This is a genomic window from Halarchaeum grantii (genome assembly GCF_014647455.2).
Classification (GTDB): Archaea; Halobacteriota; Halobacteria; order Halobacteriales; family Halobacteriaceae; genus Halarchaeum; species Halarchaeum grantii.
Genome location: NZ_BMPF01000004.1, coordinates 1 through 111,909, shown reverse-complemented (window position 1 = coordinate 111,909; position 111,909 = coordinate 1). Strand labels below are relative to the sequence as shown.

116 protein-coding genes and 8 pseudogenes are annotated in these 111,909 nt (G+C 58.9%); 49 read left to right on the top strand and 75 right to left on the bottom strand.

The features are described from left to right. Positions 1-461 precede the first annotated feature (461 nt). The 15 genes from IEY12_RS12920 to trxA all read right to left on the bottom strand — a co-directional run bounded on the left by IEY12_RS12920 (position 462) and on the right by trxA (position 19,670). Positions 462-671: a hypothetical protein gene (locus IEY12_RS12920; protein WP_229871313.1), complete on the bottom strand. Its 210-nt coding sequence runs from the start codon at positions 669-671 to the stop codon at positions 462-464. Between the two features lie 189 nt (positions 672-860). Continuing rightward, positions 861-1,193 (bottom strand): DUF8030 family protein, encoded by a 333-nt coding sequence (locus tag IEY12_RS12915; protein ID WP_229871309.1) that lies wholly within the window; start codon positions 1,191-1,193, stop codon positions 861-863. 473 nt (positions 1,194-1,666) lie between these two features. After that, positions 1,667-2,167, bottom strand: a complete 501-nt coding sequence (locus IEY12_RS12910; RefSeq protein WP_188884089.1) for a hypothetical protein — start codon at positions 2,165-2,167, stop codon at positions 1,667-1,669. An 808-nt stretch (positions 2,168-2,975) separates the two neighbouring features. Continuing rightward, positions 2,976-4,493 carry a primase-associated protein gene (locus IEY12_RS12905; RefSeq protein ID WP_188884088.1) on the bottom strand — a complete coding sequence of 506 codons (1,518 nt, stop codon included), beginning with the start codon at positions 4,491-4,493 and terminating at the stop codon, positions 2,976-2,978. Next, complete coding sequence (locus tag IEY12_RS12900) at positions 4,493-5,374, bottom strand: bifunctional DNA primase/polymerase (RefSeq protein ID WP_188884087.1); 882 nt, start codon at positions 5,372-5,374, stop codon at positions 4,493-4,495. The genes IEY12_RS12905 and IEY12_RS12900 overlap by 1 nt, the downstream gene beginning before the upstream one ends. Further along, a complete protein-coding gene (locus IEY12_RS12895) occupies positions 5,371-9,084 on the bottom strand; it encodes an ATP-binding protein (RefSeq protein ID WP_188884086.1) in 3,714 nt (1,237 codons plus the stop codon). Before IEY12_RS12895 ends, IEY12_RS12900 begins: the two co-directional genes overlap by 4 nt. Then, positions 9,077-11,266, bottom strand: a complete 2,190-nt coding sequence (locus IEY12_RS12890) for a VirB4 family type IV secretion system protein (RefSeq protein ID WP_188884085.1) — start codon at positions 11,264-11,266, stop codon at positions 9,077-9,079. The genes IEY12_RS12895 and IEY12_RS12890 overlap by 8 nt, the downstream gene beginning before the upstream one ends. Further along, on the bottom strand, positions 11,259-12,377 hold the full coding sequence (locus IEY12_RS12885; RefSeq protein ID WP_188884084.1) for a TraC-like domain-containing protein: 1,119 nt from the start codon (positions 12,375-12,377) through the stop codon (positions 11,259-11,261). The genes IEY12_RS12890 and IEY12_RS12885 overlap by 8 nt, the downstream gene beginning before the upstream one ends. Further along, positions 12,374-13,441: a TrbL/VirB6 family protein gene (locus IEY12_RS12880; RefSeq protein WP_188884083.1), complete on the bottom strand. Its 1,068-nt coding sequence runs from the start codon at positions 13,439-13,441 to the stop codon at positions 12,374-12,376. The genes IEY12_RS12885 and IEY12_RS12880 overlap by 4 nt, the downstream gene beginning before the upstream one ends. Next, positions 13,434-14,291: a hypothetical protein gene (locus IEY12_RS12875; protein ID WP_188884082.1), complete on the bottom strand. Its 858-nt coding sequence runs from the start codon at positions 14,289-14,291 to the stop codon at positions 13,434-13,436. The genes IEY12_RS12880 and IEY12_RS12875 overlap by 8 nt, the downstream gene beginning before the upstream one ends. Continuing rightward, positions 14,288-16,006 carry a DUF8186 domain-containing protein gene (locus IEY12_RS12870; protein ID WP_188884152.1) on the bottom strand — a complete coding sequence of 573 codons (1,719 nt, stop codon included), beginning with the start codon at positions 16,004-16,006 and terminating at the stop codon, positions 14,288-14,290. The genes IEY12_RS12875 and IEY12_RS12870 overlap by 4 nt, the downstream gene beginning before the upstream one ends. A 25-nt stretch (positions 16,007-16,031) precedes the next feature. After that, positions 16,032-16,448, bottom strand: a complete 417-nt coding sequence (locus IEY12_RS12865) for a DUF7985 family protein (RefSeq protein WP_188884081.1) — start codon at positions 16,446-16,448, stop codon at positions 16,032-16,034. Positions 16,449-16,784: 336 nt separating this feature from the next. Beyond that, complete coding sequence (locus IEY12_RS12860; RefSeq protein ID WP_123078786.1) at positions 16,785-18,236, bottom strand: multicopper oxidase family protein; 1,452 nt, start codon at positions 18,234-18,236, stop codon at positions 16,785-16,787. A 21-nt stretch (positions 18,237-18,257) separates the two neighbouring features. Next, positions 18,258-19,262, bottom strand: a complete 1,005-nt coding sequence (locus IEY12_RS12855) for an NAD(P)/FAD-dependent oxidoreductase (RefSeq protein WP_188884080.1) — start codon at positions 19,260-19,262, stop codon at positions 18,258-18,260. Further along, entirely contained in the window at positions 19,263-19,670 is a 408-nt protein-coding gene (gene trxA, locus IEY12_RS12850; RefSeq protein WP_123078788.1) for a thioredoxin, read from the bottom strand. Between the two features lie 464 nt (positions 19,671-20,134). Here trxA and IEY12_RS12845 point away from each other — a divergent pair, with 464 nt between their 5' ends. Further along, positions 20,135-20,698 (top strand): class I SAM-dependent methyltransferase, encoded by a 564-nt coding sequence (locus tag IEY12_RS12845; RefSeq protein ID WP_188884079.1) that lies wholly within the window; start codon positions 20,135-20,137, stop codon positions 20,696-20,698. Then, positions 20,691-21,059: a rhodanese-like domain-containing protein gene (locus IEY12_RS12840; RefSeq protein WP_123078792.1), complete on the top strand. Its 369-nt coding sequence runs from the start codon at positions 20,691-20,693 to the stop codon at positions 21,057-21,059. The genes IEY12_RS12845 and IEY12_RS12840 overlap by 8 nt, the downstream gene beginning before the upstream one ends. A 6-nt stretch (positions 21,060-21,065) precedes the next feature. On the opposite strand, the gene IEY12_RS12835 is transcribed toward IEY12_RS12840, so the two are convergent. Beyond that, the gene (locus IEY12_RS12835; RefSeq protein WP_123078794.1) at positions 21,066-21,452 is read right to left on the bottom strand and encodes a DUF7968 family protein; all 387 of its coding nucleotides are present in this window, start codon (positions 21,450-21,452) and stop codon (positions 21,066-21,068) included. A 78-nt stretch (positions 21,453-21,530) separates the two neighbouring features. Continuing rightward, positions 21,531-22,652, bottom strand: coding sequence for an MBL fold metallo-hydrolase (locus IEY12_RS12830; RefSeq protein WP_188884078.1), 1,122 nt, complete (start codon positions 22,650-22,652; stop codon positions 21,531-21,533). Between the two features lie 258 nt (positions 22,653-22,910). Here IEY12_RS12830 and IEY12_RS12825 point away from each other — a divergent pair, with 258 nt between their 5' ends. Then, a complete protein-coding gene (locus IEY12_RS12825) occupies positions 22,911-23,354 on the top strand; it encodes a pyridoxamine 5'-phosphate oxidase family protein (RefSeq protein WP_123078798.1) in 444 nt (147 codons plus the stop codon). Between the two features lie 58 nt (positions 23,355-23,412). On the opposite strand, the gene IEY12_RS12820 is transcribed toward IEY12_RS12825, so the two are convergent. Further along, positions 23,413-23,814 (bottom strand): helix-turn-helix domain-containing protein, encoded by a 402-nt coding sequence (locus IEY12_RS12820; RefSeq protein ID WP_188884077.1) that lies wholly within the window; start codon positions 23,812-23,814, stop codon positions 23,413-23,415. Positions 23,815-24,101: 287 nt separating this feature from the next. Here IEY12_RS12820 and IEY12_RS12815 point away from each other — a divergent pair, with 287 nt between their 5' ends. Next, positions 24,102-24,788, top strand: coding sequence for a DUF2270 domain-containing protein (locus IEY12_RS12815; RefSeq protein ID WP_188884076.1), 687 nt, complete (start codon positions 24,102-24,104; stop codon positions 24,786-24,788). A gap of 183 nt (positions 24,789-24,971) precedes the next feature. Here the strand turns inward: IEY12_RS12815 and IEY12_RS12810 are convergent, their stop codons facing one another. Further along, positions 24,972-26,186 (bottom strand): RNA-guided endonuclease InsQ/TnpB family protein, encoded by a 1,215-nt coding sequence (locus IEY12_RS12810; RefSeq protein ID WP_188884075.1) that lies wholly within the window; start codon positions 26,184-26,186, stop codon positions 24,972-24,974. Between the two features lie 131 nt (positions 26,187-26,317). Here IEY12_RS12810 and IEY12_RS12805 point away from each other — a divergent pair, with 131 nt between their 5' ends. Beyond that, positions 26,318-26,590, top strand: a complete 273-nt coding sequence (locus tag IEY12_RS12805) for a DsrE family protein (protein WP_229871301.1) — start codon at positions 26,318-26,320, stop codon at positions 26,588-26,590. Position 26,591: 1 nt separating this feature from the next. Here the strand turns inward: IEY12_RS12805 and IEY12_RS12800 are convergent, their stop codons facing one another. The 7 genes from IEY12_RS12800 to IEY12_RS12770 all read right to left on the bottom strand — a co-directional run bounded on the left by IEY12_RS12800 (position 26,592) and on the right by IEY12_RS12770 (position 32,058). Continuing rightward, positions 26,592-27,512, bottom strand: a complete 921-nt coding sequence (locus IEY12_RS12800) for a sulfite exporter TauE/SafE family protein (RefSeq protein WP_188884074.1) — start codon at positions 27,510-27,512, stop codon at positions 26,592-26,594. A 259-nt stretch (positions 27,513-27,771) separates the two neighbouring features. Then, positions 27,772-28,533, bottom strand: coding sequence for an SDR family NAD(P)-dependent oxidoreductase (locus IEY12_RS12795; protein WP_188884073.1), 762 nt, complete (start codon positions 28,531-28,533; stop codon positions 27,772-27,774). Positions 28,534-28,676: 143 nt separating this feature from the next. Then, a complete protein-coding gene (locus IEY12_RS12790; protein ID WP_188884072.1) occupies positions 28,677-29,681 on the bottom strand; it encodes a sulfite exporter TauE/SafE family protein in 1,005 nt (334 codons plus the stop codon). 2 nt (positions 29,682-29,683) lie between these two features. Continuing rightward, positions 29,684-29,833 (bottom strand): DUF7512 family protein, encoded by a 150-nt coding sequence (locus tag IEY12_RS12785; RefSeq protein ID WP_176969909.1) that lies wholly within the window; start codon positions 29,831-29,833, stop codon positions 29,684-29,686. A gap of 91 nt (positions 29,834-29,924) precedes the next feature. Next, positions 29,925-30,368, bottom strand: coding sequence for a DUF6691 family protein (locus IEY12_RS12780; RefSeq protein ID WP_176969910.1), 444 nt, complete (start codon positions 30,366-30,368; stop codon positions 29,925-29,927). Beyond that, positions 30,368-30,874, bottom strand: a complete 507-nt coding sequence (locus tag IEY12_RS12775) for a YeeE/YedE family protein (RefSeq protein WP_176969911.1) — start codon at positions 30,872-30,874, stop codon at positions 30,368-30,370. The genes IEY12_RS12780 and IEY12_RS12775 overlap by 1 nt, the downstream gene beginning before the upstream one ends. A gap of 2 nt (positions 30,875-30,876) precedes the next feature. Continuing rightward, positions 30,877-32,058 (bottom strand): MBL fold metallo-hydrolase, encoded by a 1,182-nt coding sequence (locus IEY12_RS12770; RefSeq protein ID WP_188884071.1) that lies wholly within the window; start codon positions 32,056-32,058, stop codon positions 30,877-30,879. Between the two features lie 203 nt (positions 32,059-32,261). On the opposite strand from IEY12_RS12770, the gene IEY12_RS12765 reads away from it, so the two are divergent. From IEY12_RS12765 to IEY12_RS12740, 6 genes and pseudogenes are all read left to right on the top strand, one after another. Then, positions 32,262-32,504 (top strand): sulfurtransferase TusA family protein, encoded by a 243-nt coding sequence (locus IEY12_RS12765; RefSeq protein WP_020220637.1) that lies wholly within the window; start codon positions 32,262-32,264, stop codon positions 32,502-32,504. 7 nt (positions 32,505-32,511) lie between these two features. Beyond that, on the top strand, positions 32,512-33,090 hold the full coding sequence (locus IEY12_RS12760) for a DsrE/DsrF/DrsH-like family protein (RefSeq protein WP_188884070.1): 579 nt from the start codon (positions 32,512-32,514) through the stop codon (positions 33,088-33,090). A gap of 69 nt (positions 33,091-33,159) precedes the next feature. Further along, positions 33,160-33,516, top strand: a complete 357-nt coding sequence (locus tag IEY12_RS12755; protein ID WP_188884069.1) for a rhodanese-like domain-containing protein — start codon at positions 33,160-33,162, stop codon at positions 33,514-33,516. 64 nt (positions 33,517-33,580) lie between these two features. Further along, positions 33,581-34,213 (top strand): annotated as a pseudogene (locus tag IEY12_RS12750) (MFS transporter); the annotation flags it as partial. Positions 34,214-34,406: 193 nt separating this feature from the next. After that, positions 34,407-34,799 carry a SpoIIAA family protein gene (locus IEY12_RS12745; RefSeq protein ID WP_123078651.1) on the top strand — a complete coding sequence of 131 codons (393 nt, stop codon included), beginning with the start codon at positions 34,407-34,409 and terminating at the stop codon, positions 34,797-34,799. A 161-nt stretch (positions 34,800-34,960) separates the two neighbouring features. Then, positions 34,961-35,569, top strand: a complete 609-nt coding sequence (locus tag IEY12_RS12740) for a GNAT family N-acetyltransferase (RefSeq protein WP_123078653.1) — start codon at positions 34,961-34,963, stop codon at positions 35,567-35,569. A gap of 43 nt (positions 35,570-35,612) precedes the next feature. On the opposite strand, the gene IEY12_RS12735 is transcribed toward IEY12_RS12740, so the two are convergent. The 4 genes from IEY12_RS12735 to IEY12_RS12720 all read right to left on the bottom strand — a co-directional run bounded on the left by IEY12_RS12735 (position 35,613) and on the right by IEY12_RS12720 (position 42,494). Next, positions 35,613-36,434, bottom strand: a complete 822-nt coding sequence (locus tag IEY12_RS12735) for an IS5 family transposase (protein ID WP_123078655.1) — start codon at positions 36,432-36,434, stop codon at positions 35,613-35,615. Positions 36,435-36,492: 58 nt separating this feature from the next. Further along, complete coding sequence (locus IEY12_RS12730; RefSeq protein WP_123078657.1) at positions 36,493-38,829, bottom strand: heavy metal translocating P-type ATPase; 2,337 nt, start codon at positions 38,827-38,829, stop codon at positions 36,493-36,495. A gap of 79 nt (positions 38,830-38,908) precedes the next feature. After that, positions 38,909-39,841 carry a cation diffusion facilitator family transporter gene (locus IEY12_RS12725; protein ID WP_123078659.1) on the bottom strand — a complete coding sequence of 311 codons (933 nt, stop codon included), beginning with the start codon at positions 39,839-39,841 and terminating at the stop codon, positions 38,909-38,911. Positions 39,842-39,899: 58 nt separating this feature from the next. Then, positions 39,900-42,494: a heavy metal translocating P-type ATPase gene (locus tag IEY12_RS12720; protein WP_123078661.1), complete on the bottom strand. Its 2,595-nt coding sequence runs from the start codon at positions 42,492-42,494 to the stop codon at positions 39,900-39,902. A gap of 208 nt (positions 42,495-42,702) precedes the next feature. On the opposite strand from IEY12_RS12720, the gene IEY12_RS12715 reads away from it, so the two are divergent. Next, positions 42,703-43,413: a CPBP family intramembrane glutamic endopeptidase gene (locus IEY12_RS12715; protein ID WP_188884068.1), complete on the top strand. Its 711-nt coding sequence runs from the start codon at positions 42,703-42,705 to the stop codon at positions 43,411-43,413. On the opposite strand, the gene IEY12_RS12710 is transcribed toward IEY12_RS12715, so the two are convergent. Together IEY12_RS12710 and IEY12_RS12705 are read right to left on the bottom strand one after the other, a co-directional pair. After that, a complete protein-coding gene (locus IEY12_RS12710; RefSeq protein WP_148040712.1) occupies positions 43,410-43,691 on the bottom strand; it encodes a hypothetical protein in 282 nt (93 codons plus the stop codon). The two genes, IEY12_RS12715 and IEY12_RS12710, sit on opposite strands and share 4 nt — an antisense overlap. Continuing rightward, positions 43,688-44,044, bottom strand: coding sequence for a DUF7541 family protein (locus IEY12_RS12705; protein WP_123078667.1), 357 nt, complete (start codon positions 44,042-44,044; stop codon positions 43,688-43,690). The genes IEY12_RS12710 and IEY12_RS12705 overlap by 4 nt, the downstream gene beginning before the upstream one ends. Positions 44,045-44,140: 96 nt before the next feature. On the opposite strand from IEY12_RS12705, the gene IEY12_RS12700 reads away from it, so the two are divergent. The 5 genes and pseudogenes from IEY12_RS12700 to IEY12_RS12680 all read left to right on the top strand — a co-directional run. After that, a complete protein-coding gene (locus tag IEY12_RS12700) occupies positions 44,141-44,344 on the top strand; it encodes a hypothetical protein (RefSeq protein ID WP_148040713.1) in 204 nt (67 codons plus the stop codon). A gap of 209 nt (positions 44,345-44,553) precedes the next feature. Further along, positions 44,554-46,230 (top strand): transposase, encoded by a 1,677-nt coding sequence (locus tag IEY12_RS12695; RefSeq protein ID WP_123078669.1) that lies wholly within the window; start codon positions 44,554-44,556, stop codon positions 46,228-46,230. 192 nt (positions 46,231-46,422) lie between these two features. Then, positions 46,423-47,088: pseudogene (locus IEY12_RS12690) on the top strand (MFS transporter); the annotation flags it as partial. Positions 47,089-47,315: 227 nt separating this feature from the next. Continuing rightward, complete coding sequence (locus IEY12_RS12685; RefSeq protein WP_188884067.1) at positions 47,316-48,992, top strand: transposase; 1,677 nt, start codon at positions 47,316-47,318, stop codon at positions 48,990-48,992. Between the two features lie 189 nt (positions 48,993-49,181). After that, positions 49,182-50,105 (top strand): annotated as a pseudogene (locus IEY12_RS12680) (site-specific integrase); the annotation flags it as partial. Between the two features lie 33 nt (positions 50,106-50,138). Here IEY12_RS12680 and IEY12_RS12675 read toward each other — a convergent pair. From IEY12_RS12675 to IEY12_RS12665, 3 genes are read right to left on the bottom strand one after another with little or no spacing between them, the layout of a single operon-like run. Continuing rightward, positions 50,139-50,792, bottom strand: a complete 654-nt coding sequence (locus tag IEY12_RS12675) for a hypothetical protein (RefSeq protein WP_188884066.1) — start codon at positions 50,790-50,792, stop codon at positions 50,139-50,141. A 28-nt stretch (positions 50,793-50,820) separates the two neighbouring features. Next, entirely contained in the window at positions 50,821-52,740 is a 1,920-nt protein-coding gene (locus IEY12_RS12670; protein ID WP_004594624.1) for a heavy metal translocating P-type ATPase, read from the bottom strand. Between the two features lie 4 nt (positions 52,741-52,744). Beyond that, positions 52,745-52,960 (bottom strand): heavy-metal-associated domain-containing protein, encoded by a 216-nt coding sequence (locus IEY12_RS12665; RefSeq protein ID WP_004594622.1) that lies wholly within the window; start codon positions 52,958-52,960, stop codon positions 52,745-52,747. 201 nt (positions 52,961-53,161) lie between these two features. Here IEY12_RS12665 and IEY12_RS12660 point away from each other — a divergent pair, with 201 nt between their 5' ends. Then, on the top strand, positions 53,162-53,686 hold the full coding sequence (locus IEY12_RS12660) for an ArsR/SmtB family transcription factor (protein WP_004048660.1): 525 nt from the start codon (positions 53,162-53,164) through the stop codon (positions 53,684-53,686). A gap of 29 nt (positions 53,687-53,715) precedes the next feature. Here IEY12_RS12660 and IEY12_RS12655 read toward each other — a convergent pair whose 3' ends face one another. Beyond that, on the bottom strand, positions 53,716-55,182 hold the full coding sequence (locus tag IEY12_RS12655; RefSeq protein ID WP_011222406.1) for an amidohydrolase family protein: 1,467 nt from the start codon (positions 55,180-55,182) through the stop codon (positions 53,716-53,718). A gap of 328 nt (positions 55,183-55,510) precedes the next feature. On the opposite strand from IEY12_RS12655, the gene IEY12_RS12650 reads away from it, so the two are divergent. The 8 genes from IEY12_RS12650 to IEY12_RS12615 all read left to right on the top strand — a co-directional run bounded on the left by IEY12_RS12650 (position 55,511) and on the right by IEY12_RS12615 (position 60,597). After that, a complete protein-coding gene (locus tag IEY12_RS12650; protein ID WP_004594620.1) occupies positions 55,511-56,905 on the top strand; it encodes a permease in 1,395 nt (464 codons plus the stop codon). 125 nt (positions 56,906-57,030) lie between these two features. Continuing rightward, positions 57,031-57,630, top strand: coding sequence for a helix-turn-helix transcriptional regulator (locus IEY12_RS12645; protein ID WP_011222408.1), 600 nt, complete (start codon positions 57,031-57,033; stop codon positions 57,628-57,630). Between the two features lie 168 nt (positions 57,631-57,798). Further along, on the top strand, positions 57,799-58,119 hold the full coding sequence (locus IEY12_RS12640) for a hypothetical protein (RefSeq protein ID WP_004594618.1): 321 nt from the start codon (positions 57,799-57,801) through the stop codon (positions 58,117-58,119). Positions 58,120-58,176: 57 nt separating this feature from the next. Then, on the top strand, positions 58,177-58,530 hold the full coding sequence (locus tag IEY12_RS12635; protein WP_004594617.1) for an SHOCT domain-containing protein: 354 nt from the start codon (positions 58,177-58,179) through the stop codon (positions 58,528-58,530). 95 nt (positions 58,531-58,625) lie between these two features. Next, positions 58,626-59,042: a DUF302 domain-containing protein gene (locus IEY12_RS12630; RefSeq protein WP_004594616.1), complete on the top strand. Its 417-nt coding sequence runs from the start codon at positions 58,626-58,628 to the stop codon at positions 59,040-59,042. Between the two features lie 3 nt (positions 59,043-59,045). Further along, complete coding sequence (locus IEY12_RS12625; protein WP_004594615.1) at positions 59,046-59,399, top strand: SHOCT domain-containing protein; 354 nt, start codon at positions 59,046-59,048, stop codon at positions 59,397-59,399. A gap of 123 nt (positions 59,400-59,522) precedes the next feature. Continuing rightward, on the top strand, positions 59,523-59,831 hold the full coding sequence (locus tag IEY12_RS12620; RefSeq protein ID WP_004594614.1) for a thioredoxin family protein: 309 nt from the start codon (positions 59,523-59,525) through the stop codon (positions 59,829-59,831). A 19-nt stretch (positions 59,832-59,850) separates the two neighbouring features. Next, entirely contained in the window at positions 59,851-60,597 is a 747-nt protein-coding gene (locus tag IEY12_RS12615; protein ID WP_004594613.1) for a plastocyanin/azurin family copper-binding protein, read from the top strand. Positions 60,598-60,881: 284 nt separating this feature from the next. Here the strand turns inward: IEY12_RS12615 and IEY12_RS12610 are convergent, their stop codons facing one another. The 8 genes from IEY12_RS12610 to IEY12_RS12575 all read right to left on the bottom strand — a co-directional run bounded on the left by IEY12_RS12610 (position 60,882) and on the right by IEY12_RS12575 (position 66,037). Beyond that, entirely contained in the window at positions 60,882-61,634 is a 753-nt protein-coding gene (locus IEY12_RS12610) for an ABC transporter permease (protein WP_004594612.1), read from the bottom strand. After that, on the bottom strand, positions 61,631-62,233 hold the full coding sequence (locus tag IEY12_RS12605) for an ABC transporter permease (protein ID WP_004594611.1): 603 nt from the start codon (positions 62,231-62,233) through the stop codon (positions 61,631-61,633). The genes IEY12_RS12610 and IEY12_RS12605 overlap by 4 nt, the downstream gene beginning before the upstream one ends. A gap of 127 nt (positions 62,234-62,360) precedes the next feature. After that, the gene (locus IEY12_RS12600; RefSeq protein WP_004594610.1) at positions 62,361-62,984 is read right to left on the bottom strand and encodes an ABC transporter ATP-binding protein; all 624 of its coding nucleotides are present in this window, start codon (positions 62,982-62,984) and stop codon (positions 62,361-62,363) included. Between the two features lie 216 nt (positions 62,985-63,200). Then, positions 63,201-63,803 (bottom strand): AsnC family transcriptional regulator, encoded by a 603-nt coding sequence (locus IEY12_RS12595; protein WP_004594609.1) that lies wholly within the window; start codon positions 63,801-63,803, stop codon positions 63,201-63,203. Positions 63,804-63,862: 59 nt separating this feature from the next. Then, on the bottom strand, positions 63,863-64,003 hold the full coding sequence (locus IEY12_RS12590) for a YHS domain-containing protein (RefSeq protein WP_011222411.1): 141 nt from the start codon (positions 64,001-64,003) through the stop codon (positions 63,863-63,865). A gap of 349 nt (positions 64,004-64,352) precedes the next feature. Continuing rightward, positions 64,353-65,234 (bottom strand): class I SAM-dependent methyltransferase, encoded by an 882-nt coding sequence (locus IEY12_RS12585; protein ID WP_004594607.1) that lies wholly within the window; start codon positions 65,232-65,234, stop codon positions 64,353-64,355. A 7-nt stretch (positions 65,235-65,241) separates the two neighbouring features. Beyond that, entirely contained in the window at positions 65,242-65,613 is a 372-nt protein-coding gene (locus IEY12_RS12580) for a hypothetical protein (RefSeq protein WP_004594606.1), read from the bottom strand. 52 nt (positions 65,614-65,665) lie between these two features. Beyond that, the gene (locus tag IEY12_RS12575) at positions 65,666-66,037 is read right to left on the bottom strand and encodes a DUF411 domain-containing protein (RefSeq protein WP_229772983.1); all 372 of its coding nucleotides are present in this window, start codon (positions 66,035-66,037) and stop codon (positions 65,666-65,668) included. 579 nt (positions 66,038-66,616) lie between these two features. Between IEY12_RS12575 and IEY12_RS12570 the strand changes: the two genes are divergently transcribed. After that, positions 66,617-67,615, top strand: a complete 999-nt coding sequence (locus tag IEY12_RS12570) for a universal stress protein (protein ID WP_004594604.1) — start codon at positions 66,617-66,619, stop codon at positions 67,613-67,615. A 264-nt stretch (positions 67,616-67,879) separates the two neighbouring features. Here the strand turns inward: IEY12_RS12570 and IEY12_RS12565 are convergent, their stop codons facing one another. The 7 genes from IEY12_RS12565 to IEY12_RS12540 all read right to left on the bottom strand — a co-directional run bounded on the left by IEY12_RS12565 (position 67,880) and on the right by IEY12_RS12540 (position 74,762). Further along, positions 67,880-68,167, bottom strand: a complete 288-nt coding sequence (locus IEY12_RS12565) for a hypothetical protein (RefSeq protein ID WP_004594603.1) — start codon at positions 68,165-68,167, stop codon at positions 67,880-67,882. A gap of 6 nt (positions 68,168-68,173) precedes the next feature. Further along, on the bottom strand, positions 68,174-68,719 hold the full coding sequence (locus IEY12_RS12560; RefSeq protein ID WP_229772977.1) for a DoxX family protein: 546 nt from the start codon (positions 68,717-68,719) through the stop codon (positions 68,174-68,176). A gap of 307 nt (positions 68,720-69,026) precedes the next feature. Then, complete coding sequence (locus IEY12_RS12555; protein ID WP_011222414.1) at positions 69,027-70,202, bottom strand: NAD(P)/FAD-dependent oxidoreductase; 1,176 nt, start codon at positions 70,200-70,202, stop codon at positions 69,027-69,029. A 28-nt stretch (positions 70,203-70,230) separates the two neighbouring features. After that, the gene (locus IEY12_RS12550; protein WP_004594600.1) at positions 70,231-71,232 is read right to left on the bottom strand and encodes a DUF63 family protein; all 1,002 of its coding nucleotides are present in this window, start codon (positions 71,230-71,232) and stop codon (positions 70,231-70,233) included. Beyond that, on the bottom strand, positions 71,229-71,453 hold the full coding sequence (locus IEY12_RS16000) for a DUF7123 family protein (protein WP_004594599.1): 225 nt from the start codon (positions 71,451-71,453) through the stop codon (positions 71,229-71,231). The genes IEY12_RS12550 and IEY12_RS16000 overlap by 4 nt, the downstream gene beginning before the upstream one ends. Positions 71,454-71,470: 17 nt before the next feature. Continuing rightward, complete coding sequence (locus IEY12_RS12545; protein WP_004594598.1) at positions 71,471-74,077, bottom strand: heavy metal translocating P-type ATPase; 2,607 nt, start codon at positions 74,075-74,077, stop codon at positions 71,471-71,473. Positions 74,078-74,171: 94 nt separating this feature from the next. Beyond that, entirely contained in the window at positions 74,172-74,762 is a 591-nt protein-coding gene (locus IEY12_RS12540; RefSeq protein ID WP_049986206.1) for an AsnC family transcriptional regulator, read from the bottom strand. A gap of 134 nt (positions 74,763-74,896) precedes the next feature. On the opposite strand from IEY12_RS12540, the gene IEY12_RS12535 reads away from it, so the two are divergent. Together IEY12_RS12535 and acnA are read left to right on the top strand one after the other, a co-directional pair. Next, complete coding sequence (locus tag IEY12_RS12535) at positions 74,897-75,094, top strand: heavy-metal-associated domain-containing protein (protein ID WP_049938510.1); 198 nt, start codon at positions 74,897-74,899, stop codon at positions 75,092-75,094. Positions 75,095-75,165: 71 nt separating this feature from the next. Then, on the top strand, positions 75,166-77,949 hold the full coding sequence (acnA, locus tag IEY12_RS12530) for an aconitate hydratase AcnA (RefSeq protein ID WP_011222418.1): 2,784 nt from the start codon (positions 75,166-75,168) through the stop codon (positions 77,947-77,949). Between the two features lie 11 nt (positions 77,950-77,960). Here acnA and IEY12_RS12525 read toward each other — a convergent pair whose 3' ends face one another. Both IEY12_RS12525 and IEY12_RS12520 read right to left on the bottom strand, forming a co-directional pair. After that, positions 77,961-78,359: an SHOCT domain-containing protein gene (locus IEY12_RS12525; RefSeq protein ID WP_089649904.1), complete on the bottom strand. Its 399-nt coding sequence runs from the start codon at positions 78,357-78,359 to the stop codon at positions 77,961-77,963. A gap of 28 nt (positions 78,360-78,387) precedes the next feature. Continuing rightward, positions 78,388-78,948: a DoxX family protein gene (locus tag IEY12_RS12520; RefSeq protein ID WP_011222420.1), complete on the bottom strand. Its 561-nt coding sequence runs from the start codon at positions 78,946-78,948 to the stop codon at positions 78,388-78,390. A 114-nt stretch (positions 78,949-79,062) separates the two neighbouring features. Here IEY12_RS12520 and IEY12_RS15995 point away from each other — a divergent pair, with 114 nt between their 5' ends. From IEY12_RS15995 to IEY12_RS12490, 6 genes are all read left to right on the top strand, one after another. Beyond that, positions 79,063-79,413: an ArsR/SmtB family transcription factor gene (locus tag IEY12_RS15995; protein ID WP_049938495.1), complete on the top strand. Its 351-nt coding sequence runs from the start codon at positions 79,063-79,065 to the stop codon at positions 79,411-79,413. A gap of 3 nt (positions 79,414-79,416) precedes the next feature. Continuing rightward, a complete protein-coding gene (locus IEY12_RS12510) occupies positions 79,417-79,692 on the top strand; it encodes a DUF7521 family protein (protein ID WP_004515576.1) in 276 nt (91 codons plus the stop codon). A gap of 137 nt (positions 79,693-79,829) precedes the next feature. Next, positions 79,830-80,225, top strand: a complete 396-nt coding sequence (locus IEY12_RS12505; protein WP_059059115.1) for a hypothetical protein — start codon at positions 79,830-79,832, stop codon at positions 80,223-80,225. Positions 80,226-80,370: 145 nt separating this feature from the next. Beyond that, on the top strand, positions 80,371-80,568 hold the full coding sequence (locus tag IEY12_RS12500; protein ID WP_006183483.1) for a heavy-metal-associated domain-containing protein: 198 nt from the start codon (positions 80,371-80,373) through the stop codon (positions 80,566-80,568). Between the two features lie 146 nt (positions 80,569-80,714). Further along, a complete protein-coding gene (locus tag IEY12_RS12495; RefSeq protein WP_188884065.1) occupies positions 80,715-82,997 on the top strand; it encodes a copper-translocating P-type ATPase in 2,283 nt (760 codons plus the stop codon). Positions 82,998-83,235: 238 nt separating this feature from the next. Continuing rightward, on the top strand, positions 83,236-83,601 hold the full coding sequence (locus tag IEY12_RS12490) for a nucleotidyltransferase domain-containing protein (protein ID WP_229871294.1): 366 nt from the start codon (positions 83,236-83,238) through the stop codon (positions 83,599-83,601). Between the two features lie 359 nt (positions 83,602-83,960). Here the strand turns inward: IEY12_RS12490 and IEY12_RS12485 are convergent, their stop codons facing one another. Next, the gene (locus IEY12_RS12485; RefSeq protein WP_188884063.1) at positions 83,961-85,214 is read right to left on the bottom strand and encodes a hypothetical protein; all 1,254 of its coding nucleotides are present in this window, start codon (positions 85,212-85,214) and stop codon (positions 83,961-83,963) included. A gap of 412 nt (positions 85,215-85,626) precedes the next feature. Here IEY12_RS12485 and IEY12_RS12480 point away from each other — a divergent pair, with 412 nt between their 5' ends. Continuing rightward, positions 85,627-86,193, top strand: a complete 567-nt coding sequence (locus tag IEY12_RS12480) for a hypothetical protein (protein ID WP_188884062.1) — start codon at positions 85,627-85,629, stop codon at positions 86,191-86,193. 263 nt (positions 86,194-86,456) lie between these two features. Here IEY12_RS12480 and IEY12_RS12475 read toward each other — a convergent pair. Continuing rightward, positions 86,457-87,343 (bottom strand): annotated as a pseudogene (locus IEY12_RS12475) (IS1595 family transposase). A 65-nt stretch (positions 87,344-87,408) separates the two neighbouring features. Then, positions 87,409-88,383: a deoxyhypusine synthase gene (locus tag IEY12_RS12470; RefSeq protein WP_188884061.1), complete on the bottom strand. Its 975-nt coding sequence runs from the start codon at positions 88,381-88,383 to the stop codon at positions 87,409-87,411. A gap of 93 nt (positions 88,384-88,476) precedes the next feature. On the opposite strand from IEY12_RS12470, the gene IEY12_RS12465 reads away from it, so the two are divergent. Next, a complete protein-coding gene (locus IEY12_RS12465) occupies positions 88,477-89,214 on the top strand; it encodes a uroporphyrinogen-III synthase (protein ID WP_188884060.1) in 738 nt (245 codons plus the stop codon). A gap of 188 nt (positions 89,215-89,402) precedes the next feature. Next, positions 89,403-90,593: an ISH3 family transposase gene (locus IEY12_RS12460; RefSeq protein WP_188884059.1), complete on the top strand. Its 1,191-nt coding sequence runs from the start codon at positions 89,403-89,405 to the stop codon at positions 90,591-90,593. 314 nt (positions 90,594-90,907) lie between these two features. On the opposite strand, the gene IEY12_RS12455 is transcribed toward IEY12_RS12460, so the two are convergent. The 4 genes and pseudogenes from IEY12_RS12455 to IEY12_RS15760 form a co-directional block, all read right to left on the bottom strand. Further along, complete coding sequence (locus IEY12_RS12455) at positions 90,908-92,020, bottom strand: hypothetical protein (protein WP_188884058.1); 1,113 nt, start codon at positions 92,018-92,020, stop codon at positions 90,908-90,910. A 209-nt stretch (positions 92,021-92,229) separates the two neighbouring features. Beyond that, positions 92,230-92,580: pseudogene (locus tag IEY12_RS12450) on the bottom strand (type II toxin-antitoxin system PemK/MazF family toxin). Continuing rightward, positions 92,577-92,948 carry a MarR family transcriptional regulator gene (locus IEY12_RS12445; RefSeq protein WP_188884057.1) on the bottom strand — a complete coding sequence of 124 codons (372 nt, stop codon included), beginning with the start codon at positions 92,946-92,948 and terminating at the stop codon, positions 92,577-92,579. The pseudogene IEY12_RS12450 and the gene IEY12_RS12445 overlap by 4 nt, the downstream one beginning before the upstream one ends. Before the next feature lie 451 nt (positions 92,949-93,399). Then, positions 93,400-93,714 (bottom strand): annotated as a pseudogene (locus IEY12_RS15760) (transposase); the annotation flags it as partial. Between the two features lie 496 nt (positions 93,715-94,210). Here IEY12_RS15760 and IEY12_RS12435 point away from each other — a divergent pair. Next, the gene (locus IEY12_RS12435) at positions 94,211-95,566 is read left to right on the top strand and encodes an AAA family ATPase (protein ID WP_188884055.1); all 1,356 of its coding nucleotides are present in this window, start codon (positions 94,211-94,213) and stop codon (positions 95,564-95,566) included. Between the two features lie 390 nt (positions 95,567-95,956). Here IEY12_RS12435 and IEY12_RS12430 read toward each other — a convergent pair whose 3' ends face one another. After that, on the bottom strand, positions 95,957-96,124 hold the full coding sequence (locus IEY12_RS12430; protein WP_188884054.1) for a DUF1931 family protein: 168 nt from the start codon (positions 96,122-96,124) through the stop codon (positions 95,957-95,959). A 156-nt stretch (positions 96,125-96,280) separates the two neighbouring features. Here IEY12_RS12430 and IEY12_RS12425 point away from each other — a divergent pair, with 156 nt between their 5' ends. From IEY12_RS12425 to lrp, 5 genes are all read left to right on the top strand, one after another. Beyond that, on the top strand, positions 96,281-96,601 hold the full coding sequence (locus tag IEY12_RS12425; protein ID WP_188884053.1) for a DUF6788 family protein: 321 nt from the start codon (positions 96,281-96,283) through the stop codon (positions 96,599-96,601). Between the two features lie 125 nt (positions 96,602-96,726). Then, complete coding sequence (locus IEY12_RS12420) at positions 96,727-97,167, top strand: Cdc6/Cdc18 family protein (RefSeq protein WP_425433170.1); 441 nt, start codon at positions 96,727-96,729, stop codon at positions 97,165-97,167. Positions 97,168-97,580: 413 nt separating this feature from the next. Then, complete coding sequence (locus tag IEY12_RS12415) at positions 97,581-98,414, top strand: ParA family protein (protein WP_188884051.1); 834 nt, start codon at positions 97,581-97,583, stop codon at positions 98,412-98,414. Then, entirely contained in the window at positions 98,407-98,841 is a 435-nt protein-coding gene (locus IEY12_RS12410; RefSeq protein WP_188884050.1) for a DUF7970 domain-containing protein, read from the top strand. Before IEY12_RS12415 ends, IEY12_RS12410 begins: the two co-directional genes overlap by 8 nt. A gap of 73 nt (positions 98,842-98,914) precedes the next feature. Continuing rightward, positions 98,915-99,370, top strand: a complete 456-nt coding sequence (gene lrp, locus IEY12_RS12405; RefSeq protein ID WP_188884049.1) for an HTH-type transcriptional regulator Lrp — start codon at positions 98,915-98,917, stop codon at positions 99,368-99,370. 645 nt (positions 99,371-100,015) lie between these two features. Here the strand turns inward: lrp and IEY12_RS12400 are convergent. From IEY12_RS12400 to IEY12_RS12385, 4 genes and pseudogenes are all read right to left on the bottom strand, one after another. Then, positions 100,016-101,380: pseudogene (locus IEY12_RS12400) on the bottom strand (MFS transporter). A 16-nt stretch (positions 101,381-101,396) separates the two neighbouring features. After that, positions 101,397-101,594, bottom strand: a complete 198-nt coding sequence (locus tag IEY12_RS12395; RefSeq protein WP_188884048.1) for a hypothetical protein — start codon at positions 101,592-101,594, stop codon at positions 101,397-101,399. A gap of 420 nt (positions 101,595-102,014) precedes the next feature. Next, a pseudogene (locus IEY12_RS12390) lies at positions 102,015-102,332 on the bottom strand (SDR family NAD(P)-dependent oxidoreductase); the annotation flags it as partial. A 55-nt stretch (positions 102,333-102,387) separates the two neighbouring features. Continuing rightward, positions 102,388-103,323 carry an ArdC-like ssDNA-binding domain-containing protein gene (locus IEY12_RS12385; RefSeq protein ID WP_188884047.1) on the bottom strand — a complete coding sequence of 312 codons (936 nt, stop codon included), beginning with the start codon at positions 103,321-103,323 and terminating at the stop codon, positions 102,388-102,390. Positions 103,324-103,437: 114 nt separating this feature from the next. Between IEY12_RS12385 and IEY12_RS12380 the strand changes: the two genes are divergently transcribed. Both IEY12_RS12380 and IEY12_RS12375 read left to right on the top strand, forming a co-directional pair. Beyond that, positions 103,438-104,058 (top strand): DUF7437 domain-containing protein, encoded by a 621-nt coding sequence (locus IEY12_RS12380; protein WP_229871278.1) that lies wholly within the window; start codon positions 103,438-103,440, stop codon positions 104,056-104,058. Further along, on the top strand, positions 104,055-104,606 hold the full coding sequence (locus tag IEY12_RS12375; protein ID WP_188884046.1) for a PIN domain-containing protein: 552 nt from the start codon (positions 104,055-104,057) through the stop codon (positions 104,604-104,606). The genes IEY12_RS12380 and IEY12_RS12375 overlap by 4 nt, the downstream gene beginning before the upstream one ends. 71 nt (positions 104,607-104,677) lie before the next feature. Here IEY12_RS12375 and IEY12_RS12370 read toward each other — a convergent pair whose 3' ends face one another. After that, a complete protein-coding gene (locus IEY12_RS12370) occupies positions 104,678-104,980 on the bottom strand; it encodes a hypothetical protein (protein ID WP_188884045.1) in 303 nt (100 codons plus the stop codon). Between the two features lie 104 nt (positions 104,981-105,084). Between IEY12_RS12370 and IEY12_RS12365 the strand changes: the two genes are divergently transcribed. Together IEY12_RS12365 and IEY12_RS12360 are read left to right on the top strand one after the other, a co-directional pair. Then, positions 105,085-105,507 (top strand): helix-turn-helix domain-containing protein, encoded by a 423-nt coding sequence (locus tag IEY12_RS12365; RefSeq protein ID WP_123078741.1) that lies wholly within the window; start codon positions 105,085-105,087, stop codon positions 105,505-105,507. Beyond that, a complete protein-coding gene (locus IEY12_RS12360) occupies positions 105,507-105,887 on the top strand; it encodes a hypothetical protein (RefSeq protein ID WP_188884044.1) in 381 nt (126 codons plus the stop codon). Before IEY12_RS12365 ends, IEY12_RS12360 begins: the two co-directional genes overlap by 1 nt. An 18-nt stretch (positions 105,888-105,905) precedes the next feature. Here IEY12_RS12360 and IEY12_RS12355 read toward each other — a convergent pair whose 3' ends face one another. The 5 genes from IEY12_RS12355 to IEY12_RS12335 form a co-directional block, all read right to left on the bottom strand. Further along, complete coding sequence (locus IEY12_RS12355) at positions 105,906-106,118, bottom strand: DUF8129 domain-containing protein (RefSeq protein WP_188884043.1); 213 nt, start codon at positions 106,116-106,118, stop codon at positions 105,906-105,908. 62 nt (positions 106,119-106,180) lie between these two features. Next, the gene (locus IEY12_RS12350; RefSeq protein WP_188884042.1) at positions 106,181-106,444 is read right to left on the bottom strand and encodes a DUF7389 domain-containing protein; all 264 of its coding nucleotides are present in this window, start codon (positions 106,442-106,444) and stop codon (positions 106,181-106,183) included. A 15-nt stretch (positions 106,445-106,459) separates the two neighbouring features. Then, positions 106,460-106,843 carry a DUF6166 domain-containing protein gene (locus IEY12_RS12345; protein WP_188884041.1) on the bottom strand — a complete coding sequence of 128 codons (384 nt, stop codon included), beginning with the start codon at positions 106,841-106,843 and terminating at the stop codon, positions 106,460-106,462. A gap of 210 nt (positions 106,844-107,053) precedes the next feature. Beyond that, positions 107,054-107,233, bottom strand: coding sequence for a hypothetical protein (locus IEY12_RS12340; protein WP_188884040.1), 180 nt, complete (start codon positions 107,231-107,233; stop codon positions 107,054-107,056). A gap of 2 nt (positions 107,234-107,235) precedes the next feature. Further along, the gene (locus IEY12_RS12335; RefSeq protein ID WP_188884039.1) at positions 107,236-107,727 is read right to left on the bottom strand and encodes a DUF7995 family protein; all 492 of its coding nucleotides are present in this window, start codon (positions 107,725-107,727) and stop codon (positions 107,236-107,238) included. 246 nt (positions 107,728-107,973) lie between these two features. Between IEY12_RS12335 and IEY12_RS12330 the strand changes: the two genes are divergently transcribed. Next, entirely contained in the window at positions 107,974-108,375 is a 402-nt protein-coding gene (locus IEY12_RS12330; protein WP_188884038.1) for a hypothetical protein, read from the top strand. 177 nt (positions 108,376-108,552) lie between these two features. On the opposite strand, the gene IEY12_RS12325 is transcribed toward IEY12_RS12330, so the two are convergent. The 4 genes from IEY12_RS12325 to IEY12_RS12310 form a co-directional block, all read right to left on the bottom strand. Next, the gene (locus tag IEY12_RS12325) at positions 108,553-110,367 is read right to left on the bottom strand and encodes a PAS domain-containing protein (RefSeq protein ID WP_188884037.1); all 1,815 of its coding nucleotides are present in this window, start codon (positions 110,365-110,367) and stop codon (positions 108,553-108,555) included. A gap of 91 nt (positions 110,368-110,458) precedes the next feature. Continuing rightward, entirely contained in the window at positions 110,459-111,319 is an 861-nt protein-coding gene (locus IEY12_RS16085; RefSeq protein ID WP_483867014.1) for a biosurfactant protein 1, read from the bottom strand. Positions 111,320-111,422: 103 nt separating this feature from the next. Further along, a complete protein-coding gene (locus tag IEY12_RS12315) occupies positions 111,423-111,704 on the bottom strand; it encodes a DUF3006 domain-containing protein (protein WP_188884035.1) in 282 nt (93 codons plus the stop codon). Further along, complete coding sequence (locus tag IEY12_RS12310) at positions 111,701-111,844, bottom strand: lamin tail domain-containing protein (protein ID WP_229871275.1); 144 nt, start codon at positions 111,842-111,844, stop codon at positions 111,701-111,703. The genes IEY12_RS12315 and IEY12_RS12310 overlap by 4 nt, the downstream gene beginning before the upstream one ends. Between the last annotated feature and the right edge of the window lie 65 nt (positions 111,845-111,909).

Sequence of the window (111,909 nt, the reverse complement as noted above, 5' to 3'; positions counted from 1 at the left end):
TCTCGGAGCTATGCTTCTCAGACTCACGACAAGTGTATATACTCAAACCTCTTTAGAATAGTTGTAGCCCCCTGACAACGGGACGGCTTCCTGAAAGCACGTCTACCGGAGCAAGTTCATTTCCACCTTTGGAGGGTGTTAACTGCTTCAGACGCATTTTGGAGGGTGCATTGGACGACTCGTACTTTTGGAGGGTACGAGGGTGCTTTCAGTTTCTTACACTTTCAAAACACCACCCGTATAGGCATTACTCTCCCACAGGATTTTCAGCCTGTAATCAACTCTCGATCGGCTGCCGTGTCACCCGCTAGGAGGATTGACGTGCCGAGTCAAGGTCGTCCCCCACTCGACCACCCACGCGAGTCGTGGAGTCTGGGATACCAATAGCGCTGGAAGTCTTCTTGCCACTCGTCGTCAGAGTCAAGTCGATTCTCTGAACGGAACGGCCGACTGATAGTCCTTCACTTAAATACGGATTCGGTGACACGGAGCGTGCCATTGGCTTCGTAGAGATAGCCACGGTTGAGGAGGCGCTTGACGGCGTACTCGCTATCACTATGGTCCGCAGAGAATGTATCTGCCTCATCGAGGAGTGCATACGCCTCCTCATACGTGAGGGCGCTCTGCGGGCCATCTGCTGCATCCGCGAGCAGCTGGTAGGCTTCTTGCACCCAGTCTGGGAGTGGGGGTCGTGGGTCGGATGGATCTGAGAAGCGCGTCATTGGGACTTGATGGCCGTGGCTGAGTGTACGACCGATGCGCTTGTGAACCTTCCCACCAACTCCCGAATCCTGCGTGCGCAGTCTCAGGCTTAACCAACGGATGATCGATGAACCGGAGAGCGTTGGTTAAGAATTCGTCTAGCGACGCCGAAGAACGCCGACGGGACGAATCCGACAGCAGTCGCGGCGTCGCGCCCACTGGCCGTCCTCGACCGGCCGATCGAGCGTGAGTCGGGCGACGAGTTCATCCTGCACGGTGAGCTGGCGGACGGACTCCTCGCGCCACCCCAGCCGTGGGTTATACAGTCGCTTCTGGAACATCGTCCCCGAGTCCTGCGCGATGTACTGCGTGCGTGTCACGCCGAGGAGTGTCGTCGACGTGTACTCCACCCCGACGGGAGACTGCTTCAGCGTCGAGGTGATCCCTTCGACGAACCGCCGGATCGCGAACTCGCCGACGTCGTTGGGCACGTGGAGTTGAAGTGGTGTTCGTGGGCGCTGTTCCGTTTCGAGTTCTGCATCGCGACGCCGCGTTCCGTGTCGCTGGTCGTGCTCGGACATAATTGCTTGAGGAGGCGCTCAATGGCCCCTCTACCCCTACTAGGGGCGACAAACACGACCGGCGGAGACACACGACTGAGGAAGGCGCATAACCGAGTACCACGACCCTTGAAGCGTCTCGTCGTTGACTCCCTGATGAGTAGTCGTGCATCTGAGGCGCCGTCGCGACAGTCCGCCGCTCCGAAGTGGACTGCCCCATCAATGAGTGTGCGGGCGTCGATCCCCGAAAGACTAAATCCACGAGCGCCGTAGACAGGGATACGATGCATGAAGACGCCCAACGCCGCATGAATCGGGATGTGGCGGAGAACGAAGACTTGTACGAGGCGTTCGCGGCGACACCCGAGGACGACGAGGAGTAACTCGGCCTGTCCGACACGACATCACCGAGCGGCATTTTGCAGCACGATTTTGAAGTAGAGGAGCCAGACGAGGAAGAGTCGATCGTGCCGATAGAGCGTATCTAGTCGGACTGGGGGGAGCTGTCGACGGACTTGATGAGAGTGTAGGACGGTTTCTCGCGAGATGGACGCCGGCCACTGTCCTGGAGTAAGGTTGTTCTGGCGAAGGAGTTCGCGGAGCAGAACGAGTGCAGTCCGATGGTTCGCGTCTGGAAAGAAGTGCTTCCCGGCGATTGCATGTATCCAGCCAGCACACTGCTCGTACAATGGTGCATCTCGCGGGAACTCATCAAGCACACGCTGAATATCGCCATTGCGCGTCACCCAGATTCGATGACGGAGTACATCGAACTGTTCTGCGCCGGTCTGCTCGTACTCCGCATCGCTCTTCAGGAACTGTGTATTTTGAATCTTGAAGTCGATCGGATCAATTCCCGACAGATCGGTGATTCGTGGTTGCGATGCCGGATCGGCAAACCCCATTACGCCGCATCACTCCCGCCACGCCCTTGAGCACCCACGGTTTCCACCGGGAGTTCATCCAACCCTCCAGTATTGCATGCGGACGCCGCTCCTTCTGGAAGTTCTTAGTAGCCGATTGAGTGAGCTGCTGAACACGCTCATCGCACCATCAATACTGTAGCGAGCATGCACTCTATTTCGTCGAAGGCAAATACCACAGACCGCCGGCAGCTTCGAAACTGAGACTGAATACACTATCCGAACCTCCCCTCACTGTTAACCAACGTCCGGACGGGGCTCCCCAATTTGTTGGTTAAACACGGCGCATCGCTATGCCGCTTCTCCTCAGTACACCCCTCACAGAAACATCCTAATATACAGATGTGAATATCGGCTGAACAGAACTAAATCCCATCCTCCAGCCAGTCATAGCCCGTGGCATCTGCACCCTGTACCTCTACCTTCCTTTGGACGATCTCGAAGGTACAGAGAGCAAAATAACGGGCTTAAAATCTGGTAGAGGTTCGTCGCGCAGATTTAAGCTGATAGAAATCCGCGCGACGACAACGGGGTTTCAAGTAGAAATAGAAATTCTGCGCGACGGCGGGTTTAGATCCTCGAAATCGCGGGTAAAGCCAAAATACCGACCCTGTTACACGGATCACGGACTAGCATTCAACCCCTGGCTTTGAGCGGGCCCTCAGATCTGAATTAGAGAATTAGGGTCTAGAGAGCGTGAAACCCGAAGAAAACTGCACGACGAGAATTGGAACCTTCCATAACACCTATTACTACTTACCTATCTAGATGTGTAGATATTCGGCTGGTGCTAGAATTCGCTGGCGGAATCTAGCCCGTCGAGTTGGTCGTACATTTCGTCCGGGAAGGGGACACTACCCCAGATCGAGTAGTCGCACTGATCCTGGCCGATACAGTAGCGTTGGAGGTCATCGTTATCGCAGTTCATCGGAAGCGGGGTGTCGCCGTTGATGGTGTTGGAGAACTCGTAGCGGATCTGGTACTCAGTTTCCTGCTCGTCGTACCACGGCCACCGAGAGAAGACGTCCTTGAGATCGGCGACAATTTCGTCCAGACTACTCTCCTGGTACTGGGGGAGCCACATCACCATCCGCACGAAGTTGTAGAGATCTTTCCGGACGGGCTTTTTCTCCTGGAGGCGTTCGGCCATGTTGGCCATGCAGGGCAGCTCGAAGAGATCCTCAATCGACTCGACGGTGATCGGGTGAGCGCCACGTGACGACGCATCGATCCGATACTGGTTCGTTTCCCGGTCGTGCTTGACGGTGAGCCTGCGGTGGTCTTGCTGCGAGACGAGGAGATTGCCGAGACTGCGCGGACTCGACACCCGATTCTGGATGCTCTGTTTCCACGCTGCTTCCGGGTCGTAGGCAGCCAGCGCGTCATAGAGCGCTTGCGCGGAGTGGAACGCCCCAACCGTCGCCGTGTCATCCGCAGCGTGGGTGACTGCCTCTCGAAGGACGCGAACGAGACGTTCACCTCGGTCCCAGTCTCGCCAAATTCGGTCGTGATTGCCACCCTCTAGGAACCGGTCGATCCGCTCGGTGATTGCCGACTCGTTCGCCACCAACCACGTCTGCTGGTCCTCAGAGAGTCCACCCTCCTGCTCGCGGAGCAGTGTCTTGAACGCGTCTCGTGCGTACTCGCTGTATTTCTCGTCGAAATCACCAGCCGGCACGTACAGGTTGTTGTCCTTCACACGCGTCCGAATCTCCGCCGTCTCACCCTCATCACTGGGCCGTTGGTCGTCGCGGACGAGACATTTCCGGGAGGCGGCGGCCATCGGGATTTCGAGGTAGAGGCCGCCGTCGAACTCGGGCATCTCCTTGATTCCGGTGCAGACACGTCCCGGGTGCGGGCCATCCTCTCCCGGATCTTTCGCGTAGAGGACCTCCGCGATGTCCTGCTGGAGCGCACCGTCACTGTAGTCGCGCATGAGTGAGCCGAGATTGTTCACGTAGAGTTCGCGGACGTCGTAGAGTGGCTGGACCTTCCGCGGGGGGACGTCCTCGAACTTCGGGTGGGCTTTGATGCAGATCGCACTCAGCGTCGCGAGGACTGCAAGTGTGCCCGGCTCGTCAACGAACGGCTCCCGAGCCGCCGTATCCCGGACGTCGTCTTTGAACGCGGCGGTCCCGAAGCGTTCGAGGTCGTCGAGGAGGTCTTGGGGCTGGTCCTCGCCGTCGACGATATAGCGGTTGAACCCGCGCGTGAACAGCTGGTTAATCCGAATCTCGCCGTATTCGGTGGGGAGCGCGGCGACTTGGTAGGCGGTGCGTTCGTCGTCCGTGGGGGTTGTGGTAGCCATCAGTCGAGGAAGGCTGGCGTGGCAGTCCGTGGGTCGAACTGCGGAGACTCGATCGGCTGGACGATACGGGAAACATCAGCGTGGAGCGAGTAGGGGAGGCGGGCGACGCGACGCCGATCAGCAGTGACGACTGGATCGATCGGGATGTCGTATGACTCGAGGAGGAGGTCGTTGAGGACCTCACGACTCTGTGCGTCGTAGCGATGGGCGAGATCGGTATCGAGGAGGTAGACGTGGACGCCTTGGCCGCTGTAGACGACCATCGTCTTCTCGGCGTCGAAGTCGTCCGCGAAGATATCTCGCACCTCGAACCCGTACTCGATTGCTTGGTCGATATCCTCGAAGGCGTACGGATAGCCGGCTGGCTCCGCACCCAGGATGCCGGTCGCTTCGAGGAGCGCCTCGTCGTCACGGTCGCTCGTGTCCTGTGGGAGTGCGTCTGCGGCGCGTTCGCGAGCGATTGTCTTCGCGTCGATGTCGACGAGTAGCACCCAGGGGCGCTCCCAGTTATCGAGGGCGTAGTAGACTGCATCCGGACGCGGGTCCGGCTGGTCAAGCAGGCCGGGGTCGGCGAGTGCGAATTCGCTTCCGCCGAGCGGGTCGTTCCGTGCGGGATGCTGGATGAAGTCAAGGACGTCGTCGAATCCATCGAACTCCGCCTGCTGGCGCTCACCGGCGGCATCGGTCTGCCACGTATCCCGTCGAACGAAGTCCTTGTCCGGCACCTCGTCTTTTCGGACGGGATGAGGGTGGTCGAACGCGAGTGCGTACTGTTTGGGCCCGGTCGCCGTGATGAACGACGGCAGGTCGTCGACGTAGTCGGGGAATTCGTCGGTATAGTACGTGTCCAGGTCGTCGCGAGTCGCGGCGCGCCACGTCATTCGTTATAGGTCTCGTCGAGATGGTTGAAGCTCTGAACGGTGGTTAGCCCGGCGGCATCCAGTTTACTCACCGCATCGCGAATACCTGCAAACGAGCGAGTGGCGCGTCCACTCACGTTGTCTGCGAGTCGATCCGCGTCGGCGAGCGTGTCGATGGTTTCGACGGCGAACGAGCGTCTGTTGAACGCCCAGACGACGTCCGCGTCGACGACACTCATTTTGTCGTAGTCCCCGATTGGCGCGTCGTTGTTGTGACTCGCCATCTCTACTTCACCGACCCAGACGAGCGTTCCATCGTCGTCGAAGCCGGCGACGTCGAAGATTGTCTCCGGGTCGTGTTCGTAGTAGGTTTCGACACGCGTGACGGACTCGTGGTCTTGGAGCCAGCGACGCAGGAGTTCGACACCGACCTTGTGGGGTGTTCGTTCACCGATATCGCCTTGGCCGGGACCGACTGTGAGTCGCTCGCCGAGAAGTTCACGGCCCGCTGGGAGAACGGTGTAGTAGGTCCGTCCACAAGCAGACGCCTTCGTGAGCAAGTCTTGATCGAGGAGTCGCTGAACGTCGAGATCGGCGTACTCGTCGCGGAGTTCACTCATCGGCTCGAGGAGGGATTGGGCGGCGTCGGCGCCGTTCATCACGTCGAGGACGTCCTGCAGGAAGCGCGCGTCGTCGCGGCTGAGTCCGCGCCGCTCCAACTCTGCATCAGGGACGGACACTCCACCAGCGTCAACTGGCGATGTATCGGCTTCTGACTCCGAAGAGGCCGACTCGGAGGCATTGGTCCCCGAGTTGTCTGGGGAGTCTCCACCGCCGAGAAGTGGACTGCTCTCGGTGGCGGTGGAGTCACTACTGGTTTCGCCGGGTGAGCCACCGAGCATCGTCGACTCCGAATGAGTGGTCTCCACCTCCGGTGATGTGGAGTTGTTAGAGCCACTTCCCCAGCCGTTGTCCGCGGCCGTATCGGATTCTGCGCTGAGGCCGTACTGGCGTTGCGTCCGCTCGACGATACGCGGGAGTGTTACCGACTCGAACTGGGACGCTTCCATCTCGGTGAGCGGAGTGTCGCTCTCCGGGTGGCCCTCAGCGATGGGGAGTGGCTTCATCGAGAACGGCGACGGGCCGGTTTCGCCGAACGCCGGGCTCGGAAGCTGGGCGATCCACTCGCCACTCGGCAGTGTGTTCACGCGATTCCGGAGGTCGGTCGGACTCAATCCCTCGTGTGCGAGCGACTCAGCGAGGTCTCGCTCCATCGAGATGTTCCCGATGAGCTTCGTCTTGATGTTGTTCAAGACCTCGTCATAGGCGCGTTCACTGCGATTGCGGACTTGGCCGGGGAACTGCATCACGAGTCCCATGCTCAGGCCGAACGACCGGCCCTGGGGGAGGAGCTGCTCGGAAACGAGTCGCGTCGATGCGACCGGCGCGGCCTCCTCGATGATGAGGTTGGTCAGGTTCTCGTAGTCGGTCTGGCCGTCGCGCCGCCGCACCTGCACGGCATCCCAGAGGTTGCTCAACAGGAGGAGCGTGACTGCCTGCTGTGCTTCGGGGCGGAGGTCGCCCAAGTCGAGGAGGATGGTGACGTCCTCGTCGAGGAAGTTCCGGAAGTCGAAGTGGTTCTCGACGTATTCGCCGGCGTCGTTCTGCGCGGGCGTATGGTTGAAGACACGTCGGAGGTGGGGGCTTTCGCGGAGTTGTTCGAGGCGGTTCCCGGCGGCGTCCATCGACGCTTGGAACTGTGATTCCTCCTTCGAGAGGTGGCGGGTCAAGGATTCCTCGACTGGTTGGTTCGCCATCGAGATCGGGGGAATCGTCTGTTCGTCCTGCATCCGGCGGACTGCAGTGAAGAGGTCGTTGAGTCCGAAGACGTCGCTGCCGTACTCGGCGTCGAAGAGCGCCTTGATGAGCTGGCTGAGAATCTCGTTGGCGACGAACGCCCGCTCGTGTTTCTCCCGGCCGAGAATCATCCGCAGGATATCGTGGAAGTGATCGACCTTATCCTGGACGGCGTCCTCACGACTCCGACCGGCCGCAAGTGCGGGCCGGATGTCGAAGAAGGAGAACGCGGGAATGGTCTCGGGGACGCGGAAGTGGTAGACGTCCTCTATATCGTCGAACTGTGCGTGGTGGCTGCGGAGATAGTTCTGACACATGCCGTCGCCCTTTCGGTCGACGATGACGACGGGGCCACTGGTCGTCTCACGGAGGGAGAGCGCGTCGTTGATGATTGCTTTCGACTTGCCGGCACCAGTCGACGCGAAGCGCCCGTAGTGGGTCGTGAGCAAGTCGGGCGGAATGCGGACTGGCTCGTCCTCTGTCTCTCCCGTTTCGTCGAGCGCGTAGCCGATGGCCATCCCGTCGCGGAACTGCTCGCGGAGATCCGGATTCGGGCGTGGGAGCGGATTCCGACTCTGCTGTTCCGCCCGTGTCCCACGAGAGCCTTCAATCGTGAGTTGTTCGGAGGAGGGGACGAGGAGGAAGTTCGCGAGCTCGCGCCCACTCAGCACGAAGTCGGGTCGTGTCTTCCCACGGCCAGTTACGATGTCGCGGTCAAGGAGACGCTGTAGGGCTTTGCGTGCGTTCTTCTCCTTCTTTGCGGCGCGAAAGCCACTCTCACGGATTCGCTTGGGTTCGACGTCGTAGAAGGGACCATCAAGCGGGTCGAACACCGGGGCGAGCGACGACAGCCGTGTGTCGAGCGACTCTGTCCCAGTGTCGCTGGTCGGCACGCCGACTGCCCGGACGTTCACCGTGAACGAGCGCTGGGGATTCATCGCCTCGATTGCGTTGAGCCGCCGTTCGACCAGGTCGCTCAGCTCACGGTCGCCGTGGTCGTCAAGTTCCGCGAACTCGAGTAGGTCGCCGACGATTCGCTGCGCCCGCGTATCTCGGCTATCGATGATGTCCTCCTTCCGGAGTGCGGCATCCGACTGCCAGCTCTCACGCCGCTCAAAGACGACTTGGAACGCGAGTGGCTCTGTGGCGTCGTTCACGTGGTCAATCAGCGAGGCAAGCGCGGCGCCCGGCTGGTTGACTGCCGAGAGTGATTCCTCGTCCTCGCCGTCCGTGAATGGGGTGAGCGACGTCATCCAGTCTTTCTTGCGCGTCGCCGCACCCTGCCAGCGCACGCCATAGGGCGACACCGTCTCGGTCGCCGGACGGGCGAGAATCGACCCACGCTCAGTCACCGTCGGCTTCTCGACCGGTGCGTTATCCGCGACATCGAGTTCGAGTGCGGTCTCGCCGACGGACACCACGCTGTCCGCAGTCACATCGACGTCCGCGGCCTCAGCCTCCCCCTCATCGGTGAGTTCGTACTGCTCGTCCTCGTCGAACTCGTACTGGAGGTCGCCCTGCTGGTAGGCGTCGACGAACTCCTCGCGTGAGTACTCGGCCGGCTGAACAAGACGAGACTCGACATCGAGGTCGACGCGTTCGATGTCGAAGGTTGTCGGATAGATCGACTGCAGGCGCTCTTCAACAGTCTCAAGGCCATCGTCGGCGCCGTAGTAGAACTCGACGGGCGCGTCGTCGCCGTCGCTGAGCGCGAGGAACTCGAAGCGCGGCGGCGTCGAGGACGATAACGGATTCAGCGTCGACCCTAAGCCAGACTCCTCGCGAGTGAGTTTGTGGAGGCTCTCGAGGAGTCGCGGAATCCCCGACGGGTCCAGTTCTTCGGAGGTCGGCGTGACGCGGAGGTACTCACTCATCCCGACCACCGTCCGTCTCGGCGATCTGCTCCGATTCCTCGCTCGATTCGGCAGCCTGCTCGGCGAGTTGCTGCTGGAACGAATGCATCGCTGACTCGGTGTCGCCGCTGGTTGCACCGGGCAGTTCGTCGCGAGTCTGTGTGGTGGGGTCGAAGTCGATGACCTGTTTCTCCTTGGGCATCGCCTCGACCTGGATGCCCCGCCACTCGCCGTCGACACCGACCAATGCTTCGGAGAAGCCGGCGTCCTCGTTGCCGGGGACGGCGTCTTGGACGTAGCGCATCTGGGCGTGATTCAGGCCGAACTCGTCGGCCCACTCTTCGTCCATCCCATCCAGCCGATGGAATTGCTTGACGGCGCACTGGTCGAGGATGGCCTCGGCTTCGGTGTGTTCGAAGAACTCGTCGACGGTCTGCGTGACGAGACGAATCGAGAGGTCGTGGTGGCGGTGATGGCGGAAGACTGTCTCGAGGAAGGCGAGGCTCGCGGCGTCCTGCATGATGTAGCGGGCCTCGTCGATGACGAAGACGACCTCCTTCTCGGTCTCCTTCGCGCGCTCGTAGACGAGGGAGATGAGGAGCTGCATCGTGAGTGCTGTACTCGAATCGACGCTGCCCTCCTGTTGGGCGAGGTCGAGATAGATCGTCTTCTCGTCCCGAATGTCGAATGCGGAGGCCTTCCCGAGATTCGCGTGCCGCCCCTCTTCCTCGAAGGGCCGGAGTTGGTCGAGAAGCCACGTCGCGTCCGCCTGAATCTTCTCCGCCTCCGACTCCGAGCGGACGACGAACTCCTCGGGGTCCTCAACCATCTCCTCGAAGACGTCGAGCATATCCCGAATCGTCGGACTCGGGTTGTCGTGGGTGGCGATGTCGTCGGTGATCCCCTGCTGGGCGTACGCCGAGCGCAAGCCGAGTTCGAGCGTCGTCCGCTTGTCGCCGAGCGAGATGCCGCGGAGGGCGAAGAAGTTAGTGAGGAAGCTCATCGCGTCATCAAGCTTCTCGTTGAACGGACTGGCGTCCTCGCCCATCGCGCGCTGGGCGTGCTCGGGCGTCTGCCGAATCTCCAAGGGATTCAGGCCGAGTGTCCCACCGACGGTAATCCGCTGGGCGTCGAGGGCCTCAGAGACGCCGGCCCAGTTGTTCAAGGGTTCGAGGACGATGCCGATGCGGTCGCTATCCTGCTCGATCGACCGGATAAAGTTCTGCTTCGAGCCAAACGACTTCCCAGAACCCGTGTCCCCGACAGTGAACATGGCGTAGCCGTTGTCGCGCTCGAAGGGGTCGATGACGACGGGGCTCTGGTTGTCCTTGTGGATGCCGAACTCGACGCCACCCTCCTCGAGAATCGTCGCGTTATGCGGTGACGCGAGCAGCGCGCCAACAGCGCCGCCGAGGGCGATGGATTCACGGCCGAACTCGTTGTCGCCGATGGGCGCAGCAGATTGGAGGGCGACGTCCTGCCGGCAGATGGCGGTCTTTGGCGTGAGGTTTGCGGGGTCGTCACGGAGTGTACTCTTCACGGTGCGGACGGCGTCCTGCAGGTCGTCTTTGTCGTCGGCGCGCACCGTGATGAAGACGCCGTGGTCGAAGACGGTCGCACCGCTCTCGACGGCCTTGTAGGTGGCTGCGGCTTCGTTCGCGCGCTCTTGGAGGTAGGAACTCCGAACGCTCTGTTCGAGGTCCGCATCGACTTGCAGGTCGTCGGCAATCTCCTCAAGCTCGGTGCGAGCTCGCTCCTGATTCTTCGGGGTGACGTGGGCGGTGACGTCGAACTCGACGTCGGTCAACTCGAAGAGCTCGCTGAGGTAGCCGTCGCTCGGATAGTCGGGGTACTCGGCGATGTAGAGCGTCGACGTCCACTGTTCGCCAACACGGGCGGCACGCGTCTCCCACTCGATGGCTGCCGGGGCGATTGCCGTCTTATGTGACTCGGAAATTTCGTCGAGGAGGCGACCCTCCGCGTGGCCGTCTTCGAGCGTTTCCTCGTCGAGGACGTCGGCGAACTCGACGGTGGGCTCATCGTCGCGGGCCCGATAGCGCGTCCACGTGACGACGGCGGTCGCGGTGATGGTCACGGCGGCGAGGAGGTAGAGGAGGACTCCGCCGGGCGTGGTGGGGTTGAGCGCCCACTGTGTGAGTTGGTCGCTGAACCCGGTCGCAGCGGGGAGGAGGGCGTTATGCATCGGTGTCCTCGCGTGTCTGGTGATTCATGGTGGGTTGCTGGCGGATGAGCGAGTCGGGATTGTCGTAGTCGTGGTCGTGGCCGTTCCAGAAGTCCATCGCGAGCGTGAACAGTTCGACCGTGGTGAGACGGCGTGCCGACCAGCCACTCGCCTGCTGGACGAACTCGCTTCGGACGGCGGCGACGCGGTCGTCCAAGGTGTCGAACATCCGCGCGCGCCGCTCAGCCGCTTGGAGGTTCTCCCGGCGGGTGACGAACGGGTTGAAGAGGAAGCCGATGACGGGGAGCTCGGTCAGTTTCTCGGCGGGAGTGGATTCGTCGCGATAGCGGTCGTAGACCTCCATCGGGGAGACCTCGACGCCGATGTAGTAGTGGAGCTGTTGGATGCCGCGCTCGCGCATCTCACGCGGACGCGTTTCGAGATATTCTTCGAGGAGTTCGCGGAAGACGGGATTCTCCTGAACGTCCTCGTCGTCGAGGCGGTCCTGGATGTTCTCGACGACTTGCTCGACGGGGAACTCGCGAGTGGTGGCGTGGAGTTTGAGCTTCGAGTCGAGTTCCTTGTTCGCGAACTCCGCGCCCGCCTCCTGTAACTGGGCCCAGTCCTCGGCCATCGCGAAGTCCATGTTGTCGGGGTCGACTTCGACGAACGCCTCCATCGTGCCGTCCGAGCGCTGGATGGCGCCGGCGCCGGGCCACGCACGTTCGATATTGGTGAGGTCTTGGGTGCGTTCGTCCGGCTGGAACGGCGTATAGTTCGCCAGCCCGCCCTCGTTCCGAAGAGCCTCGTTCGTCCCAGAGTCTGGTTCGTCGGGTGCGCTGAAGGTGACACGGGGGCGTTTGAGGTATTGGTAGACGTCGGTGGCCCACGTCCAGGCGGTGAGGTGGCTCGGGGCGACGTAGATGATGGCGACGCCGAGGCCGAATCCACCAGCGACGAACGGGAGCGCGAGCGAGTCGATGCCGGTCATCGCGGCGAGGAAAAGCCCGATGATGGGGAAGGCGATGAGAACGCCGACGTCTCCCTCCTCGATGTTGAGGTAGGGGATGCGGCTCTCCTCGCCGAACTGATGCATGATGCGTCGTGCGGCGGCGTCTGGGTCTGTTGTCATAGATAGTAGTTACTGGGGTTGTTCTCGGTGCGGCGATACGACGGCGGAGACTGCTCGTCCTCTTCTGCATCGTCACCGCGGTCGGCGTGTTCGGCGATCGCTTGGCCGGCGGCGGCTTTCGGCCCCCAGCGGGCGGCGGTCGTCGCGACGCTCGCGCTACCGACGTAGGCGCCGGCAGCAACCCCGCCGACGAGCGCGGCGCCACGACCCGCAGTGCTAAGCGCTTTCGCGGTGAGCGGCGTCGCGTACTGGAACGTCTTCCACGTCACCACCAGGGCGACGAGCGGCAGGGAAACCGCGACGAGATACTTCAAGAACGGACTGCCCGGCGAGAGCGCGTGCTGCGAGTAGAGCAAGTCGTAGCCTTTGAACACGACTGCAGCGGGGAGTGGAAGGATTGCGAGCGGGACGAAGCGTTTGCTGAACCCCATCGCGACGTCCGAGAGTACGGGAACGTTCCCGTAGGCGAGCGCGAACGCAATCGGCATCCCGTAGATGTAGACGTAGAGGAGGACTTCTCGGATGTAGTAGAGTGCTTCCAACGCCCACATCGAGAGCCCACCGAGGAGCGCGAACACGAGTGAGAGACCAGCATTCTGGAGAGAGAACCCGATGAGATTGAGCATTGCCTGACCGAGTGACTGGAGACTCGGGAGAAGTGCAATCGTGAATCCATTCACTAGGTAGAGGGTGAGAACGCTGATCCAGTACCACGTGATGATTAAGAAGGCGCCGACCCACGCGGTCTTGCGTGTCCGTCGAGACTCATACGCACTGCCGATATTGAAAATCCGAATGAGATGTCTGCCCTGTACGCAAATCACGAGGAGGAGGAGCGAGACGACCATGATCTCGCCGCCGATTAGAGCGTGGTGGATGGACTCCCAGGGAGCGTTCGTAGGTTGGCCGAATACAAACGGGCCACCCGTCTGTGGGGTCGGTGTTCCAAACATGTGAACTGAGAGCTGCTGATAGCCGCTCGTGAGGCCTTGCATAAACAGGCTGATGAACCAGTTGACGGCGTCCTTGAATCCCTGCAGGACGACATCGATAAGATCAACCATCGGTCGCCTCGCTAATGCTGATTGAACAGTTGTCGACCTGCTCTGACGCCGAATATGTGACGTCGTACGTAGTTGAGAGGGAGTCGCCGAGACTCGTCTTGAGAACGAGTTTGAACGACCCAGTCTGTCTGTGATCCATACAGGTGATGGCGCCACCGGGTGCGAACCCGAACGGCGAGGTTGCGCTATAGACCGTCCGTCGTTCTCCAGGGGGAATCACGACAGTCTGGGTTGTCGAATCCGTCTCCGGGTCGTAGATGCCACTCACGTCGCTGTTGTTCACGTAGTTCGTCCCGTTCTCCGTAGACGGGAGCGGAACATCACCGATGAAGAGCAGCTTCGTGACTGCACCCGGCCCACTCCCACGATTCTCAACGACCACATACGCCTCGTCTGCAATCTCCCGCTCAGTCCCATTCCACATCTTTTCGGGCTGGTTCCGACCGATTCCCATGTCGAGAATCTGGAGGTCAGGACGGAGCACCCGCGTCGTCGTGCCGACGGTCTGATCGCCGGTGACAGCGACGAGTGTGTACTCGCCGGGAGTGTAGGTGGTGCCGACGTCGAAGGAGACGCGGCTTGCGCCCTCTGCGACGTCGCGTGTACCGAACAGCGATCCGTTCGGCTTCACGAGATTCACGTGGTCGACCTCCGCGTCACTCTCGAGTTCGGCGACGAGCGTCGTCCCCTGGACGCCGAGACTCGCGAACGGTCCAGCAGTACTAGTCGTCGAGGTACTCAAGGTTCCCGAATTTCCGTTGCCGGTGCAGCCGGCGAGGGCGGCGAGGGTGAGACTGCCGAGTGCTTGGAGGGCGCTGCGACGGTCGATGGATGGTGAGTTGTCGGTCATGGGTTCTGGAAGCGGTTGAGGCCGAATATGCGGAGGAGGCGCTGGCCGGCGTAGAACATCACCACGAACGGGACGAGCTGCCAGCCGACCTCGAAGGCAAGCTGGAACCAGCCCCGGATGGTGCCGAGTGGGTGCCAGCGGACGCTCGCCTGATCGCGGACGTAGGCGGGATTGGCGCCGAGCCACGATGCAGGATGGTACTGTGCGGTGTAGACGCCAGGCTGGTCGAGCGTGACGACAGCGACCCCCGACGTGTTCGTCTCGACGTGCCGGCCGCCGATCGAAATATAGCCATCCGGCGAACTGGCGAGTGGCCGGCCCCGTTGGTTCTCGGAGAGGTCGATCGGGGCGCCCGTCCGGTTGTCGCGAAGCTCGAGGCGGACTGTGGCTGCCGAGGTGTTCTGTGAGAGCACGCGTGCGGTGAGGTTGCTCTCGCGGAGGTGGCGTGTCGACCCGGCTTGTGGCTGGATAATCGTCGCGTTCACGCCACGGACGATACCGCCGACACGGAGCGCGTGCCGATCGACGTCAGCGGCGCGGACGGCGACGCCATACGTCGTCGTGTAGGTGCCGTTGACGACGTCGATATGGACGTTCTCGGCGAGCGTTGAGGCGGGCGACGACCGGTTGATTCCCCACGTCTCGACGATTTCTGGGCCGGTTCGGACGGGGTCGGCGACTGGCCCGATTCGTGACGGATACGCATGTACGGAGACTGGGATTGCGTCCGAGTCGGTGCGTGTCTCGCCGTCGCGCGTACTCGTGATGAGCGTGTCCCAGCCGGTGTGACGGGCGGTGTAGAACCGCCAGACGCCACGCGCACTCGCGTTTCCGTCTTGGGTGAGCGTATACCCCTGCCAGGGACGCGACTGGAAGATCGCGACGCCCGCGTCCCCGTTCGGATACTGCGCGTAGTAGGGGTACGCCCAGAGGTCGTAGACCGACGCCGAGAGTGAGTCCGAGACGGTGATAGTCTCCACGCGCGTCGTCGAGCCCACAGCCTGCTGTGTACCGTTCGGCTGGACCGTTTTCTGTACGGAGACCTCGATTGTCGCTGTGAGCGTGAGCTCCGTCCGGCGTGCCGTCTCAAGCTGATAGTCGAGAACTGGTGTCTGTGTGTTTGCGGTGCGTGCAATCGTCTCGCCGTCCTGCTGAAGGGTGATGCTCGAAATCTGGTGGTCGGTGAGCGTCCAGTTGGCACTCGTGTTTCCGGTGGTGTTCGGGTGGCGGACGCGATAGTCGATGAAACCACGGAGCGTTCCGTCCGGTGCGAGATACGTCGTGGTTTCGTCGGAACTCCGGTGTGCGCGCGTCGAGGGCTGCGCCGCGAAAATCGTCGCATGAGCATCCGCGATGAACACTCCGTCCTCGACGTCGGCGTTCGCCGGGCGAATCGACGTTTGTGGGTCGCTCGTCGGGAGGTCGCGAAAGTCGTGTCGCGTCCACGTCGACGCAGTCGCGGGTGGCCGCGTGAACGTGATGTCCGTGCCGTCCGCGAGCTGTTGGAGGGCGGTGCGCTGGGTGCCGTAGCGTTGCTGGTAGGCCGATTCGCTCGTGTAGGCGTCGCTATCCCGTGACCAGAGTGTCGCGGACTGGTTCGGCGAGAGCCCGTTGTCTTCTGACCCTGGACGGGGATGGCTGGCGGTTGCGAGCCCGATGACCGTCGCGGACACGAGGAGTGTGACTGCGAGGGCGGGGAGGACACGGCGCGTCAGGCGGGACACGGTGGACGGCTCGTGGTTACCAGGGGACGAGGTTCACGCACTGGGCGAGCGGGAGGCCCATCATCGAGCCCGCGACCGTGTAGAGCGGGCCGAGGACGACCAGGACGGTGGCGGATTTGAGCGCCGAGCGTTTGTGGCGCTTCAGGCCCTTCTTCTGGTCGGGGCTCAGCGTGAACATATCGATGAGGGAGTTCGCCTGCCAGACGACGGCGAGCCCGACGATGCCCAGCGCCGTCGTGAGCTGGAAGAACCCCTCAATCATGCTCGGGAGCTTGTCCGCGTTGCAGACCGCCGACTGTTGGGCCGCAGCTGGCTCGACGGCGAGGAGGCTGAACAGAATCAGCCCGGTGATGAGACGGTGGGGAAGTTGCTTTGTGAGCGCTGTGTGGTTCGTGGTGGAGCGTTCGTCAGCGGGGGAATCTGAGTGTGTCACGAATAGGTGAGGCGGACGGCTGGTGTTGCTGGACCACTCGCGGTTGTCGAAAGGGGTGTGGGCTGCTCTGGGGAGCAGCCACGCTATCGGTCGTCTGGGTGACGGCGATAAACCGCGATACACCGGTCCGTTCTCGATGCATCCGCGCCGGCATAACCAAAGCGAAAGTAAAAGTCTTCTGCTACTTCTCTAGCGAATAAATAAACAAATAGAGCATTACCGGTCGAGACCTATTGCTGTCGGGTCGGCACTAGTTAGTTAGATCGAGGTACTCGATTATTTATCGCTCAATGTGGCTAGTCTGTGTTAGAATCGAGAGGGCTGAAATAGCAATTTCTAAACATATCTGATAACACGAGCCATGCCAGATTCGAGGTGATAGAGGTTATGGCAGTGGAAGAGCCAGTTTCCAGGATTATCGGCGCGGAAGTCGAGGGAGACTTGCCCCATATGACCAGGGACACGAATGGTGTCCATGAGAGCGTCCCCGACGCGGAAGAAGTGTCCGTGAAGATGCATCGGGTGCGTCACCGGGCTGTGGTTCCTCAGCCTGAACCGAACGTGCTCACCCTCGCGTATATCGAGTGGCTCGGCGTTGGGGTATGCCTGTCCGTCGATGAGCCACGTGTAGGACCTGCCAGCGCGTGAGAGCGTGAGGTCGTACACTCGGTCTGGCGAACCCGATACGGAGATCTTATCTCTGGCGTGCAGATCATGATATTGGAGACGCCGTCCACCCCAGTCGGGTGCTTGCGGAGTACCGTCGTGTCCACCGTATCGGACATCGAGGCGTGCTGGTGATTCATCTCCCTTGACGGCTGCTGCGCGGAGTTGCCATGCGCCAGGGTTCGTCAGCTCGACGACGGCGTCGTAGCGTTCGCCTGGTCCGAAGACGAACTCGTCGACAGGCACGGGATCGACAGGGCGACCATCGACGTGTGAAACGGTCATTTGATGGCCGGCGAGTCGTGTCCGGAATTCCGTTGCACTTGCGGCGTTCACGAAGCGGAAGCGAATCCGCTCCCCCTCTGCAACATCAAGCGTCCGTGGGTTCGATGGAAGCCGGCCGTCCGCCAGCAGTCCCGTATATGGTGGACGGACATCGCTGCCCATCATTCCTCCCATACCACCCATCCCGTCTCGCCCATCATCTGAGAGGGGCTCGGGTGGCTGGTTGAGATAGTCGTCGAAGATGACGGTGAACTCGCGATCGTAGTCAATGTGGGGGTCGTCTTCCTCAATGATGAGTGGACCGAGGAGTCCCCGGTCGAGCTGCAGGCCGACGTGACTGTGGTAGAAGTACGTTCCTGGTGGTTCAGCACGGAATGTGTAGGTGAACGATGAACCTCGAGTAACGGGGTCCTGTGTGACGTATGGGACGCCGTCCATCGCGTTCTGCAGCGGGATTCCATGCCAGTGTGTCGTCGTCACCGCTGGCAGGTCGTTCTGGAGTGCCACCTCAACGATGTCGCCTTCGCTGACACGGAGCTCGGGCCCGACATACTGGCCATCGTAGACCCATGATTGACTCGTCGCGTTCGGACCGAGAGTAATCGTCGCGGCTGTCGCTCGGAGGGTTCGCTTAACGTCCGGGTCTGGGAGTGGCGTCGGCTCAGGTGGTGTGTACGTTGGTGGATTGAACGTCTCGTCGCTGTCTTGGTCGCCTTCGCCGATTGGTGGACTCGGCCCACGACCACCTCTAGAGAACGGTGTGGCGCAGCCAGCGAACGCTGAGAGTCCCGTCCCGGTGAAGGCAGCGAGGAAGCGACGACGAGTAAAATCGGTCATATCGGGAGATTGGGGTGGAGGCTACTTTGCTGTGGCGCGGGTGTCAGTGGTGGTTTCCTGCTTGTTGAGCCACGTTTCGGCGTCGAGCGCAGCCATACTCCCCAGTCCCGCAGCGGTGATGGCTTGTTGATAGTCGTGATCCATGACGTCGCCGGCGGCGAATACGCCCTCGACGGCTGTCGCAGTCGTCAGTCCGTCAAGCGTGTCGACGTAGCCGTTCTCGTCGAGCGGGACGGCTGCCGACTCAAGGAAGGCAGTATTGGGGGTATGGCCGACAGCATAGAAGACGCCCTGTACGTCGAGAGCCTGCTGCTCAACGTCGTCTCCGGCGTCGAGTTTCTCCCGTGGGTAGCCCTCTGGATGTGTGACGAGCGTTACACCGGTGATTCCGTCGTCATGGCTCCCCTGGAGTTTGAGGAGTTCGGTATTCCAGAGGATTTCGACGTCATCATTTTCGAACGCACGCTGACGCATGATTTCGGAGGCGCTGAGTTCGTCGCGACGATGGGCGATGTAGACGGTGTCCGCGAACTTCGTGAGGAATGTAGCTTCCTCCATTGCGGAGTCGCCACCGCCGACGACGAGGACGTCGTGGCCCCGGTGGAAGGCACCGTCGCAGGTTGCACACGTTGAGAGGCCGTATCCCATCAGGTCGTCCTCGTTCTCGGCGCCGATCCAGCGGGCGCTCGCCCCCGTCGCCACGATCAACGCACGGGTTCGAATTGTTTCCCCAGACGCGAGATGGAGTGTGAACGGACGGCCGTCGAGATCGGCGCCAATAACGCGGCCGTTCCGATACTCCGCACCGAACTGTTCAGCTTGTGCACGACCACGCTGGGCGAGGTCCGCTCCGCCGATACCGCCGGGAAACCCGAGGTAGTTTTCGACGTCGGTCGTGAGAGTGAGCTGTCCGCCGGGATCAGGACCCGCGATGACGATCGGGTTTAGGTCAGCGCGAGCGGTGTAGATTGCGGCCGAGTGACCGGCCATCCCCGACCCGACGATTGTGACATTATGCACCTGCATTTAGCGTCCGGCCTCCGAAACAAGATTTGCGTAGTAGTCCTCGTCGCGGACGCCGACGACGCGTTCGACCGGCTCTCCATTCGCGAACACGACGACGTTCGGTATGCCCTGTACGCCGTACTGGGTCGCGAGCGGCTGGTTCTGTTCGATGTCGACCTTCACGACAGCCGCGTCTGTCTTCGTCGCGAGACTCTCGAGGACCGGCTCAAGCATTCGACATGGACCACACCAGTCTGCGTAGAAGTCCACAAGAACGACGTCGTATTCCCCGACCGCCTCCTCAAGCTCTGATTGACTATTCACGTATACCGGATCGTCCGGTGTCGACGGAGCCTCAGCAGTCTCTATCAGATCTTCGCGCCGTTTCGCTCGTAGCGATTCGATTTCGTCTGGCTCTCGTTCTGCCATCGTGCCCCAGAATACGGGCGGGAGGTACTTTATTGTTTTGTGTGTCTTGTACAACTCAGACAATACTATGTCTGCGGATGACTAATTCGATTCAACGACCAACACAAGAAACATCGTATACAGAGAATGAATGGCAATATTCCGGAGTATTCGATGTGGTACATATCACAGCGACCCGATCTAGTACTGTACTATATCAACTATACTCTGGGCGTGCTAGTCGTAGGGCTGTCCGGCGATCTCGTCGTAGAGACGGCGCTCATACTCGCCGAGGATGGGGCGAGTGCGTCGCGAGACAGTTCGACGACGGGGAGCACTCCACGAGTTAACGGCAGTATTTCTGATCTGGTACTTATCCCCGAAGAACTATTCGACCACAGGTATCGCTAAGCCCGCCTAAGGAGAATTGCCCATCAGTCTAGGTGACCAATGAATACATCGGAGTACACCCATAACTATACAGTATGGATCAGACCACCTTCGACACGGAGAACGCCTCGAAGCTTGAGGATGCAGCCCAACGATACCGCTATCTCTCTCGTGAAGAGTTACTCTGGGCGCTCAGTCCTGACGGAGACGAGACTGTCGCTGACCTCGGAAGCGGGACCGGGTTCTATACTGACGATGTCGCACCTTACGTCGGCTACGTCTACGGGATTGACGTGCAGGCTGAGATGCACGACCACTATCATGAGAAGGGCCTCCCCGCGAACGTGGAGTTAGTCGAAGCTGACGTCGCGGATCTACCACTCGCGGACGACGAACTCGACGGTGCTCTCTCAACGATGACGTATCACGAGTTCGCGAGTGACGACGCGCTTGCAGAACTCGTCCGCGTACTCGAACCCGGTGGTCGTCTCGTTATCGTCGACTGGGCAGCTACTGGCGATGGCGAAGCGGGCCCACCACTCAAGACGCGTTTTGATGTCGACGGCGTCGTGACGACTCTCCGCGACGCTGGCTTCCGAATCGAATTCCGTGCGGCCCGACGTGAGACATTTTTGGTCGTGGGGGACCTCGATGCGTAGCGTCTCCCCGTCACAACTTGATACGGTACGCTCCGAGGATGACGTGTTCGTCCTTGACGTTCGTCCGGAGTCGGACTATCAGCGGGGCCACATCGATGGGAGCTATAATGCGCCAGTCTATCACGAGCTCCGCAGTGGAGAGACTGACGCACTTAACGCATACCTTGATGATATCCCGACGGAGGCAGAGGTCGTCACCGTCTGCAAAGCCGGCGTCGTCGCGAAGACAGCGACACAGACGCTGGACGCTCGCGGCTACGATGTCGCGACCCTCACTGGTGGCTACATGGGATGGCGACAATACGAGAAAAATACTCTCGTGTACCGAATCGCTTCTGTCCTCAGCCGGCTGCGTCCCTGACCGTTATTAGCATTCGGTGTCCGAGTCCTCGGACCCAGGTGTATCCTCGAGAACTGCCTTTCGGGAGACGATTTCGATAGTCGTCTGGTCGCCGATTGCAGGGTTTCCGTCGATTGTCTCGACACGGAGGATAACGTCTTGGGGGCTTGCACAGCCACAATTGACGAACTCCTCCCACTCGTCGTCTACTGATACAGGCCCAGCATGTGCCCAGTGCAGATAGCGGAGATAGGAGGACGTGGTCAGCCCGTCGTGGAGCCAGTCACTGTCCGCGATCCACCAGTCATCGGTATCCGGATCAGCGTCTGGTGAGCGGAAGGAGACGACGACACGATCTGCCTGATTCTCGACGGTCGTCGGGTCAATACGGTCGGTACTATGCTCGGTGCTCATGCAGGTCTAACTACGCTCCGACGCAATAAATAGTTGTGCTCAATATAGGCAATACTGTGGGGTGGTATTCAACTACGTTCAGTTCGCGGCGCAGTTGTTCGGGCCGAGTTCGAGGGCTTCGGCGTCACCACCCGGCTGTTCCTTCCCCCAGTTGATCTGCTTGATCTCGTTGTAGTTCGCGGGCTCCTCCGAGAGACTCTCAACGATCGTTTCGACGAATTCCTCCTCATCGTCGTCGGCGACGAAACTCAGGAGTTCATTCGTCGTCTCAGCTCGAAGCTCGCCGAGTTCAGTGGCGATCGGACGGACGGACTCGTCGCTGAAGTGTCCCGGAAGGACGACAGTCGTCTCGTCGAGGTTGGTGAGTCGATCGAGACTGTCGAAGAGTTCGCTCGCAGCAGTACGGATGGCGGCCTCTGAGGAATCCTCGAGGTCGGGACGGCCGACGCTCCGGAGGAAGAGCGTATCTCCCGAGAGAAGTGCATCACTGAAGGCGAAGGAGACACTCCCGGGCGTATGTCCGGGGGTGTGGTAAACATCGAGTTCGCGCTCGCCGACGGCGATAGCGTCCCCGTGCTCAAGTTCGGTCACTTCGCCGAGATCGCCCGCGTCCTCACCGTGGAGGTAGTAGGGGACGTCGAGTTCACCGGCGAGGCGGCGCGCCCCCGAAATGTGGTCGGCATGTGCGTGCGTATCTGCGACACCGACGACTTCTAAGCCGTGTGCGTCCGCGACGTCGAGATACTGACCGATATACTGTGAGGGGTCAACGACGACTGCCTCACCATCGTTGTGGACAATGTACGAGACACATCCGGTGCCAGGACGGACAAGCTGAATGACGTCGTCGGCGGCACCGTCATACTCGCGGTGCACGCGCCCCCATCCGTTCATTCCGTCATCGACTGACTTCGCGTCGAAGCCCTCCTCCCGAAGGAACTCAGCAGCGCGCGCGGACGTGACGCCGCCGACACAGACGACGGCAATCTCCTGACTCTTGGGAAGATCATCGAGGTGGTCCGCGAGCGTTGAGAAGTCGTGATCTAATAGTTCGTCGTAGATCGGGAGGTTCGTGCTCGTCGGGATGCGCCACTCCTCGTAGGCGTCTTCGTTCCGGACGTCAAGAACGAAGAGATCCTCCGTATCATCTTCCTCAACGCGTCGGGCGACCTCTGACGGGGCAACAGTAGTATTGCTCATTCTATCCATCACTACACAATACAGAGGGATAAATATACTGCCCAACGTGATGGCTTCCGGAATTAGCACCAGTCGAAAAGGCCGTTAGTGGAAGTCTAGACAGACACAGTCCTGTAGCGCGGAGAAATAGAGATATCCGGAACTGTTGATGTCCTCGATGGCTCATAGAGCCTAACTGGGGCTATAAATCCAGATGAGGGACTATTTGATGAATCGATGGCCAAAACACGCTCTGTGATATAGCGAGTACGTAACCGTATGACTACTGAGCTATCGAAGAGAGAGTGTGATACAGTACTCTCTGAGTCGGGCGTGGGCGTCTTAGCGCTCACTGACGGTACAGAAGCGTATTCGATTCCCGAATCATTCGGCTACGACGGTGAGATACTGTACTTCCAGTTCGTCTACAAACAAGATAGTAAGAAGATCGCCTTTCTCGAAACGACGGATACCGCGACGTTGACGGTCTACGACGAACAGCCAGCACAAAGCGTCATCGTGCAGGGCCCGATCGAACCTGTCCCCGAAGCGGACGAAACCAAGGCCGCCACAGCAATCGCAGAAAACGCTTCCATTCCAACTCTGAACGTCTACCCCGAAACGACACCTGACGAGGTCAGAATGGACTACTATCGCTTACCGCCAACCGCAATTACCGGCCGACAGTTCAACGCATTCACCTCCACATCTGACGACCAATAAGTAGACCTACCGAACAGCTGTTTCAGCGGAAAGTGATTGAGATATTGACTCGATCCGATCAGCTCTCTGCGGGCGCGTGCTGGCGCTGCTCGCTGTACTTCTCGTCGAACTCGTCGATGAGCTGGCCCATTTTCGCGTACCAGTCGTTGAGGGTGCGCTGCATATCTTGGGCGATCTCCTCGCCATCACGCGGTTTGTAGACGTGGTAGTAGCCGCCCTGCTCGTAGTTCACCTGCTCTTTCTGAATGAATCCCGCCTGCAGAAGGCGCTGAACCGAACGATATGCGGTCGAGCGCTCCCGGTCAACTCGCTCGGCGATCTCGTCAACAGTCAGCGGCTCCGCACTGTCGCAGAGCACCTGGAATATCTCTTTGTCGAGCGCCTTCAGGTCATGAAAACACTCCAGCAGCCCCTCACACTCCATATCCTGCCGGAGCATCTCACTCATTGAATCAGCCATTGGTTACTCACATTACGACCTACACACGCAAAAGTGTTTGCGTATATAGTACAATACTGGGTTAAAGACCCGGCTCAAATACATACACAATACATCTAAGAACGGAAGATAGCCGAGAGTCGTGACGATAGTCCTACCGTATCACACGTCTCGCCCTAACTGGGCACAACCGGTAAACCGTATGCCCGGCAATGTCCAATAGCTACTATACTAGAGAATGATGACGCAACACTCCTCCCATCGATGACCGCATCACAAGCCCACAACCGACTCGAAATGGGACGACAATGACCGAGGACACGAAAGATGAGACGGATCGCGACGTCGGGAAGGGGCTCCTCGACGAGGAGATGGGGCCGAGCGGCGCGATGGCGCACCTCTACCGGGGCGAAATCCACCGGATGAAGTACTGGCGCGAACGCCTCGACAAGACCACCAACTGGGCAGTTATTGTTATGGCTGCCATCCTCACGTGGGCGTTCTCCAGCCCCGACAACCCCCACTACATACTCCTCATCGGCATTGCGATGCTGGGCGTCTTCCTCACAATTGAGGCGCGGCGCTACCGCGGCTATGATATCTGGCGCTCGCGCGTCCGCACCCTCCAGGAGAACGTCTGGGCGGTCGGCCTCGATCCCTCACGCGACGTCGCGGACCCGGAGTGGCGCGAGCGACTCGGCGACGACTACCGCGAGCCCGCCGTCAAGATCACCGCCGAGGAAGCTATCGCACACCGCCTGCGGCGCATCTACCTCCCGCTATTCGCAATCCTCCTCGTCGCGTGGCTCGTCCGTATCACCGCCTTCTCCCCCGAGTCGTGGCTCCAGACCGCAGCCATCGGAATGATCCCCGGGCCCGTCATCGTCACCCTCGTCGCGGCGTTCTTCCTCGGCGCGCTCATTGTCGCGTGTCGCCCCCGGACGTGGCATACGCGCGGCGAGCTCCTCGAAGAGCGCCTCCGAAAGGACGAGTAAGCGATCTCGATCCTTCGACGGCACTTAAATCCCAGTCCTTATCGCGAACTCGGGCGAAACACGACTGTATGCGGGCTGTCTTCCACCACTCGAACGACGATGCCGAACTGCATGCTCGTGTCGTCAACAACGTCGTAAATCGCCTCGGGGTCAAGCCCTGAGGCTTTCGCGTGGACTCCCGTTCTATGCCTCAATAGAGGCAGGGGGGACGTACTCCCCGCTCACGTTCAGCGTCCCGCGATTCAAGCGCACATCTACGGGTGCGCCTCCATCGCCTGCGTTTTGCCTGCGACGGAGATACTGCAAACCGATGTTCTTGGAAGCGTTGTAGTCGGCGTGGTTCTCGTACCCACACTGTTGACACTCAAACACCTCTTGGTGGCGATTATCGTCGTGGGTAAACCCACACGTCGAACACCGCTTCGATGTGTTGCGCGGGTCAACCTGTACGGCTTCGACACCGTGTTCTTTGGCTTTGTATTCGACGTACTCGTAGAGACGTCGGAATGCCCAGACGTGTTGCCACGTTGCTTCGGGAATGTTCTCCCGAATGTGGGTCAAGTCCTCGAACACGATCTGCGAACAGTCGTTCTCGACGGCCTCCTCGATGAGCTCGTTCGCCACCGTATGCAAGTGGATCTCGAAGCGTCCGTACTCTTTCTGCCCGACTGACTCGATGTTTTCGTGGGCGTGACGAGACCCACACTGCTGGAGCGAGCCACGACGCTTCTCGTACTCTCGTCGCCAGTGGTTGAACTCGTCTGCCGACCAGAATCGCCCGGTCGAAGCGACGGCGAGGTTGTTCACGCCCAAATCCACACCAAGGACTGTTCTGTGCTTGGATTCAGATTCAGACTCGTCGGCTGCTTCGACTTTCCGCATTGAGGCGTGGAGATACCAGTCACCGTCTCGATATTGTAAGTGCGCCATCCGAAACTCGAAGTCCTCGTCGGAAACGTATTTGGTCGGCGGTGTCTCCGAGTCGTCGGGGAGAATGTAGTCGCACTCGATGCGCCCATCCACGGTCGAAAGGGAAACGTAGTCGCGGTGGAACGTCGCACTCCGCTTGTCGTAGACCGCGCTATCGGCAGAAAAGTACGGTTGTGACGTGTTCTCACCACGTTCGAGACGTGAGACTCCGCTTTTGACGGCTTCGACCGCCCTACGAATCCCTTTCTGGACAAGATTCGCGGTCAGGTCGGTTTCGTCGCGGAGTCGGTCGTAGAGGGCGCGTTCGGCTTTGGCTTTCGAGGTGACGTGGGAGCCATCGTCGCCGTGCCAGCACCATTCGCTCGCGGTGTTGGCGCAGTGTTTGAACTGCTCGACAGTCTCCCGAAGGGAGGCGTCAGCTCCTTCGGAAGTGTCGAGTTTGATGACGGCGGTACGACGGTACTCCACTCTGTTTCACATATACTGGCGGTGTTCCTTATACGGTGGGGAGTCGGCCCGCCATCGTAGCGTGATTTGTCTCATCTGGAGTCGGCTTCCTCCCCGACCTCAAGGGTCGGGGCATCCGCCTCCTACTGCCTGTGAATCTCCTCGAGGACGAAACGATTGACCTTGACGACGTCGCGCTCGTCACGAACAGTGGCGGCCTCCAGCTCGTCACGACCGACTCCCCGGAGCGAGTACGAGTCGAACGCCTCCTCAAGCGCGACGTCACAATCAAGCAATGTCAGAATACCATCGAGGGAACGGACGTCACGACGGCCGACCTTATCGACGGCGTTGAGCTCGTTCCGTCTGGTGTCGGGGAGCTCACACGCCTCCAAAGTGATGGGTACGCCTACCTCACACCGTAGCTCAGAGTAGCGCGGGGATGGTGTTACGGAAGATGTTGAGCGAGATGATGAAGAGGAGCGTGATGACGAACCAGTTGAACCGCCGCTGGTCAATCTCGAGGCGCCGCAGATAGGTGCCGAGGAGGAGGCCGACGATCGTGACGACGGCAATTGTCGAACCCAGCCAGATCCGATACGTCGTCAGGAGGTCGGTGAACAGCGCCATCTGAACGAGACGCACCGTGAATATGATGCCGAGGACCATCGAGAGTCCGCCGATGTAGCGTTCGGTGTCGCGCTCGAACGTGTGGAAGTACGCCGGGAGGAGCGGGCCGAGGTTCGACGCCGCGAGCAAGAAGCCTTCGAGGAAGCCAGCGGTGCTGAGCGCGATCGGGTGGTGTGCTTCCTCAATGGTGACGAAGTTCTGGACGACCTGGAAGACGACGTAGGCTAGGATTATGAGGCCGATGAGGAACGGCACGATCGGCCCGGTGTTGTACTGTGCGAGGAAGTAGACACCGACGACCGAGCCGATGATCGCCAAGGCGACCAGAATCCACTCCTCACGGATGAAGGACACGCCAGTCTTCGTCTCGCCGACTTGGAACATATTGATCATCCACGGTGGAATCGCAAGCACCACGACGGCGAGCGTCGGGTCAATGACCGAGGCGAAGATTGGCGTTGTGATTAGTGCGTAGCCGAAGCCAAGCATACCTTTGATTGCACCGGCGACGACGGCGACGACGACGAAGAGAGCGAGTAGTTCGGTCGTCACAGTCGACTGCACACCCTTCGTGACGTTCCCCCAGCCCGGGAAGAGCAGAATCGAACCGGCGAGGACAGCAAGTGTCGCGAGGGACATCATCACCTCCCGATAGTGGAAGGCACGGAGGTTCGTCAGGAACTGCTGCGGGTCAATAGTTGGTTCGCGTGTACTCATATGAATCAGAGCGATGGACTCGGATATCACGAGATAGTGGCTGTACGCCTAACCATCTCGGTGAATCAGCAATTCGGGCAGTAATGCACGACGTGACGCCGGCGCTGATCGGTCTTGTCCGTGCTCAGTGAGGCCAAAACCCTGATTTCGCTGCTCCTATGTGTGTCATAGATACCTGCGAATATCGCACTTTAACGAGCGGCGAAGCGGTGCAACACCAGCGTGATGCCGACGATTCGACCGGTCAGGGACAAGGTGTCTATTGTGCGAGGTAGCCACCATCGACGCCGAGGGCCTCGCCAGTAACGAAGGAGGCGTTTTCATCACAGAGCCAGAGGACAGCACTCGCAACCTCCTCAGGTGTGCCGAGACGGTTCATCGCGTGCTTGCTCGCGATTTGTTCGCGGAGCTCGGAGCCCTCTTCCATACCGCCCTCGCGGAGGAGTGGCGTATCGATGAAGCCGGGACAGACGGCGTTCACGCGGACACCCGTCTCGCCATTCTCGAGGGCAGCAGTCTTTGTCAGTCCGAGGACACCATGTTTCGCGGCGACGTACCCGGAAGAGGTTGCGAAGCCAACCTTGCCGAGAATCGAGGAATTGTTGACAACGACGCCACCGGAGTCCTGCTGCTTCATCTGCGTAATCTCCGCCTGCATACACTTGAAAACGCCGACGAGATTTACGTCGATGACGCCCTCCCAGCTCTCGGCGTCGTACTCGTCGACCGGCGCACTGTCACCGCCGATACCGGCATTGTTGAACGCGTAGTCGAGGGAGCCATACTCCTCAACGGCGGATTCAACCATCGCTTCCGTCTCCGCAGCATCGGTGACGTCTGTCTCCACGAACAGTGCATCACCACCGTCGGCTTCGATGTCAGCGACGGTTTCCTCACCGCCTTCGACGTCAACGTCTGCGACGACGACGCGTGCTCCTTCCGCAGCGAATTCGAGGGCTGTCTCTCGACCGATCCCGGATCCGCCACCCGTTACGAGCGCCACAGAGTTGTCAGCGACCATACTACAGACTCTGTCGTGTGACATGAAAAATATCGGGGGTGGTTCTCATCCTCCGCAATCGAAGGTCGACTGACGACGCGAAGCCAAGCTACTACTGCTACACTCCGAGTGCTACATGGGGCTAAGAGTGCAGCGCAGGAGGGTCAGGATGTGGTGAGGCGGCACCACGTGCCGGACGAGTCATTTCGGAGGCGACAAACGGCAGCGAGAACGACGGCACCGCTGACGAGAAGTGCAGCCCCGAAGATGAGCACCGTGCTCACGGTGTTGAGCGCTGCGATGCCGTAGACGGTTCCGAGTTTGTTCGTCGCGACGGCGAGGCTGCCGGCGAGCAGCATTGCGGCGAAGTAGCCCTTGATTTCGTCCTCGTCGACGAGGTTCGTCGCGCCGGCACCGATGCGGGCGCCGAATGCGCTTCCGACGAGTAAGAACGCGACGACGGGTAAGGCGACCGCACCGGACTGCGCGTAAGTGAACGCGCCGAAGGCGCCGGAAATCGTGATTTGGAGGATGTCCGTCCCCACGGCGATGGCGGCCGGGATGCCGAGCCCGTACATCATGGCGGGCATCAGGAGGAACCCACCGCCGACACCGAGGAAGCCCGAGAGGACGCCGATGACGAGACCAATCGCGGCGACAATCACGCCGGAGACGCGGACGTCTCCACGGAAGGTGACCATCGGCGGAATTTCGATTTCTTGGACGCGCTCGGCAAGGTCAAGGCTGGCCCCGCTCTCGTCATCGGTCTCGTTCGTCCAGGCGTCGCGGAGAGTGAACAAGCCGACGAGTGCGAGCAGGCCGACGTACGAGACGTTGATAACGAGGTCGGCCATGCCGGTTGCCTCGAGGAAGAACACGACGCTCTTCCCGAGTTCGATGCCGGCAGTCATCGCGGCGGTCATGATGGCCGCGAGCTTGTAGTCGACTTGGCCGTGGTCGCGATGGCGGAGCGCGCCGATGACGCTCGTCCCGAAGACGAACGCAAGCCCACTGCCGACGGCAACTGTCGAGGGGTAGCCGAGCACGAGTAGCGCGGGTGTCACGAGGAACGATCCACCCATCCCGAAGAACCCGAAGAGGGTTCCGATCAGCAGGCCGAATCCGACGAACACGCCGACCATCAGGAGACTCAGCCCTAGGATTTCCATCGTCACTCACCCCTCACGGTGGCGAGGATGGTTGACTGGGCGAGGTGGCTCAACGCGCCGTAGCTGACGTAGAGGGCGAGCGCTTCGGCGAGCACGATGCCAACTGTCGCCACCGCCTGTAGGGGGCCGCTGAGGGTTTCGAGACCGAGCATCTCAAGTCACCATAGCTTGTTCTTGTAGTTCCAATACTGCACAATTCTGCTGGCGTGGGGATGCGATGTGGATGTGCTGAAACATGGATGATTAGTTGGCGGTATTCGCGAGGCGACTGCGGACGTAGCCCTGCGCGTACGCGCCGAGGAACATGCCCGCGATCGCCCAGAGGATCGGGAGGTTGCCGATGCCGACGCTCGCGTAGGCAGCGCCCGGACAGATGCCGGAAAGTCCCCAGCCGACGCCGAAAATTACGCCGCCGACGACGACGTTCCGGTCGAACTCCTTAACGCGCCGCGCGTACGCGGTCCCCGTCAGGGGCGCGCGATCAAGGACGGTCGTCGCGACGAAGAACGCGAGTCCCGTCACGACGGCAGCACCCCCCATCACGAAGAGGAGGCCGAAGTCGTCGAATTGGAGGAAATCCAAGACGACTTCAGGGCGAGCCATCCCGCTGATGGCGAGCCCGAGCCCGAAGACGAGGCCACCGACGAAGATGGCGGGCATGAACCACGGGCTCTGCTGGTCGCTCATCAGGGGCTCACCCCGAGTGCGGCGACGAGCTGTGCAGTCCCGATCGCGAACGCCATGAACGTCGCGACGTTCACGAGCGACGTCTCGGAGAGCGAGCCCACACCACAGACGCCGTGCCCGCTCGTACAACCCTTCCCGAGGCGCGTCCCGATACCGACGAGGACGCCGCCGCCGAGGAGGCGCCACCACTGGACGTCTGTGGTCCACGCACTAGGGTCGGGCGCGAGGACGAATCCCCAGAGGGCAGCGCCGGCAATGATGCCGAGTGTGAAGACGACGCGCCAATCGCGCGATTGGACGTACTTGTAGCGGTTGAAGCGTTCGACGCCGGAGACGTAGGAGAGCGTCGACTCGAGGAACGTGCTCGCACCCGCGATGATGCCTGTCGAGAGATAGATGATGGTGGCGCCGAGGCCGACCAGCACTCCGCCCACGAGATAGGGGAGGATTCCTCTCGGGAAGAGCCCCTCGAGCCCGGACGCGAGGAGTGGAGTAAACGCATCCATGATTAGTTCGTCATGGCGTCTTCACTCGCTGCGCAGTTGTTCGGGCCGAGCTCCAACTCGAATGCCGTCTCGTCGTCGGGCGCCTGCTGGCCGAGGTTCGTTGCGATAATCTCCGTGTGATTTGCGGGTCGCGGTGGCATGTCGGCGACGATGTAGTCGACGAACGCCTCTTCGTCCATGGTGAGCGCGTCCATCGTGTCGACGAGCGCGCCGAGGTCGGCCGTGTAGGTGCCGTCGCCGTTCGGTGTCGCGGCGTCCGAGTAGTGGGCGGGTGCGATGACCGCGTCGTCGTCGAAGCGCTCGATGAGGGCCTGCAGACTCTCGTAGAGAGTTCGTGCGGCGTCCCTCGCGGCCTCGGGGTCTTCGAGGTCGGGACGCGCGACGCTCTCCGTGAAGAGGCCGTCACCGGTGAAGAGGACGTTCCCGACGCGGTAGGTCGTCATCCCCGTCGTATGCCCAGGCGTGTGGATCGCCTTGACGTCGACATCGCCGACGTGGAGGGTTTCGCCGTCCGCGATTGTCTCGTAGTCACGGTCGTAGTCGACGCCACGAGCATCGGCCGTTTCAGGAAGAACGGCCGTCGCGTCGACCTCCTCGGCGAGGTCTCGGATGCCGGAGATGTGGTCGGCGTGGACGTGCGTGTCGACAGCGTAGGTGAGGTCGGCGCCGAGCGCGCGGGCGTCCTGCACGTACTCCTCAGTGAACGCCCGCAGCGGGTCGATAACTGCGGCTTCACCGTCGGACGCGACGAGGTATGCGAGACAGCCCGAGGACGGCCGCCGGTACTGCGCGATGGTCGCATCACCGTCGGTGTCGAGTTCGGCGTACTCGTAAATGCGCGCCCATCCCTTCATGCCGCGTTCGAGGTGATCGACGTTGTACCCGTTGTCTTCGAGCGTTTCGGCGATCATCTCGCTGGAACCGCCCTTCGCGCAGAGCACCGTGATCCGCCGATCGTCGGGGAGTCGCTCGTGGAGTTCTTCGGGAATACCGTCGAGCAATTCGAAGTAGGGGTAGTTGACGCTCTCGACGCTCGCGCCGTCGATACGCCATTCCTCGTAGTCGCCCTCCGAGCGGACGTCGAGGAGGAAGACATCCTCGCCGGCGTCGATGCGGTCCTTCAGTCGCTCCGGCGTGACTTCCTCAACTGCGGCGTCGGTCGTCGCGGATGCGTTATCGCTCATCTCACTCCACTGTATCGGCCGGCCGCAAATAAGACTTTGCATAGTAGTACAACTACTGCACAATACTCCATCTGCTATAATCGCTATATAGGTGCGCACGAGACAATAATAGAATATCCTCAAATACGAGAGTGTGTAATAGCTGAACTACTACCGGTATGTTTTTCAGCATAGACCCAATATTGGGTGGTGAGGCCAATATCATGGTAGACTACGAAGTCACCGAGACGCTCGACGTGAAGGGACAGAACTGCCCGATGCCCGTCGTCAAGACGAAGCAAGCGACCGACAATCTCGACGAGGGCGACATCCTCGAAGTGCTCGCCACCGACCCCGGAAGCATGAGTGACCTCGGCGGCTGGGCCGAGACGACTGACGGCGTCGAACTTCTCGACCAGACGGACGGCGAGGACGTCTACACGCACTACGTGCGGAAGACGGAGTGATCTAACAATGAGTACTGGCACACCATCTCCCGGCGACGAGACTAGCCCCAGTCGCGCAGAGTTGGAAGCGCGAGTCGAAGAGTTGGAGGAGACAATTGCAGACCTCGAGGCTGAGGGAGGCGACGGGCAGCCGAAGATGTCCATCATCGCCACCAAAGGGACGCTCGACATGGCCTACCCACCGCTCATCCTTGCCTCGACTGCGGCGGCGTTCGGCTATGAAGTCACCGTCTTCCACACCTTCTGGGGACTCGATATCCTCCACGAGGAGCGTTCGAAGAGTCTCAAGCTCAGTTCGGTCGGCAACCCGAACATGCCCGTTCCGAACGCCGTCGCCGCGCTTCCCGGCATGGATCGAATGACGACGAAGATGATGGAAAAGCGCATCGCGGACAACGACACCGCGACCATCAAGGAGCTTATTGACACCTCGCTCGACATGGGCGTCGAATTCCAAGCGTGTCAGATGACCATCGACCTCATGGACTACGACGAGGACGACTTCTACGATGGCGTCACGACTGGTGTTGGCGCCGCCACAGCCATTCAAGACATGGCTGACGCCGACATCCAACTTCTCGTCTGAGCGCCGTTCGTCTCGTACCTGTTTTCCAGCGAAGCGCTTATCACTTCGAGCGAATTAGTATTGTGTATATTGAGCAATACAATAACTTCCTCAGAAGTGTGGGAGCAAGCCAGCGAAACGTTCGTCCTCGACGTTCGGCCAAGCTACAGCTACCATGAGACGCACATCCCAGGTAGCCACAACCTCCCGATCTATGACCAGCTCAGCGGCGAGAACTTCATCGGTCTCGACGCCTCACTCACGGAACTTCCTGAAGACCGCGAAATCGCGGTTGTCTGCTTCAGTGGATCAAAGGCCGCGCTCGCCGCGAGTCGTCTTCGAGAGCATGGATACGACGCGAAGCGGATGGTCGGTGGAATGAACGGCTGGTCCTACATGACGACCAGCACCACCAGTCCTTCCGAGCCCAGCGCCAGTAACCCATGATTCTACGCGATACTCTTTCAAACCAGACACAAATACCTGTGGCGGACAGTCCGGTCAATAATTCATGAATGCGGGCTTTGCACACAAACAAGGCATCCGCGAACACCTCGGGCAGTTCTCACTGCATGTCCTGCTCGTATTCGCCACCGGGTTGACCATCGGGTCTGAGCGGGCGGTTGTCCCGGTTCTGGGACGTGACATACTTGGCGTCGAGTCACTCCTCGTCATCGGATCGTTCGTCGTCTCGTTTGGCTTCGTCAAGGGACTCCTGAACCTCTATGCCGGCAAATGGGGCGGTGAGTACGGCCGCAAGCCCGTGCTCGTCCTCGGCTGGGCGACCGCACTCCCGCTGCCCATCATCCTCATTTACGCCCCGAGCTGGGCGTGGATTACTGTCGGGAACATCTTACTAGGGATCAACCAGGCGTTGACTTGGAGTATGGCAATTAACGCCAAAATCGACATCGCAGGCCCCGACCAGCGCGGTCTCGCGGTCGGTATCGACGAAGCGTTCGGCTACACCGGCGTCGCCGTCGGCGCCTGGATTACGGGCGTCATCGCCGCCCAGACGAGCCTTCGGCCGGAGCCGTTCTACTTCCTCGCCATCGTCGTCGTGCTGGCGTTCCTCGTCTCTATCTTCCTGATCAAGGAGACGGTCCACCTTGCGGAGTTAGAGGTCGAGGACGACGATCACTACGCAGTAGTTGAGACTGGCTGTCTCAATGCACACGGTGCCGATCGGCTCTGCCGCTATCCGATTTATCGGCTCTGTTGAAGTCCTATCGATTCCACACCTTTCCTGCTGAAACAGCTGTTGGGTGGGACTGCGAACTGATCCGTCGAGCGACCACCGGAACTTTGATACATTTATTCGATTTCGTTCACTAAGGATGTTTGAGATACTGGACGCGACAGAGGACGATCTCATTGCGGTACGTGTCGGGAATGGTACTGCTGACGGCTACGAGGAGTTCTACTCGCTGCTCATTGAACGAACGAAGCAACATGGGTCAATCCGAGTGTATGAGGAAGTTCCCGACTGGACAGCAACGACGTATCTCACCCATCTGCACGGGATTCTTCCAGACCTTCGATACGGACCCGAGTTCGACATTCGTTCCTATGCGTGCGTCGGAGACTCGTTCTGGGCAAAATTACTCTTTCACCAGTGGCGAGCCATACGGCCAGTCTGGCCAGTTGCTCCCGACCAGATGCGATACTTCCAACTAGACAACCGCGACAGCGCCTTGCAATGGATTCGTAACGGTTCAGCCCGTCCGTAGCACTACGACTACTTTCTTCGCTGTACTTATTGAAGGTATTCATCAGACCGAGACAGTTTTCATGACCAAATTCAGGGGAGAACAGATACTCCGTAAGTGGGTGAACATATTGTCAGTGGGATGACAAATCGATTTTGACTGCTCCTCGAATCGTAGTGATAATGCCAGTGTTTCCAGTGGAGATGGAGAGTGAACGGCTACGCTACGAGCGGCTCCATCAGGATGAGTTTGACCCATACGAACTCTATACTCACGTCCAAGAAGGAGCGCCCGGAATTGACGAAATAACCGAGTACGTCACGTGGAACTCATACTCTCACCCCAAAGCGGCGTTCGAATGGGTCGAGCAGTGTGGGACGGAGTTCGAGAACGGAGAGAACGCTACCTACGTGATTCGACCGAAAGACGGCGAACACGCTAACGAATTCGCCGGTCTCGCTGGAATACATCCAGATTGGGACCGTCAACTGGCGACACTGGGGACGTGGCTCCGAAAGCCCTTCTGGAGACGAGGGTACTCTGGAGAACGAGCTGCTCGTTTTCTCAAACTCGCGTTCGACCGACTCGACCTCCAAATTGTGACGGTTACACACGACCCTGAAAACACGAACTCCCGGCAAGCCATTGAGAAATATGTTGAGCGATTCGGTGGTCATAAAGAGGGTCAAATCCGTAATGAACTCGTTATCGACGGAGAGCCACGCGACTCCGTCCGATACAGTATTGCTCGTCAGGAGTGGGAACAGAACTGCCGCGGAGAACAGGAGTGAACCGTTGAGCAAGAGCATTAGGTGGATTCCCTCTATTGAACGTTCAAAGTGCCTTGTCGATGTTGTGAGTGAGACAGCAGACAACGAGTTCACGGAACTGCTTCCACCAGTGCCGTGAGCGGACGAATGCGCCATATTTTCGTTTGAGGCGAGAGTTTACCGTCTCGTTTTGACTGCGCTGACCGTAGAGATCGGCATCCAACCGAGCATTCCACGCTTTGTGAAGAGACGAGAACTCGCGGTGCTTGATGAGCGGACGAACACCAGTTTCACGGGCTAATGCGCGAATCTTCTGATCATCGTATCCCTTGTCGCCGAGGAGAACTGCTACTTCCCCGGTATTCCGCTTGATGAGCGACGGCGCGATCTTCGAGTCGTGTTTTCGTGTTGTTGTTACGTGTACGTCGAGGACAGCATTTGCTCTCGTGTCCACGAGAAGCGTGACTTTCAACTGCTGAATCGTCAACTTCGTTCGCTTCGTATAGTGCTTCGAGGCGTGACTACGGTCAAAGCCAGAGGCATCGATACCGACGACACCGTTGGTCGGGAGGAGGGTAACCGAGAGGTTGAGCAGCACACGCCAAACCGCCATATCGAGCCAGTTAAACGCCTTACACAACGTCGAAGGAGACGGGAGTTCCTCAAGACCAAGGGCGCTCCGAATGCGAGGCATCTCGATAAGTTCGTCAAGGAGCGTCCGGTACGTCGTATTCTTCCGCACCTTGAGACGGAGCAAGACGATGTGCTTGTGGAGTGTGTACCGTCGTTTCGAGAACTTTGACGAGTAGCGGGCAACAGCTCGCCGAGCCAAGTGATATGCCTGCTCAACGAACCGAAGCAACTGCGACTTTGGGAGGGCCTGCATCCGGTCAGACTACCGGGCGAACCTGTAACCCTCCGAGGATTTCAACAGAGCCGATTTATCACAAGTTGCTGGTGAGGGGGCGGTAGCTGTTTGCGAGCACGAGTATGGTTCCGGTCGCCATTAGCGTCGTCGCGACGAGCGGTGTGACGAACCCAACGGCAGCGAGCGGGACACCGATAGCAGGCACTGTGAGCGCGAGTCCGAGATTTTCGAGAAGGCGACGCCGTGTCCCACGCGCGATTCCGAAGAGATCGCGGAACGGCGTCAGATCGTCGGCCGTTACGAGAGCGTCCGCGACAGTCACGGTGAAGTCACTTCCGGAGACCATCGCCACACCGAGATCAGCAGCGGCAAGCGCTGGTGCGTCGTTCGTCCCGTCCCCCACCATCGCGACGACACCCTCATCGCGGAGGCGACGGACGAGCTCTTCTTTCGCTTCCGGTGGGACGTCCGCGTAGACCTTGGAGACGTCCGGGTGTGCCTCGAACTGCCGTGCAACGCGTGAATCATCGCCCGTGATGACCACGATCTGTCGGTCATCGGCCGCGAGCTCCGCGACAGTTTCCGTCCACTTCTCGCGGGGCTGATCTTCGAGTGTGATCACGCCTGTTGCGGTCCCCTCCCAGCCGACGACCGTTGGGAGCTCGCCACGGTCACGGACACGGTCGATTGTGTCACGGATGGCTTCGGGAATGCTCCAGTTGAGGTCGTCGAAGAGTGCGGGGTTTCCGACGGCCGTCCGCGACGCGTCCACGTCGGCCACGACACCGTAGCGGTACCGTTCGAACGACGTAACCGCTTGTGAGCGGTCCGGTGCACGGTCGCGGATTGCGGCGGCAATCGGGTGGCTCGAACGTGACTCGACGGCCGCTGCCCGCCGAAGAACCGCCTTACTATCGCACTCCTCAACTGCGTGGACGGCGGCGACACGCATTTCGCCGGTGGTGAGTGTTCCGGTCTTGTCGAACGCGATGACGTCTGCGTCGGTCACCCGTTCAAGGATCGTCTGATCAAAAACCGGGACGTCTCGCTCGGCAGCCGTTGAGAGCCCACGACCGACGGCGAGTGGTGTGACGAGGCTGAGGGAGACGGGGCAGGCGATAATCAGCACGGTGAGTGCCGTCCGAAGTGCGGGTTCGGCTGGCGCGCCAGCAACCGTCCACGCACCGAGTGTGACGAGTGCGAAGACACAGACAACCGGGATGTAGATTGCTGTCACACGGTTCGTGAGCCGCTCGGCCGGGGACTGTTCGGTCTGGAGATCCCAGACGAGGTCGCGGAGTCGGTCGAGTGTGCTCGTCGCCCCCTCGTCGACCGTGATTTCGAATGAGCCGTCGGCGGCAATGGAGCCACCGATGACCGTGTCGCCGACGACTTTACGCTGGGGTCGTGCCTCGCCAGTGATGAGCGCCTCGTTAACCGTTCCGCGGCCATCGACGATCGTGCCGTCAAGTGGGATTCGTTCGCCCGGCCGGACGAGAAGCCGATCCCCAGTCGTGCAGTCCTCGGGTGGGACGATCGTCGTTGTCCCGTCCTCAAGGAGGCGGCGTGCAGCGGTCTCTGTCTCGTCGACGAACTCGGTGAGGTCTTCGACCGCCTGGCGTTTATATCGGGCACGGGCGTGATTCCCGATTGTCGTGAGAACGATGACCGCCGTCGCGATATCGAAGAAGAGGTAGAGACGGTCGAGATAGAGCAGTGAGACCATGGAGTACGCGTAGGCGCTCACCGCAGTGATGGAGATGAGGACGTCGACAGTAAGCTGGCGTTCGTGGAGACTGATGTAGGCCGACCGGAGGATGGGGAATCCGACGCCGAAGATAGTGATCGTGGTGAACATCGCGACAGGCCCGTAGAGACCAGTAACGATTGCGTGATTATCGAGTGAGGAGGTCGGAAGGAGTCCGAGATAGACGGGGTAGAAGAAGGCAGCATAGATGATGTAGATGGGTGCGACGGCAATCACGGAGAAAATCGTGCGGAGATGGTCGAAGTCGAAGTCGTTCCGGTCGGCGGGTGTTTCCTCTGGTGTGGGCGCAGAGGCTCGATATCCCCATGCAGAAAGTGTGTCCTCGATGGTGTCACGCTCAACCGCCTCGGGGTCGTAGCTGACGCGCATCATCTCGGCCGTATAGCTCGCGGACGCACCGCTGACGCCATCGAGTGTCACAGCGCGTCGCTCGAGATACGACTCGCATGCGTGCGTATGCATGCCGCTGATCGAGAAATACGCCGTCTCGCCGTCAGTCTGCTGCGTTGTCTCAGGAGTGTGTTCGATGTGTGCGCCACTGGTTCTCGTCTCCCCCTGTTGGCAGCCACGCGAGCAGAACACCTCCCCGTTATCACGAATCGGCTCGCTATCGATCTCGCGGCCGCAGAACGAACACGTAGTCACGGTCGCCTCGTAGAGTCCGAACGGAGACGCGCCTGAGCTAGCGGGGTATGTCTCTGTATCATGGTGGGCGTCACGGTCGCTAATGTGTATGGGTAGTTGTGCGGTGCGTCGTTGCTTCGTTCACGAGTTCGACAGTGACGTGGTCAAGGCCGGCGTCTCGGAGTCTCTCGTGGATAGTCGCCCGTAGCTCCTCTTGGGTATTGAGCGAATCGACTGAGACCTTGACTCGAACTGTCCCGATGGTAAGCCGACTACAGACCTGCCAGACGTGGCAGTCCTCGACCGCCTCAACGCTCTCGATCGACATGAGGGATGCCTGCAGGTCGGCGATCGGAATCGGGCTACGTTCGAGGAGGAGGTCGAGGCTGTCACGCAACACGGTGTATGCTGACCAGATGATGACGACAGCGATGAGCGCGGCCGTGATCGGGTCTACCATGCGGATCTCGAAGACGGCGACGATGGCGGTCGAGATGATGACCGCGACGGACGCCCCGGTATCGCCGAGCAGATGGTAGAACGCGCCGCGTTCGTTCAGGCTGAGTTCGTCGCCGTGGAGGTAGCCGACGGACGCGACGTTCACGACGAGGCCGCCCGTGGCGAGGAGGACGGTCATCGTCGGGTCGAGGTCGACGGGGTTGTAGAATCGCTGGTAGGACTCGTAGAGGATGACGAGCGCCATCGGGACGAGGAGCACCCCGTTGAGGAGGGCGGCGAACGGTTCGAGTCGGTGGAGTCCGTACGTCCACAAATCGCGCTCCTCGTACCGGTCGGCGACATAGGTGGCTGCAAACGCCATCAGATACGACAGCGCATCGAAGAGCATGTGGACGGCGTCGCTTAGGAGTGCAAGCGATCCGAACAGGAGACCACCGGCGAGTTCGATGACGAAGCCAGCCGTGTTAATCGCGGCGACGACGCCGAGTTTACGTATACTTCGCGGCTCGGTATGGTTGCCGTCGCCGTGGTCGTGGTCTGAATCTGTCGTCGTGTCGTGGTTGTGGCTCTCCATTAGTTTGGGAACGAGTGGAAGCGCATCAGTGAGAGTGTAGTGCGACTGGGTGAGCGCTCTAGTCGTCCTCGGGGGTGATTCGGGAGAGGCGCATCGCGTTGCCGGTGACGCCGAGCGTCATCCCGGCATCGCCGACGAGGACGGCCGCCCAGATGGGGACGAGGCCAAAAGGCACGGCGAGCGCGAGGGCGGCTTTCGCGCCGAGACTCGTCCAGACATTCTGCCGGATGACGCCGTTCGCGTCGTGCGACAGTTCGTAGAGATAGGGGAGGCGTGCGAGGTCGTCGCTCATCAGCGCGATGTCCGCCGTCTCGAGGGCGGTGTCCGTACCGGCCGCACCCATTGCGACACCGACAGTCGCCGTTGCGAGCGCCGGCGCGTCGTTCACGCCGTCGCCAACCATCGCGACGCCGTCGTACTCGCCGTCGAGGTCCTGGATGGCTTCGACCTTCTCGTCGGGGAGGAGTTCCGCGCGGAACTCATCAACGCCGACCTCCTCGGCGATGGCGCGTGCAGTACGCTCGTTGTCGCCGGTGAGCATCACGACGTGCGCGACGCCGAGGTCGTGCAGGCGCTCGACGGCGCGACGCGCTTCGGGGCGGACTTCGTCCGCGACGGCGATGACGCCTTCGAGTTCGTCCTCCGTCCCGACGAGAATCACCGTCTTCCCCTCGGATTGGAGGTCGGGGATGGTGTCCTGGAGGAGGTCGAGGCAGTTGTTCCGCTCGCAGAGGCGCTGGCTGGTCTGCGTGACGACCCCGCCGTCGGTGACGGCGTGGACGTGCGAGAGGTCGAAGCCGAGTTCCTCGAAGAACCCCGGCTTGCCCGCGTAGTGCGTCTCGCCGTCGAGGTCAGCGCGCACGCCCTTCCCGGTGACACTCTCGAACTCGGAAACCGAGCGCTTCCCGACGTCGTTCTCCGCGGCGTGGTCGACGATGGCTGCGCCGATGGGGTGTTCGGAGCGCGACTCGAGGCCGCGCGCACACCGCAGGACGTCGTCCTCGGTGTTCTCGTTGAGCGGAATGACGTCCGTCACGGCGAGTTCGCCCTTGGTGAGCGTGCCGGTCTTGTCGAGCGCGACGGCCTCGACGTCGCCCATCGCCTCGAGGTGTTGTCCGCCCTTGATGAGGACGCCGTTCTTCGCGGCGCTCGTGATGCCCGACACCACCGAGACGGGCGTCGAGATGACGAACGCGCACGGGCACGCGAGGACGAGCAGGGTGAGGCCGTAGACGACGGACTGCTCCCAGGTCGCCCCGAGGACGAACGGCGTGCCGAGCGTGACGAGGACGGCGAACGCGACGACGACCGGGGTGTAGTAGCCGGCGAAGCGCTCGACGAACTGCTCGCGTTCGGTCTTGTTCGCCTGTGCGTCCTCGACCATCTCGATGATGCGCGAGAGCGTGTTGTCCCCAGCCTCGGAAGTGACTCGGACTTCGAGGTAGCCCTCCTCGTTGATGGTGCCGGCGTACACCTCGTCGCCATCCGTCTTGTCCACGGGGACGGACTCGCCGGTGATGGGCGCCTGATTGACCGCGCTCTCGCCGACGCTGACCTCGCCGTCCATCGGAATCTTCTCACCGGGCTTGACCACGACGACGTCGCCGACGCGGACGTCCTCGACGGGCACCGTCATCTCCTCGCCGTCCCGTTTGACGGTGGCTTCGTCCGGGGAGAGGTCCATCAGCTCCTGCAGGGAGTTGCGGGCCTTGTCCATCGAGTAGCGCTCCAGAAGCTCGGCGACGCTGAAGAGGAAGGCGAGCATCGCGGCCTCCATATAGAGCCCCTCGCCGAAGCCGACACTGACGACGAGTGCCCCCGTAATCGCGATGGACATCAGCAGGTCGATGTCCAGATTCCGGTTGCGCAGCGAGTAATACCCTCCCTCGATGATCTCCTGACCACCAACCGAAACTGCGATCAGGAAGAGGACGTCCGCGAGCGCGAGCGTAAATGGCCCCGTAATCAGCGTAGAGTTCTGGCCGCTCAGGACGAATTCGAAGAGCAGGCCGAGCGCGACAAACCCACCGCTAATCCATGTCTTCGTCGCGCGATCACTCTGCCAGACCCCGTCAGTCTCTGCCAGTCCACTACTCCCTTCCCCCCTGGAGACCGTCGTCTCAGTGACGTCGTAGCCAGCGCTCTCGATCGCCCGTGTCACGTCGTCAGCCGACACGTGCGCCTGGTCGTACGTGACGACGACTTTCCCAGTCGTGGGTTGGGTTTGATAGGTGCTGACGCCAGTGACGTCCTCGAGGGCGTTCTCGACCTTCCCCGCGCAGGACGGGCAGTCCATCTCCGGAACGGTGAACGTCTCGGTCGTCTCACCGACGCCAGATTCGACGGTATAGCCGGCCTTCTCGACGCGCTCGGCGATGGCCTCTGGCGTGGTTCCCTCCTTCTCGTAGCTGACGGTGAGGGTACCAGTCGTGACCTGCGGGTCGACCGTCTCAACGGCGTCGAGTTGCTGCACGCTCTTCCGGACTTTCCCGGCACAGGACGGGCAGTCCATCTCCGGAACGGACAACTGTACTACCTCTCCGTTCACCAGGTCTGCCACTGGCTCATCATGCTCGTGGCCATGATCGTGGTCGTGATCATGGTCGTCATCGTCGTGATTATGGTCGTGTGCTGATGCTGGTGGATCGCTCATACTCGGAGATAACCATCATACAGTTATTAATCCACCTGTTAACTGAAACGGTCTATATGGGCTGTATTGCCAATTTAACTCCCTATATTATTATTCCAGATGGGTGAACTGATTCGTATATAATAGAGTGATGGTCAAGACCGACCAGCATTTCTACGGCCCACGCACATCTTTGTGTATGAATGCGATCTCGGACCGTGTCCGATCGGTGACTCTCACCATCGCACTCGCTATTGTTGGGTTCGGTGTCGGTACACTCCTCGTCGCGACGGGAGCCGGACTCCTCACTGTTGTTGGTATTCCGGTCTTTGACCGTCCCGCTATTCAACTCGTACTTAGCGCCACACTTCTCCAAGGTATTGCGTTTGGGGGGGTCGCGCTCCTCTACAGCCGACTTGGCAATACATCTCCACCACTCCCGGTAGCGGTTCCATCGCGGCGTGATCTCGCGATTATCGTCGCTGGAAGTGTCGCGACACTCGCGCTTTGGGTCGGTCTCTCCATGACGGCGAGTTTCCTCGGGCTTGATTCGGCGACAAACCAAGTCGTGACTACGGCAGCCAAAAACCCCGCCGTCCTCCTCCTCATGATCCCGCTCTCCTACCTCCTTGTTGGGCCTGGCGAGGAATTGCTCTTCCGTGGCGCCATCCAAGGACGGCTCCGTAGCGAGTTCACACCGACTGTTGCGATCCCGATCGCGAGTGCAACCTTCGCAGTTCTGCATGTCTCTTCGCTCTCCGGCGACGGAAAGCTCGTCTACCTCGGTGGTGTGTTCCTCATCGCACTCGTCCTCGGTGTCCTCTACGAATATACAGAGAACCTCGCCGTCCCAGCACTTGTTCATGCGACGTATAACGCGGTCCAATTCGGCGTCGCGTATTTCTCGCTCTCTTCAGCACCCGCAGTGCTTCTCGGCTAGTCTCTCAGAGACGCAGTATCATACTTCGAGAGGAAGAGCACAATACCCAGTATGACGGCCATCCCAATGCTGACCGAAATCATCCCGTAGAGGAAGAGGTTGAATGGGGAGAGTGCGAACGATATCGGACCAAGCGTCGCCTCTATCCCTTTCTCAACAGCGCTCTGAAGGACGGAGGCACCGACCGCGTATCCGAATCCAGCGGCTGTAAGAATGGCGACGATGAGCATCGCGATTACGATATGAGAACCGGATCGGGTTGGGGCGCGCTCACTCATAGTCGACGTGTCTCGTAGAGCCAGCACACAATTGCACCGATAACTGCCAGGACACCAGCAGCGAGCACTGTAACGCCGCGTACCCAATATGTTGTTGCCGCGAGTAATACGAGTCCGGCCGTTGTGAAGAGACTCCCAATTCCAAGGGCTGGGCGCGAGAGCGTACGTGCATACCCGGATTCTCTGAAGATTCCGATAATACACACCTCAAGAAGTAGGAGTCCACCGACTGCGACCGGGAGGAGTACACCCGCAAGGAAGACGCCAACCTCGGAAAGGACAAGTCCAAGCGCAAGGAAGACGGGCCATGGACTCGATCGTTGGTAGCCTGCTGCAAGCCCACTCTCAGCCATACACCCCCTTTGGACGACCGATATAAGAGCCGACCGGTCGCACAACTGAGCGTTCGAATCCGAATGATATAATAACTCATCTCCAAAAATACGGCTATGAATAAAATTCTCGGAGACGCCAGTGTCGGTCTCATGACTGTACTGCTATTCGTAATCACAGTTCTCTTCCTCATGTACCCCGACCCAGCAAAATCAGGTAGTGTGAAACTGGTTATCCGGGGACTTCTAGGCGTTGTTGGCGTTCTCATCATCGGTCTTATTGTATCCTTCGCGACAGGAACTGGATCTGAGGCGCATTGAGCAATCTTAACAGCATCTCTGTCTCTGTTGTTCAGGATAAGGTCAAGGGGAGGCGGCGCTGGCACGTGTTGAAAGTCATTAAATCAGCTATATCTAACGATTAGCTGCACCAGTCCTGTTCGCGATTGAGGGATCCAACAGAGCACAGAACTCTTCCTCTACTGGTCGGTTGGACGGACTCTTGAGCGTCTCCGGGCTATTCTTCTGCAGTGGCTGCGACTCGCGAGTCTCGACGCAGCGTCTTTCGACGAATCGCACACCAGCAGCGCGTCGAATGGCCCGAATATGACTCGACACCGCTGTACGATCGCTCCTCACTTGGTGGGTTAGAATCAGACGTTCGAGTCGTCTCACGTGTCTGGTTTACGCACCCTGATCATGACTCACTCGAACAGTTTGTCTGCGAGCTTCCTCTGGCCTACTTTCGCTTCGAAGCCCACGACTGCTACGAGAGTTCGACATGCTACGAGATGGATACCCTCTTTCGCGTGTTCGTGCTGAAAGAACTCCACGGCTGGACGCACGAAACACCTCTCGTCGAGTACCTCGATACCTACCCCGAACTTTGTGAACGCCTCGAGTTGGGGACGGTTCCGGATCAATCGACACTGTGGCGCACATGGAACGAGCGTTTCACGCGCGATCTCCGCGAGACGATCCAGGAAGCGGCTCGACTAATCTTGATCAAAGCGCAGAACGCGGGTGTCGCTGTACCACGCAAACCAGAACGAAACCTCCCGGATCGAGGCGACGACGCTACTGAATCGGACCCTGCCGACCAGGCCCTCCTCGACAAGGCCGGGATGATTACCAAGCACGTCAGTCGCGTTGTATTCCCCGCGTTCTCGCTCAACCGTGGTGAGGGCTGTGAGATTCCCGAGAACGCTTACTGGGGCTTACAGACCTACTTGGGACTCCGTGAGAATTTGGCCGCCAACGAGGGCGCTCGCAGCTTCATTCACGAGTCGACGCGTGATCGAACACCACTCGGACACGGCCATCGCGACCAGATTCGCGATCTCTCCATCGAGCAGATCCGCGAGATGTACCGACAGGCACTCCGACAGCTCATCAACGAGCTCGCGGAGACAGAGGAGTTCTTCCGAGCGGGTATTGTCGCGATCGACATCACTGAGGACGATCCCTTTACCGGCGATAGGACGGGCCACGAGGACGAGATTATCGGGACGAAGGAGAAGAACGACGAATACGCCTACCAGTGGGCGACAGTCCAGTTGGTCGGCAACGCAGTCCCTCTTGTCCTTGATGCCCGTCCGGTACGGAAAGGTGAATCACGCAAGGAGATCGTCGAGGACTTGCTGGATTCGGCGGAAGAGCTCGTCCACGTCGATAACGTGCTGATGGACCGGGAGTTTGATAGTCAGCACATTCTAGAGATGATCAGCCAGCGGGGGCTCTCCTACGTCGTGCCGAAACGGATGCAAACGAGTGAGAAAGCTCAGGCCAAGCGGTTGCTCCAGCGTGATCAAGACCGGTACGAGACCGACCGGAAGCTCCATCTCGGGAAGAACGAGTGGCATGAGACGACGCTAATCTACCGTCGGAAGGAGAACTCTGAACACGATGATCACCGGCAGTACTCGGTGTTCATGTCCAACCGGGGTGGGGGCTTCCTTAGTGAATATGGATATCGCTGGGAGATTGAGAGTGGCTATCGGTCGATCAAGCGATTCATGGCCGCGACAACCTCGACCGATTTCGGGCTGCGGTTCTTCTACTTCGCGTTCGCGTGTCTCTTGTACTCGATTTGGCGAGCGGTCGATCTACTCGTCCAAGTCGAGTTGACCGGGGAATACGAACGATCACCGATGGTGACTGCCGATAATACGCTCACGCTGTTGAAGAAGGAGACAGGAATCGGGTAGTAAGGTACTCTCCCCGTGATAGAGCGCCGTCTGAGTGGCAACGCTACCGAAAGGGACCGATAATCCATCATATAGTAGGCATACTAACAAGAGTGGCCGTTTGGAGAGTAACCTGAAGCAGTTTCCACTCATCGATTCGTCCGAGACCGCGCATTACAGGCCGGCTAAACCCGGTGTAGTCTCAACTTCCCTCACTACGACGCGAACCTGCCGTTTGTCGAGGTGCTGAAGCGGGCGACCTACGGCGACAAGACGCTGTTCGCCGCGGCGCAAGCGGGGCACATCGAGAAGTTCGTCGACACGCTGTTCTGGCTTGCCGTCCCACTGTATCTCACTAGTCAGGGACTCGGAATTGCGGCCGTTGGCTCTGTCGTGGCCGTCCACAGCGCGATGTACTTCCTTCAGATTGCGACTGGCGGGCTCGCCGACCGCATCGGACGCCGACCGCCGGTCCTCGTTGGGATGTTCCTCGCTGGCGTGGGCGTCCTTGGGATGGTTCTCGTTGACGGGTACCTCCCGTGGGTCGTGCTCTCCGGGGTGTCGGGTCTCGGGATGGCATTACTCTATCCGAACCTAATGACAGTCCCGGGCGATGCGGCCCACCCGACGTGGCGCGCGACCGGGATGGGCGTCTATCGGATGTGGCGTGACTCTGGCTACGGCGTCGGCGCGATCCTGATTGGACTCACTATGGAGTTCGTGAGCGCCGAGGCTGCGTTCTACGCGACTGCACTCCTGATGTTCGTATCGGGGGCAATCGTGTACGTCTGGATGGAGGAGACCCATCCCAACTTCGGGACCCACGAACCACCAGCACCCGCGACGGAAACTCTGTCGGACACAGGAACTTGTGATTAAAACCAGGACTCTGTAGTTTTCGTTGAGAGGCGCCTGGCAGTGGTGTCATATTTCACTCCTCCCAGAGGCGCGTCAATCTGGAGGAATTGGTTTAGCAGTTGGTGATACAGTTGTTGCATTGCTTAAATTGACGGCAGCACGAGCGATTCGTGCCTTGAAACAGAATGGGCAAGTGTAGTCCGAGCCAGTGAACGGGTTCTTAGGAGTGTAGTAGCTATCCTCTCACAGTGACTGCGACGCGCGCGTCACGGCGGACCGTTTTTCGCCACATTGCACGACTCCCTTACTCTGAATGGCCCAACTACGATTCGACCCCACTCTACGATCGAAGCTCACTGGCTGCTGTTGAGGAAGACGTTCGAATAGTAGCGAGCGTCTGGTTCGAACATGATGCTCACGAGTCGGTTGATGAGTTTGCCTGCCAGTTTCCCTTGGCGTATCTCGAGGTCACTCCGCACGACTGCTACTCGTCGACCACACAGTACGAAATGGAGCAGCTGTTCCGGGTATTTCTCCTCAAGGAACTCCACGGGTGGCCCCACGAAACAGCGCTCGTCGAATACCTCCAGCAGTCACCCGAGATTAGTGAGCAACTCGGGCTTGACTCACTACCAGATCAGTCGACGCTCTGGCGTACCTGGAACAAGCGATTCACGGGAAATCTTCGGGAAACGATCCAGAAAGCGGCTCGTACGATTCTCGTCAAAGCACAGAACGCGGATGTCGCCCTGCCACGCGAACCAGAACGAAACCTCCCGGATCGAGCCGACGCCACCTCTGAATCAGACCCAAACGACCAGGCCATCCTCGACAAGGCAGGGAAGATCACCGACCACGTCAGTCGCGTCGTGTTCCCCGCGTTCTCGCTCAATCGTGGTGAGGACTGTGAGATTCCCGAGAACGCTTACTGGAGCTTACAGACCTACTTGGGACTCCGTGAGAATTTGGCCGCCAACGAGGGCGCTCGCAGTTTCATTTTCGAGTCGACGCGTGATCGAACGCCACTCGGACACGGTCATCGCGACCAGATTCGAGATTTCTCCATCGAGCAGAGTCGCGAGATGTACCGACAGGCACTCCGACAGCTCATCAACGAGCTCGCGGAGACAGAGGAGTTCTTCCGCGCAGGCATCGTCGCGATCGACATCACTGAGGATGATCCCTTTACCGGCGATAGGACGGGCCACGAGGACGAAATTATCGGGACGAAGGAGAAGACTGACGAATACGCCTACCAGTGGGCGACAGTCCAGTTGGTCGGTAACGCAGTCCCACTCGTCCTTGATGCCCGCCCGGTACGGAAAGGCGAGTCCCGCAAGGAAATCGTCGAGGATCTGCTCAACTCTGCCGAGGATCTCGTTCACGTCGATAACGTGCTGATGGATCGGGAATTCGACAGCCAGCACATCCTGGAGATGATCAGTCAGCGTGGGCTCTCCTACGTCGTCCCGAAGCGGATGCAGGCCAGCGAGAAAGCCCAAGCCAAACGGTTGCTCCAGCGCGATCAAGACCGGTACGAGACCAACCGCAAACTCCATCTCGACAAGAATGAGTGGCACGAGACGACGCTAATCTACCGCCGGAAAGAAGACTCTGAACACGACGACTATCGACAGTACTCGGTGTTCATGTCCAACCGTGGCGGTGGATTCCTCAGCGAGTATGGCTATCGCTGGGAGATTGAGAGCGGCTATCGATCGATCAAGCGATTCATGGCTGCGACGACGTCCACGGATTTCGGGCTCCGGTTCTTCTACTTCGCGTTCGCGTGTCTCTTGTACTCGATTTGGCGAGCGGTCGATTTGCTCGTCCAGGTCGAGTTGACGGGTGAGTACGAACACTCGCCCATTGTGACGGCCGATAATACGCTCACGCTGATGAAGAAGCAGACCGGAATCGGGTAGTACGGTGCTCTACCCGTGATAGAGGGTCGTCTGAGTGGCAACGCTACCGAGAGTTGCAGAAAACCGTCCATATGGTAGGAACCTCAACAATAATGGTCGTTTAGAGAGGGTTCTGAAGCAGTCTCCAGTCATCGATCCGGTCAAAACCACGCACTACAGCCCCACTAAACCTACTGTAGTCTCAACTTCCAGTGGTGTGGCTGGTGCGTCAACGAGGGATATCTTGAGGCCCACTACGCGCAGCGAGCGAGTGCGATGGCGCCGCTGCCGGAGGACGACGGTCGCAAGCCCGGCGACCAGCAGGCCTGGACGTCCGAACAGCGCCACGCCCTCACCCGTCACGTCGACGAACGGGCCCGCGACGCCGTCGAGGCGTACACGACACTCCCGGAGGATACTGATCCCCTCGACAAGCAGCGAGCACGCTACGCGGCGTTGAAGGCGGCTCGTGACCGGGCGCTGGTGTTTGTCCTCGCGTACACCGCCGTCCGCGTTGGCGAACTCCTCCGCGATCCGAACGACCCGCGCCGGCGCGGCGTCCGCTGGGAGGACCTCTCCGTCGACGACGGGAGTATGGACGTCTACCGGAAGAAACAGCAATGGGATGCCGCGAGCCTTCCCGATCCGGTGATCTCGCCGTTGCGAAGCTATCGCCAGTTGATGGACCCACCAACGGAGCGCTGGCCGGTGTTTCCGACGTTCGACCAACGGACGCTCGCAGGGCTCGTCCGGGAAAACCTCGCCGAACGAGGGGAACGCCCAGAAGCAATCATTGAACGCTGTGCGGAGTACGCTCGCGACCTGCTGCTGGCGCTCGATGTGGACATTCGGCCGCCGTCGATCACGACGGACGGCGCACGGTCGATTCTCCAACGACTCTCGGAGGCCGCGGAGATCGACATCGACCATCCGAAACACGATTATCTTGCTCCGCACGGTGGCCGTCGTGGCATGGGCGAGGTTCTGGTCCGGGCATTCGGATATACTGTGGCGGCCCGATATCTCGATAATTCTGAGGAGATGGTTCGTGAGCGGTACTCGCATATCGAGGCTGGTGAGTTAGGTGATGTCGCTACTGAGGCCCTTGAGGAGATCGATAGTGTACCGCAGTAACTTATTTCGAGTGAGAGGGGTAGACCGTCGCGTTCACACCGCGTCGACGGTGAACAGCGAGTCGTCGCTGAGGACGACCTGTACCCGGCGGCGCCAGGCGTCAGCGAAAGCCTCTCGTTGCTGGTCAGTTGCCGATTCGTCGAGAATCCCTTGGAGGTTCCCGATTGCGGGTCCACCGTCAGGAACGTCGCTGACGTGGTAGGTCACTTCGACGGTCTCGTCCGTGTCGGTTCGCCGGAACCGGAACGTCGGGTCCGCCGTGTCCGGGTCGAACGCGTCGAAGCGCAGGAGGTCGCGGCGGCCGCCATAGCCGCCGGCGAGCCCGCTGAATCCGTCATCGCCGGTCGCGCCAGTCACGTACGAGATGATGCGGCTCATCACGCCGTACGCGGCATCGTCCTGCGGGCCGGCCGTCTGGACCTCGATTTCGCTCCGGACTGGATAGTCGTCGGGATACAGGGCGTCGAGCCCGAGCTGGACGATCCGATAGGCACCCGAGGCTGTCGGACAGGAGTGTCCGGCTTCTTTCACCGCGTCCCGGTAGGTGACGACGAACGGCTCGCCCGGTTCGAGGACGCCGAGGGCCTCCGCGACGGGGTCGCGGATTTCGATCGGGTCGGCGTCGTAGTCGACCTGCCAATTGGTTCTCGTCTGGGTCGTGTCAGTCGCAGTCGAATTCGATGTCATGAGTTGTGGTTGTGATCGTGTCTCGTGGTCAGTAGCGGAGCAGTCGCATCCCGTTGAGGATGACGAGGAGGACGCTGGCCTCGTGGACCAGCATTCCCGACGCGAGGGTGACGTAGCTGGTGAGCACGCCCGCGAGGAGGACGGTCACGGTCAGCACCGCGAGCCCGACGTTCTCGAGGACGTTCCAGCGCGTCGCCTTGCTGAGTTTGACCGCGTACGGGATGCGTTCGAGGTCGTCGGCCATCAACGCCATGTCAGCCGTTTCGATAGCGGTGTCCGTTCCCGCAGCACCCATCGCGATGCCGACATCGGCAGTGGCCAGCGATGGCGCGTCGTTGATGCCGTCGCCGACCATCGCGACGACGTGGCCGTCGGCCTGGTAGCCCTCGATGACGGACTGCTTGTCCTCGGGGAGGAGTTCGGCACGGTACTCGTCGATACCGACCTCCTCGGCAACGGCAGCGGCCGTCCGCTCGTTGTCGCCGGTGAGCATCACCGTCTCGATGCCAGCGTCTTGGAGCGCCGCGACGACCCCAGGAGCGGCCTCCCGGAGCTCGTCCCGCATCGCAATCGCGCCGATGATGTCCCCGTCCCGAACGACGTGGACGACTGTCTCGCCGCGCCCCTCACGCTCGCGGACGTAGTCGGCGACCCGATCGGGGACATCGACGTCGCGGTCGTCCAGCAGCGCGCGGTTGCCGACGACGACTTCCTGGCCATCGGCATGGGCGATGACGCCCTTGCCGGCGACCACGTCGAAGTCGTCGGGATCGGGGACCGACCTGCGCCCCACGTCCGTATCGTCCGCTTGGGCGACCGTCGCTCCACCGTCCGTCGCAGCCGTCTGGCGTTCGCGGGCCATGTCGACGATGGCGTCCGCGAGGTGGTGTTCGCTCTTCTTCTCGGCGGTCGCTGCGAGCGAGAGGACGTCGGCGGCGGCGACGCCGAACCCCTCGATACCGGAGACGGTGGTCTCGCCCTTCGTGAGCGTCCCCGTCTTGTCGAAGGCGACGAGATCGATCTTGCCGGCGCGTTCGAGGTGTTCGCCGCCCTTCATCAGCACGCCCGACCGGGCGGCGTTACCGATGGCCGAGACGATGCTGACCGGTGGCCCGATGACCAGCGCGCCCGGACAGCCGATGACCAGCAGCGTCAGCGACAGGATCGCGTTCTGCGTGACCGCGTACGCGCCGATAGCCAGGGCAATGACGGCCGGCGTGTAGTACTTCGCGAACCGGTCGATGAGACTCTCCGTGGGCGACTGAGCCTCCTGGGCCTCCTCGACGCGACGGATGATCCGTTCGAGAGTCGTATCCGATCCCGCTCCCGTCGTCCGGATTTCTAGCGCGCCCTCCTGGTTGACCGTCCCGGCGTACACCTCGTCGCTGTCGGCCTTGTGGACGGGCGCGCTCTCGCCGGTGACCGGCGCCTGGTTGACTGCGCTCTCGCCGTCGACGACGGTTCCGTCGACCGGGATCTTCCCGCCCGGCTTTACGACGACGACTTCGCCCTCTTCGACATCGCGGGCGGAGACCTTTTGGAGTGTCCCGTCGCGACGGACGGTCGCCGTGTCGGGCGTCATCTCCAGTAGCTCCTGAAGTGCCGTCCGGGTCTTCCGCATCGTCCGGCCTTCGAGGTAGCTGCCAAGGCTGAACAGGAAGACGACGGCGGCGGCTTCCCAGTACTCCCCGATGACGATAGCACCGATGGCGGCCAGCGTCACCAGCGTCTTGATGCCGAGCGTCCGGTTGGTGACCTCGTGGTAAGCGGTCTTGGCGATGTCGTAGCCACCCACGACCGTCGCGAGGACGAGGATGGCGGCGCTTGCCATCTCGAAACTCGTGAGGTAGCCGAGACTCCAGCCACCGCCGTACAGCAGGCCGCTTGTCGCCGTGACGATGGCCTTCCGGTGGTTCCGGTAGTACTGCGTGATCGATTGTTTGTTCATAGTGTTAGGCGGGCTGGGGAGTGTACCCCTGGTTTTCGATGGTCTCTGCGAAGGCGTCGGGGTCAGCGACGCTGTCGTCGTACTCGATCTCGACGCGGCCGGTCGCGTAGTGGACTTCGACGTGCTGGACGCCGTCGACGTTCGACAGGGCGCGTTCGACGGTACTCGCGCAGGTCGGGCAGTCGAAGTCGAGGACGCGGAATTGGGTTGTGTCGCTCATTACAGTTTGAGATAGTGCCCGTACCTCAATAAGTATTTTTTATATGATATGTTTGAATTCGGATACGAGTCGTTGGAACAGTCAAACGGGTCGTCTAGGGCTTTCGCTATCGCGGGTCCATCCTGTACTGGATACCTCGACAGACACCTACCCGACTCCTGCCCCGCTACCTTTTCCCGCGTGCTCGCGCTCAGTCCTCGTATGAGTGATTCCGATACCGACCACCGTCTCGACGACATCGCGGTGCGAGACACTCGGATTTCGGACGCCATCGACGAGCCGATGCGGGCGATGGTCCTCGACATTCTGTCCGAGGAAGCCCTAACTGCGACCGAGGTCCACGAACGCCTCGACGATCGCGGCATCGACCGGACGGAGAACACGGTCCGCCATCACATCAACGAGCTCCGGGATGCGGGCCTCGTCGACGTCGTTCGCTTCGAGGAGGGGCGTGGTGGGACGACGAAGTACTACCACGCGAACACGATCGTCCTCTCGTACTCACTACCAGATTCGGCCGACGCCGCCGTCGAGGAGATGATCGACGCTGCCCAGCCCCAGATCACGGACGCGCTCACTACGCTCACCGACGAGTACGACGACGCTATTGAGGAGATCGTCGAGGATATGCAGCCCTGCGAGCACTGCCAGACCCAGAAGTACGAGACGTACGTTCTTCTGACCGTCCTGCGACGTGCGTTCGTTCGCGCCCACAGAAATTCCTGAGGGGGAACCACCCCTACGCTGGCAGGGTCTTAGAAGGAGAACCGATCACGCGCGGATTGCATCGCGAGGCGAGTCAGGAGTCGCGCAGGGCCACGCTTTGGGAGGTCCCGTACAGTCTCGATGCTGGTCGGCGGTTCACTACCACCAATGTCTAACTCCCAGCCTGTCTCGTCCATGAAGCGTTCGACAGCCTGATTTACTCGCTGTCGCACGTCGTCCGAGTCCATTGTCTCGGGCACACCATTCCGGAGGACGACGTCGCCGTCAACGATCACTGTCTCGACGTCGGCCGGGACCGCGTTGTTCACGACGTGTGCGGGAACGTTGGTCAGTGGCGTGAACTTCGGTTTGTCGACGTCGAGGAGGATAATATCCGCGCGCTTTCCCGCTTCGATACTGCCGATCTCGTCGCCCATCCCCAGCGCGCGTGCGCCCTCGATAGTGAGCATTCGTATCAGTTCCATCGAGTCGAACTGCCCGGCTGAACGCTTGAGATTTGCCGCCAGCCGAGCTTGCCGCGCTTCACCGAACATGCTGTACGAGTCGTGCCAGTAGTGGTCGTCAATCCCTACTCCGACGTCGACGCCGGCGGCTCGAAGCTCGGGAACGGGCGTCCACTGCGTCTCCCCGTCCGGATTCCAGTAACAGAAGACGGACGGGCAGTGCGCAACAGCCGCGTCCGCCTCGGCGGTTCGCTGGATGTCCTCTTCGTCGCCGAGGCGGAAGTGAGCAGCGACCAGTCGGTCGTCCAGGAGTCCAACGTCGTCGAGCAATCCTACCGAGTCCTCGCCACCGTTCGCTCGTGCCATCGTGTTACTCTCCTCGAGTTCGAGCAAGTGCGTGTGGACGAGCAGGTCCGGATACTCTGCGGCGAGGGATGCGGTCCGTTCCCACAGCTGCCGGGTACACGACCAGTCGTCGTGCGGGCAGATCGTCGCCCTGATTCGGCCGTCGTACGTGTCGTGGTACGTTTCGACGAACTCGCGAGCACGGGAGAACTGCTGATCGACTGGTTGGTCCCAGAAGAGGTCCGAGATCGCCGGGCCGAAAAATCCGCGGAGCCCTGCTTCCCCGAACGCCTCTGCACCTGCGGCAGGCCGTGCGTCCATCGAGTTCACGGTCGTGACACCGCCCAAGAGGAAATTGAGCGCTGCGAGCTCGACGCCTGCCTCGACGAGGTACTCGAATTCGCCGTTCCCTAATCTGTTAAACAAGGCCGTCCCACTCCCAAGCATCTCCGTCAGCTCGAGTTCGCTAAACGCACCGATGAGCGGTGTCATCTCCAAGTGCGTGTGGGCGTTCACCAACCCCGGCATCACCAGTTTCCCGTTCCCGTCGATAACGGTGGACGCTTCTAATTCTCCGTCTCCTGCACGTGATGGTCGGACTTCTTCGATACAGCCATCGGTGATGCATACTGTGCCGCGCTCGTACAGGCGGTTCCGCTCGTCGGCTGTGAGAACGAGTGCATCATGGATTGCCAGATCGACAGCCATCGTAAATTAGGAAGTGGATGTGACAGTTACCGTACTGGACAACCGAGCAGGCCGGCGAAGGCTGTTCTTCCAGGTGGTGTTCCCCTCATTTGGGATATCATCGGTCTCTACTGGTCCCATTAGCCTCTAATACGTCGGCGTGATTTAATCAGATTCCCCTTTTGAATCTGAAGTCGGATTCCGTGGAGCTTGTGGAGGTTTGCAATGTTTTCCCCTCTTCACGATAGATCATCTATGGCCGACGGTTACGATGCCATAGTACTGATACCCTCATAGGCAGTATATTCTAATCAAAACCGCAATAGATGATCCCTACAATGATACACCTATGCAGGCGACGATAATCGACGGAGTTCTTGAATCCCTTCGTATCGGTGTCGGATTTCTCTGGACGGCGGCGTGGGCGATCATCATGGGCCTCACGATTACGAGTCTCGTCCAGGTCTACGTCTCGAAGGAGCGGATGGCACAGGTGCTGGGTGAGGGCGATCTAACTGGACTTACCAAGGCGACTGTGTTCGGAGCAGCAAGCAGTGGCTGTAGTTTCGGCGCCGTCGCCATCGGGAAGGGCCTGTTCAAGAAGGGGGCGCACGCGGTGAACTTCCTCGCGTTCATGTTCGCGTCGACGAACCTCATCGTCGAACTAGGGCTGATGATTCTCATCCTGCTTGGCTGGGAGTTCCTCGTCGCGGAACTGCTCGGCGGCCTGATTCTCATCGCCGTCATGGCCGCCATCGTCCACCTCACGCTTCCCGAAAACCTGTTTAACGAAGTCCGCGAGAAGCTCAACGAGCGCGACCGCCAGGCGGGCGTCACGGAAGATCCCACCTGCGGGATGGAGGGGAAAGACGAGTACACGCTCACGACCGACGGCGGTGAGACGCTCAAATTCTGCTCGGAGGGCTGTATGGAGACCTATCGCCAGGAGACGTCGAGTAGCGGCGGGTGGCGTGACGAGTTGCTGTCGTGGGGTGGCTGGTACAAGGTCGGGAATCAGTACCGCAAGGAGTGGTCGATGATCTGGAAAGACATCGTCGCCGGCTTCCTTATTTCTGGGTTCGTCATCGTCTTCGTCCCGCAGTGGGTGTGGAACACGCTGTTCATTCAGGGCGACGGCCTGCTCGTGACTGCCGAGAACGCCGTCATGGGCGTCATCATCGCCGTCCTCAGTTTCGTCGGCAGTATGGGCAACGTCCCGTTCGCCGTCGCGCTCTGGGGTGGTGGCGTCAGCTTCGCCGGGATCATCGCGTTCGTCTACGCCGACCTCATCACCGTGCCCGTCCTGAACGTCTACCGGAAGTACTACGGCTGGAAGGTGATGCTGTACATCCTCGGCGTCTTCTTCGTCACGATGGCGTTCACCGGCTTCCTCATGGAGCTGCTGTTCGACGCGCTGGGTATCGTTCCAGATCTGGCGGGCGGCGAGACGGCGACTGAACAGACGTACTTCGAGCTCAACTACACGTTCTACCTCAATATTATCGCCTTTGCGCTCTCCGGGTTCCTTCTGTATGTCTACCGGCGGGGACTCGGCGCACCAGGTCAGTATCGAGATCCGGTGTGCGGGATGCGAACCGACGATGAGGGCCCGAGTGCGTCCCACGATGGGACGACGTACTATTTTTGCTCAAAGAAATGCAAGCGTACGTTCGAAGAAGAACCAACGGAATTTACTAATCAAAGCCCGCAAATATCGAGCCACGATCACGATCATGACCACTGATGATCGCACTGTGGTTCATCCGCTGTGATGGGGTTCATCATCACAGTTTCAATCCGCAATTGTCACACCTACTGCGCTCAAATAGACGGTATGAATAGTCAAATCCCGCAACTCGGGGCTGTCATATGAATCGCCGTCGAGCAGATACTGTCGTCGGTGTGCTTCTCGGGTTCGTTCTCCTGGCCGGCGGGGTACTCAGTTGGCGGGCCTATCAACAGCGTCGGGCTATCGAGCAATCGATGGGGTCAATGATGGGTTCATCTATGGGAACGATGCACGGCCCAGACCCCCTCTGGTACGTGGTTGGAACCCTGCTGGTTGCTGGCGTTATCGGTGGCGTCTATTACGTGGTCCGGGGAGAACTCACCGATCCAGAAGTGGCCGACACAACGGCGCCTGTCGATCCTGCACAGACATCGGCGGCAACAGCTACGTCGATGGATGATGACGCTGCACCGGCGACGTCTATCAATCCTGAATCGGACCCCCAAGCACGCGTTCTCGATCTCTTACCGGATGATGAACGACGCGTCCTCGAACCCGTCCTGAACTCCCCCGGAATCACGCAGATTGAACTTCGGGATCGATCTGAGTTCTCGAAGAGTAAAGTAAGCCAGACCGTGAGTTCACTCGAGGAGCGAGGTCTGCTGTATCGGGAACGACAGGGTCGGACCTATCGTGTGTATCCGAGTGATGACCTTCGGCAGCAACAACCGGGAAAATAGTCGCTATCTATCGGGCGCTCTCCCTCTCGAATTCCGTAGGTATGAACGGTCTCCCTCGAGCAAAACGGTTAGAAGATGTTATAGACGTTCTCGAACGTTCTCCTGTATGGATTCACACCCATGTCGATAACTCCCGAGCAGGCCTACGAGTAACCGAGGAGAGAGACAATGACCAACTTCAAACTCGGCCGGTGGCTGCTCGTGGCGCTCGCGATTGTCGGACTCGCGTTCGCCGCACCGGCAGTCAGCGCACACGACAACGCAACGACCGCTGACGACGCGCCTACGGACAATGCCACCGCAGATGAATGGGCCACTTGGATGGAGGCACAGATGACCGAACACATGGGCCCGGGTAGCGTCGAGTGGATGGAGTCGCACATGGGTGTGACCGTCGACGAGATGGCCCAGGACATGGCTGACGGGGAATACCACGACGGGGCTGACGACGGCTACAACGGCGGGATGTACGGGCAGGGCCACTGCTGACGGCTCTGGCCGTTTCGATCGCTCCAATCGAACACCACAACTCACCAACGCAAGATAATGACGCAACTCACCACTCACATCGGACGCACTGCTCGGCGACTCGCGATCCTCGCCGTCCCGCTGCTAGTTGCGGCGACTGGACCGGCTGTTGCCCACGGTAGTGGGAGCTACGGCGGCGGCATGATGGGGGGCGGCTGGGGCCTCTTCGGTGGAGCGATGGGGCTCTGGGGGTTCCTCTGGATGGGGCTCCTCATCGCCGTTCCGCTCTACATTGTCTATGCGCTCCTCAATCGAGGCTCCGGTGGGAACGAAGAGCAGTCGCTGTCGGTTCTCCGTGAGCGCTACGCCCGCGGAGAGCTCTCGGATGACGAATTCGATCGGCGGCGAGAACAGCTCGAACGCACCGGATGACTGGAGCAGCTGCTGTTCCAGCCGATACATCATATTCCCAACGGCCGCCGTTGCGGCACCCAACCGTTAACCCCGTAGACGGGGTATGATACTTCATGGAATACACAATACAGACTTCAGTCACCGGTGAGTTCGACGACGTCGTCGACACGACGATTGCGGCGCTCAAAGACGAAGGATTCGGCGTCCTCTGTGACATCGACGTCCAAGCGACGCTCGAGGAGAAACTCGGCGAGGAGTTTCGACAGTACTGCATCCTCGGTGCGTGCAACCCGGGGCTGGCACACGAGGGCCTGAACGAAGAGATCGAACTCGGCGCACTCCTCCCGTGTAACGTCATTGTCTACGAAACCGACGGCGGCGAGGTCATGGTGAGTGCCGTCGACCCACAACAGCTCGTCGGCATCGCCGACAACGAGGCACTCGACTCGATCGCGAACGAGGTCCACGACCGGTTCGAACGCGTTCTCGCCAGCGTCGCGGACGAACTCGAATCATCGACCGAGATCTGAACCATGACATCATCAAACCAACTCGACACCACAACCATCGTCCTCCTCATCCTCGGGGCGATCATCGTCCTCCCCTTGCTCACGATGGGGATGGGATTCGGCGGGATGATGGGATACGGTGGAATGATGGGTGGATACGGGACGACCAGCGGCTGGTGGCCACTCGTCGGGATGCTCGTCCAGCTGGTCTTCCTCCTCCTCCTGCTCGGTGGCGGATATCTCGTCTTCCGTCGCGTGACGGCATCGCAGTCGTCGCGGAATCCCGCAATGGAGGAGCTGCGTATGGCATACGCCCGCGGAGATCTCACCGAGGAAGAGTTCGAGGCGCGTCGGAACAAGCTCGAACGCTCGGAGTGACGGTCCGACCACCAACCTCCGGCGTTACTCACGTCCGGCCCCTTGGAATCCGAAATCTGTGACCCTCACAGCTTTCGGATGTGAATAGAAGTGTGCTAAAAGCATAAGACCATACTAGCTACTATGACGGAAGTTATCCTGTTCACACAGGAGACTTGTGGAGCGTGCGCAACGCAGCGAGAGAAAAACGAGGGTATCGAAGATGCGTATCCGGATGTCGAGTTCCGGGAGGTCGACATCCAGACCGATCTGGAGACGGCCGAGGAGTACGGTGTCCGAAAGACGCCAACGACGCTCGTGTATGCAAACGGGGAACAGACGGCCGAGTTCATCGGCATCGTCGACCGGGACGAATTGGAGGCTGCCATCGAGAGCGCCGGCCAGCAATCGCCCGGACTCACGAACCGGCTCGCCAGCATCATCCGTGGATAACAGAAGCCAACCAGCTACAATGACAGACTACAGTAGACGCCAGTTCCTGGGAGCGCTCGGTGCTGGCACAGTCGCGAGTGCGGGATTCACCCAACCAGTCGCCGCACAGGAGACGCCCGTCGTGAAGATGGGCAACAACTACTTCGACCCGATCGGGCTCCACGTCGAACCTGGCACGACCGTCCGCTTCGAGATAGCAGCCGGAGCTCACTCGGCGACGGCCTATCCGGACCGCGTTCCCGCCGACGCCACCGCCTTCGACAGCGGGACCATCTCGCAGGGGAGCTTCGAGCACACGTTCGAGGTGCCCGGAACGTACGACTACTACTGCATCCCTCACAAGACGGTCGGCATGGTCGGTCGCATCGTCGTTGGTAGCCCTGGCGGTCCAGCTGAAGACAGCCCGATCCCGGACGGCGAGGTCCCAGACAGCGAAACGATCGTCCAGAACGGCGCCGTTGCCGTCGGCTCGGACGTCGACGGCAGTGGGAGTACCGATGGCGGAATGATGGGTCCAGGGATGATGCACGGCCGGAACGGTGGATGGTTCGGTGGGCTGCCGTTCGTCGGCGGGGCACTCGGGATGCTGGGGCTGGTCGGCGGCTTCCTCTACTGGGCAATGGGTCGAGGCGATGCACCTCCAGAGAGTGACGATTCCGCTATGGAAACCCTCCAACGTCGTTACGCACGAGGCGAGATCGACGAAGAAGAGTTCCAGAAGCGTCGTGAACGGTTGGAGACTGGGAGTGAAGACCCATCTCGGTAAGGCGCGGTGTCGTCGCCATTTCTACACGCCTGAGGTCCCTCGCTCAGGAGTCCTTCGAAGACCTGTTCCTACGCCGCGGCACTTCTCCGCGGAACGTAAGCCGCACTCATCGGTGCCCAGAGAACGAGGGACACAGCAGCAACCAGAGTCCACCGAACCGTTTGCCCGATCAGACGGTCGTAGTGAAATCCGAGTCAAACTATCCAATTGAGCGAAGCTGGATATAGTGCTGTTTGGGTCTTCTCCCCTACAGTTACCGGAGTAAGTAGTCTACTGGCCTGATCTTACTTCTCCTGTGTAATTCGGTAGTAGACGCCGATTGTGAGGACAGCTACGAGGAGGAGGTATCCAGTAGCCCACACCAATGAGAGAGTCGTATCTACGTCCGTTGTGAGTCCGGTATCGACCATCACACGGACGGGCCAATAGCCGGGGAGTAGTTTCATCCACCATTCGGGCTCGGACTGGATGAACAGCGGATCCTGGAAGAGTCCGATATCGAGCATCGGGAGAATCAGCATTAGCCACATCCCGGCTAGGCGGTCGAAAACGGCCCCGACGAGCATCCCGATGAGACCATACGTGACCGAGACGACGAGCATCGCTGCGACGAACCACCAGAGATGCTCAGGCTGGAAATCGACGAGCATCACGCCGACTGAGACGCCGGTAACGATGAGAGTGATTGCTGCGAGGACCCCAAACCGGGCAGTGATTACCTGTCGTGCACGATAGCCGGCGACTGCCAGACGACCGTCTGTGTCTTTGGCTTCTCGCATCAGGAACAACCCGGCGAGTCCCGCGATGAGGGCGCTCGTAATCGGCGTCATAATCACGCCGTGGACCTCAGGCATCCCTCGCATGACCGTCACCGTCTCACCGTCGACGAGCGTCCGAACCGGCATCTCGACGTCCTGGGTGACTGCGAACGCCAACGTGATGAACGAGACCGGTAGGACGACCAGTAGAGCGACGAGGACGTAGTTTCGCGCCTGTTCTTTGATGCCGATTGTGAACGCCGTTGTCGTACGACTCATGCGGACCACCCACCACTGGTGCGCATCGTCACTCCGAACACTGCGGTGACGAGTACAAGCAGGACTAGCAGGTATCCGGCGACGAAGCCGAGATCACCCGTCGTATATGTGCCTTGGAACATCGCCTCCTGAAGGAGTTCCTTTGGATGATAGAGCGGGAAGTATTCCACGAACTCGGGAACGTCGGCGGCCAGCGGACTGTCGCCACTGAGGAACGCATCCATCATTGCAAGGAACACCACGACGAGCGAGCCTTCGAACAGTCGTGGAAGGAGCGCCCCGACGAGTGCGCCAAGAAACGCATAGACGAGGCCGGCAAGTACGAGGAATACGAACGTCAGGACAGGGGCTCCCGGTGAAATCGTCAGCCAGAGAACGCCGTAGTTCACGGCAGCCACGACAACGGTCACTCCTCCGAGCGCCGCTAATCGAGTCGCAAGCAGTGTTCGGGGTGGATAGCCTGTCTGAACGAGTCGCCGATCGGCTGCACGCGCACTAATCATCTGCGCGAGTCCCATCAGGCCGGCAATGATGGCGACCCCGAATATCGCTCCGAGAAGGCGACCTAGCTCGATCGGAATCGCCTCGACCGTCGGCATACTTGGTAACCCAGCCATTGCTTGTCCCCAGCCTTCGATAACGACAATCGGAAGGAGAAGTGCTAGGACAACATTCAGGGGGGTTCTGAGGAAGGTGGAGACGTTCGCCCGAATCCCCGTCCAAACCCTATTCATCGGTCTCTTCCCCCCGTTCACTGGCCGTTGCATCAGTCTCGCCTTCCTGGTCAGTCACGTCGTAGACCTGTCCGTCACGAACCTCATAGATGCGGTCGAGACGACTTTGCTCTTCGATCAGGTGTGAAATCATCGTGACAGCTGTTCCGTCGGCAGCGAGTTCCTCGGCGAGATCCCAGAACGTGAGATACGTTTCCCAGTCGAATCCAGTGTAGGGCTCGTCCAGCATGAGGACGTCCGGATCGTGCATCAGGGCGATACTGAGATTGATTTTCTGCCGGTTTCCACCACTGAGTTGGTCGATTCGGTAGTCAAGGTACTGCTCGAAATCGAGTTTCGACGCCAAGCGGTGTTTGGCCTCGTCGATTTCTTCGGCGGTCATTCCGTATCCGGAACCGAACAGTCGGAACGTCTCTCCGACCGTCAAGCGGTCGTAAAGCAGTGGTTCCTGTGGACACCAGCCAACGGTTCCCGTCCGTTCGACTGTTCCGGAATCCTGTTCGAGGACACCGACGAGGATGTTCATGAGCGTGGATTTGCCCGACCCGTTCGCGCCGACGATCCCGACGATTTCCCCCGTCCGAATTTCGAGATCGGCATCGGTGAGGACGGTCACTGACCGCGTAAATGGAAAACTCGATCCGTACGTTTTTTCAATCTCATTAGCACGGACGAGTACCTTGTTGCTTGTAGCTTCTCCTTTGGTGGTTGTGGACGCTTCCATAGGTGTATACACACGCTTCTAATTCACTGCGATTACTGTTTCAAATCAAAACTATTTGCAGCAAACTCGTAAGCAATCAGGAATTGAGTATACAGCTAATGCTAGACTCTAAGCATCAGATTTCTCTTGACTTTCTGTATACTGTTCCCTATACGTTGTTTCACAGTTCTCACTGCAAAACTGCTGGAGTGAACCACCGACACGGGTGGCTAGTCCGTCTTCACCGACAGTGGTTCCGCAATTTGCACATTTGAGTGCGGATTCAGTCCCCTCGGCATACGCTGATTGAGCAGCGTTCGACAGCAGTTGTACGTCGTATCGCCGCACGTCAGTCAGTGGTAGATATTGCTGCGCCCAGTTTCCGACTGTATTCCGCGGCGGCGTCGCAACAGCTACGATTTCGCCCTCCGCAGTTGTGAATACGTGTTCTACGGCTGGGGTCTCGAGGATCGATTCTCGAAGAGAATCCGTCTTTCCGAGCTCAGGCTGGAGGCGTACCATGACGTGTATCCGGTTTTCGTACTGTGTGAGGTCGAGATCAACGGTGAATCGACGAATGACATCTTCTTGCTCCAACTGACGGACGCGTGCTGAAACGGACGGGGGTGAAAGATTTACAGCCTCAGCAATAGTGCTGTAGGGTCGTCTCGCGTTCTCCGCTAAAAGACGGAGGATTTCGCGATCCGTGTCGTCAAGTTCTGGTTGGGTCATCGAAAGGCGGAATGGGGGTGGGTGTGGGGGAGCTACGACGCAGGTGTGGGGTGTGTCGGTTAGACGTACTCCTCCGGTGTCGAGGTGAACGTCTCCTTGCAGCCCTCGGCACAGAAGTAGTACGTCTGACCGTCGTACTCAGCTGTGGCCGCCGGATCACTTTCATCGACGTCCATTCCACAGACTGGATCAGTTGCCATTCGGTTTCACCCCACATCAATGGTACGAGGGCCTGAATCAAGCAATTTGTTCTTAGCAATCCAAAGTCGGGATACATAGCGATTTGAGCCGTGCTGCACGGTTTGGCTTTTCTGACTCCACAATCAACGGTTAGTACCTCACAATCCCGAACTATCGTTCGAGTATACCAACGGATTCCTATCTGTGTCCTATATAAATACTGGAGTCTGAACCAATTCTAAACCTATGGGTCACGATCCACCACACGACAATCACGAGCAGTGAAGACCCCACAGGTCCATCCAAATTCGTGGATGCTCAAGCGTCGACGTGACGATCCGATTCTTTCTTGCGCCGTGCAAGTAGCAGTCAAGTAGTCTCTAGTTCCGCAACGAAGATAACGTGTCGCAGGAACGGCAGCGCGTGGTGAGCCTTCCGTACCTGCTCAGTAATCGCTGGGGGATCGAGATCATACGCTCCTAACAGTCGTTCAATGAGAGCCCGGAGCGGGCTCGTGAGTAGCTGGAGGTACAGCGTCGTCCACTTTCGGAAGCGTCCGACGCTGTGTTTCGTGATATCTTCGACCGCTTTGAGCTCAAAGCTCGTCTCGTCGAGAGCAGCTTTGTATCCTTCAACAGTACCCAAGGACGGCATATCCCACGCATCCGCAAATGAATCGACCAATCTCCGTTCCGTTTCAGTCACGTCTGACTGCATCACGAGATCGGAGACTACGAGAACCCCCTCGGGTTCGAGGGTATCTGCGACTGTAGCGAAAACGCGATTCCGCTCGGGGAGGTATACGAGTGCGTCGATGGCTGTACACGCGGTAAACGAGTCCCTGGTAAACGGGAGTTGTGTCGCGTCACCGATGATGAACTCGGAATCGAGGTGCTTACCCCGTGCGTTCTCGGTTGCCATCTGGATGTTGTACGGAACGAGGTCGACACCAGTGACGTTGAAGCCGAACTGATAGGCGAGGTGGAGGGCTGGACCCCCCCGACCGCAGCCGACATCGAGGAGGCGCACTCCGTCGGTTGTGGGTAGATGCGACGCGACCCTTGAGCCGACTTCCGTGACGAGGCGACGTTGACTCGAACCGGCTATATGTGGCTGGTACCACTCCGAGTAGCCGAGATTGAGGAACTCGTCAGTATCGAACAGGAGGTCGAACGCCCGCCAGATATCGGCTCGCTCGCCGCGGTAAGAAAACTGGTCGGTGATTCGGTGGCGGAGAGTACTCTGATCCATCGGCCACCTACTCGAGTTCGGAAACCTCCGAATAGCAGTACTCGGATTCGTCGCAGTACGCGAGGTCGGCACACCCGCGAGGACGCTGGTAGTCGATTCCCTTGTGCCGTCGGAGATACGTCACGTATCCGTCGTCGACGCGGTCCAGGATGTCGTGACAGATCCACTTCTCCCTAACCCACGTAGTGCCCAGATTTCGGTACGGACACAGGAAGATCGTCCGTTCGACCGAATCAACCTGTGGCGTCTCGACGATCCGGACACCGACAAGGCGATAGGCGATGCGAAGACGGGTAACGACCGATTCTGGCGTATTCGCGCCGAGGAAAAGGACGTATGCAAGCACGTATCCGAGATCGTGGAGGAGTCGTCGAATCATTGTTTAGGGTGTCGACTGCCGTCCCAAAGTATCTTGACCAGGTGTTTTCTGTTCAGATTTCGGTGTACACGTCACCTGTCTTTCCGCCGCCGAGTTTGTAGACGGTGAATGTGTCGGACTTCGTCCCGCCCATCCCCGGCGATCCAGCCGGCATCCCGGGCAACGCGATGCCGTCAATCGCCGGCTCTTCCTCGAGCATCGTCGCGATAACCTCGGCAGGAACATGTCCTTCGACGACGTACTCGTCGAGGACGAGTGTGTGACAGCTCTGTAGATCCGATGGAATACCGTGTTGGCGCTTGAGATCCGTCACGTCCTCGGTTTCGGTTTCCCCGAGCGTCGTGTCGAGCTGTTCCCGCAGGTACGACGCATATTTTCCACAACAGCTACAGCCTGGTGAACTGTATTGTTGGGCGTTCGTCACCGCTAGCGTTCCCTCGATATCCCACTCATCCCCACTCGATGACCCCAAACAACCGGCGGTTCCGAGTGCGACTGTCGTCGCACCGACCCGTAGTAGTTCGCGACGAGTTACGGCCCGTTCCATATGCTCGTCACTTGGCTCGGAAGTATTCAATTGTACGTCGACCTTTCCTGTGTATTGAGAACGGATTCAAGCACGACGGGGAAGGTGACTTTCAGTTCTGAGGAGGAAACCCCAAAGGTCAGAGTCCCGTATTCGTCTCTATGTGGCGACCCTCATCGGTCGAGGGTGCTGCCGTGACGGTTTTCCGTCAACGAGCATATCGGCCTTAAATTGCGCCCAACATGACCCAGAGCATGACTCGTCGCACCGACTCCGACACTTCACTCCTCGAAACTGTGGGAAATACGCTCTCGTCGAACTGATGCGACTCCAAACGACGTCTCCACTCTTTTCGAAATAGACGTGCTATAGCGAGTTACTTGCGATAAAAGCCTCAAGTCACCACCCCAGAGACTGTTCTCCCGGTTTCGATTCTTAACAGAAAGCACGGTAAATCGTCGTTACGTATAGATATGTATGAACTCCCCCAGCCATCTAGAAGTTCGAGAAGGTGCGGACATCAACCTGTACAACCAGATCCTCATTCCACTCTACGGAGCTGATATAAGGGACTCAGTGGTCCAATATGGCCTATCACTTGCAGAAACGTATGATGCGGCTCTCCACGTGTTATATATTCAAGATGAGGAACGCACGGAGGTGGAATCCGATCAAGTCACTAAACAAGAGGAATGGGACGCAGCAGCGGTAATTGAACCCGTGGTGGATCAGGCCCACTCGCTCGGACTCAATGTGATACCAGCAGTGGATAGTGGGCACTCTCCAGGTGTTATTCGGGAATACGCTGAGGAGAATGATATCGATTTGCTTGTCCACCAGAAACCTACACAGACTAGATTAGCACGAATTCTCCGGAGAGACGTCTCCAGCCACATCATTCAAAATATCTCTCTTCCTGTCTTGACGATACCTGATATGGATCCCTCTGATCCGGTAGGAGAGTTATCTACTAGTCAGTTCACAGATATTCTCGTGCCTACGGATGGATACGACGAGGCATCTGTGGCCTTCAAACATGGGCTACAAATTGCTAAACGGTATGATGCAACCCTACATGGACTTTTTATCATTTCCGAACAGTCCTATTCGAGTCGGCCTGGATTCACGTGGGAAGAGGTCACTGACTCTTGGGAACAGCGGGGAACTCGGCTCTTGGAGGACATTACGGAGAAGGCAGCGACCTTGGACGTTCCTGTCCGAACTACGTTGAGCTTTGGTCAACCTCAGCAGGAGATTCTCAAATACACTGAGGTGACTGACATCGACCTTGTTACAATGGGGACACGAGGATTGACTGGCATTCGTCGGCTATTACAGGGAAGCGTCGCAGCTCAAGTGATCGAGGAAGCAGATTACCCCGTTCTAACGATTAACCGAAGGACAGCTGAATTGAAAAAACACCCGTACACCTTTCTTCGAAAGACAAACCAGAATCGGAAGTCAAGGCTATATTGAAATATTATTTGTAATATACTAATTTCAGTCTTAAATTCGGAAATTCTAATTGTGTATTAATCCCCGTTTCTTCTACCAAACCAAAGAGTGTTAAGTTCGTTCTGCTGAATAAAGCGCGCGTACTGACCAGAAGGAAAACCAAGAAACGACAGGGCTACTCCTAAAAATCGTGTTTGTCTTCACGTTTAGGTGCATCAGATGGACGTTAGTGCGAGCAACGCGAAAAGTTAACTGGCAAATGGCTCCACGGACTGAGTTGTTGAACTAGTCGTCCATGCCGGATGGGGTTTGGCCCGTAGTCGATCCCGACGGTGCCGACCCTGCGGCAAACTTGTAAACGGCGACGAGTCCCCAAATCACCAAGCCGAGCAGGATGATGCCCGCCCTAATGTCGATGGGGACCACTGCAGCGTGTTCGATTGCTCCCTCGCTATCGACTGGGTGCCCGGCTCCCAGTAGCATGTCGAGCAGGCCGATCACGACGACGCCCAAGACAACCAGGCCACCGCCGACGTACATGGCGATTTGGTCTGCCGTTGATAAGTCACTCATTGGTAGTCACCCGAGGAGTTTCCGTAATCGCGTGTTCTCGAACAGTTCCATCTCACGCAGGCGGTTATCGACTGCCAGGACGCCGCCCGCTCCAAGTGCCACAATGGTTCCGAAGACCATGATCCCAAGGAGTTCACCCGTGACCATACCGTTGGCCCAGCCGCCACCGTAGCCGTTGATGAAGTAGAAGAACAGCATCATGAAGGCACCAAAGAAGGCGGCGGTCCTCGTGAGGACACCGAGTATCAGCCCGAGACCGATGGCGGTTTGCCCAAGCGGTACCGCCACGTTGACGAACGCCAACAGGATGCCGTCGCTGAACGGCGTGACGAAGGGGGCGAGAATCGTGCCCTGAGCGGCTCCGCCGACGAACCAGCTGGCGTCGAAGGGCCACGCCCAGATTTTGTCAAGGCCAGCGTGGAGCATCCACCACCCGGCGGTCAGCCGGAGCAGCAGGATCCAATACGACAACCAGGCTCCCGAGACCGAGAACGACGTCTCGGTTCCGAGAAAATTCGTACGGATGGATTGAGTTGACATGGCATACTTCACCTCACGGCTGATTTTGTCAGATGTAGTAAAAAAGATTGATGGTGTTCGTGATTTCTAAGAGTCGGGGCTCATTTCAGGAACGCGGATATCCGAGGTGAGTTGGATGATTCTCAAGAAGGAATTCGGTCACCCTCTACGGACTGATTGTGTGCTGGGGCGTGTAAGCGGGAACACTGATGAAGCCGAGCCCACCGAATTCTGGATCTCGGAAAATTCGCTTGAGGGACTCCATTTGCTGATTTAATCCTCTGTACTTACCGATCCTCCCAGTAGCTAACAGATTCTGAGAATTTAACTCGAGCGGATGTCAATTAATCAACTCCCATTGGTTAGTCATTCCTCCATAGACACGGTTTAAAACTCGTCGTCTCGAGAAAATACGGGCAAACAAAACAGGGTGGCGGAGGAGACGCAGTAGAACTGTACTCGGAGACCGGTCAACGTCTTCAATATCGATCCCGGCAGCGGCACGAATTGCTGCTCCCAGAACCTTGGGATTACGAGTTTCAAGAAAGTATCTCACAACTGTGGCGAAAATGTACTCCGTTTTCATCCTCTGATATAAACTGTCAGGAAAATTGTGTAATTGGCCGCTGTTAGCCAACTCTGCGGCCAAGAATCCCGATTCAACGGCCTGTGAGATCCCCTTTCCGGTGAGTCGGTTTGCGATACCTGCAGCATCACCCACCCGTACGACGGAATGCTCCGGTAGATAGGTTCTGTCGGGATCAAGGCTTGGTCCCTCGGGAATGATTGCGACGTTCGTCCGTTCCTGCGACGGGACTGGCCACCCATTCCGCTTACAGGCTTCCCTCAATGCCTTCATATAATCACTAGGCCGGTCACTGACCGTCCAGCCGATACCAACGTTGGCTCGTTGCGATGTCTTCGGGAATGCCCACGAGTACCCTGTATAGTTCTCCAGAATTATCCGGCTGTTCGGGTACAACTCGGTGAAGTCCCCTTCGACATCACTGTTAAGCGCTACCATATATCCTGAATACTCGTTGGTTGTTCCGAGCGCTTTACTAGAGAGTGATGGCTGACCGGTTGCATCAACGACGAGATCATACTCATCGGTGAACTCGTGGAAATCTGTCCGTGTGATAGACTGGTTTTCGTGGATGTCAACACCCTTCTCTGAGAGTTGTTCTGCCCAGGACTGCTCAACGACATTTCGGTCCGTTATATATGTATCCGCAGCAGGAAAGGTGCCGGCTCCAGTGCGGTGGCGATCGGCGTCGATTCCGTCATACACCTCCACTTCCATCGCTGGCAGCGGATTGAGAAAGCCGTTCTCTACAGTCGGCTCGAGTGGGATCTTCGATACCGCTGTCATCGCTTCTCCGCAATTAACGCGTTTGCTATCGTAGGACTGCCGCTCATATAGTTCGACGACGAATCCAGCGTCGTCGAATCCAGCAGCTGCTGCAAGCCCGGCCATCCCTCCACCTATTACCGCAATTTTGGACGTTCGTGTCATCGGTTTTTGCCAATCTTTGAGGCCATCGTTAAGCTCCCAACAGCATCCGAAGTGACCCACGAACGCCCATCGGGAGTCCGATCGCTCCGATGAAGAACGTCATAAGCCACCACCACGTGTGATTCATCTCCTCTTTCGCATCGGCGAGATACCACACGATGCCGACAGTCACGACGAGTTTCAGCACGAACGTCGATCCGGAGAATCCAGTCGCCTGGTACACGAGATTCGTCACGACCAGCTTTGGGGAGTAGCCGAGGAACGTCACACCGATGAGATTCTGCGCAGCGTCCCACAACTGGCCGAAAACGGCCAGCAGAATTAGCGGGTGTCGAAGGTGTGTGATATTGACGAAACTCGCGCCCCAGTAGTAGAGTGCGGTTACGCCGAGCGCTATCCCCGTCGTCGCGACAGGAACCCATAGGCGGAGTGGGGTCGATGTCGAGAGGCCGTGCCAAACAGCCCACCAGACGGCCCCGACAGCCCACACCGACCCGACGAGCCCGACTGTTAGCGGGATAGATCCGATATTTTGGTCACGCAAGAGTGCACCGACACCGAGCGCGAGGATGGTGACAGCGGTGACGACGATGTAAATCGATGGCGTGATGAACCACACCGCGTAGTCCCCGAGCAGCCCGAGATCCTCGAGGGCGCGCATCGCCCCACCTGCGATGATGATCGGAGCGAACCCGTAGGCCAGTCGTGCGTCGAACGTGACGTCGAGTTGGTCGAGATACGCACGTAGTCCGGGGAGGCTGTATACGACTGCCGCGAGGTAGATTACCGTGTTCACCGCGTTGTAGCCCTGGACAGCACGAACCCCCTCGTGCGTGACTGGCTGACCGGCCGCATCGGCGACGACTGGTCCCCAGAGATACTGCCAGATGAACCGGTCGTAGACCAACGTCGGAAACACGAGGATGCCCCCACCGAGGAGGACGAGCGGGGCCAGCAGGTACAGCGCCCACCACTCGCGTGAGCCGGTCTCCGGAAGGACAGTCTCGACGCGGCGGGTGACAGTACTCACGACCCGTTCACCTCCAATCGCCACGTCGTGCTTTTCGAGCGCCCCCACTGTTCGAGTGAAACGATTGTGAGTTCGTCCTGGAGCTGGCTGAGATACTGCGCGACTGCCTTGGGAGATCCGTCGAGGTCGCTGGCAATCTCGCGAGCCCGGAGGTATGTCGGTTCGCTACTGGCTGTCTCGACGAGGTACCTTCGAACCGTGTGCCGGGAAATATTCGACATTGATCTAGAGGTGACGGTTAGCGAAGAAATCCGAAGAGCTTGTAGTCGTGATCGGGGGTGTACCGCCGGAACAGGAGACTGTTCGTCAGCACCGACACCGACGAGAACGCCATTGCTGCTGCAGCGAGCACGGGCTGGAGGAGGCCGAGCGACGCTAACGGAATCATCGCCGTGTTGTAACCGAGCGCCCACACGAGGTTCTGTTTGATCTTCTGGAGTGTCGCGTCTGAGATTCGGATCGCCTTTACCACGTCGAGCGGGTCGTCTCGCATCAGCGTGACGTCTGCAGCTTCGATGGCGACGTCGGTGCCGGAGCCGATTGCTGTCCCGACGTGTGCGACCGCGAGTGCCGGAGCGTCGTTGACGCCGTCACCGACCATCATCGCCTGCCGGCCCTCGTCTTGAATACTGTCGACCGCGTTGGACTTGTCCTCAGGAAGGACTCCTGCGCGGACGTTCTTCGGGTCGATACCCACCTGTTTAGCGACCGCACGGGCAGTTCGCTCGTTGTCGCCCGTAATCATCATCACGTCAACTCCCCGCTCTTGGAGTGCTGTGACAGCCTGCTTGGAGCTTTCCTTCACTGTGTCGGCGTCGGCGACCACACCCACGAGCTCCCCCTCGTAGGCGACCAGCATCGCCGTCTTCCCCTCGTTCTCGAGGCGTTCCATCGTCTCCTCAGCGGGAGAGGGGTCGATCCCGTTGTCCCGCAGCAGCTTGCGGTTGCCGACCAGCACCTCGCTGTCACCAATGACTGCTTTGATCCCGTGGCCCGGAACGTTCTCGAAGTCGTCAGGCTCAGTCACGTCCAGGCCGCGTTCTTCGGCCCCTTCGACGATTGCACGGGCGAGCGGGTGTTCGCTGCCGCTTTCAGCTATCGCCGCCAGTCGAAGCACATCATCCTCTGAGAGGCGCTCACGGGTGCTGAGCTGTCCACCATCTGGGGTCGGCTCGCCACCGTCAGTCACCACATTTCCATCGCTATCAAAGACGACCACGTCGGTGAGTTCCATTTCACCCTCCGTGAGGGTGCCCGTCTTGTCGAAGACGACCGTGTCGACGTCTTTTGCGCGTTCGAGGATGTCACCGCCCTTGAACAGGACGCCGTTCTGGGCACCAATCGTCGTCCCGACCATCGTCGCTGCGGGCGTCGCCAGCCCCAGCGCACAGGGACAGGCGATGAGGATCGAGGACGCGAAGACAATTATCGCGAACTCGAAGACTGAAACGGTCCCACCGACCGGGGCCGGGCCGCCAGCAACCTGACCCCACAGCGGGAGCCAGTCGACGAAGCCAGCGAGAGCCTCGGGGAACAGGAACCAGACGACACCCCAGAGAAGGGCGTTCGCGATGACCGCAGGCACGAAGTACGCGGAGATGCGGTCGGCGAGATTCTGGATGTCGGGCTGGCGCGACTGGGCCTCCTTGACTGTCTGGACGATCTGTTGGAGGGCCGTGTCTTCTCCAACCTTCGTCGCCTCCACGACAAGGACGCCGTTCTCGTTAATCGTCGAGCCGACGACCTCATCGCCCTCCTCTTTCTCGACAGGCACAGATTCGCCAGTGACCATTGACTCGTCGACGGCAGACTGACCGTCGACAACGACACCGTCTGTGGGAATCTTCTCACCTGGACGAATTTTCATCCGGTCACCAGTTGTGACCTCTTCGAGTGGAACTTCTTCTTCACTGCCGTCCTCGCGGACAATGGTCGCCGTTTCGGCTTCCATTTCGAGGAGCTTTCGGAGGGCCTCACCCGCTTGGCCCTTCGACCGAGCTTCGAGATAGTTACCCAACGTGATGAACACGAGGATGAGGGCTGCCGTGTCGAAATAAAGTCCACCTGCAATGAGTTCAGCAAGGACTGCCACAGAGTATAGATAGGCCGTTGTTGAACCGATCGCAATCAGCACGTCCATATTGGCGCGGCCGTTCTTCACGATCGCCTTGTACGAGTTCTTATAGAACGGCCAGCCGAGGATCGCCTGTACCGGCGTGGCGAGGAGGAACTCAACCCAGCCAAGTTCCACACCGAAGACGGCTTCAGGGACGATCGCGCCACCGAGCAGATAATTGTCGATGAGGAAGAAGAGCAACGGTGCCGATAACACTGCCCCAAAGAGGGTCAACCTGAGTTGTTTCCGAGTTTCGGCTTGACGGGCGGCATCTCGTGCGTCCTGGCCCGACTCTTCGTCGGCACCATCTTCGCGGACGGGCGAGTAGCCAGCCTCCTCGATAGCATCGTACAGCGCACCAATAGATACTTCCGCAGGATTGTAGGTGACCTGTGCTTCGTCGGTTGCGTAATTGACCTCCGCATTAACGACGCCCGGAATATTTTCAAGAGCGGTTTGGTTGGTCTCGGCGCAGTTGGCACAGGTCATATCGGAGATGGCAATCGTTACCGTCTCAGAGACTGCGCCGTACCCGGCCTCGTCGATCGCGTCGTAGATTTCTTTGAGCGATACCTCTTCAGGGTCGTAGGTGACGGAACCCTCGTCGGTGGCGAAGTTCGCATCCGCCTCCGATACCCCGTCGAGCGATTCGAGAGTGTCCTGGATCGTCGCCGAACAGTTGGCGCAGGACATTCCCGTGATATCAAGATGGATTGTTTGGCTTGTCATGCTTGTTCTACTATACGGGGTCTAGGTTTAGGCGATTTACTGCTTCGAGAGGCGGGGTTTCGACTGCAGGAAAATTTGGATTCCAAAGACAGCGTTACGCTCCCTCTTCGAGTCGCTGATACCGATCGTCGAACCGTGTGAGACAGGACGGACAACAGAAGTGATAGATCTCTCCGTCGATTCTCGTCGTTTCACCTTGATTATCAACGGTATTGTTACATTCAGCACAGGTGAGTGCAAATTCGACGCCATCAACGGACGGCGTCCATTCAAGCTCGTCAATTAGTGTGACGGTGTAATCTGCTACATCGATCTCGTTAAAGAGTCCATCTACCCACTGACGTACGTTCTGGGCTTCAACACGGGCATAGAACCAAAGATCTCCTTCGGAGGTCGTGAAGACGTGTTCAACGCCATCTGACTCTCGAGCCCGCTCGCGGGCGGCCTCCAACGACGCTGAGCCGATTTCGGCCTGAATAAATACCGGTACACCAGCTCGGAGATGAGCCCGGTTGACGTCAATCGTGAAGTTGTTAATGATGCCAGCTTCCTGTAATCGCTTTACCCGGTCAGAAACGGCTGGCCCCGACAAGTCGACCTCCTCGCCAATATCGCTGAACGGGCGGCGGGCGTCATCAGCGAGTAACGAGAGGATTTCTAAGTCGGTTTCATCCAAATTGCGCATACGACCGCTTCGTCTCGCAGGATACATTATTGTTGCCCACAACACACCTTCGAAATCGGTGATCTAGGGCTGCGACAACATTGGATTCTAAGCAGAAAACCACATAGAATACTCGCCCCTATCTACGAATGGATATGACTCAGACAATCACCGTCGAAGGAATGACCTGTGAACATTGCGAGCAGACCGTCGAAGAGGCACTCGAAGAAGTTGAGGGGGTTACGTCCGCTACTGCGGATCGTGACTCAGAATCCGCGACGGTCGAGGGGTCCGCTGAACGGGATGAGCTTGTGACTGTGGTCGAAGACGCTGGATACGATGCCTCTGCGTAACAAATCCCGATTCTCGTCGAATCGGATTCGGAGAGGGATTGATACGACTGCCAATCCCAGGTGTAGATACTATGACTGATACACTTCCGTTCGATGCCGTCCGCGAGCTCGACGTCGACGGGACGACGTACAAGATGGCCGATCTTCGAGCACTCGAAGAGCAGGGGCTCTGTGACCTCGACACGCTCCCTGTGAGCATCCGTATTCTGCTTGAGTCGGTGCTCCGGAACGCCGACGGCGAAACTGTTACTGCAGCGGATGTCAAGAATGCTGCTGGCTGGAAGCCAGACGTACCGGACGCAGAGGTTCCGTTCTCTCCATCACGAGTCGTCCTGCAAGATCTCACCGGTGTACCCGCAGTCGTCGACCTGGCGGCCCTTCGATCCGAGGTCGACCGCAAAGACCGAGATCCCACCCTGGTCGAACCGGAGATTCCTATTGATCTCGTGATCGACCACAGCGTCCAGGTCGACTACTTCGACTCCGAGGACGCCTACGAGAAGAACGTCGAACTGGAGTACGAGCGAAACGCCGAACGGTATCGCGCGATCAAGTGGGCGCAGAACGCCTTCGAGAACTTCAACGTCGTCCCGCCGGGGACCGGTATCGTCCACCAGGTGAATCTCGAACATCTGGGTCGGGTCGTCCACGCCCGCGAGCAAGACGGCGAGAACTGGCTCCTGCCGGACACGCTCGTCGGCACGGACAGCCACACCCCGATGATCGGTGGCATCGGTGTGGTCGGTTGGGGCGTCGGCGGCATCGAAGCGGAAGCGGCGATGCTCGGTCAACCGGTCACGATGAAACTCCCCGAGGTCGTCGGCGTCCGTCTCGAAGGCGAATTACCCGAGGGCGCGACGGCTACGGATCTCGTGCTCCACATCACCGAACGACTCCGCGAGGTCGGCGTCGTCGACCGGTTCGTGGAGTTCTTCGGTCCCGGTGTGGAGAATCTCACAGTCCCCGACCGGGCCACGATCGCCAATATGGCGCCCGAACAGGGCTCGACGATCAGTATGTTCCCGGTCGACGAGCAGACGCTCGAGTATCTCGAACTCACCGGGCGTGATCCCGACCACGTCGACCTCGTTCGCGAGTACCTCGAAGCCCAAGGGCTGTTCGGGGAACAGGAACCAGAATATACTGAGGTCGTCGAGTTCGACCTCTCGACAGTCGAACCGAGTCTGGCCGGACACAAGCGGCCACAGGACCGGATTCCGATGGGGGACGTGAAACAGAGCTTCCGGGGACTTCTCCACGGGGAGTTCGAGGACGACCTCGATGATGTCGACGAGGACGCCTTGCAGCGGTGGCTCGGTGAGGGTGGTGCAGCTGATGCGGAGACCGACGGTGGCGTTCAGGTCGAACCCGAATCGGAACTGCACCCGTTAACCAAACGTGTCGAGGTCGACCTCGACGGTGAGACGGTCGAAATCGGACACGGAGACGTCCTCGTCAGCGCCATCACGAGCTGTACGAACACGTCGAACCCGTCGGTGATGATCGCTGCTGGACTGCTCGCCCAGAACGCCGTCGAGAAAGGCCTAGACGTCCCGCCGTACGTCAAGACGAGTCTCGCACCGGGTAGCCGTGTCGTCACGCAGTATCTCGAAGAATCGGGGCTGCTTCCGTATCTCGAAGAGCTCGGGTACGCCGTCGTCGGCTACGGCTGTACCACCTGTATCGGTAACGCTGGGCCGCTTCCCGATCCCATCGAGCAGGCAATCGACGACCACGACCTCTGGACGACGAGCGTTCTCTCCGGGAACCGGAACTTCGAGGCGCGTATCCACCCGAAGATCCGCGCGAACTACCTCGCGAGCCCGCCGCTCGTCGTCGCCTACGGGCTCGCAGGGCGGATGGACATCGATCTCGAACACGAGCCGCTGGGCACTGACGATGAGGGTAACCCAGTCTATCTGGCGGACATCTGGCCGGACGCAGCGGACGTGCAGGCCGCAATCCACGAGAACGTCTCTCCGGAGATGTTCGAGGAGAAGTACGCCTCCGTGTTCGAGGGCGATGAGCGATGGGCTGCTCTCGACGCGCCCACGGGTGACGTCTACGAGTGGGATGAGGACTCGACATACATCCGTGAACCGCCGTTCTTCAAGGACTTCCCGGTAGAGAAACCCGGCGTCGCCGATATCGAGGACGCACGCTGTCTACTGACGCTCGGCGATACCGTTACGACCGACCACATCAGTCCAGCCGGCCCGTTCGGTCCCGACCTCCCCGCAGGTCAGTGGCTGCTCGATCACGGTGTCGAGCCACACGAGTTCAACACCTACGGCGCACGTCGGGGCAATCACGAGGTGATGATGCGGGGGACGTTCGCCAACGTCCGAATCGAGAACGAGATGCTCGACGACGTCGAGGGTGGCTACACGATCCACCACCCGACCGACGAACAAACCACGGTGTTCGAAGCCAGTCGCCGCTATCGGGACGAGGGGATACCGCTCGTCGTGATGGCTGGCGAGGAGTTCGGAACTGGGTCTAGCCGGGACTGGGCGGCGAAAGGAACGGACCTGCTCGGTGTCCGCGCAACCATCGCCGAGAGTTACGAGCGCATCTACCGCGACAACCTCGTCGGCATGGGTGTGCTTCCCCTGCAGTTCGATGATGGCGACTCGTGGGAATCTCTCGGTCTGGATGGGTCGGAGGTCTTCACGATCCACGGCCTCGATGACGGGCTCGACGTGATGGACGAACTGACCGTTATCGCCGAGCGTGCGGACGGGTCGACTGTCGAGTTCCCGGTCACAGCACAGGTCGGCACGCCGGCCGCCGTAACCTATATCGAACACGGCGGAATCCTCCACTACGTCCTCAGACGCCTCCTCAGACAGTAACACCAACGCGGTCAGAAACGATCGTCGTCGGACACCAGGCGGGCGCGACGGTGATCAAACTCCTCGTCGTCGATTTCGCCACGAGCGTACCGTTCTTGGAGAACAGCGAGTGCGCTGTCATCAGTATGGCCGTCCGTAGGGGACCGCGTTGTCAGCCAGTAAACGGCGTAGACTGGGAGGGCGATCAGAAGTGCCATCCACAGGAGCCCGAACAGTATCATCCCCCAGCCCCAGCCACCCCAGCCGGCCATGTGGCCGCTGTTCCACATGCCGTCGTGCCAGCTCCACATCATTGATTCTGGGACGGTCGCGTGCGTTAGCGCCATTCCGGCGACGACGGCCAGAGTCAGTGCCCCAACGACGATGAATCCCAGAGAACGAATCCCGCGTGCTTGAATTGGATTTTGCATTGTTGTACTCCCAACGGTCTCGGCGTGGTTAGCCGAGGATGTATTCGAGGGCGGGGTAGCGCTCGACGAGCGTCTCGCCGCCGACGTCGTAGTTCTCGATGTACTGGTCGAGGCCCAGGATGCGGCCCGCGGCGAACGCGGCGACCGCGAGGAACACGAGCATGTACGCGAAGTCCCCGTTGATGAACCCGTGACCCATGTCCCAGTTGCCGAAGTAGAACATGAGCATCATCAGCGCGCCGAAGAACGCCGCGAGGCGGACGAACGCGCCGACGAGGAGGCCGAGGCCGATGAACAGCTCGCCGTACGGCACGGCGACGTTCGCGAACTCGACAAACCACGGCGTCGAACCCATCCACGCGAACAGGCCCGCCAGCGGGTTGCCGTTCGTCGCCGCAACGTTCGAGAGGTAGCCGCCGGCCGCGAACTCGCCGGTGATCTTCGTGAAGCCGGAGTACGCGAACGCGTAGCCCATCATGAGACGGAGCGCCAGCACGAACCACGCGCTGAGGCTGTGGACTTTCCCGCCGACGGTCAGGCCGCCGACTCTGCTCTCAAGCTGGTTCATGCCGGAGTCGAGTGTGGACATAATTATTGCACCTTCAACTATCAGTAGGCGGGTAGAGACGATATAATAGCGAGCCGGCGTTCTGAGTCAGAAAACCGGCGGGCTATATTACCCTCCTGTAGCGAGTACGGACGTGTGACTGAGGAGGCCGACCCGTCGGACATCTTCGCCACACTCGACGACGAGTACGCCCGCAACATCCTCGTGGCGACGAAGACCGACCGACTCTCCGCGAAGGAGCTCAGCGAGGAATGCGATATGTCACGCCCGACCGTCTCGCGGCGTGTCACCCGCCTCGTCGAGCAGGGCCTCCTCGAGGAGTACACGCACGTCGACCCCGGCGGACGGCACTACAGCGAGTACGAGGCGCGACTCGAGCGTGTCGAAGTACTCCTCCAAGCAGAGGGCTTCGACGTGCAGATCGATGTTCGGCCGGACCCCGCCGACCGGATTACGTCCATCTTCGAGGAAATGCGGGGAGACTGACTCATGGAACACACGTTATTCGTCATCGGCAAGCTGTTCACGACCGCCCTGGCGCTGGTGATCGCCTACCAGGCCTATCGCGGATACCAACGGCATCACACGCAGTTACTCCTGTACGTCGCGGCTGGCTTCGCGCTGGTCGGGCTCGGCGGCCTCCTCGAGGGCGTGCTCTTCGAACTCCTCCAAGTGTCGATTTTCGAAGCAGGATTCGTCGCAGCACTCGTCACCGCCGCCGGGATGCTGTCGATTCTCTACGCCCTGTATGCCCCGAACCCCTGAGGATTCGGGACGTTCATTCGAGAAGCGGCCTCTGGGCGTTGTTCCTCATTCGAAGTCGCTATTGTTCGGATTCCCCTTATTCTCACCAGTGTAGGGTCGCAGCGGGAATTATGTCCGTACCGGTCGTACAGTATCGTATGATTCGAACACTCGTGGGTGTCCTTGGCGCTCTCTCAGCGCTGTTCCCGGACAAAATCGTCAGTCTCTTCGAGAAACTTGCGATTGCGAATCGAAGCGGGGGAACAGTGAGAGGGTGGGTCCGCCCAGCTATCCGGTCTGAGGGCGTTCTGATAGCTGCGATTTCCCTCCTCAATGGGCGAGCATACGCGTGGCTGATGAATCTTACCGGTGTGTTCGGCGCTATCGTCTTCCTGTTTCCCGATCTGTATCGAAGATTTGCCACCGCGTTCCTGTACGAGCGTCCGGAGTCGGTCGAATGGAACGAGCGATTCCGCTCGGGTATTCGGGCTATCGGCGCACTATACGTCTTTTTAGCGGCGAAGACGTATCTGGAGCGCCACAACGGTACCTGAGTCTTCCCGCATCGTCAGTTGCTGAATCTGAAATTTGGTTCGTTTCGGCTGCACGTATCACTTGGAATCTAAAGTTTGACCCCCAAGAGACCAGTATAATCGAAGGGGAAATCCGCTAAAGAGAGGGAGCCGTATGTACCTCTGTATGACGACGACCATCACCGTGGAAGGAATGTCGTGCGGTCACTGTGAGCAGACGGTCGAAGAGGCCCTTGAAGAGGTCACTGGCGTGACTTCCGTGACCGTCGACAGGGAGAGTGAACAGGCAAGTGTCGACGGTGAGGCAGAGGTCACGGCCCTCGTGGCGGCCGTCGAAGACGCGGGATACACCGCTCACGCCTGAGTATCGTGCGCTGCGGATAGCACAAGTCGCTTCGAGACGACGACTAACTGTTGTCTTCGGAGCTCGTCTACGCTGGTCCTGCTGTACGGTCTCAGGGCCGAAGATTCAAGAAGCCGGCGGAACCACCTCAATAGAGAACATGACTCATGGACGACCACAAAGATACAACTGAGAATTCCCCGGGAGGAGAGGACCAGCCGGACACCACCAGTCACCAGCACGAACACGGTGAGCACGATGAAGCGGTCGCGGAATCTGACGAGGAAGGGGTAGAACAGGAGCTACTAGAGGAGGAAGCTCACCCTGCTGCGGCAGGTGAGATGGCGTCCCACGAGCAGCACGAACACGCCGGACACGAGGGCGACGGGCACGGCCACGGTTCCCACGAAGGACACGGTGAGGGCCATGGCGGGATGCACGAAGGCCACGAGCAGATGTTCCGGCGGCGTTTCTTCGTTTCGACGCTCCTGTCGATTCCCGTTCTCCTGTACAGCGAAATGCTGCAGGGGTGGCTCGGCTTCTCCGTCCCTGTATTCCCGGGGAGCGAGTGGATCAACCCTGTCTTCGCGGTCATCGTCTTCGCGTACGGTGGCGTTCCATTCCTCCAGATGGCACTCCCGGAGCTGAAAGACCGGTCGCCGGGGATGATGACGTTGATCTCGATGGCGATCACCGTCGCGTTCGTCTACAGCCTCGCAAGCGTAGTTTTCCCCACACAGTCGGCGTTCTTCTGGGAGCTCGTCACGCTGATCGACATCATGCTCTTGGGGCACTGGATCGAGATGCGGTCGGTCCGCCGTGCCTCGAGCGCCGTCGACGAACTGGCGAAGCTGATGCCCGACACCGCCGAGCGCATCACTGACGAGGGAGAGACCGAGGAAGTCCCCGTCAGTGACCTCTCCGAGGGTGACCTCGTGCTCGTCCGGCCGGGTGCAAGTGTCCCTGCGGACGGTGTCGTTGAGGAAGGAGAGTCGGACGTCGAGGAGTCGATGATCACCGGTGAGTCGAAACCGGTTTCGAAGGAGCCCGGTGACGAGGTTATCGGCGGGACGATCAACGGCGACGGCAGTCTCCGCGTCCGCGTCGCTGCAACGGGCGAAGAGACGACGCTCGCCGGCATCATGCGCCTCGTTGAGGAGGCCCAGCAGAGCAAGTCCAAGACGCAAGTGTTGGCCGACCGCGCGGCCGGCTGGCTGTTCTACGTCGCGCTCGGTTCCGCAGTCGTGACCGCAATCGCGTGGACGCTCGCGATCTCGTTCGACACGACGGTCATCGAGCGCGTCGTCACGGTGCTCGTCATCGCCTGCCCGCACGCCCTTGGGCTCGCCATCCCGCTGGTCGTCGCCATCAACACGTCACTCGCGGCTCGCAACGGGATGCTCGTTCGCGACCGCATCGCAATGGAAGAGTCGAGGAATCTGGACGCAATCATCTTCGACAAGACGGGGACGCTCACCGAAGGCGAACACGGCGTTGTCGACATGGCGACCGTCGACGGCGTCGACGAGGACGACGCGCTCGCCCTAGCGGCGGCCGTCGAAAGCGACTCCGAGCACATGATCGCGCGGGCCATCCGCGAGGCCGCCGATGAGCATGGTCTCAGTACACCTGACGCGGGCGACTTCGAGGCAATCAAAGGTCGAGGCGTCCGAGCGAGCGTTGACGGAAACGAAGTGTACGTTGGCGGGCCGAATCTGTTGACCCAACTCGATAGCGAGATCCCCGACCATCTCCAGCGGTTCGCTGACGAGGCCGGTGAGAACGCCCAGACCGTGGTGTATCTCGTTCGTGAGGGAGAGTTGATCGCCGCGTTCGCGATGGCCGACGTGATCCGCAAGGAGAGTTTCCGCGTCGTCGACGCCCTCCACGAACTCGGTGTCGAGGTGGCGATGCTGACCGGCGACTCTCAGGATGTCGCTAATGCGGTTGCTGACGAGCTAGGTATCGATACGGTATTCGCGGAGGTCCTCCCCGAAGACAAGGACAAGAAAGTTCAGGAGCTCCAAGACCAGGGCAAGCTCGTGGGGATGGTCGGCGACGGCGTGAACGACGCGCCGGCGCTGACGCGTGCCGATGTCGGCATCGCAATCGGGAGCGGCACTGACGTCGCCGTCCAATCGGCCGACGTTATCCTCGTCCAGAACAACCCGATGGACGTGGTACGGCTGGTGAAGCTCAGCAAGGCGAGCTACCGGAAGATGCAAGAGAACATCATCTGGGCGGCCGGCTACAACGTCTTCGCCATTCCGCTTGCAGCAGGCGTATTGGCTCCGCTCGGTATTCTGCTGTCCCCCGCCGTGGGTGCGCTCTTGATGTCGCTGAGTACAGTAATTGTCGCGATCAACGCACAGCTGCTCCGCCGCGCCGATCTGTCTATCCCCAATCTTTCAGGCGGGACACCATCTACGGAGGCACAACCCGCTAACTGAGGCCCTTTCCTTTCTGGTCCCATCAAGAGGGCTTTTTCTGGGTGTTCCGGCCAATTATCGTATTATATACTTGTCTGTCCCCGACAATACCACACTACAAGCACTAAGAAAATAGCCCGAATCGCTCTACCTACCCAGAACCGTACTTAGAATTATCAGACTACCAAGCAACCCGTCTTCTCTGTAATCAACGGCCGGTCGGGGAAAGATAATGACGACGGAGCGTGTAGTCAGGCGTATGAGCAGTATGACCGCGGACGAAGCGCTCCCGGACGGCGTCCACGAGGAGGCAGCGTCGGCGTTCGTCGAGCGTGCGCGGTCCGGCTACGGCGACGACCTCGCCGAGCTGTACGTCTTCGGGTCGACTGTTCGTGGCGAGGCGAGCGGCCGGTCGAGTGACGTCGACGTCCTCGTCGTTCTACGCGACGATGTGAATCACGACGCCGTCGCCGACTCCCTCCGAGATATCGCGTACGACGTAATGCTCGAGTACGGCCCGCTCGTCGAGCTCCACATTCTCTCCGAGTCGACGTTCGAGCGCTATCGTGAGGAGGGGAACCCGTTCGTTCGGACCGTCGTCGACGAGGGGCGTGCGTATGCCTGACGACGACGCGCCCGGGGCGGCCGCAGTCGAGGACCAACTCCGCCAAGCACGCTAAGCGCTCTCGGACGCCGAGGGCGCACGGAACGCGAACCTCTCCGACGCGGTCGTCATCAACCGCCTGTACTACGCCTACTTTCACGCCGCACAGGCTACGACCGCGGCTTCGAGCCGACGACTCCCTCCTTGCACGGACCCGCCAATTCGTCGCCGAAATGGAGTCCCTCTGTCCCTCCACCGACTAGCGACATCCCACGCTCACTTCGATGACCTCGACGATGGCGACGGTGTCGTCGTACCCGCACAGCCAGCGAGTGCGAACACCACCAGCGCGATTGCGCCGGCTGCCCTGCGAGACAGCATCAGTCGAAGGCTTCCCTGAGTTGCTCACGCATATGCTCGCGACGGAGTTGGCGGGCGCGTTCGTCGGAGAGATAGTTTTCGAGGACGACTGTCGAGTCACTCGAGCCCTGCTCGGCGGCGATCTCCTCGATACTCTCCGCGACGTCCTCGACGGCCTCGGAGTACGCCGAGTACCAGAACCGACGCCCCATCTGGGGGACCGGGGGCTCGCCGCCGATCTCCGAAGGCAGGCCGGTGCGGGTGACGAGGTCGGCGAACCGATTACGGACAGTTTGGTTTGCGATGTGGCCACTCGAGGACTGTGAGGACGGGAAGAGGTGGCCGTTCCACTCCTCACGCTCGCTCAGTTCGGTGAGGCGGTCCTCCAAGACATCGACGCCATAGAGGAGGGAGACCTCGCCGGGGCCGTTCTTCCGTTCGTCGAAGGCGACGAAGGGCGGGTCGGCGTCGAGTGCGAACTGCGAGGCGTGGAGGCCTGCGACCTCGCCGGATCGGAGCCCCCAGCCGCAGAGTGCGATTACGAGCAGGCGCTCTGCCACCGTCTCTGTCGCGTTGGTGAGCGCACGCACGTGCGTAGCGTCGAGCGCGACCGGGTCGCCGTCGGTCTGGCGGTCCCAGTTGTACTCCTCGCCGACGCCGGTGACGGGGTTCACGCTCGCCCGCTGCCGGCGAAGGAGATAGTCGTACCAGTGCGAGGCCGCTTCGTGGATGCGGGCGACAGTCCGGTCGGCGAGGTCGTCGTCGGCATCGAGGCGGTCGATAGCTGCCCAAGCGGCGTCAGTCGCCCTGTGCGCGGGGACGTCTCCCCCAGGGTCCACGCGTCGAAGTACCGCGTCCTCCCCCGTCGCAGCGTAGTACGCGCGCACATATCGATTCAGCCGGCCCCGGAGCGCCTTAATCGACGACTCGGAGAGGTCGCCTCGATTCCGCCGCGAATCGAGGAAGGACTCGAGCGCCTCGACAGTCGCCTCGTCGTCGACAGCCCACTCGTAGCCCTCGGCGGCTTCGTTCTCGCTGTAGCCGAGCTTCTCGCTCCAGAACGTGCCAAAGGTGGTGTCGTGATGTTCCCGGAGCGTGTAGAGAAGCGTGCGGAAGCCGTTCTCTCGCAGCCACGCGTGCGTCGGTTTTTCCGCCGTTGGGTCGTGGCCGTCTGCACGGAATTCCGGCTCGACGTGTTCCTGGTAGGCGTCGGCGAGTTCGTCGTACTCCAGTAGGCTCCAGCGGACATCGCCCGAACTGCCCGAGATGGTCAATCTAAGCCCCCCATATTCACTCGTCTCAGCTATTCAGTTGCTTTCCTAATAATTCTGGTGCTTGTGGAGACTACGTGAGTCTCCACAACTCCAATCGAAAACGGCGCCTATAGTCAGAATAGGGGATAAATCATATATCGCTATATCGAATCGTCGATTTGCGAAGCACAGGTTCGGAAGGTAGGAACCTACAAATCAAAAATTATCTGACGTTTATTGGAGTGATAGAACTTGATTCGACCAGTCTACCGTCCTACTGTCCGGAATATCAGCAATCTGAGTTCGGTCGGTGGGAAGAGGCCCCGAGAATTCAGGGACGAGGACCTGCCCGAGTCTCGGCACACTACCAACCTGAATCATCTCACGTTCTTCTTAGCACGAAGTACTTATCGGTGGCTTTCGGACGAACTGTATGGGCCTGTTTGAAACCCTATTTAGTTCATCAACTGGGGACACCGTCCCAGAGACCCAACAGCCAGACCAACACGAGATATTCCCCGATGAGAAGTACAATGTCGCCTACACCGTAGCCGCTCGACGTGAAGAAATTATGGCGTTAGAACAACTGCTGGAAGCTGATCAATCCTCACCAACTGCTTTGGAGTCCGAGCCATTTCTTCGGGATGCAATCGAGGATATGGAGCGTGACAGAGGAAGCTCCCTTCGACTTCGTACATCCGGCGAGGAGCTCGTTGGCGATGTCCGTGAACTATTGAATCATTGGGATTCGCAGGTGGATGGTCAGATCGGGACGATTTGGTGGCCGATCGGGGCAGATACGACGTTCCGCCTGTATCTCCACTATTTAGAGGCCCGGGCCGATGCAGAAAGAGACCAATTTTCGTTTCCAGAGTCCGCTGGCCATGTTCATACTCTCGTCCAGCGCGGTCTTAGTGCAATGGAAGATGACGACGATGCAAAGCTCGCTGTAGTGCACAAGCGAGATATTCCCTGGGAGGAACCAACGGATGATCAATAAGAAGGCAACTAATTCGTTCAGGTCTATACCGGGCTCTCTCCGGTGATTCATTCTAGTTGCTCTCTCGGGACAACGCCTTTGCTATATGGCGTCCAATTGACTGTTGTAGATGGCCGACAAACCGTTCCGGTCTCAGCTTAGTAAAGCGGAGCAGGAGCTGTCGGAGATCTTTGACGGCACTCACTTGGTCGGCTTCCGGAACGACATTGAGTCAATCTGGACAGAGAATCGAGCGGAAGAGTCGTGGAATATTGACTCTACGCTCATCTGTAGAAGTCAGTACTTAGGATTTTCTCGAACCACCGGTCTGTGTTGAGTGTGAGACTGAAGAAGTTCAGATAGCCCTGTAAGTGGTGTTTTGAGACGCCTCGGAACCTTCGCAACCAGTTGCGAAGGAAGCTGTGGCGGTTCTCACAGCTGTTCGTGTGAGCATCACCGACGACGTAGTGTTCGTCGTGATTGATGGCAAGATGGCCATCAATCTCGTCGTACTCGTCGATTCCGTCGTAGATGGTGTACTGATCCGTGCAGAGGATCGCCGGATCGTCTTCATCACCGTATTCGACGATGTCTTCGTCTACGTCTTCGAGATCCCCACGAACGAGGAACCGAACTCGTCCGTCGCTCCGACGGACGAGTGTCACGACTGGCGGTTTGTCTGACTCGAAGGTTCCGCGTCCCTTTTTTTGAGCCCACGATCACGCGGCTAATCTTGGTCAAGACCCTTCTCACCAGCCACGACGTAGACCTCGTCAGCTTCACAAACACCAGTGAGATCAAACTCTGGATCGTCGTCGAGAGCGTCTTGGACTTCATGGACGAAGTCCAAGACCGTCTTGTATGTTCGGTCAAGTTCCTGAGTTATCTCTGCTGTCTTGTCTTCTTCCATCCCTCGGATGATATGGAACATCTCCGGGAGTGAAAGCTTGTGCTCGGAAAATATGGTCTCGGTAAGATCGTTGAAAATGCTGTCACAGTTGTGACAGCGATAGCGTTGAGCGCCCTTTCTCGTCGTCCCCTTCTTGATCGTGTCCGCACTCTCGCAGTGCGGACACGTCACCTCCTCTGGCCATCGCTGCTCCCGGAGATACTCCAGACAATCGTCCTTATCAGGCAGAAAGACCTCGTCCACGCTCTCTCTGCTGACCATCTTGGGGCCAGCTACGAACTCCACTCACAAGGAAGTATTCACTGCTACAGATGAGCGTAAGAATATTATTGTTTGAATGCTTCCGCCACAAGCAACGGGAAAACGAGTGTTGCCTCTGCCTCGACCTGTGTGTAATTAGTCTGCTCTTCCTTGATTTTCCCCCAGGAGACCGCCTCGTTCGGCGGCGCTCCTGACAGCGACCCGTCGCCCTCCATCCCCGTCGAAATATAGACGACGTAATCCGCTCCACCCCGGAAGAGATTCGTCATGATCGCATGGTGTTTCGGCACGCCACCACCAACCGCGATGAGGCCCGTTGTGTCCGCTAGCAATCCATCCTCGATGAGTGAGTCGTAGTCGTCCAGTATCTCGATGCCGACCTCCGAGTCGTATCCCTGTCGGTAGTAGTACAGGAAGTTACCGACTTCAGAGTCCGTCAGCGCCGGGCAGTACACCGGTACGTCGTTGTCCGCAGCCTGCTTCAACACTGAATCCTCGTCGTCGAGCGTCTCTCCTAATTCGCGTGCGAACGCTGTCGGCGTCCGAACCTTTTCCTCCGCGAAGAAGTCATCGAAGAAGTCGTAGAGATACTCCTCTAACCATACGTACCGATCGGAGGGGACGAAGAGATTCCCAAGCCGATTGATTCCTCGTTCTCGAAGCGCTGCCTCGTCTGCATCCCACTTCCCCATTTTGAACGGTCTCGCCGTCTTGATGACGTCTTCGGTCAGCGATCCGGACGTCGTGATGAGTACATCCACGTACCCCTCCCGCACGAGGTATGCGACGGCCTCGCGCAGTCCCGATGAGATGATGTTCGACGTGAACGTGAGGTAGACGGTGGCGTCCACCTCCTGCATGCGTTCGGCGATGTCGATGGCCTCCGCGAGCTGCGTCGCCTGGAACCCCGTCGTCGCATAGGAATCTAGCATTTCGTGAAAGTCGAACTCCCCGCGGAAGTCGTAACCGTGAACGTCCGACGTGTTCAGTTTCTCTCCACTCCCGGGGACAACGTGCTCGTGAGAGTCGTCTTCGTCCATACCGCTAGATAGCTTGGTGATTGGTTTCAATCGCTCGGGATCGGTCGCTGCACTCTCGGTACAAACAAGTCCATCAGCAACAGATCATCTATTATGCCCAAGCCGAAGGTCGCCGTCCTCCGCCCGGACGATAATCGTATCGTCGAGGCAGTCCGATATCTTCAATCGCTGGGTGTTTCGCCAGTCGAAGATCCGATGCTGACCATTTGTCCGACCGGCCAGATTCCTCATCAAGCGGACTATTGCATCTTCACGAGCAAGACCGGAGTGGAACTCGCTGTGAAGCAGGGATGGCGTTCAGAGGGAGAGACGGTGTGTGCTGTTGGCCCACAGACTGCTACCGCATTACGAGAACGAGAGTACTCAGTAAACGTTGTTCCCTCGACGTTTACTTCCGCTGGTCTCGTCGAGGAGCTGTCTGACCATGTTGAAGGGCAGACCATCGAAATCGCTCGAAGCGCACATGGAAGCAACGTGCTGATTCAAGGGCTAGAAGAAGCCGGTGCAGTTGTCCACGAAACCCATCTGTATCGTTTAGAGCGACCGAGTACCGCAGGTCAATCGGTTTCACTTACTGTAGAGGGTGAGTTAGACGGGATACTATTCACCTCCCCGAAAACGGTGAGACACTTCTTCGATATCGCAACTGAACGAAACAGTACTTCTGCATTGCAACGGGAGTTAAAGGAGACGACCGTTGGGGCGATTGGGGCACCTACGGAACGTGCGCTCCATACAGAGGACATTGGCGTGGATGTCAAACCAGACTCTGTGAGCTTTGAACAGCTCGCAGAAAACGTCGTTCGAAGAATCGACGATAAGCAAGGATAGCTCAGTGAAGAGTTCATCGACCAGTTCTTGAAATACAGACCGTGCGTCTATCACCGTCAGTTCCCCTCTCGGAAGAAATATCGCTAGTTGTCCGCTCTGGCTCAAGAGGCTGATTGCTGACACATAGTGGTCAGTACGAAGCGACTGAATCGCTCGTGTGATTCAGTCGCTGTCCGGATAGATGCGTGATGAGGCTACCAAAACTCAAACGCATCATCACAGATCCGGACGAGTTCCTTTCGGACAGCCAGCTAAAGTCTCTTAGCATGGAGTTGCTTGAGCTGATACCAATGGACGGAATCGAGGGATCACCCCTCGATTCCGAACAGATCATGGAGGTCGTGCTACGGGCTGCCGTTGACACGACCTCTGTCAACGCAGTCACAGAGAACACCGAAGACACACCAGATCGGAAGGCAGTGATGGACTGGTTACACACCTTGGAGAAGGAGTCGATGCTTGATACTGTCAACGATGTCCTTGCGTTGCTGGCAATGACGATTCTCGACCGTGAGAGGTCGAGAACCATCTGCCTCGACTTCATGGACAACCCGTTCCACGGGTATCCAGACGACGAAGACGAGATCCGCCGAATGAAAGCTCGTGATGGCACGACGAAGTGCCACCGCTACTGCACAGCGTTTGTCCTCGCCCAAGGGAAGCCACTGACGCTGGCAATCGAACCAGTTGACGGCGATGACAGCAAGGCCGACGCGGTCGAGCGCGTGCTCGCCCGCGTCGAGCAGTATCCGTTCGAGACCGAGAAGATTCTCATGGATAGAGCAGCTTACGCCGGTGAATTGATTGGCGTCCTTCGGGAGACAGCGCCGCCAGTCTTTCCGGTCAAGACCGGGAAAGACTCGCTCCGGGAGAAGCTCTCGGCGGCAGCGTCACACATGACCGAAGAGACGATCTGTGAGGGGAAAGAGCACGAGCAGACGTATCCGCTGGCGGTGAATGTCACGTACCACAACGGTGATCGTGGGAAGTCAGGACTCAAACAGATCGGGTACGCGGCGTACGGTCTGGAAGACCGCACGCCGCAGCAAGTAGCGGCGATCTACAACCATCGGTCATGGATCGAGAAGAGCTACGAGAAGTTCCGCGAAGCGCGTGCTCTGACGACAACGCCATCGACGACAATTCGGCTCTTCTACGTGGGTGTCGGATTTCTGTTGGAACAGCTGTGGGTCGTGTTAGAGTGGGCCGTGCTCGCCCGGCCACGGCGTGGCGGGCGAGCACTCCCGGTAGAGTTTGCGTTCAGCGCGGTGTTTCTCCACGGGATCGAACGAGTGTTGGACGAGGAACTCGGTTGGAAGAAGAAGCATCGGACAAACGGGGAAGGACTACCGTCAGGATATGACCACGGACTCGGCTGAGCCACCTCGCTTCGCCTGAAGCGAGGTTGACGGAGAGCGACAGCTCTGTTTTGAGAGCAGTCTGAGCGACGGACGTAGCGAAAACAGGCAGATGTTTGAGATTATCTCAACGCTCCTCAGCGTCAGAAGCATTTTTCGTCTCGTTTTGCCGCCCTTATCGCGTGAGGATAGACTTTTGCTGCCGTCGTTATCGAGAGAGCGGACAACTAGCGAATATCGACGCCGAGTGTTACGTACTGAGGGCGTACCTAACGAACGGTTTCCATTGACTTGGTAGCGTCCGGTGGTTTCAACAGAGCTGTTTCGAGGAGAGTCTAGTTGGTCGCGGTCCAGAGTGGAGAGAGATTGCCGTTGATGAATACATCTTCCCGAAGCGAGAGAGGGATATCATCAAAGACAGCCTCAAACTCGTCAGGCGCTAAGTTCGGACAATAATGGACGTTCGGTTTGGTGCGGACCCAGAGATGATCGTCGCGCCGGAACTTGATTTTCAACGGGTAGTTCTCGCGGTCAATTTCCCACGCCCAGCGTCGACCTTTGTCTTGGAAGTCTTTTTCCTGATATCCCTGACTTGAAATTAGCCAATTACGGAGCGCTGTGAGATCAGGAGTGGGCTCTGGCTGGTTTTCAGTTGGGACGCCAAAGGTCGCTCGGCGGGTGTCCTCGTCAATTTTGTTCAGGAAGCGTTTCCAAACAGGTTCAGTGATCGTTGCGGTCCCCGACTGGGTGGACTCACCGTAGGATTCTGCAGCAAACTGAATGTAGTACTCAGAATCATCGTTTACACCGACGTTGAGGTACTTCGGATGTGAGTTATTGATTGCGCTTTCTCCGACACGGCGCTGAATCTGGTCCGTAGAGCGGAGCCAGTCTGTGAGCTCGGAGAGCAGATACTCGTTAACAGTCCATTCTGAACGTAGCCGTTGGTCGTTACACTCTGAGTCAATATGGTCCCGGAGTGTTGTATAGACATCTGCCCATTGGATTTGTGTCCACGACGTATCGTCTTTGATTTCGGTGATATCGAAATCCTTCGCGTATCTTCGAAGTTGGCCTTCATTGAGTGTATTTGAGCCGACTTTGGCTTCAATGAAGATCGTCGCCTTTCGCTCTTCACCCTCATAGGCTTGGATTCGGGCGTCAATCTGACTGTCTTGGTCTCCAGGTTCGCCTCGGAGAAGGCGGTTATTAGTTGAGAGGCCGACGAGGTAGCGAGGTTCGTCTTGTGGGTCGCTTGTTGTGACTTCACTTCGGTATCCGAAATGGAGGTCGGTTCCCCAGTCGGTTGGATCGTCGTGGGTTGCCGCTCGTAGGAAGTCAAGAGTGGTTTTCGGGTGTGTATCGTGTAGTGTTTTTAGTAGTGCGTGGACGGTATTTTTCTCGGGTCCGCCGTCGTCGTGGAAGAGAAACGTCTTCTCCGGTCGCATCACTTAATCGACATTTAGGGGACAGATAATACTTCCCATTCCGTTGAAATAGCTAACGAATGCCACAGTTGACGTGGGTCAGGAAACACAGGCTGTCTTTTTACTTACTAGGTTCGCGCTCCGTACGAATGATAGCTACGTGTGATATTCAGCTCGCATGCCTATCTAAGCCATTTCACCACCTCTGCTCAAGCGAAACCGCGAAGAAGCTATTGTAGTTCTTCGACGAGCGCAGCCACCGCCTGATCAACGAGATCGCTGGCAAGACAGCCTTGCCAGAAGTCGATATCTTCGTGGTCGATCGATTGGACACCTCACGGAACGATTCGACTGTCATCCGGGGTCCCACCACGACGCCAACTCCCCTCTGGAATCTTGATCAGTCCGTCCATCCAGGATTTCGTTGTGAGCGTCACCGCGATATACTGCTCGCCGTGGAACGGACGCCCGTCGTGGTTCGAGAGAACGAGCCAGGGACGCGCGTCTTCTTCGCCTTTGAATGGATCATCCCCGTAGACGACATCGCCACGCTCGAAAATAAGCGTCTCTCCAGCGGTCACTGTTCATCCTCAACGCTCGGGTGTGGTTCATCGGGTGCGTGCTCACGCCATGCCTCCGTATCTTCCTCGCCGAGCTGCTCGTTGAACAGCGTGGTCGCCCGTCCGTAGCCGCTGTATCCTTCGAGGCGCTCCTCGTCGTCGGTCACCGCCCAGTACGTTGCCTTGTGTTCGACGAGGTCACGGTCCTTCAACCGCGAGAGCGCCGTACTAACTGCGCTTTCGTCGACGCCGATTTGGGACGCGATCTCGCGAGCCTTGAACGCCCGAACCTCGTGAGCTGCGAGAAAGCCGAGCACCAGTTCAGGAGCAGAGAGGTCCTCAAGCACGTCCTCGCTCGCGTTCTCGAACGTTTTCCTGTCGATGGACATTGTTGTGTGCTACTAGGACATCCATCGATAAGAGTGTTAGACGTGAGATGAGTGAAAGTAGAGTGAGTTCCCGATTCAGCATGAGCAAGGTTCATGCACAGATTTTGTCGGTGTGCATTCTCAGTGGTGTGTAGGCTTACCAGTTTGTCGTGGTTTCGAGTTCTCAGTGGGAAGGGCGTACAGGACCATTTCGACCGAGAGCTAGTCACGGATCTCGTGCACAATTTCTGTCGTTCGGAACTATAGATACCCCAGTCGCTCCGAATGTGCACGAGAACCCGCGAAATTTGGCCCATGGTTCGACGATTCGTGCCTCTGTTACCCCGATCGAGCCCGTTCAGCCTCCGAGAAACCGACCGGAAAACCGAGTTCGTTGCAAAACCGGTGATTTTTCTCGACGAGTCGATAGCGATGCCTCTCGCCACCCGCTCACACCGGCCTCTTCACGAGGTTACGGTGGGACGAGCAGCGACGAGCGAACGAACTCGAGGAACCGCCTCGCAGGGAGGCGAGGCTTCGTCCGCTGCTCGACGCAGTCTAAACTCACTTGGATGACGAAGTCCACGAGCAGCCACATATCGTAGAGTAGGACGGCGAATCCGAAGTAGAACCACCGCACTGAGAAGTTCTTACTCGTGGTCATTGCGAGGCAATCCTTGATCGTCTTATAGCTGTTCTCGATGCCCCAGCGACGGCTATATCGATTAATTATCCCCTCCGTCTCACTCCGATCTGACAACGTTTCGTCGTCGACGTCGAGGTTCGTCGCCGAGACGTGCTCCTGTCCGGACTACCAACAGCGCGAACCCGACGGTGGTTGCAAGCATCTCCGTCGCGTCGACCACGAAATCAAGCACGGACGAGTCCCACGGCCGGATGGTCGACTTCCAATGTAGTCGTTGTTGAGTGATGTCCGTTTTCCACCCCCTCCCCGTTTGCAAAGTGAGCTAGCGAAAAAGAACGAGCGGTAGATGACCCGGTGCGGGTGTAAGCAGGTAATCCACGAGAATGACCCTTGATGACCAGCTGAAGTGACCCTGAATTAGAGAAGGATTTATGTATATGGTAGATAAACTAAATCCGTACTGCAGTACCTGGAACCGTTTACTGATTACCAATAGTTATACCTATATGGTTTTCTGCTCTGTTCCAACTGCCATCTCTTCTTGTCCCCTGGCTCACTTTGCAAACGGGGTGAGGGTATCCGCCTAACTCTGCATATCGTCGAAAGGGTTATTGCAAAGTGAGGTGATGTCCTGTGTATGTCTGATGAGTCAGGACCGCTCTCCATCTCGGAGCAGTTAGCCGGAGACTATCACTCCGTTTTCCGAAACAAGGATCTCATCGAACCAGAGACCATCGTCGATGAAGACCGCATCGTCGGTCGTGATGAACAGCTCAATCTCATCATTAATACTCTCAAGCCTGCTCTCCACGACGAGCACCCAGAGGATATGCTCCTACGTGGTCCGTCTGGGACCGGGAAGACGCTTTGTGCCGGAACCGTCGCCAACAAGACGATGGAAATCGGCGCCGAGAGAGGCATCGAAATCGAGTATATTGAGGTCAACGGAAAACACAAGAAATCGGAACACGAGGCTGTACACCAGATCGCGCATTCTCTTGAAGCGAGTCTCAACCTCGAGCAGACCGCAAAGCGCGGTATCTCTACCAGCTCGAAGTACGACCGTATCTTCGAAATCATCGACGAACATCTTGACCTCGCTATCGTCGTCCTCGACGAACTGGACCTCCTGGTCGGTGAGACACGCGCCAAGGACGAAGTTCCCGCCTTCTCGGATATTCTCTACAATCTTACTCGATCGAAACGGATCGGGAACATGGACTCCTCTATCTCTCTGATCGTGACGACGAATAGTCCGAGGAGCCTCATGGATGGACTCAACTCTCGGACCGCCAGCACGTTCAATCCCTCTGAAATCTCCTTCGATGACTACGATGCGTACGAACTAACCGAGATCCTCGAATACCGCCGTGATGCTTTCCGAGAGGGTGTTCTCGGTGACGGCGTAATTGAGCTCGTCGCTGCCGCTAGCGCTCAGGGGGAGGGTGACGCTCGATTTGCCATTGATCTCCTCCGTGAAGCTGGTAACATCGTCAACCGCCTTGAGGACGACATGGTTCTTGAACGGCACGTGGAGCAGGCGCGTGATGAAGTCGAAAAGAACTACGTCGCCGATATCGTCGAGAAAGTCTCCCATCAGAAGCAAGTTTCTCTCCTCGCGACAGCTCTCGTCGCGATTCATGGCGATCCGGTTCTGGAACGAGAACCGATCCTTCGTTCGAACTGTGTCCCTTCTTCTGTGGGATACACACTGTATCGATGGGTTCAGGAACAGTCGAACTCGGAGGTGCGCTCGAAGCACAGCTATCTGCGGTGGATGCGGGAGCTCTCGACGTACGAGGTCATCAAGAATAACCGACGTGGACGTGGGAACGAGCAGGGGATGTTCTCAGAATACGCGTTTCCTCATCTCAACCCAAAATCGATCGTTCAAATTATTGCGAAGGATGACCCTCTCCTTTCGGAGATTATCGAGGACGAAGAGACGATTAAAACGATTGCCCGATCGAATCTCAAGGAGTTCGCTTCCTAACGGCAGACTTCGACTGCTCACTTTGCAAACGGGGCCTCCCCTTCTTGTGGAAGTCCGCTGTCAATCTCACTTTGCAAACGGGGCCTCCCCTTCTTGTGGAAGTCCGCTGTCAATCTCACTTTGCAAACGGGGTGTCTACGATTTTGAAGCCGTCCTTGCCGGCGACCGTTCCAAAGTACTTGGTTGACACGCCGGCGCCGCTCTCGCGCTGGGGCACTAACGTAAATCCGATACGGACGTGTCCCGCGGCCAGATAGCTGCCTTCCCGAAACTCCCCGGTAGGAGAGTTAACCAACGAGAGAACGTGAAAACCAGGTCGCTGTTGGTTAATATAGGGAGAACGCCCAACTAGCGGGCGAGCGTCAAGTGAAAAGAGTGTCGAGACCCTGTCTAGAGGTCGCGCGGCTGGACGGTCTTACGCCCATTCGACTCAGCGCGTGCCGCTGCTTCCTCCAGGAGCTCTTCGACTTCCTCGTCCAGCGCCGCGTAGAAATCACCGGCGACGTTCTTCTCTGCCAGTGCATCCTTCACCGCAGCCTTAACGACAAGATCCGACATACGGCATCAGAGTGTAACAGCTAACAAGAAGACAGGTACAAACCGCGACCTAAGCCGGCTCTGGAAGATGTCTGTTCGTGGTTTGATGGCTGTTCCAGGGCCTTAACCAACACACCTAAGCAATCTCCGTGTCAGTTGGTTAAGGCGCCCCATACGATGTCCGATTCACCACCGACACCACCACAGGAACTCTCGAGTGACCTCGTCGAATCACTGGAGGGCTGTTCGGCGGAGGAACTCCGAGCGGTTGAGCGCTATGCTGACGCGCTTGCCGAGTACCGTGAGCGAGAGGCTCGGCTTGCAGAGGACGACCAAGACGAAGTAGCGGACCGCCCCGAAGAGCTCCCGGACGACGTTCCGACGCGAGCGACGCTTACCATCAAGGAGATTAACGACAACCGCTACTACTACTGGCAGTGGCGAGAGGGGGACAAGGTCACTTCGAAATACAAGGGCCCTGTTGAGGATGGGGAGTAGGTATCGAGAAGGGGGAGACAGACACCCCTATTGATTTGTTTTCCCGTGTGGATGAGTAGGGACAGCGGTATCGAACCAGCCAGTAACAGGAGAAGAGAGATCAGGAGGAGAAGGAACGCGATCGGATTTACGAGGTCACATCTGACTTTGACGAGCAGCAGAAAGTAACACTCAGCGTCATCATGTTGCACGATATCCGTGACGAGACGCCGATCAGCCGTGAAAGCCTCTACCCGAAGTACAAGCAGCTCTCGGGCGAACTCCTTGATAAGACGACGTCGAAGCGGCGGGTAGCGGACTACCTCAAGGAAATGTACCAGCTAGGCCTGCTCAACCGCAAGGACAACTATGGCGGCCCTGGGAAGTCCGGATACGTCTACGAACTCGATACGGTTGACTACGAGATGATACTCCGCGTCCTCGGTGAGACAGAACCGTCAGGGATGCCTGAAAGGTCCGACCTCCTCTCGACAGAACTCATTGACGAGCTTGAGTCCTTTGCGGGCCAACAATCAACGGCTCGTGAGGCCACGCAGACGCAATCCAGTGTTGATTCGTGGAAGTAATGTATGGGACACTCTCGCACTTGGTATGAAATAGTGGGGGTGGTGTATTTTTAACTCAACCCGTCTGCGGCTCTAGCTCTGATTGGGATGAAACGGCGGGGTGCTGTTCTTTAAGCTTGAACCTGCCCTTCGCGAGATCTGGTATGAAATAGCGCGGTGGCTGATTTTATATGGGGTTGATACCCAATCTGGTATGAAATAGTGTGGTGTCTCGATTGATCTTTGAGGAGAGACCGCATGGTGGTTCCGCTGGGGTGACTCTTGGATACGAGTGCGCTGCCTAGCTAGCATTTCACGCCTCTGTACCCCTTTTCAACCTCTCTAACCACCTCATCTGAGTTAGCTAGCTTAGGTACCTTAGGTGGGGTGGGTGGCGTAGGTAGCTTTACTATGTTGGCTACTGTGGGTTCGGTATGGCCGATTCAGTAGAACCACGGGCGGTGACCGTCGCCCTGCAGAAGGGCGGCGTCGGAAAGACGACTGTCGCGATCAACGTCGCCGAACGACTTGATGCACGTGGCCACGACGTTCTCCTCGTCGACCTCGACCAGCAGGGGAACGCCACCGAAGGTGTTGGCCTCGAGGAGTATTACGAGGCGGATGCGAACCTCGGCGATGTCTGGGATGCAGATTCTGACGTCGAAATCCACGACCTCATCCGTCACACTGAGTGGATGGACGTCATTCCGAGCCATCGCGACCTTGATGAGGTCGAGAACCAGCTTCGGACAAGCGCATACGGAGTCACGCGTGTGCGCAACTACATCATTGATCCGTTGCTCGGCGACGAGTACGACTACATCATCATTGACAGCCCACCGAGCATCGGGCCGCTCTCTGATTCGGCGCTTGTCGGCACCGAACATGTCCTCGTTCCACTGAAGATGCGAGAAGCGTCAATCTCGGGGTTCCAGCGGATGGTCGAACAGCAACTCCAACCGCTCCGCAACGAGGGCGGTATCGACGTGCACGTCCTTGCACTCGTTCCCAATATTCTCGAGGGCGACGGGGAGGAGAAACGCATTATTCGCGATATCGAAGACTCCCCGTGGGCTGATCGCCTTCCGAAGTTTGCGCGCTCCGAGCAGTTTGACGAGTCTCCTGGGCCGGGACTTCGAAAGCGGGTCGCGTTCGGCCGTGCATATCGTGAGGGGAAACCGCTCGCTGCGTACGACCCGGAGAACGACCAGCTGCCGCGACTGGATGAACTTGCGGATATCGTCGAACGAGGTGATGTTGATGCCTGACGACAACCGCTTCGCCAGCATTGGCGTTGATGACGACGAGAAGGACACGGAAGCCGATCGATCGGTGACGGACTCGGCATCTGACTCAGATGCGGCAGCTGTCTCGGGTACTGGACCAGAGCCAGCTACCACAGATACCTCAGCTGACTCAGCCACCTCAGGTACCTCACCTGAGGTAGACCCGGCCGAATCCGGTCCCGCATTCGAGTTCGACGCCGTCCAGCAGAAAGCCGTCTATCCCCGGCCAGAATCTTGGGACGAATGGGAGGAAGCGCTCGACTTCGAGGTGAAACGCAAACTCCGCGACCACGGCGTCAAAGACATCACGGGTCGCGAGCTTGACGACGCAATCGCTCGCACCATTCCCGAAGTCACCGACCTCATCGTCGAAAAAGCACTTGAGGCACGTCGACAGAAATTCGATTAAATGTACAAGTCATAGCGGGGTAAATGGTAGGTAGATCCGGCATACATTAGTTCTCTTCTTACATGCCCTCGATATGGCCTACGAGAACTTCGATACACAGCTGGTCAACGCTCTTCTCGGGAATGGGCGTGCGAGTTTGCGCAACCTTGCTGAAGAACTCGACGTCTCTGTGACGACGGTTTCGAACCACCTGCGTGATCTCGAGGATGCTGGTGTCATCACGCGCTACTCCCCAATCGTCGACTACGGCAAACTCGGCTACGACGTCACGGCAATCCTCCAACTCAAGGCCGAAGGCGGCTCATTGCCCAACCTTGCCGACCGGCTCAGCGAACACAAACAGATGATGTCCGTCTACGAGATCACGGGCGACTACGACCTCATTGCGGTCGGCAAATTCCGCGATACCGACGACATGAACACGCTCATCAAGGAACTACTCGGCGACGCCGACATCAAGCAATCCTCGACGAGCGTCGTCCTCAACACCGTCGCCGAGAACAAACAATTCGAGCTTGACATTGAGTAAGTGATTGTATTGTGAGTCCGATCTCGCGGGGCGTCTTCGACGAGAATGTTGTCGCTGAACTCGACGGCTGACTGCCACAGCGATCCGAACTCGCCTGCGACGCCAGTGTCCTCTCTTTGCTCGTTTCACCGCCCGCACGGCCGACGTCAACAATGTTGCGTAGGTTGACGCGATGCTCCATACTCGCCACCTGCTTCGATATGGATACCTGTTGAACCCACAACAAGCCCTTACCGTGTGAGGCCACTACCAGTGGTGAAACCTGTGCCGGTATGTGTGCGCCGTCTCTACACGATTTCGATAACGACAGACAACACCACGCACTCATGCCGCTGGAGCGCGACGAGATCGACATCGCGTCGTATATGCGGACGGACTGTGATCGTAGTGCGCTGACGCCCTCGGAATGCCGAGAGATAAGCAGAAGCGTGGCGTTTCCGCTTCTTCCAGATCCTTGTTCGACACCCGGGTAGATGTTTTCGAACAGCGTGTCATAGAAAGGTTCGCAAACCCCGTCGTGTTCAGCAAGGAGAGTTCAGTCCAGGTACCCCACATGCCGACACAAATTTGTTGATCCTTGCAAGGAGTTCAGCTGAGGGATACAGGGGTAGTCAGCCCAATAGCTGTATTACTTCTTGGGTTGATTTAGATGTAGGCTTCGAATTCCTCTCCAAATGCGAGGAAGTAGCCAGTCCCAACGACCCCAATCACTGCTGCGATTGTGAACGCGATTTTCGGGCTCACGAACTCCCAGAGAGAGCCGCCCAGCGCGGCGCTCGGGATAACGACCGTGTTCCGCAGCAGATAGTACGTGCCAGTCACACGTCCGCTAGCACCTTGCTCGGCCGTACCGACGATCAACGCCTTGTGCGAGGGTAGACCAGCGAACCGAAGCCCGGAGAACGCGAAGATGAGTACCATCGCCCACTGGTGCGACATGACCGACGTGAGAACCTCTGGCCCACTGATGAGTACGATGGGGAACAGGGCGTAGACAGCGAACCCCCACGCGACGACGGGTTTGAGGCCGACTCGCTCGGCGACTTTCGCAGCTGGTGCCATCGAGATGAGGGCAATTAACATCTCGATGCCGAGCAGGAAGCCGAAGAACGCCTCTGGCGAGAGATCGAGTGCGTATGAGAAGCTAGCCAGTGAGACGGTCGTCTCGAAACTAACCCGGTAAAATCGGGTGATCACAAGCACGAAGAAAACATACACCATTCCGTTGGCGAACCGGACGAGCGTGTCACCAACGAGCAGCGGCCGGAGCGCTGACGGCGTCTCACGGAGGTCCGCCCGAATCTGTGCCAGCCCCTCGAAAGAGTCGCCGATGGAGTCCTCATTAGCGTCATAGAGGACGTGCTGAGCGACTGTTCCGATGATTCCGAAGACGACGGCGACGGCGAGGATATACTGAAAGCCCACGGTAAAGTCCGGATGGAAGCTGATGAGGACGGCCGCGAGTACCGGCCCGATGAGGAAGGCCGTTCGCCGGAACGTCTCAGTGCTAGCGAAGCCAGCGGCCAACTTTGAGGGGTCGGTTGCCTACTTGACGACGGCGAACGTTGCACCCAGCCCGAACGACTTCCAGCCCTGTGCTAGCAGCAGGCCAACGAAGATCCAGATCCAAGGCTGGATTTCGACGCCGACGACGGTTACCACGCCGAGATGTGGCGCGATCGACCAAACCCCGAATCCGAGTGTCGAAATCAACCCGAACAGCGTGAGTGCATACCGCGACCCGAGACGGTCCGAAATCGCGCCGCCAGGATACGGGAATACCGCCGAGACAATGTTGCTGACAGTTCCGAAGAGGCCGACAACGAATCCGGACGCCCCAAGTGCGACGATGTACTCGGGAATGTATCGGCTGGTCATCTGGAAGCCAAGACTGAACGCGAACATCGCCAGCGACAGCACGAGCACGTCCCGTTCGAGTGCGAAGAACTGACGGAACGTATCCAGTAGCGTCGTTTCGTCCGCTTCGACTGAGACTTGTTCCTGACTCATGGTACTGGGTTAGTGGTCACTCATTCGACAGCCCGATTCGATCAAAGGACTCTCCGACGCGACGCCGGATTTCGTCGCGCTGATTCCGACCGGCATCTAAATCGTCATCTCTCGGATCTTCAATCTCCCACCGTTCGGCCGTTTCGTCCCAGCCGTCCGGCACGAGCTCATCAATCGAACAGCCCATTGCCACGATGTACGCGGCATCTGCCACATTGGTGGGGAGTGCGGTCGCTAATATCGATTCTCCCCTCGTGTAGTACTTAGATTTTGTGTCGGGTGGTGCGGTCAGCTGACTTGTTTGATTCCGGCTCTCGCCGTGGCAAACACCGAGTCAGTTGCCGGTTCTCTGCGCACAAAGATCGCGAGGGTTAGTTGACCAGTCAAGCTTACGGCGCAAAACCACGACTGAAGTTGTGGATTTTGCGCCTGCACTTCTATAACAGGTGCGCCACGAGACCCGGACAGAGGTGTAGATCCTCTTGCGGCAGAGATAGACAGTTGCTTCTGGCTCTCTAGATGTAGGATTCCCGACAAAAGAAGGTTGAAATAAGCCGGACTTTGGTGGGCCTGAGAGCGTACTCCGCCGTTGCCAAAACGGCAGCAGAACACTCATCCCGGTCAAATGTTCCTGCTATTGGACGAGCAATCCACCGTCGACAATTATCGGTTGCCCCATCACGTAGGATGCGTCCTCAGAACAGAGCCAGACGACAGTATCGGCTATCTCGTCGGGTTCACCGAGTCGCCTTGCAGGAATTCCTGCAGTGATGCGGTCCATCTCCTCAGCATTATCCTCACCCGCCTGTTGGACCATCGGCGTGTCGATCACGCCAGGACAGACGGCGTTGAAGCGAATGCCGTCGTCAGCGTAATCAACGGTCGCCCGTCGAGTCAGCCCGATAACCCCATGTTTACTGGCGGCGTAGTGTGCACTACCATTCGCGCTCACTACTATTGGATAGTTGACTGAAAAGGACGTCTTCTAGTGTGAGGCGTTTGGGTCGCTATGCGGTTTCAGAATCAACGACGTCGATGAGCTGTTGGGCTGTCCGGCTGATTCGGCCGAATCGCTCCCGGATTGCCTCAGGATCGTCGCCGGCCCAAGCAGCGAGGTAGAACGACGAATTGCTTGTGTCAAGGTCACAGTGGCGGCCGACGATGTATGCGACGGCCTCGGCTTCGAGTTCCTGCTCGGAGCGCGCCAGTGGGTCGCTGATGGCGCCATGGAGGAGGGCGTGTGCGAGTTCGTGGACGAGCGTCACCGCGAGGTCAGCCTCATTCGCACGACCACGAACCTCAACAAGTGGTGATTCGTCTGACTGACGTGGCTTGCAGATACCCTCTGCCTGCCCATGGATCCACTCGTCGGCGTCGACGATGCGCACCTCGACGTCGAGTTCCGAAGCTGCGTCTTCGAGGACTGCGACGAGGTCGCCGGCGTCGCCGGTCGCCGCCGTCTCGAGTTCGGGGAGTGGCTCACCTTCGGTCTGCGAGACGTCGAAGACCGATGCCGGCCGAAAGCCGACGAGTCCCTCTGACCACTCCTCCGGTGGCGTCTCGTCGTACTCACAATCACTCCGTTCGTGGTAGTTCGGCGAGTTCTCGCACTCCGGGCATTGCTTCGTAATGATGGGTGCCCAGATCCAGATGGCGCTCTCGCCTTCCTGGACGTATCGGTCGAACTCCTCTTGCCACGCTCGGTAGCCCGCGACCTTCGTCGCCTCCGGACACTGGAGGGTGATCAGGAGAGTGTTTCGGTAGGAGTAGTCGTGGAACCGACTCTGTACGTCCAGCCACTCTTGGAACGCCTCGCTTCCGCGTGCCTCCTCGACGTGCGTGATGAGGTCCTCAACCCACGCCTCGATCGTCTCGGTCATCGATTCACTTCGCGAGCTCGAATCCTCGAACGCGACTGCTGCCTCTGTTTGTGCGTCACTCATGGATGTGATCGCGACGACGCGCCTCGCGGGCGCGCCCGCACCCCTCCCGGGGCCAACAAACCTGTTCGCGGCAGCGCAATCCTTTAGTCTCTAGTTCGCGTACTATGGACTACAATGGCTGGTGCACCGATTGGAGACGTCGGACGTGACGAGTCGGGCGTCTCGATGTTTTTCGCTGTGCAGCGACTCCTAACAGACGCCGATCTCGCCTACTTCTACACTGATCTCCTCCTGAACTCGCCGACGACGGTGAAACGAGCGATGGACCGCCAGGGTATCGTGAAGAGCACTGCGTACAAGTACGCGAACGAGCTGGCTGAGCTCGGCGTCGCCGAGGAACGTGATGAGTACGAGGACGGCGCCGCGCTCTGGACGGTCGAGCCAGTCGTCGGGACGTGGGAGACAGAGACCGGCGAACTCGTCGTCTCACCGGTCATCATTGCGGTCTATGGGGCAAGCACGGCCAACGACGATATCGCGTATTTCCGCGAGCGCTATGGGGACGCGGCGTTACTCAACGCGGTCGGTGAGACGGACGCGTATCTTCGGGGTGAGCAGACACGCCGTGGCATTGCTGCGGCGCTTGATGTTCCCGCTGCCGCAGGTATCGCAGTCTCACAGGCCATCGAAGCGATCATCGGTCGCATTAGTCCGGTTGACCCTGCATTCCCCAACCATGGCGATGACGTCCACGAGCGAACGATCGCTGACGCTCCCTACGTTGTTGACGCGTGAGCGCGATTTCGCCCCTGCCAAATGCACTCGTCTTGGATACGAGCTTTCTCCGGACGCTCGGCGGCCCTGGCCACGATCGCTATCAGGCCTTCATAAATCACGTCAAGAGCAACGGGATCCAGCTCTATCTGAGTCAGCGTGTTTGCGAAGAAATCGAGGAGCAGCAGGGCTGGATCAGTGCCGATTGGCTGCACAAGGCGCAGTCCGAGTCCTGGATTAGCACCGCCCAGCCCGTGCAAGAGGGTGTGAGTGTCTATGATGGTCCGACGGCGGCAGTCGTGATGGACCGCATCCAGCAACGTCTCGCCGACATTGAGCATGTGCCACCAGACGAATTGCGGAAGACCGATGCTGGCCTCGCCGGCACCGCAATCATGCTCCTCGCCTCGACTGCCTACGACTCCATCGGAATCGTCATGGACGACCGGAACGCGGAAGCAACAATTCGAGCGATTCTCTCGAATACGTACTACGAGGACTACATCTCTGTCCTCACGGTCTGGGACGTTATCGAGCTCGTCGAAGCTGACGGGTATCCCGAGGACTAATTAACCAACAATTTGTATCACCTCAGGTTTTCTGTTGGTTAATCAGATACTGGTTGTCAATCGGATCGTGATCAGTCGTCGAAGAGACAGCGTGTCGCGGCGTTTTCGCCGGTGAGCGTCTGCTGGTCGTCGTCGGTGTCGGGGAAGAGCGCGGCCTGCTCGTCATACTCACTTGAGTCTTGTACTTCGGGGCGGTCGTCGACGCCGAACTCGCTAGCCTCAGGTCGATCGCGTCGGGATTCACGGTCGCGATGGTCGACGTCGGCGCCGAAATCCTCGAGAGACGTTTCGACGCTCGACTCCTGGACTTCAAGCCCGCCATCGTCACTGAACGCTGCTTGATGGTGAATCTCTGGATCTGGTGTATCGCTCATCACTGAATGCCTCCGCCCTCTCGGGTGGCTCGATAAACTGGACCGTGCAGGAAGCACACCCATTCACCCGCACACTTATCCACCAGCACACCGTACTAGGCGGTATGCCGATCGATATCGAGGAGTTTGAAGACGGCGAGGAGGCGGAGCGGACGACCGCTGAACTCATCATCGAGTTTCTCCTCGAGAACCGCGATGCCGCGTTCACTCGGAGTGAAATCGCGACCGCGATCGACCGCAATCCGAACACGGTCGGGTCGAACCTCTCACGGCTCAAGGAGAGAGGGCTCGTTCGGCACCGCAAGCACCATTGGGCGCTCACCCGCGACCTCAGTCGGGTTGCGGAAGCGATTCGGTTCTCCGATCTCCTCTCGACGCTCACACTTGAGCATGGGCCTCTTATCGCGAGTGAGGAGGAGGCAGAGGCGTGGGCGGACGCACAACCGGATCAGCTACACCCCTCAGAGACGGACGACGAGGAGCAGTCCGGCGAGAACCGTGCTGCCCAGCAGTCCTCGGACCACTGATGCAGGCAGCTGGCCGTGACTACCAGCCGGGAGACGTCGTCTGGACGGTCGACCCGTTCAAGAACGGCGCGAACGTCTCCCGGATGTTCTGCATCGTCAGTACCCGAACTCACCCGTTTGAAGATGAGCAGTTTGTTGGGTGTACGCTCACGACGACGGACCACGCCGTCGCGCATCCACTCTACGACCACTATTGGGAGCTGGGTGGCACTCCCGAGCAATCCTACATCCTTCCGCTCTCGCTCCATACGCCACGCGCCACGAATATCCAAGCACCACCGGACTACGCCGCGATCGACGATCCGTGGCAGGGCCGAATCACCGACGCACTTCTCGACCAGATTATTGAGGAAATCGTCTGGACGCTTCGGCGTCGGTGACCACTCGGAGGTGATGCTTCACTTCTCATCTCGAAGTTCGCTCGCTCTCTGTGCGAGCCGCCGAAGGATCGGTTCACGATTCTGATGCGCGTTCTCGTAGGCGACACACGCTCGGGCGGTCTCGATATCGGGAATCGTCACGATGCACGCGCGGAGGACGTCGAGATTCTCCGGTGTGAGTCGCTGTTCGGGCGTCAGAACACTCGCGTCGTCGCTCTTTTGGCCAGGCATGAATGTACGCCTCACCCGCTCGCGGCGACGACAAACGCTACCGGAGTCCTTGACGCTCGCCCTTAGTCGTCCCTGACTTCTGGTTGGATCTGTCGTGCATCCTCAGCGATCCGATGCAGATACTCCCGAAGGACGTCCATGTCCTCTTGGGCGTCGGCGAGCGTCTCGGCTTTCACTTTGCCCTTGATTTTGTCTTCGTCGCGCGTTCCGGAGCCACGTTTGAGTTGAACGGTGATTGAGACGCCGACGTCGGTGCGTTCGACGTGCTGGGTTTCGGTCGGCTGGTCGGCGGTCGCATCGCTCGAAGAATTAGTCGTATCGGACATTGTCAGTGGAGGTGGTTAGGCAGTTGGTGCGACGTCGTCGGGGAGGACGTGCTCGATATCGGCGTCGGTGAGCGTCCAGGTGCCATCGGCACCGTACTCGAGTTGGCTGACGACCTCATCTTTGAACGTCTGATAGTGTTCGCGGGCGAGCGCGGCGTTGTCCGTGTAGTCGAGGAGGACGGCGAGTGCGAGCTGTGCCGGGCCGCTGCCGCGATAGCCGACGGCGAATCCGCTCGGACTATGCCGGGCAATTCGGAGGCTGCGCTCCGGTGCGAGGCGCTGCCCACCGGGGTGCGTCGTCACGACCGTCTCGCCCTGCTCCCGGGAGCCAATGTAACGAATCTCGCCCTGGTGGTGTGTGGTCTGTGCCGTCGCGTGGTCGTCGAAGGTTCCACTCATCGTTCGGTTCGAGAGCACCACTCAGGCACTCCCGCACCCCTCTCGGGGGCGACAAACACGACGGCGGTCGCGGCTCGGCCAGTTTAACCAACACAGTCCCGACCCTACTGCCAATTGTTGGTTAACACGCCATCAGTCGAATTCCTAATACTGCCTAAGAGCGCGTAAAGCGCCATCTAGGTGGATATTTACACTTTGCACACGGGGTGTCTACGCGTCGCTCGTCTCAGTGAGTTCGTCCTCAAAGTAGCAGTCCGCACAGCGCTGATCGCCACGTGCGGCGTAGACCGGGTCCGCCGGCACCGCCTGACAGCTCGTACAGTAGCCGAAGGCGGTTTTCGGGATCGGCTTCTGCCACGGCGGCCGTCGACGAGTCGTGTAGCCCGCCATCGTCAGTAGTGGACGTCGGCGGGGACGATCCAGCACGACTCGACGCCGTCGAGAATCCTGTCGAGCCGCTCCCGGTCGCGGATCCCCTGTCCGTGTTCGTCGTAGAGGACGATTGAGGGCCCGCGATAGGCGCCAAGGTTGTGGCAGGCATGCCGGACGAGGTCCTCATCGTGCATGATCGCCTCGTCGTTGAGTTCGTCCAGGCCCTCGCGAACAGCCGCGAGGTTCTGTTCGAACGCCTTGATGGTCGCCTCCCAGCCAGCCTCGAGGAGGTCTTCGCCGGCGTCCGACTCGATCGGCGCCGCGGCCGGCCGCTCACCCCACCGCGCTTGGCCCGCCCCGGTGACGTCCGTCTCGTCGAACGTCACGTAGTAGTCGAACACGGCGTCGGCGTCTGGGGCGACGCCGACCAGTCGGTCGAACGCAGATGTGCCTGTCGCCAGTGCTTCGTCGCGCGTCGATGCCTCTACCAGCGCGTAGATGAGCATGTGCATCATCGAGTCCGACGCACGCCCCTCGGGCGCGCGTCGCCGCTCTCCGCGTGATAAACATCTCAGAGACTACCGCAGAATACAGGCTATCTCTCGCGCGGTTGGGCAATTTACACTCGACATCTGGAGTGTCTCGCCGTCGTCGCACTCCTGAAGGGTGGCGGTGAGCGTGAGATAGAGCGTGCGAACAAATTGTCAGGAGTAGATGGAAGCCATCACGTCTTTCCTGCGGACGTGAGGAAATTGGGTATGGCGGGAGCAATCGTCGGACTGGTCCTGGGAAGTATTATTGGGGCAGTCGCGACAATCGCAGGATCGTACTTTCTGTTCTGGCGTCGCCGCCACGCAGCACTCGCTCATCTCCGTCGCGCATTCAGAACGGAACTCTCTGCACTGTCGTACATCGACGAGATGGCCGAGAGCGGCGACTACGAAACACTCACTCAGACGGTCGAAAAACCGGTTGTCTACGAGAGTAACGCCGATGACATTGGCCACCTCTCAGGCGAGGAAGTCGAGGCACTCGTGGCGTTTTACACTGACCTGTACTGGATATGTGACCAACAGGATATCGAGGATAAGAAAGACCGCGTCCATGAGATCGTGGAAAAGCGCCAGCGTGCGATAGAAACCATCCGTGAGGCTGAGTGAGATTCCCGGATACACTTTCGGCAGTATGTACGCATACTCAGTTACGGCTGTTCCACACCACTGGTTCCGCTGAACGAAGTCGGCCTCGCACTTCTACACGGTGTGTCTCCCACAGCGTGCCATCGCTGCGTGTCGGCGGTGAGCGGTAGGTACTGACCTAACTCAGCGTGGAGTGTCTCACATCGTGGTCGCGAATATTTCGAACCGAGTCCCGCCGTCGATCCCGTCCCGTATCCGAATCTGCCAGCCGTGTGCTGCAACGATTTGCGCCACACTCACCATTCCGAATCCAGTGCCATCTTCCTTCGTCGTGAACCCCGGCATAAACACATCTTCCCGATCCTCTTGTGGAATTCCAGGGCCGTCATCTTCGACGTAAAACCCCGGCTCCTCGTCTAGTCTTCCAACATGAACCGTTACGTCCTCCTCGCCATGCTCCAACGAATTCCCGAGCAGATTCTCACACATCCTCCGCAACGCCTTCTCGTCGGCATACACTTCGGGGATGTCGGTATCCACTTCGAGTGACGCATCGCCTACATCCAATGTACGCCATATATGCCTGACCAACCTGGACACGTCGACGGACGTCTTCTCATTTACTAACTCTCCGGTTTGCATCACCTCTGCCAGATCCTCAGTCAGAACTTCCACTCGATCAAGGGCCGCTTCTGCGTCCTCGAGGTGTTCGACGTCACCTGTGTCCCGCGCTAATTCCAGTCGGCCCCGGATTACATCGAGTGGGGTCTGTACGTCATGCGCCAGTACCCCTCCGAGCTCCTGGATCGTCTGAATCCATTCCTCGTTCCGCTCTTGTACCGCACGGCGTTCAGTCACGTCTTGCTGAAACCCGACGAAATAGTCTAGCTCTTCGTTCTCGCCGAGAAGTGGCGCGATGCTGACGCGGTTCCAGAATAACTCGCCGTTGTTCCGATAGTTTCGCAGTTCGACGGTGACTGGCTCCGCGTCATCAATGGCTTCTCGCATCTCCGCTTTCTGCTCCTCTCGTGTTTCCTCCCCCTGCAGTAACCGACAGTTTTGCCCGATGACTTCATCCCGCGAGTATCCGGTCAGCGCAACAAATCCGTCGTTCGCGTAGATGATTGGATTATCTTCCTGACTAGGGTCCGTAATGACTATCCCGATCGGTGCTTCATCCATCGCGCGCTCCTTCAGCGACAGCTCCTCTCGTATCCCTTCAGCTTCTGGGATGTCGGCGATTGTGCAAATCAGTGTGTCGTCTTCCGTGTAGGCAAGTCGGTGGTTGACCTTGACTGGGTCGCCATCTTTTCGGGTGTAGATTGTCCGCCCTTTCCACTCATCCGCTCGGGCCTCGGGGAGCATCTCCTTATTGACCCTGTCGAGTTCGTTCTCCGGGTAGAGGAGATCCCAATGTTTGCCAAGTAGTTCCTCGCGGTCATACCCGGTGATATCGGCGTATGCCTCGTTGACGTAGATGAACTGTCCGTCTTCGTCGAGGAGGCTGATACCGTCGTGTGCCGCTTCAATAGCCTGGAACCCTCGTGTCACTTGTTTCTCCGCCCGATTCCGTGCCACGGCTTGTTCAATGCGGTTGGCCAGGACCTCGTACTGTTCCGTCCCGCCGCCCTTCTGCAAGTACTCGGTGACGCCCTTCGATATTGCTTCGCTGGCAATTTCCTCGCTACCCTTACCGGTGAACAGGATGAACGGCATATCCGGATGCTTCTCTCGGACCCGTTTGAGGACGTCTAAGCCATTCATCCCCGGCATATCGTAGTCGCTGATCACGCAGTCCACGTCGTCTTCTTCGAGTCGGCTGAGTCCACCTTGGGGGTCGTTTTCGGTCTTGACTGTGAAGTAGTCGCGTTCGCGCTGGAGAAACGTTGCGACGAGTTCGGAGAAGCTTTGATCGTCTTCTATATGGAGAATACACACGTCCTCTCTAGCGTCCGCGATGAGGCCTTGCTCATCAATAGATTCCTCATCTCCAGTCAGAAACGTCTCAGTCATTACTATCCTTTGTCACTCCCCACTGGTTAATCCACAGGTATCCACACAATGTCTAAGGGATCAAACCGCATCGGCCGATCTGCGCTCCGGGTTACGATGGGTTCGGGCCGTGGCGTGATGTCCCACAGACTCGACAGTCCCAAATCGGCTGCCCGGCCCATTTGTCGGTTGGACCGGTTTCGGCGCCGCGGAAACGATGGGTGGTTTCCCGCTCGCAGCGTCGACACATCAGCGTCTCCCGTGTTGGGGTTGCGGCCGACTGCTGCCCTGCATCATCGGGACGCGACGGCTGTTGGAGTGCGAGTGCAGGAACGAGCCAGAGAGCATCCTCTGCTTGCTCACGCACTGTGCTGAGTCGCTGCCGCGAGTCGATTGCGTCCCCGGCATGGTCGTAGAGGTACGTCGCATGCCCGCCCCAGCCCGCGTCGTCCTTCCACTGTGTGCGGCCACACGCTTGGTGAAGCAGGCGTTCGCCGACGTCACTCTCCACCTGGACGACGTCGGGAAGGCTGCCCCAGTGGTTGGTGAGCGTTCGCGACGGCGAGCCATCACCATCGGCGACGAGTTCGCACTCGTGGATCGCGGTGTCGCCCTTCTTGACGAGGAGTGAGTGGGCGGCTGTCCCCTTCGCGAGCGCTGCGTACTCCGTTCGTGCTCGGACGAGCGTGAAGACGAGGTGGAGGAACTCCCGCTCTGGTTCGCCTTCGTCCTGAGTCGGTGTCTTCGACGCCGCGTGTTCACGGCGACACGACGCACATCGCTCACTCGTCGGTGGTACAGACTGGACACACTCGAGACACGCCGACGATGCTTCTCCCGGCTCGGGATAACCGGTACTTGCTAATTGGTCGTGTGGCTTCTCGTCTTGGAGGACGTGATCTGGTTCTCGGGTTGCTTCGCCTCTGGGCCGAAATACGTCCTCGTCGCGACGGCGATCAGGGTATCGCGTCACACTCCTCGTATCTTCGTCTTCACTTTTCAAGTATCGGCGTCGAAGTCATCGGCAAGTGGGTGGTGTGTCGCTATCGGTGGACTCCACGAACGCGATATGGCTGTTACTCGTCGCGTTTCGGTGGTCGCTTCGAGAGACGGTCGAAGCGTTGCTGTGCGGACTCACGGCGGGACTTCGTCTCCCCGGGGTCGTACGTGATGTCGACGAGGTCGCCGCCTTCAATGGCGACGTCGAACACTGCGTCTTGTTGTCGGCCTGCCTCGGGGAGCCGCTCGGCTGGGACTGGATAGTCAGTGACATCCTGGCCGTCCTGTTCGAGGACAAGGACGGCCTGCTCGCCCTCGAAGCGATCGAGGACTGCCGTGTAGGTGCCATCGTCGATCATTCGTATGTGGTGCGAGCGGCTTCGGTGCCGGTATCGGTTGTGACGATGATGGTGTCGCCGCCATCGTTCCAGACGGCCGAGCCACGGTTCCAGTAGAGGTCGGCGTCCGTGTTCGTCCCGCTGCCCGTATGCAGGGTCATCCGTCTTTAGTTAAGCCTCACACCTCGGTTGTGTAGCGGTAGCGAGTGTCTCTTGTAAGATTGGT

Excerpts from the sequence above, each read along its gene's own strand:
- IEY12_RS12540 (WP_049986206.1), bottom strand. The coding sequence starts at position 74,762 with ATGCGCAATTTGGATGAAACCGACTTAGAAATCCTCTCGTTACTCGCT.
- IEY12_RS12880 (WP_188884083.1), bottom strand. The coding sequence starts at position 13,441 with ATGGTTGATCTTATCGATGTCGTCCTGCAGGGATTCAAGGACGCCGTC.
- IEY12_RS12555 (WP_011222414.1), bottom strand. The coding sequence starts at position 70,202 with ATGACACGAACGTCCAAAATTGCGGTAATAGGTGGAGGGATGGCCGGG.
- IEY12_RS12520 (WP_011222420.1), bottom strand. The coding sequence starts at position 78,948 with ATGTCCACACTCGACTCCGGCATGAACCAGCTTGAGAGCAGAGTCGGC.
- IEY12_RS12890 (WP_188884085.1), bottom strand. The coding sequence starts at position 11,266 with ATGCATAACGCCCTCCTCCCCGCTGCGACCGGGTTCAGCGACCAACTC.
- IEY12_RS12545 (WP_004594598.1), bottom strand. The coding sequence starts at position 74,077 with ATGACAAGCCAAACAATCCATCTTGATATCACGGGAATGTCCTGCGCC.
- IEY12_RS12725 (WP_123078659.1), bottom strand. The coding sequence starts at position 39,841 with ATGGAGAGCCACAACCACGACACGACGACAGATTCAGACCACGACCAC.
- IEY12_RS12490 (WP_229871294.1), top strand. The coding sequence starts at position 83,236 with ATGAGCAGTATGACCGCGGACGAAGCGCTCCCGGACGGCGTCCACGAG.
- IEY12_RS12665 (WP_004594622.1), bottom strand. The coding sequence starts at position 52,960 with ATGAGCGACACAACCCAATTCCGCGTCCTCGACTTCGACTGCCCGACC.
- IEY12_RS12355 (WP_188884043.1), bottom strand. The coding sequence starts at position 106,118 with ATGCCTGGCCAAAAGAGCGACGACGCGAGTGTTCTGACGCCCGAACAG.
- IEY12_RS12625 (WP_004594615.1), top strand. The coding sequence starts at position 59,046 with ATGACATCATCAAACCAACTCGACACCACAACCATCGTCCTCCTCATC.
- IEY12_RS12900 (WP_188884087.1), bottom strand. The coding sequence starts at position 5,374 with ATGACGTGGCGCGCCGCGACTCGCGACGACCTGGACACGTACTATACC.
- IEY12_RS12720 (WP_123078661.1), bottom strand. The coding sequence starts at position 42,494 with ATGAGCGATCCACCAGCATCAGCACACGACCATAATCACGACGATGAC.
- trxA (WP_123078788.1), bottom strand. The coding sequence starts at position 19,670 with ATGGCAGAACGAGAGCCAGACGAAATCGAATCGCTACGAGCGAAACGG.
- IEY12_RS12415 (WP_188884051.1), top strand. The coding sequence starts at position 97,581 with ATGGCCGATTCAGTAGAACCACGGGCGGTGACCGTCGCCCTGCAGAAG.
- IEY12_RS12795 (WP_188884073.1), bottom strand. The coding sequence starts at position 28,533 with ATGGTCGCTGACAACTCTGTGGCGCTCGTAACGGGTGGCGGATCCGGG.
- IEY12_RS12470 (WP_188884061.1), bottom strand. The coding sequence starts at position 88,383 with ATGGACGAAGACGACTCTCACGAGCACGTTGTCCCCGGGAGTGGAGAG.
- IEY12_RS12445 (WP_188884057.1), bottom strand. The coding sequence starts at position 92,948 with ATGTCCATCGACAGGAAAACGTTCGAGAACGCGAGCGAGGACGTGCTT.
- IEY12_RS12780 (WP_176969910.1), bottom strand. The coding sequence starts at position 30,368 with ATGAGCGACCAGCAGAGCCCGTGGTTCATGCCCGCCATCTTCGTCGGT.
- IEY12_RS12770 (WP_188884071.1), bottom strand. The coding sequence starts at position 32,058 with ATGAGCGATAACGCATCCGCGACGACCGACGCCGCAGTTGAGGAAGTC.
- IEY12_RS12370 (WP_188884045.1), bottom strand. The coding sequence starts at position 104,980 with ATGAGCGATACACCAGATCCAGAGATTCACCATCAAGCAGCGTTCAGT.
- IEY12_RS12430 (WP_188884054.1), bottom strand. The coding sequence starts at position 96,124 with ATGTCGGATCTTGTCGTTAAGGCTGCGGTGAAGGATGCACTGGCAGAG.
- IEY12_RS12350 (WP_188884042.1), bottom strand. The coding sequence starts at position 106,444 with ATGTCCGATACGACTAATTCTTCGAGCGATGCGACCGCCGACCAGCCG.
- IEY12_RS12340 (WP_188884040.1), bottom strand. The coding sequence starts at position 107,233 with ATGGCGGGCTACACGACTCGTCGACGGCCGCCGTGGCAGAAGCCGATC.
- IEY12_RS12675 (WP_188884066.1), bottom strand. The coding sequence starts at position 50,792 with ATGACATCGAATTCGACTGCGACTGACACGACCCAGACGAGAACCAAT.
- IEY12_RS12325 (WP_188884037.1), bottom strand. The coding sequence starts at position 110,367 with ATGACTGAGACGTTTCTGACTGGAGATGAGGAATCTATTGATGAGCAA.
- IEY12_RS12910 (WP_188884089.1), bottom strand. The coding sequence starts at position 2,167 with ATGGGGTTTGCCGATCCGGCATCGCAACCACGAATCACCGATCTGTCG.
- IEY12_RS12565 (WP_004594603.1), bottom strand. The coding sequence starts at position 68,167 with ATGAGTGACTTATCAACGGCAGACCAAATCGCCATGTACGTCGGCGGT.
- lrp (WP_188884049.1), top strand. The coding sequence starts at position 98,915 with ATGGCCTACGAGAACTTCGATACACAGCTGGTCAACGCTCTTCTCGGG.
- IEY12_RS12535 (WP_049938510.1), top strand. The coding sequence starts at position 74,897 with ATGACTCAGACAATCACCGTCGAAGGAATGACCTGTGAACATTGCGAG.
- IEY12_RS12800 (WP_188884074.1), bottom strand. The coding sequence starts at position 27,512 with ATGAGTACACGCGAACCAACTATTGACCCGCAGCAGTTCCTGACGAAC.
- IEY12_RS12840 (WP_123078792.1), top strand. The coding sequence starts at position 20,691 with ATGCGTAGCGTCTCCCCGTCACAACTTGATACGGTACGCTCCGAGGAT.
- IEY12_RS12705 (WP_123078667.1), bottom strand. The coding sequence starts at position 44,044 with ATGGCTGAGAGTGGGCTTGCAGCAGGCTACCAACGATCGAGTCCATGG.
- IEY12_RS12790 (WP_188884072.1), bottom strand. The coding sequence starts at position 29,681 with ATGGAAATCCTAGGGCTGAGTCTCCTGATGGTCGGCGTGTTCGTCGGA.
- IEY12_RS12525 (WP_089649904.1), bottom strand. The coding sequence starts at position 78,359 with ATGCAAAATCCAATTCAAGCACGCGGGATTCGTTCTCTGGGATTCATC.
- IEY12_RS12505 (WP_059059115.1), top strand. The coding sequence starts at position 79,830 with ATGATTCGAACACTCGTGGGTGTCCTTGGCGCTCTCTCAGCGCTGTTC.
- IEY12_RS12495 (WP_188884065.1), top strand. The coding sequence starts at position 80,715 with ATGGACGACCACAAAGATACAACTGAGAATTCCCCGGGAGGAGAGGAC.
- IEY12_RS12615 (WP_004594613.1), top strand. The coding sequence starts at position 59,851 with ATGACAGACTACAGTAGACGCCAGTTCCTGGGAGCGCTCGGTGCTGGC.
- IEY12_RS12875 (WP_188884082.1), bottom strand. The coding sequence starts at position 14,291 with ATGACCGACAACTCACCATCCATCGACCGTCGCAGCGCCCTCCAAGCA.
- IEY12_RS12670 (WP_004594624.1), bottom strand. The coding sequence starts at position 52,740 with ATGAACAAACAATCGATCACGCAGTACTACCGGAACCACCGGAAGGCC.
- IEY12_RS12630 (WP_004594616.1), top strand. The coding sequence starts at position 58,626 with ATGGAATACACAATACAGACTTCAGTCACCGGTGAGTTCGACGACGTC.
- IEY12_RS12585 (WP_004594607.1), bottom strand. The coding sequence starts at position 65,234 with ATGGATCAGAGTACTCTCCGCCACCGAATCACCGACCAGTTTTCTTAC.
- IEY12_RS12745 (WP_123078651.1), top strand. The coding sequence starts at position 34,407 with ATGTTTGAGATACTGGACGCGACAGAGGACGATCTCATTGCGGTACGT.
- IEY12_RS12385 (WP_188884047.1), bottom strand. The coding sequence starts at position 103,323 with ATGAGTGACGCACAAACAGAGGCAGCAGTCGCGTTCGAGGATTCGAGC.
- IEY12_RS12830 (WP_188884078.1), bottom strand. The coding sequence starts at position 22,652 with ATGAGCAATACTACTGTTGCCCCGTCAGAGGTCGCCCGACGCGTTGAG.
- IEY12_RS12345 (WP_188884041.1), bottom strand. The coding sequence starts at position 106,843 with ATGAGTGGAACCTTCGACGACCACGCGACGGCACAGACCACACACCAC.
- acnA (WP_011222418.1), top strand. The coding sequence starts at position 75,166 with ATGACTGATACACTTCCGTTCGATGCCGTCCGCGAGCTCGACGTCGAC.
- IEY12_RS12410 (WP_188884050.1), top strand. The coding sequence starts at position 98,407 with ATGCCTGACGACAACCGCTTCGCCAGCATTGGCGTTGATGACGACGAG.
- IEY12_RS12860 (WP_123078786.1), bottom strand. The coding sequence starts at position 18,236 with ATGACCGATTTTACTCGTCGTCGCTTCCTCGCTGCCTTCACCGGGACG.
- IEY12_RS12500 (WP_006183483.1), top strand. The coding sequence starts at position 80,371 with ATGACGACGACCATCACCGTGGAAGGAATGTCGTGCGGTCACTGTGAG.
- IEY12_RS12310 (WP_229871275.1), bottom strand. The coding sequence starts at position 111,844 with ATGACCCTGCATACGGGCAGCGGGACGAACACGGACGCCGACCTCTAC.
- IEY12_RS12435 (WP_188884055.1), top strand. The coding sequence starts at position 94,211 with ATGTCTGATGAGTCAGGACCGCTCTCCATCTCGGAGCAGTTAGCCGGA.
- IEY12_RS12700 (WP_148040713.1), top strand. The coding sequence starts at position 44,141 with ATGAATAAAATTCTCGGAGACGCCAGTGTCGGTCTCATGACTGTACTG.
- IEY12_RS12455 (WP_188884058.1), bottom strand. The coding sequence starts at position 92,020 with ATGCGACCGGAGAAGACGTTTCTCTTCCACGACGACGGCGGACCCGAG.
- IEY12_RS16000 (WP_004594599.1), bottom strand. The coding sequence starts at position 71,453 with ATGTCGAATATTTCCCGGCACACGGTTCGAAGGTACCTCGTCGAGACA.
- IEY12_RS12660 (WP_004048660.1), top strand. The coding sequence starts at position 53,162 with ATGAGTGATTCCGATACCGACCACCGTCTCGACGACATCGCGGTGCGA.
- IEY12_RS12315 (WP_188884035.1), bottom strand. The coding sequence starts at position 111,704 with ATGATCGACGATGGCACCTACACGGCAGTCCTCGATCGCTTCGAGGGC.
- IEY12_RS12710 (WP_148040712.1), bottom strand. The coding sequence starts at position 43,691 with ATGAGTGAGCGCGCCCCAACCCGATCCGGTTCTCATATCGTAATCGCG.
- IEY12_RS12765 (WP_020220637.1), top strand. The coding sequence starts at position 32,262 with ATGGTAGACTACGAAGTCACCGAGACGCTCGACGTGAAGGGACAGAAC.
- IEY12_RS12905 (WP_188884088.1), bottom strand. The coding sequence starts at position 4,493 with ATGGCTACCACAACCCCCACGGACGACGAACGCACCGCCTACCAAGTC.
- IEY12_RS12820 (WP_188884077.1), bottom strand. The coding sequence starts at position 23,814 with ATGGCTGATTCAATGAGTGAGATGCTCCGGCAGGATATGGAGTGTGAG.
- IEY12_RS12815 (WP_188884076.1), top strand. The coding sequence starts at position 24,102 with ATGACCGAGGACACGAAAGATGAGACGGATCGCGACGTCGGGAAGGGG.
- IEY12_RS12460 (WP_188884059.1), top strand. The coding sequence starts at position 89,403 with ATGAGGCTACCAAAACTCAAACGCATCATCACAGATCCGGACGAGTTC.
- IEY12_RS12895 (WP_188884086.1), bottom strand. The coding sequence starts at position 9,084 with ATGAGTGAGTACCTCCGCGTCACGCCGACCTCCGAAGAACTGGACCCG.
- IEY12_RS12610 (WP_004594612.1), bottom strand. The coding sequence starts at position 61,634 with ATGAGTCGTACGACAACGGCGTTCACAATCGGCATCAAAGAACAGGCG.
- IEY12_RS12570 (WP_004594604.1), top strand. The coding sequence starts at position 66,617 with ATGAACTCCCCCAGCCATCTAGAAGTTCGAGAAGGTGCGGACATCAAC.
- IEY12_RS12855 (WP_188884080.1), bottom strand. The coding sequence starts at position 19,262 with ATGCAGGTGCATAATGTCACAATCGTCGGGTCGGGGATGGCCGGTCAC.
- IEY12_RS12335 (WP_188884039.1), bottom strand. The coding sequence starts at position 107,727 with ATGCACATGCTCATCTACGCGCTGGTAGAGGCATCGACGCGCGACGAA.
- IEY12_RS12480 (WP_188884062.1), top strand. The coding sequence starts at position 85,627 with ATGGGCCTGTTTGAAACCCTATTTAGTTCATCAACTGGGGACACCGTC.
- IEY12_RS12330 (WP_188884038.1), top strand. The coding sequence starts at position 107,974 with ATGGCGGGAGCAATCGTCGGACTGGTCCTGGGAAGTATTATTGGGGCA.
- IEY12_RS12655 (WP_011222406.1), bottom strand. The coding sequence starts at position 55,182 with ATGGCTGTCGATCTGGCAATCCATGATGCACTCGTTCTCACAGCCGAC.
- IEY12_RS12360 (WP_188884044.1), top strand. The coding sequence starts at position 105,507 with ATGCAGGCAGCTGGCCGTGACTACCAGCCGGGAGACGTCGTCTGGACG.
- IEY12_RS12365 (WP_123078741.1), top strand. The coding sequence starts at position 105,085 with ATGCCGATCGATATCGAGGAGTTTGAAGACGGCGAGGAGGCGGAGCGG.
- IEY12_RS12785 (WP_176969909.1), bottom strand. The coding sequence starts at position 29,833 with ATGCTCGGTCTCGAAACCCTCAGCGGCCCCCTACAGGCGGTGGCGACA.
- IEY12_RS12620 (WP_004594614.1), top strand. The coding sequence starts at position 59,523 with ATGACGGAAGTTATCCTGTTCACACAGGAGACTTGTGGAGCGTGCGCA.
- IEY12_RS12590 (WP_011222411.1), bottom strand. The coding sequence starts at position 64,003 with ATGGCAACTGATCCAGTCTGTGGAATGGACGTCGATGAAAGTGATCCG.
- IEY12_RS12845 (WP_188884079.1), top strand. The coding sequence starts at position 20,135 with ATGGATCAGACCACCTTCGACACGGAGAACGCCTCGAAGCTTGAGGAT.
- IEY12_RS12425 (WP_188884053.1), top strand. The coding sequence starts at position 96,281 with ATGTCCGATTCACCACCGACACCACCACAGGAACTCTCGAGTGACCTC.
- IEY12_RS12635 (WP_004594617.1), top strand. The coding sequence starts at position 58,177 with ATGACGCAACTCACCACTCACATCGGACGCACTGCTCGGCGACTCGCG.
- IEY12_RS12825 (WP_123078798.1), top strand. The coding sequence starts at position 22,911 with ATGACTACTGAGCTATCGAAGAGAGAGTGTGATACAGTACTCTCTGAG.
- IEY12_RS12605 (WP_004594611.1), bottom strand. The coding sequence starts at position 62,233 with ATGCCGACGGTCGAGGCGATTCCGATCGAGCTAGGTCGCCTTCTCGGA.
- IEY12_RS12510 (WP_004515576.1), top strand. The coding sequence starts at position 79,417 with ATGGAACACACGTTATTCGTCATCGGCAAGCTGTTCACGACCGCCCTG.
- IEY12_RS12465 (WP_188884060.1), top strand. The coding sequence starts at position 88,477 with ATGCCCAAGCCGAAGGTCGCCGTCCTCCGCCCGGACGATAATCGTATC.
- IEY12_RS12835 (WP_123078794.1), bottom strand. The coding sequence starts at position 21,452 with ATGAGCACCGAGCATAGTACCGACCGTATTGACCCGACGACCGTCGAG.
- IEY12_RS12735 (WP_123078655.1), bottom strand. The coding sequence starts at position 36,434 with ATGCAGGCCCTCCCAAAGTCGCAGTTGCTTCGGTTCGTTGAGCAGGCA.
- IEY12_RS12380 (WP_229871278.1), top strand. The coding sequence starts at position 103,438 with ATGGCTGGTGCACCGATTGGAGACGTCGGACGTGACGAGTCGGGCGTC.
- IEY12_RS12885 (WP_188884084.1), bottom strand. The coding sequence starts at position 12,377 with ATGACAACAGACCCAGACGCCGCCGCACGACGCATCATGCATCAGTTC.
- IEY12_RS12645 (WP_011222408.1), top strand. The coding sequence starts at position 57,031 with ATGAATCGCCGTCGAGCAGATACTGTCGTCGGTGTGCTTCTCGGGTTC.
- IEY12_RS12640 (WP_004594618.1), top strand. The coding sequence starts at position 57,799 with ATGACCAACTTCAAACTCGGCCGGTGGCTGCTCGTGGCGCTCGCGATT.
- IEY12_RS12650 (WP_004594620.1), top strand. The coding sequence starts at position 55,511 with ATGCAGGCGACGATAATCGACGGAGTTCTTGAATCCCTTCGTATCGGT.
- IEY12_RS12580 (WP_004594606.1), bottom strand. The coding sequence starts at position 65,613 with ATGATTCGACGACTCCTCCACGATCTCGGATACGTGCTTGCATACGTC.
- IEY12_RS12740 (WP_123078653.1), top strand. The coding sequence starts at position 34,961 with ATGCCAGTGTTTCCAGTGGAGATGGAGAGTGAACGGCTACGCTACGAG.
- IEY12_RS12775 (WP_176969911.1), bottom strand. The coding sequence starts at position 30,874 with ATGGATGCGTTTACTCCACTCCTCGCGTCCGGGCTCGAGGGGCTCTTC.
- IEY12_RS12595 (WP_004594609.1), bottom strand. The coding sequence starts at position 63,803 with ATGACCCAACCAGAACTTGACGACACGGATCGCGAAATCCTCCGTCTT.
- IEY12_RS12760 (WP_188884070.1), top strand. The coding sequence starts at position 32,512 with ATGAGTACTGGCACACCATCTCCCGGCGACGAGACTAGCCCCAGTCGC.